Genomic DNA, 113,380 nt, shown 5'->3' with positions numbered 1-113,380 from the left:
GCGGCGCACCCGGCAGACCGTGCGCGTGCCGCTGCAGCGCCTGCTCGACGACCTGCGGTTCACCCCGGCCTTCGTGCTGGGGCGTCGGATGGACGTCCTGGCGTGGAACCCGCTGGCCGCGGCCCTGGTGACCGACTTCGGGCAGATCCCGGCGCGGAACCGCAACTACGTGCGCCTGCTGTTCACCGACCCCGCGATGCGTCGGCTCTACGCGGACTGGGAGACCGTCGCGCACACCTGCGTGGCGCTGCTGCGCCGGGAAGCGGCGCGGTGTCCCGACGATCCGCAGCTGGCCGAACTCGTCGGCGAGCTGTCCGTGCGCGATGCCGACTTCCGGCAGTGGTGGGCCGCGCACCACGTGGCCAACCAGCGGATCGGCACCAAGACGCTGCACCACCCGGTCGTCGGCGACCTCACCCTCGACTGGGACACGCTGACCAGCGCTACCGACCCGGACCAGCAGCTGATCACCTGGTCCGCCGAACCGGGCACCCCGGCGCATGACCGGCTGCGCATCCTGGCGTCCTGGGCGGCCGAGCAGGGTCAGCCCGACACCGCTGACGAACCGCGGTCCTGAGCACCGTCCCGGGACGGGGCGCGGTCGGTGTCGGCTCGCCCCAATCCGACGAGGACGGACGCGGGACTTTCGGGGCAGTCGTCACCACCGGCCCGCTCGGCGCAGCGGGGCCGGCCGTCCGTCCGGGTCGATCACGGTTCGGCGGACGGGTCCTGCCCACGCCTGGGTCAGCGGCGATACCGCGGGACGGGTGTGCGCGCGGAGATGTCCGGACGGGCGAGGCGACACCCGGCCGTGTTCGTGCCAGCGGTCGAGGTCGGCGGCGGCACGGCGCAGGACGTGGGCGCCCTCGGTGACGTCGGCGAGGTCCGCGGTGTTGCCGGGTTCCCGGCCCAGGTGTTCCCGCCACAGGCGCAGCCGGAGGGCCCGGGCAAAGGCGGGACTTCCCGCGTCGGAGCCGTCGTCGACGACCGCGGCGGCGAGTTCGGAATCGTACGACCACGAGCGGCGGTTCAGGTTGGCCGAGCCGACGAGTGCCCAGTGGTCGTCGACGACGCACAGCTTGGAGTGCAGGTAGATCGGCAGTCCGGCCGTGTTCTCCAGGTCGTAGATGTCGACCCGATCCTCGCCCGCGGCACGCAGGAGGTCCATCGCCTCCCGGTGGGCGGCGTTGTAGGTGGTGGTTTCCAGGAAGCTGCCCTGCTCGGGCAAACGGGGCACGACGGCGACCAGGCGCAGCTCCGGTTCACGGCGCAGTGCCGCCGCGAACGCCTCGGCCACGACGGGCGACCACAGGAACTGGTCCTCCACGTACACGAGTCGACGGGCGTTGCGTAGGGCCTTCAGGTACCCGCGGGCGACGCTGCGCTCGCCGTGCGGTGCGAACGGGAAGGGCGGCCGCTTGGCCGGGTACGTGCGCAACAGCTGCACCGCGTGCGGTCCGCACCGGGGCGGCGGTGGTAGCCGGGCGGGCAGCTGATCAGCCCGCCGCGAGGTCAGCGAGCGGCGCGCCCGCAGGATCGGCCCACGGCCCGGCGCCGTCGCGTCGGCCCACCGTTCGCGGAAGCAGTGCTCGACATCGTCCACCGCCGGACCGCGCACCTGCAGGTGGGCGTCGTGCCAGGCCGGCCGCACCCCGTAGCGGTCGTCCATCGAGTCCTGCGCATCGGGATCGCCGCGATGCCGGTCGTCGTCGCGGCGGCTCGGGCACGGATCGATACCACCGACGAAGGCGATGTCGTTGCTCGGCCGTTCCGGACGGCGGATCACCAGGAACTTCTGGTGGTGACACCCGATCGGTCGCACCCGCTGATCGAGCAGCGCCGCACCGCCCCTGCGCCGCAGCGCGGTGACGAACCGCCTGTTCGGCGGAACGTGGCCCCGGTGCAAGGTCAGGAACGGCCACCAGAACAGCGCGTGCACCGAGGCGCCGATCCCCAAGGCGCGGAACAGCAGTCCACCCAGCGTGTGTCCCGCTTCGTCGAGGTCCTTGTCCTGGACGCCGACCCACGCGGAGAAGAAGATGCGATCTCCGGATCGGACGGCGTCCAGCTCGGCTACCAGGCTGTCGAAGAGTTCGGTCCCGTCGATGAGCGGATGCGCGCTATTGCCCGTCGACCACGAGATGCCGGCCGGATGTCGCTGGTCGAGATCGGTAGCGGGGTTATCGCGTCCATCGGGTGCCGAAAACCAGTGCGCCGGTTCGCTCTCCGGGGGCGGCATGGATGAGCCATCGTCCGGCTGCCTGCCGGGCGGAATCCCCAGCACGACCGTCACTCACCGCCCGGCTCGGACCGGCCGAGCGGGTGCTCCTGCCGACCGGTGCCCGGTCCTGGCGCGTGCGGAACCCGTCCGGTCAGCGGCCGGTGCCGGGGGTGCCTGCCCGGCCGGGTGGGTGGGAATCCCGCGGTGGCTCACGAAGACGTGGGTGACCATGTTCTCCTCACGACGCGATCAGCTGCCCTCCTGACCTACCCGGCTCGACGGACGTGCAAACCCGGACTGCGGCGGGTTTCGAGGACTTCGCGAACCGTGCCGGTCGGATCGCGGGATGCCACCGCCCGAACGACCGCGCTGCCCAGTGAAGTCGTGTCATAGCGGGTGGATCGCGGTGTCGGCGAACGGTTTCCACCGCACCGGCGGGGCGATCCTCGGACCTACCCGCCGGTGCGGAGTCCGGCTACTTCTTGGTGCTGGAGGTGCGGCGCAGGCGGGTGTTGATGAACTCGCCCATGCCCCAGCGGCCGAGCTCGCGGCCGAACCCGGAGCGCTTCACCCCGCCGAACGGGAGTCCGGGCAGCGTGGTGCCGTGCTCGTTGACGTAGGCCATACCGACGTCGAGCCGGTCGGCGATGTGCTGCGCGCGGTCGATGTCGCTTCCCCACACCGAGCCGCTGAGCCCGAAGCTCACGTCGTTGGCCAGTTCGACGGCCTCGTCCGTGGTGTCGACCCCGTAGACCACGGCCACCGGCCCGAAGATCTCCTCGGAGTAGGCGTCCATCTCCTCGGTGACCCCGGTGAGCACGGCCGGGCGCAGGAAAGCGCCGTCCTCGTCCGGCACGGTTCCGCCGGTGTGCAGCGTGGCGCCCTGTTCGACGGCGCGGTTGATCTGTTCCAGCACCCCGTCCCGCGCGGGGATCGACGACAGCGGTCCGACCTGGGTGTCCGGATCCTTCGGGTCGCCGACACGGGCGTTGTCGAAGGTCTGGATGACGGTCGACAAGAACTCGTCGAACTTGCCGTTGGGCACGATCATCCGCTTCGGCGAGTTGCAGGCCTGGCCTGCGTTGGAAAGGCGCGCCCGCGCAGCGGTTTTCGCGGTCTTGGCGATATCTCCGTCATCGAGCACGATGAACGGGTCCGAACCGCCGAGCTCCAGCACCGCCTTCTTCAAGTGCTGGCCCGCGGTGGTGGCCACCGACGCGCCCGCCCGTTCACTGCCGGTCAGCGAGATGCCCTGCACCCGCGGGTCGCCGATCATGGTGGCGATCTGCTCGTTGCTGGCGAACACGTTGATGTAGGCGTCCGCGGGAACGCCGGCCTCGTGCAGGATTTCGGCCATGACTTCCGCCGAGGCCGCGCAGATCGGCGCGTGCTTGAGGATGATGGTGTTGCCCACCATGAGGTTCGGCGCCACGAAGCGCGCCACCTGGTAGTAGGGGTAGTTCCACGGCATGACTCCGACGAGCGAGCCGATGGGTTCGGTCTGCACGAGCGACTCGTCGGAACCCTGCGGATCCAGGACCTCCGGTTGCAGCAGGTCCGGGCCGTGCTCGCCGTACCAGCGGTAGATCGCCCCGGCGAGCTGGACTTCGCCCGCCGCTTCCTTGTGCGGCTTGCCCATCTCCGTCGAGATCAGCCTGGCGAGCTCGTCCTGCCGGGCATCGTAGGCGTCGGCGGCCCGCTTCAGGATCTGCGCGCGTTCCTGCGCCGGTACCGCGCGCCAGCTCGCGAAGGCACCGTGCGAACGGCTCAGCACGCCGTCGACGGCCGCGTCATCCAGCCCGGGGAACTCCTGCTCGATCTTGCCCGTCGTGGGGTTCGCGGTCCTATAAGTAGCCATGCCGTCACCGTACGCCCCGGCCCCTCGAACGAGGACGTGCCGGATCGTGCCGCGGCGAACCGCGACCGGGGGCTGGCGCGGAGATGTCGTCACCGCGGAAAGCGCCTCCGCCGCGGCGGATTCGGCCGCGATGCCGCCGGTTTGCCGGGCGAATCGCCGCTTGCCTCACCCGTGGTGTGGGCGCCATCAGCGGTGCAGCGGTGGCATCGGGGGAGGACAGCTCCATGCGGATCGACCTGACCAGCGTGCTCGTGGACGACCAGGACCGGGCGCTGCGCTTCTACACCGGGTCCTCGGCTTCCGGACCAAGCACGATGTTCCGCTGGGCGGGCACCGGTGGAGCACCGGGGTGTCCCCGGAGGATCTCGCCGGCACCGAACTCGTGCTCGAACCGGACGCGCACCCGGCCGCCAAGCCGTTCAAGGAAGCGCTCGCCGCCGACGGCATCCCGTTCACCTCGTTCACCGTCGACGATGTCGGCGCGGAGCACGAACGGCTGCGTGCGCTCGGAGTTTGCTTCACCCAGGAGCCGGTGGGCATGGGCCCGGTGACCACCGCCGTGCTCGACGACACCTGCGGCAACCTGATCCAGATCGCGCACAGCTCCGGCTGATCCCTGGTGCGGCGGTTCAGAGCCCGCGGTGCTTGTCGGCGTACATGGCGCGATCGGCATCGGCCAGCGCCTCGCGGTACGGCTGCCCCGGTGCGATGGGGTGGTAGCCGAGGCTGGCGGTCACCACGACCGGATCCGGCGCACCGGGCACGGCAGTGGGGATCTCGACCGCTGCGGAGACCTGCGCCAGCAGCTCGTCCGGCCGGGCGGGTGCCGGATCCAGCAACAGCACGAACTCGTCACCGCCGACCCGGGCGACGGTGTCGTTGCCGCGCACGCACTGCCGCAGCCGATCGGTGACCGCCCGCAGCAGCGCATCCCCGGCTTGATGCCCGAGCCTGTCGTTGACGGTCTTGAACTCGTTGAGGTCCACGTAGATCAGACCCGGCTGGGCGACCGGTCCCTCGTTGGCCGCCGCTTCGAGCAGTTCGGCCAGCAGGGTGCGGTTCGCCGCGCCGGTCAGCGGATCGTGCAGGGCGCGGTGCGACAGCCAGCGGTGCGCGCGGTAGAGCTGCTGCAGCGCGGTCAGATGGCGGATCACGACCAGGGTGACCGCGGCGACCAGCAGGTAGATCTCCACGGCGTGCACCCGGCCGGCGGTGGCGTCGAGCACCAATAGCGCGCACCCGCCGGCCAGCGGGACGTAGGGCAGGACGAGGACGACCAGCGGTGCCCCGCGCATGCGGGGCCCGGGCTTGGGCGGGGCGAGCGCGGCGGGCAGCAGGAGCAGCGGTCCGATCATGTAACCGAAATCGGTGACGTGCGTGCCCAGCTGCTGCGAGGCGATGACGTCGGCGTAGAGCACATCGGAGAACCCGATGGCGGCCAGTCCGGCCATCAGCCATGCCAGCCGCGGGCGCCACATGGTGTGCAGGGCGACGGCCATGAGCAGGGTGAGCACGATGAGGACGAGATCGCCCGCGGCGTAGCTGATCGTCAGCAGCGTCATCTCCCAACCGGCCCGGTAGGGCGCGTTGTCGGTGATGACGTGCCAGGTCAACTGGAACAGCGCGATGACGATGATCAGACCGTCCAGGACCAGGACCCGGATCGGCGTGATCCGGTCGTAGCTGCGCGTCCCCGCGCGGTCGGCGCGCCCGATGACCAGCAGTGCAGCGAAGACGCCGATCGGCAGCATCCAATACAGCAGGTTTTCCAAGTCCGGGAACGTCATGGGTCTGGCAGTGATGCCACGGCTCCAGACCCACAGCGCCTGCCCGGCGGCCCATCCGGCCAGCCCGAACGCCATGCACGCCCGCCACCGCCGCTCGGCACCGCGGCGGGCGAGACTCGTGGCGGTGAAGACCCCCGCGGCTGCCAGCGCGTTGACCAGACCGGGCAGATCGGCCAGCAGCCACGACAGGGGCGGGCTCAACCACCCGGTGAGCAGCAGTGCAGCGTTGGCCGCGGTCAGCACCGCCAGCACCGCGAACACCACCTGCGCCCGGGGCGGCAACCACCGGGGCGGCATCGAGACGAGCGCGCGGCGCACCCACGCGGTCACCGGCACGCCCGCGGCCCCCAACCGGGCGCTCCGCGCCACCTCCGGCCGGTGGTCCCCGGTCGAACACGCGGCCGACCGGGCCGGTCGGCCGCACCTGAGGCCGGTCCTGCGCCACCCGCCGAGCGGTTGGTCACCTCATCGCTGGCGGTGCCCATGCCGCTAGCCTACAAGCGCGGTACCCCCCGTGGCACCAGCTCCCGATCCCGGCGGGAGATCGGAAACCGGTGGTGCAACGGCGTATTCGCCTGAACGTTCCCCGGTCGGAGGTGGTGCGGACCGCCGCTCGCGCGCTGTGCGTCCGCATCCCCGGATCGAGTGGGTCCCGCGGGCGTGCGCACCCGTCGGCTCCCACGACGACAGGAACCGAACGTCACGTGTGCCGGACCGCGTCGAACGTCCGGCGACATCGCCAGTGCACGCTGAACGTGCGGCCGGGGCCGGCTTTCGCCGGACGTCGACAAGCCCGGCCGAACCGTCCCTTCGGCACCGTCGATCGGTGCGCCGCACGATTCGTCCTACGGAAAGCCCGCGGCAGTCGGCCGGCGCCCCACCTCGCCGCCGACACGACGTCCGACGACGCCGGGCTGCCGGACCGGGATCGCGCCTGCGTGGTGCGGTCCCGGTGTCGTCGCGTCCGGGATCCGCGCCGGTCGGTGAGCACAGCCGATTTCCCCGTCGTGCTACCGGGATCTGCTGTGGCCACGGCTCATTCGCGCATTCCGTGCCCGGCACACCAGGCCACGACCGCTGTGCGGTGCTCGTCCGCGGCGGGCCGCGCTCACTCCTCGGCGAGCAGTGACTGGACGTAGTGCAGCAGGGCCTGGCGGACCTCGGCGCGCACGGCGGCGTCCGTGGCGCCCGCGGTGAGCCCGACGGTGTAGAGGCCGTTGCTGATGTGCACGATCATCGAGGCCGCGGTGAACCGCCGCTGGTCGGGCATCTGCGGAGCGAGGATCTCCAGCTTCTCCACCAACCTGCCGCGGATCGCATCGATGACCCGCGGTTCGGACGGCGCCGGCGTCGGCGAGGTGAGCAGGAAACCCAGCAGACCCGGTGGGTCGCGGTTGAACGCCGCGTGGATGTCGAGCACGTTCTCGATCGTCTCGGCCGGCTCGGCGCCGAGGTCGGCGCGCAGCCGCTCGTCGAGCGCCGCGCCCAGCCGGGTCGTCCACTCCTCCTGTAGCGCGGTGAGGATCTCGTCCTTGTCGGCGAAGAACTGGTACAGCGACCCGACCGACACTCCGGCGCGGTCGGCGACGGCGTTGGTGGTGGTCTCCGCGTAGCCGCGCTCGGCGAACAGCTCGCCGGCCGTGGACAGGATCCGGCCGACGAGTTCCCGGCTGCGCTGCTGCTTCGGCATCCGGCGCCGTTTGGCACCGGCATCGGGCTCGCCGGATTCGCGTGCGGGCATGCGCGGCTCCTGGTGGTGGCGAAAAACGCGAGTGCGTCCCGGGGGTGGCAGGTGGGAACGCGAGTTGTCAAATGCGAGTTGTTGCTCGGATAATAGCGGTGTCCGCAGCACACGCGCACGCAGGGGATCCGGTTCCCCGCAGCGACGTCCGCACAGGAGCGCACCGATGACCAGCACGCACGTCGACGTCCTCATCGTCGGAGCCGGACTGTCCGGGATCGGGGCCGCGTGCCGGCTGCAGACCGGAGCGCCCGGGCACAGCTACGCGATCCTCGAAGCCCGGGACACCATCGGCGGAACCTGGGACCTGTTCCGGTACCCGGGCGTGCGCTCCGATTCGGACATGCACACGCTCGGCTACCCGTTCCGGCCCTGGGGTGGCGGGAAATCCATCGCCGACGGCGGCTCGATCCTGCGCTACATCCGGGAGACCGCCGCGGAATTCGGCATCGACCGGCACATCCGGTTCGGCCGCCGGGTCGTGTCCGCGTCCTGGTCGTCCGACGAGGCACTGTGGACGGTGGAGTCGCGCACCGCGGACGGGGAGACCGAGATCCGCACCTGCTCGTTCCTGTACCTGTGCAGCGGGTACTACGACTACGACCGCGGCCACGTCGTGGATTTCCCCGGGCAGGACCGCTTTTCCGGCCGCATCGTGCACCCGCAGCACTGGCCGGAGGACCTCGACTACCGGGGCAAGCGGGTGGTGGTCATCGGTAGCGGAGCCACCGCCGTCACCCTGGTGCCCTCGATGGCCGAGCAGGCCGAGCAGGTGACGATGCTGCAGCGCTCGCCCACGTACATCGCCTCCCGCCCGGACGTCGATCCGGTCGCCGAACGCTTGCACGCGCACCTGCCCGGCAAGCTCGCGCACCGGCTCGTGCGCGGCAAGAACATCGTCAACGGCACGCTGATCTACCAGCTGTGCCGACGCTGGCCGCAGCGCATGGCGCGCATCCTGCGGGATGGCGTGGCCAAGCAACTGCCCGAGTCGGTGCCGGTCGACCCGCACTTCGCGCCCGGCTACAACCCGTGGGACCAGCGGCTGTGCTTGGTGCCGAACGCCGATCTGTTCCGCGCCATGCAGCGCGGTACCGCGCAGATCGCCACCGACGGGGTGCAGGAGTTCACCGCGGACGGCGTGCAGTTGACGTCGGGTGCCCACCTGGATGCCGACATCATCGTCACCGCAACGGGTCTGGAGATGCTCGCCTTCGGCGGCATCGACATGACCGTCGACGGCGCGAAGGTCGATCCCGGTGCGTGCATGGTCTACAAGGGGATGATGTTCAGCGGGGTGCCGAACCTGGCCTGGTCGCTGGGCTACACCAACGCGTCCTGGACCCTGCGCTCGGACCTGAGCGCGCAGTACCTGTGCCGGGTGCTCAACCACATGCGCCGCAACGGTTACCGCAGCTGCGTGCCCCGGCCGGAGCGCACCGGCACCACGCGGTCGCAGCGCCCGATCCTGGACCTGTCATCCGGCTACGTCATGCGGGCCGCGGACGCGCTGCCCAAGCAAGGCACCAAACGGCCCTGGAAGCTGCACCAGAACTACCTCGTCGAACTGCCCGCCATGCGGCTGAGCCGCGTCGACGACGGGTCCCTCGACTTCGGTCGCGCCGGTGCGCCCGCACCGGCCGCCGCGACGAACTGACCGCCCGCACCACCGCCCAGGGAGGAATCCGTGCGTCCCTTCGCACTGCCCGGAAAGACGTGCCTGATCACCGGAGCCGCCGGTGGGATCGGCGACGCCCTCGCGCGGCGATTGGCCGCAGGTGGCTGCGACCTGGCCCTGGTGGATCGCGACGAGGCCGGGCTGGCGCGAACCGCCGAGGCAGCCCGCGCGCTCGGCTGCGCGGAGATCAGCACGCATGTGGTCGACCTCGCCGACGGCGGGGACCGCACCGACTTGGCCGCCGAGGTGCTGCAGCGGCACGGCCGGGTCGATCTGCTCATCAACAACGCGGGTGTCGCGCTCGGCGGGGAGCTGCACCAGGTCGGGCTCGACGACTTCGACTGGATCATGGAGATCAACTTCCGCGGCGTGGTCACCACCACGAAGGCGTTCCTGCCGCACCTGCGCAGCAACCCGGGCGCGCACGTGGTCAACCTCTCCAGCCTGTTCGGCCTGATGGCGCCGGGTGGGCAGGTCCCCTACGCGGCCAGCAAGTACGCGGTGCGCGGCTTCACCGAGGGATTGCGCCACGAGCTGGCCGGATCCGGGGTAGGGGTCACGGTCGTGCATCCGGGCGGCATCAAGACCGGTATCGCCGACAGCGCCCGGATGGGCGGCGATGCCGCGACGGCCGAGGAGCTGCGCGCGCAAAGCCGGGACTTCAACAAGCACCTGACCATGCCACCCGAGCGGGCCGCTGCCCTCATCGTGGACGCGGTGCGCAACCGCAAGCCCCGCCTGGTGATCACCCGCACGGCCAAGGTGCTCGACGTGCTCACCCGGCTCGTCCCGGGCCACTACGGGCGGGTGCTGGCCCGGCTCACCGCGCTGTCCGGCCGGGGTCGCTGACCGCACCGAGCCACGACGACGTCGTCGCCGGCCGGGACATCCGCGAGGTGTACCGGATCGTGCGCGGTCGCGAACTCGCCGGAACCGGCGCGACGTCCTGCACGGCCGGGCACGGCGCGTAGGTCCGGGCGAGCGCTGCGTTCGACCGCCCCGACGCGGGGTATCCGCAGTGTGCGCAGTGGCCCCGGTCCGGAACACGTGGCGAGCCGAATCGCTGCGCGACGTGTTCGCCGCAGCTAGGCGTCAACGCGAGGTTGACGGCCATTCAACGTCAACCTATGGTTGACGCATGACGCACACGGTTCGACTCGACGACATCATCGACAGCATCAAGCGCGCGCACAGCGACAGCCTCGACCAGCTCTCCGATGCCATGCTCGCCGCCGACCACCTCGGCGAGATCGCCGACCACCTCATCGGGCACTTCGTCGACCAGGCCCGCCGATCCGGCGCCTCGTGGACGGCGATCGGCGCCAGCATGGGTGTCAGCAAGCAAGCGGCGCAGAAGCGGTTCCTGCCGCGCAATCCGGGCGAGGCCGGTGATCTCGACCCCGCGCAGGGCTTCGACCGCTTCACCCCGCGAGCCAGCAGTGTCGTGGTCGCCGCACAAGCCGAAGCCCGGGCGACGGGCAACGCCGAGATCACGGCCGAGCACCTGCTGCTCGGGCTGCTCAGCGAACCGGACTCCCTCGCGGCCGCAGTGCTCGACCGTCGGGGCCTGTCCACCGACGCGGTGCGCAACGCGGCCTCTGCGGTGCTGCCCGCCGCCGGGCGGGATGCGCCGCCGGAGCTCATCCCGTTCGACGCGCGTGCCAAGAAGGCCTTGGAGCTGACCTTCCGCGAAGCCCTGCGCTGGGGGCACAACTACATCGGCACCGAGCACATCCTGCTCGCGCTGCTGGAGTTCGAGGACGATGGCGTCCTCGTCGGTCTCGGTCTGGACAAGCCCGCTGCGGAGGCGGCCGTCGGCGCCATCCTCGCCGCGGAGTAGCCGTCATCGGGCGGCCGGAGAACACGGTCTCCGGCCGCCCGGCGGTCCGCGCTCAGCCCCGCCCGGACCCGGTTCCCGACCGGGCGGGGACCCGATCCGCAGCGCCGTCGTCGCCCGCGGCCGCCCTCGTGGGCTGTCGGGGAAGGAAGGACGCGATCGCGAGCGCCACCAGCGCGGCCAGGGCGCCGATGCCGAGCACCACGCGGAACGCGTTCTGCGACGGTACGGCGGCACCACCGAGGTCGATCGTCAGGTGCGCCAGCACGACCCCGGCCACGGCGGAGGACACCGAGGTGCCGATGGAGCGCATCAGGGTGTTGAGGCTGTTGGCCGCGGCGGTTTCCGACACGGGCACGGCGGCCATCACCAGCGCCGGCATCGCCCCGTAGGCCAGGCCGATCCCGGCGGCGATGACGCAGGAGACGACGACCAGCTGCCAGATCGCCGACATCATCACCAGGCCCAGCGAGTAGCCCAGCGCCACCACGACCGCGCCCACCATCAGCGTCGTCTTCGGCCCGCGGCGCTGCGTGATCCGCGCGGACACCGGCGACATCGCCATCATCACCAGACCGTTCGGCGCCATCACCAGGCCGGCGACGAGGATGGTCTGGCCGAGGCCGTACCCGGTCGCCGCGGGCAGCTGCAGCACCTGCGGCAAGACCAGCGACATGGCGAACATCGCGAACCCGAACACGATCGACGCGACGTTGGTCAGCAGCACCTGGCGCCGCGCGGTCGTGCGCAGATCCACCAGCGGCTGCCGGGTGCGCAGTTCCCACCAGCCCCACACCAGCAGCACCGCGGCCGCGGCGGCCAGCAGGCCCAACGTCGTGGCACTGCTCCAGCCCCAGTCGGCGCCCTTGGAGATCGCCAGCAGCATGCACAGCAGTGCGACCGACAGCCCCACCGCGCCCGGCAGGTCGAACCGGCCGCCGGTGCGCACCCGGGATTCCGGGACGATCGTCACGACGAGCACCGCCGCCAGCACTCCGAGCGCGGCCGCGGCCCAGAACAGGGCGTGCCAGTCGGTGTTCTCCGCGATGAACGCGGCAGCGGGCAGGCCGAGCGCACCTCCCACGCCGAGCGAGGCGCTCATCAGCGCCGTCGCGCCGCTCAACCGCTCGGCGGGCAGCTCGTCGCGCATGATGCTGATGCCCAGCGGGATGACCCCGGCGGCCATGCCCTGCAGGATCCGGCCGACCACCATCGGGGCGAGGCTGTCCGACAGCGCGCAGACCACGGACCCGGCCACGAGCATCGCCAGGCTGAACAGCACCATGCGACGCTTGCCGTACATGTCGCCGAGCCTGCCCACGGTCGGCGTGGCCACGGCCGAGGACAGCAGGGTGGCGGTGACCGCCCAGGCGGTGTCGCCCGCGGGAGCGCCGAGCAGTGCGGGCAGCTGCGGGACCAACGGCACCACGAGGGTCTGCATGAGCGAGACCGAGATCCCGCCGAATGCCAACACCGCGACGACCGCATTCGGCCGCACCTCGCCGGTCCTACCGGTATCCGGCGCGCTGGGTGGACGAGTCATGGTGCGCAGGGTCCCCTCTGTTCTAATTCAAGCGATTGACTTAAACTAGCAGCTGCGGTTCAATGGTTCCAGTCCGATCCCGGTCACGAGGAGGTTTGCGGTGACGCAGTCCGGTTGCGGCGGCCCCGACGCGGTACGCGCGGCCGCCGGTGGCGCCCGCCTCGCAGACAGGATGTTCGCCCGGCATGCGCAGCGCCGCGGCTCGCGGAGTGCGGGGGAGGAGAGCAAGCCGTGAGCCGGATCGCGCGGGCCGATCGCAGCGCTGCGACGCGGGAAGTGATCCTCACCACCGCGGAGCGGCTGTTCGTCGAGCACGGCATCGGAGTCGTGTCCAACCGGCAGATCAGCGAGGCCGCGGGCCAGGGAAACAACACGGCCGTCGGATACCACTTCGGAACGCGCGCCGATCTGGTCCGGGCCATCGTGCGCCGGCACTACGACGCGATCGAAGGCCTGCGCCGGGCCGCTGTCGACCGGGTCGGGGAGTCCGCCGGGGTGCGCGAGTGGGCCGCGTGCATGGTGCACCCGCCCGCGCACTACCTCGCCGAGCTCGGCTCGCCGACCTGGTACGCGCGGTTCATCGCGCAGGCCATCACCGATCCCGCCTACCGCGGCATCATCACCGAGGAATCGCTCAATTCCCCGGCGCTGCGCGAGACCACCGCGGGGCTCAACCGCTGCATCCCCGACCTGCCCGACGAGGTCCGGCGAGAACGCAGGGACATGGCCCGCCAGCTCATGGTGCACATCGTGGCCGACCGGGAAGGCGCGCTCGCCGAGGGAACCCCGACCGCGCGCGACACCTGGCGGCACGTCGCTGCCGGACTCGTCGACGCCGTCACCGGGCTCTGGCACGCACCAGTGACCAGGCCCGCCCAGGACCGTCCGGACGACACCGGAAACGAGAACAGGAGAGATCAACGATGAAGGTCACGGTCGACGAGGACATCTGCTGCGGTGCCGGAACCTGCGTCATGTCCGCACCCGACGTGTTCGACCAGCGCGACGAGGACGGCGTGGTGATCCTGCTCGATCCGGCACCCGCCGCCGAGCTGCACGATGCGGTCCGCGAAGCCGCGAGCATGTGCCCCGCGCGGGCGATCGCGGTCAGCGAGGAGGAGTGACCGCCCCGGATTCCGTCCTCGTCGTCGGAGCCTCCGCGGCCGGGTTGTCCACTGCGGAGTCGCTGCGGCGATCCGGGTACGCCGGCCGGATCACCCTGCTCGGCGCGGAGAAGCACGCGCCCTACGACCGGCCGCCGCTGTCCAAGCAGGCGCTGGCCGGGACCTGGGATCCCGACCGCACCCGCCTGCGCACCGCGGACCAGATCACCGAGCTGGACGCCGAATTCGTCCTCGGTGACCCGGCGGAGGCGCTCGATTCGGACACGCGGACCGTGCACACCGCCTCGGGGCGCGCGCACCGCGCCGAGGCGGTCGTGCTGGCCACCGGGCTGCGCCCGCGCACGCTGCCCGGGCAGCACGAGCTGTCCGGTGTGCACGTGATGCGCACGTTGGACGACTGCACCGGCCTGCGCAGCGACCTGCTCCGCGCCACGCGGTTGGTCGTGGTGGGCGAAGGAGTCCTCGGCGTCGAAATGGCCGCCACTGCACGGGGAATGGGCCTGGACGTGACGGTAGTCGGCCCGCGGCCGGCGCCGATGGCCGGCCAGATCGGGACGCTCGTCGGTACGCGGCTCGCCGAGTTGCACACCGAACGCGGGGTGGCGCTGCGCCTGGGAACCGGCGTCGGCGGGTTCACCGCCACCGACGGGCGGGTCGACGGGGTACAGCTGGACACCGGGGAGATCGTGCCCGCGGACGCGGTGGCCGTCGCGGTCGGCGCCGTTCCGGAAACCGGATGGCTGGCGGGCAGCGGCCTGGAGGTCGACGACGGGATCGTCTGCGATGCGCGCTGCCGCGCCGCACCGGGCATCTACGCGGTGGGCGACGTCGCCCGCTGGTGGCACGAGCAGCTGGATGCCCCGGTCCGGCTGGAGAACCGCACGAACGCCACCGCGCAGGCCCAGGTGGTGGCGGCGAACGTCCTCGGCGGGGAGCGCGCTTACGCGCCGGTGCCCTACTTCTGGACCGACCAGTACGACGTCAAGATCCAGGTGCACGGGTTCCTGCCCGCCGATGCGGAGGTGACCGTCGTGGACGGTGATCTCGCCGCGGGCCGCTTCGTCGCCCGGTACGCCCGCGACGGCCGCGCCACCGGCGTGCTCGGGTGGAACATGGCCAAGCAGACCCGGCTCCGGCGCCAGGAGGTCGTCGACGCCCTCGCTGGGGCCGCCGGAACGTGACGCGCGTTCGACGTGGTCGGTGCGGGTGGCCCCGCGTGCCCGACGCGGACACCGGTGGAGCCGACCGGGGAACCGCCCACCCCTCCTGCGGCGCCCCGAGTCCTCATTAGATCGGGTGAAAGATCAGCGGTGCGTCGGCTGCGGCGGTGCGTATGCGCTGGATCTCGTCCTGCGCTGATCCGGAACCTGATGTTGACTGTCGCGCGGTTGTTGATCGACGAAGTCGGCCAACCGGTCCGGGCGCACCGCGACTCCGCGGACGAGGAATGCCGCGCCCGGGCGCCGGCTCGACTTCGACGGACTCGGGAAGCGGTGGTCTGTTGTTGCCGAGAATGTGGCGTCGCGTCAGGTCGAGCGCCGTGGTGGTCCTGCTCGTCCTCGCGGGCGGCGCGCTGACCGCTGGGCCCGCGATCGCGGATGACTTCAGCGATTTCTCCAGCTTGCAGAGTGGCCTGGCGAACTGCTCGGGCGGCCCGTTCCAGGCGAACCTAGCGGCCGACATCGCCGAAACCGGCGGTGCGCTGACGGTGGGCTGCGACGCGGTGCTGGACCTGCGCGGGCATTCCCTCGACGTGCAGAACATCACGATCCAACCGGGGCAGACGCTGCGGATCGTCGATTCGGTCGGCGGCGGTGTGCTGACCGCCGATGCGAGCGCAACGCAGGACACCGGTATCACCACCACCGGTGCGGAGTTGATCGTCGACAGCGGGACGGTCAACGCGACCGGCGGGCAGTACGCGGCCGGAATCGGCGGTGTCGGAGGCCAGTCGGCGGGTATCGCGACGATCAACGGCGGGACGGTCAACGCCACCGGTAGCGAAGGCGGCGCCGGCATCGGCAGCGGGAGCAACGGCTCCGGTGGTCAGATCTCGATCACCGGAGGTTCGGTGACCGCCACCGGAAGCAACGGAGCCGCGGGCATCGGTGGCGGAACCAACGGTGCGAGCGGCACGATCACGATCGATGGCGGGCAGGTCGACGCGACGGGCGGTCCCGACGGGCCCGGTATCGGCGCGGGAGCCAACGCCCCCGTGGACACGATCACGATCAACGCTGGCGACGTCACCGCGCAGGGCGGGCCCCGCGGAGCCGGCATCGGCGGTGGCACGAACAGCAGTGCCGGCACGATCTCGATCAACGGCGGCACCGTCGCTGCGACCGGCGGTGAGCAGGGTGCGGGCATCGGTGGTGGCTATCTCCGCGAGGGCGGGACGATCAACATCACCGACGGGACCGTGACCGCCACCGGTGGTCAGTACGCGGCCGGAATCGGCGGCGGGTACTACGGGCCGGGCGGCACCACCACGATCAGCGGCGGCACGGTGAACCCGACCGCGGGCGGTTACGCCGCTGGGATCGGCGGCGGCTACCGCGGCAACGGCGGAACCACCGACATCACCGGCGGTGGCGTGCACATCGTCGGCGGACTGGGCGGCTCCGGCATCGGCGGCGGCTACCGCGGCAACGGCGGCACGACCACGATCGACAATGTGGACATGACCATCGAGGTCCCGGAGTACGGGTCCGGCATCGGAGCCGGCAACGGTTCGGAACCGGGTGCCCAGGTCGACATCGGTGCCAATGCGGTCGTGACGTTCACCGGGGACGGGCCCACCGCGTTCGGTTCGCCCGTCGACGGGGAGTTCGGGGAGTTGACCCTGGCCGGAACGGTGCACCTCGACGGGGTGCCGTTGGACATGACCGGCGACCCGGATGCGCTCAAGGTCACGATCACCGAGAGCGGCAGGCTGCTGGGCCCGGTCGGCGACGAGACGAACGCCGACATCACCGGGGCCGGGCGCATCGACAACCACGGCGTGATCGCACCCACCGAAGACCGGGTCAGCGACCAGGTCGTGATCACCGACCACAACTACCTGGTCGACTTCGTGCAGGATCCCGGCCCGCCGCCGGACCCGGTCCGGGTGTACGCACCGACCTTCGACACCGGGTACCGGGTGCTGCCGGACCCGCCGCCCGGCAAGCGGTGGAACACCCAGCCGGACGGCTCGGGCGAGTGGTTCACGGCCTCCAGCGTGCTGCGCGGGGACACCACGCTGTACGCGGTCGCCGATCGGGACATCGCGCTGGACCTGCAGCCGCCGGAGACGACGGTGCAGTCCGGGACGCCGGTGGACTACGCGGTGACCCTGACGATCAACGGGCAGCCGGTGGATCCCAGCCAGGTCCAGCTCTCGTCCAGCAACCCGTCGGACGTGATCGACGGATTCAGGGTCATCGCCACCGAGCCGGGCACGCGCACGATCACGGCCACCTACACCGACCCGGAAACCGGGGAGACGGTGACCGCGGAGGCGATCCTGCACGTCACGGCGAAACCCGGACCGGACCCCACACCGGGACCGACTCCAGGGCCCACGCCGGGTCCGACCCCGGAGCCGCCGTTGCCGGTGACCGGTAGTTCGCTCGACGTGCTGGGCTGGAGCGCCCTGGGCCTGCTCGCGGTCGGTGCGGTGACGACATCGATCGTCTACCGGCGCCGCGGATTCCACTAGCACCCGGTGAGCGGTGAGACGGACCCCATCCTCGCGGTGGGGTCCGTTTCGCGTCCGTCGCCCGCGGAGCGCGCGATCGAAGTCGGACTACCGGGTTCCGGCGGAGACGGCCCGCCGCAGCAGGCCCGGCGCCACGCGTCGCGCCCACGCCAGCGGGCGGCTGGAGCCGGGGAACAGGAACAGCGGTGGTCGGTTGCGCTGCAGCGCGGTGTCGACGGCGTCAAGGACGCGTTCCGGGTCCGCACCGCGAAGCCCGCCGAGAGCAGCGGAATCCACCGCGCGGACACCTTCCGCCAGCGGCGTCTCCACCTGGCCGGGACACACGCACAGCACGCGCACCCCGCTAGCGCCGGTTTCCGCGGCGAGGACCTCCGCGTAGGCGGCCACGGCCGATTTCGACGCCGAATAGGCCGCCAGCCGCGGGGACGGCAGCCAGCCGGACAGCGAGCCGAACAGCACCACTGTTCCGCGCCTGGCACGCACCATGCCCGGTACGACCGCGCGGCAGAGGTGCGCGGTGCCGAGGTAGTTGACCCGGTGGACCCGGTCCAGCTCATCGAGCGGCTGGTCCAGGATCGGGCCGACCCGGCACAGTCCCGCGGCGTGCACGAGGTGCTCGATCGGCCCCAGTTCGGCGCCGATGCGCTCGACGACCGTGGCCACGTCTTCGGCGTCGGCGATGTCGCAGCGGAACGTGCGGGTGTTCGGCGAGCGCAACGCCGTGGCCGCCAGGCCCTCGGTGTCGATGTCCACCGCGGCCACGGTGGCGCCCGCGGCGGCCAGCCGCTGGGCAGCGATCCGCCCCATCCCGCTGGCCGCGCCGGTGACGAGCGCGATCATCGCACCTCCTGGGCCTCGTCGAAGCTCATGCTCAGTTCGTCGATGCGGGTGGTGGTCAGGGCCGTGCGGGAGAGGCCCAGGGAACGGATCTCGTCGGCGACCGGGTGCTCGCCGAGCCGGACCCGCGCACCGCCCGGGCGCACGCGCACCCGTCCGGGGGCCACCCGCCACGGGATCCGGCGGAGGACGCGATCCTGGAACGTGTAGGCGTCGATGGCGATCGCTCCCGCCCCGGCGGGAGCCGGGACGCCGGTTCCTATCCGCACGTCCACGACGGGTCGCCCGTCCAGCCGCACGGCGCACCGGCTGGCGCCGGGCCCGAAGGACGCGTCGATGTCGGCGAGTTCCTTGGGAAATCCCCAGATGTCGCGCCCGGCCTGCAAGGTGAAGCGCTGGTTGACCGGCAACCAGTGCACGTACGCCCCGGTCGAACCGGATCGGCCGCCGGTGCGACACAGCAGAACCACGCCGAACTCGTGGTACGGGCCGAGGTCGCCGTCGGTGTAGCGCACGAACACCAGCGAGCACAGCGCCCGGCCGGGTAGCGGGCGCACCGGGTCGAGCCCGGTCCCGGCCAACAGGTCGCGGACGGGTGCCTCCTGCGCCAGGAACGTCGCCGCGCAGGCGCGGGCACTGCGGATCTGCACCGGCATCTGCACCGGTTCGCCGAGTATGCGGTGTGCGCTCATGGCGTCCTCCCGTCGAAGCGGCGAGCAGTCGGCGCGTGCGGCGGTATTCGCGGTCGCGAGCGTGCGAATTCGCCGATCTCCCCGGTGTTCCGCAGCAACGCGACCAAGCGATTGCTTGGTGTTGAGCCAAGCACGGCGATCCGCGCGTTGTCAATCAACTGACCGACATCCGCCCGGTTCCGCGTCCGCCTCCGGGGTCGGCGGGATGCGCCGGGTTGGCTGAGTGCAGGTCGCTCCGAGTGCGATCGTCGCGGCATCTGACCCGGTCGTGCGAACGGAGGCCGGGCCGCTGCGACGTGCCCGCACGCGCCCGCCGCGGACGTGCACGGTCCGTGCGCGCTGCGGCGGACTTCTTCCGCGGGCCATCACCTCCACGAATGGCGGCGCAGGTCCGGACTGTGCCTGATAGTCACATGGTTAATGAGCTAGAAAATGCATTAGGCAACCCGTAACCGTTCGATCGCGTCGTTCGAGTGGCATGCCGCACAGGTCGGCTACCGGCCGGGAGGCGGCGATCGATCACCAGGACCGGAGGTCCCCATGTCATCACTGCGGAAGAACGGCAAACGTTCCTTGGCCCTGCTGGCGGGTGCAGCACTCGCGGGCGGCGGCGCCCTCATGGGCGCGACCTCGGCTACGGCCGAGGAGCAGCAGGGTGCGGCCCAGGACTGCGCGTACGGCGACTTGTGCCTGTGGCCGGAGGTGGATTACGGCGGCGATCCCGTGGCATTCTTCGAGTGCACGTGGTTCGACATCGGCGACCACGGCGAGGGATGGGCTCCGTTGTCCTCGTTCAACAACAACCAGTGGGAAGGCACCGAATCCGTCTTCTACACCTGGGACGAGAACAACCCCGATGAGCCGTTCCAGGAGGTCTACCGGTCGGTGGCCCCGGAGGCCATCCCCAACGTGGAGCACCTCGACATCCACGCGGTGCAGACCTGCCCGGCGGGGCTGAAGTAAGCAGCGCGCTCGTCCGCCGACAGGTGGCTCCGGTCGCCCGTCGGCGGATCGTCATGTCGCGGAACGGGTTTCGCGCAGAACAGTGCGCTGCGGGCTCACGAGCCCGAATGCACCTTCCCGCGGCAGAGGAGCCCGGCTAGCCTGTGGTGAACACAACCGCGTGGCCAGTCACCACGGGATCAGGCCTGGGGAGGCGGGCTATACCGGGGCGCTGCTGATGTCGGTGTTCACCGTCGGCCTGGCCAACGCCGCCGACCCCCGACCCGCGGTCGGCCGAACAGCCCGACCGCAGAGTTGATGGCCGACCCCATCGCTCCCGGCGGGGAAACGGCCGGTGGCCGGTCCCGATCCCACCGCAGGCCGCCGCGCACACGCACTCCTGCGGGATCGCTTTCCGAGCAGATCGGAGCGCCATGACCGCGAGCACGTTCACCGACCACCGCACGCTGGACCTCACCGGAGGCCGGCTGCGCGCGTACGAGGCCGGGCCGTCCGATGCTCTACCTGTCCTGCTGCTGCACGGTGCGATGCTGGACACCGCCGCGCTGCTGTGGCGGCACCTGCTGCCCGAACTCGCCCGCGACCACCGGGTCGTGGCCATCGACATGCCGCGGCACGGCGGATCGCGGCCGTGGAGCGGACTGCTCGGCCAGGCGCGGATGGAGGGGGTGCTCGACGAACTGCTGGACCGGCTCGGCATCGACCGGACCGCGATCGTGGGGCTGTCCATGGGCGGCGGCGTGGCCACCGGCTACGCCCTGTCCCGTCCGGACCGCGTCGGCGCGCTGGTCGCGATCAACCCCGGCGGGCTCGACCGCACGCGCCCGCTGCAGCTGCTCACGTGGCTGTTCCTGCGCTGCGACCCGCTGCTGTACCGGGCCACGCGCTGGGTCTCGGCGCCCACCGTGCTGCGCCGGTTCATGCTGCGCCATCTCGCGCACGGCACCGCCACGCGCGATATCGATGCGGTGCTGGCCCTCGTCGAGCAGGAGGGGCGGCTGCGGTGGCAGCACCGCGAACGGGCGCTGGACGACTGGCAGATTGCGTCCTACGGGCCGTTGCGGATGGCGGTGGACCACACGCCGCGCCTGCCCCGCATGCAGGTGCCCTCGCTGTGGATCCACGGCGGTCGCGACACGGCGATCCGGGAGCACGTGGTGCGCCGCGCGGCGGGCCTGGCGCCGCGCGGGCGGTTCGCGGGTTTCCGCACCGCCGGGCACCTCGCCCCGCTCGACGAACCCGACGCGATCAACGCCGCGATCCGCTCGTTCCTGGACACCTCAGGTCGGGACTAAGCCGGCGAGCACCCGCACCGCTCCCAGCCGCCGTTCAGCGTTCTCCCAGCCGGGCGGGGGAGGATGTGCGGCGTGGCAGCGGAGACGACGCGGTCGGCGCGAGTGCTCGTCGTCGACGACGAACCCAACATCCTGGAACTGCTCAGCGCTGCCCTGCGCATGAGCGGGTTCGAGGTGCGCTCGGCGGACACCGGCAGCGCGGCGCTGCAGGCCGCTGCGGAGTTCCACCCGCACATCGTGGTGCTGGACGTGATGCTGCCCGACCGGGACGGGTTCGCGGTCGCGCGCACGCTGCGCGACGGGGGAGACAGGGTTCCGGTGCTGTTCCTGACCGCCAAGGACGCGGTGCAGGACCGCATCGCCGGTCTCACCGCAGGCGGTGACGACTACGTGACCAAACCGTTCAGCCTGGACGAGGTGGTGCTGCGGCTGCGCGCGATCCTGCGCCGCGCGCAGCCTGCGGCCGCCGAGGAGCCCACCGCGAAGCTGCGCTACCACGACCTCGAACTCGACGAGGACTCCTACGAGGTGCGCCGCGGCGGCGCACCGGTGAACCTGTCGCCGACCGAGTTCAAACTGCTGCGCTACCTGCTGCTCAACGCGGAGAAGGTGGTCAGCAAGCACCAGATCCTGGACCGGGTGTGGAACTACGAGTTCACCGGGGACAGCCGCATCGTCGAGTCCTACATCAGCTACCTGCGGCGCAAGGTCGATTTCGCCGAGCCCGCGCTGATCCACACCGTCCGCGGCGTGGGCTACGTGCTCCGGATCCCGCCGGGGCAGCGGTGAACCGGCTCCGGCGGATCACCAGGACGCTGCGCGGGCGGCTGCTCGTGGTGCTGGTCGGCGCCACTGCGCTCGGCCTGCTGGCGATGGGTGCCGCCAGCCACCTCATCCTGCAGAAGTCGCTGACCGATCACCTGGACGAGCAGCTGCGGGAGATGTCGCGGCCCTGGGAGCGGCCCGGACCGCCCCCGACGCCGCCCGATGATCGTGAACCGCGGGGCGGTCCGGGCGGTCTGCCCACTGCCTTCCGCGTGATCACCTTCGACCGGGACGGGCGCGAACTGGCGGTGGAGGGCCCGCAGGCGAACGACCCGGGCCGGCCGCTGGTCAACCGCGCCGCGCTCGCCGGGGAGTTCACCACGGTGCCGGACAACCTCGGCGGTGCCGACTGGCGGGTGCGCACCGTGATCTCCCCGGACGGGACCACGCGGGCGCTGGCGCTGAGCACCGAGGCGGTCGTGCTGCCGCTGCGCCTGCTGCTGGTCATCGAGCTGGTGGTGGGCGCGGCCGTGATCGCGGTCCTGGCGGTCGGTGCGGCGTGGACCGTGCGGCTGGGCCTGCGGCCGCTGAACCGCATCGAGCACACCGCCGACGCCATCGCGACCGGGGAGCTGGACCGGCGCATCCCGGACCAGGACCCGGACACCGAGACCGGGCGGCTGGGCCTGGCGCTGAACACGATGCTGGGCCGGCTCACCTCGGCCCTGCACGAGCGCGAGCAGTCCGAGCAGCGGTTGCGGCGGTTCGTCGCCGACGCCTCGCATGAGCTGCGCACCCCGCTGACGTCGATCCGCGGGTTCGCCGAGCTCTACCGGCACAGCGACGAACCCGAACCGGAGGCGGTCCGCGGCATGATGGCCCGCATCGAGGGCGAAGCGGTGCGGATGAGCGACCTGGTGGAGGACCTGCTGCTGCTGGCACGGCTGGACCGGGAACGCACCGCCGAGCTGGCCGAAGCGGACCTCGTGCCGATCGCCCGCGAAGTCGCCGACGCGGCCCGGGTCCGCGATCCGGACCGCGACATCGCCCTGGTCGCACCGGATTCGCCGATCCGCGCGCTGGTCGACGGCCCTCGGCTGCGGCAGGTGCTGACCAACCTGGCCGCGAACGCGCTGCTGCACACCGCCGCGGGAACCCCGGTGCGCATCGCGGTCGGGTCCGAGACCGCGGCGGAACCCGGCCCGGCCTCGGCGGGCGCGGAGGTCGAGCCCGGCACCCCGGTGGCGGTGGTGTCGGTCCGCGACCGCGGCCCGGGGATTCCGGCCGAGCACGCCGCGCGCATCTTCGACCGGTTCTACCGGCTCGACGGCAGCCGCGACCGGTCCGGTGGTGGCACCGGGCTGGGGTTGGCCATCGCCGCGGCCATCGTCGAAACGCACGGCGGCCGGATCGAATGGCTGCCCGAGCCCGCGGGCGGCAGCACCTTCCGCGTCGTGCTCCCGCTGCGCTGATCGCGCTCAGCGGGACAGCGCCGCGGCGAACTCCGGCACGGTCTCGTCGAGGGCGAAGGACAACCCGGGCGCCGTTCCGCTGGAGATCGCCTGGGCCGCCGGCTCGTCCTCGGCCAGCAGCACCGATCGGCCGTCCTGTACCGACGGGATGCCGCGGAACAGCGGGTCACCGGTGACCTCGGCCGGATCGGTGTAGATGGTGAACATCGTCGTCAGCTCGGCATCGAGCAGGTCCAGGCGCTCGGGGGAGATGTCCATCGTGAACTGCCCGGGCGCGGCCTGCCGCTGGATCGCGCGGGAGTTGGCGAACCCGAGCGCGCGCAGGAACTCCACCCGGTTAGAGCCGTCCAGGTAGACGCCGTACCCCGCCGCGGTACGCGAGCCCAGCGCGACCTCGGTCCCGCGGAACTCGGGGTGCTCGCGGGCGGCCCGGGCGAACTTCGCGTCCAGCCCGGCGCGCAGCTGGGCGGCTTGCTCGGTGCGGCCCAGCGCGGCGCCCACCATGTCCAGCTGGTCCTGCCAGGTCGTCAGGTACTGCGGCGCGTCCGCGGGCGGTGCGATGACCGGGACGCCGAGCTTGCTGAGCTGCTCGTAGCGCTGCGGATCACCGCTGGAGCGGGTGTCCAGGATGACGTCCGGCTGCAGCGCGGCGATCCGTTCCAGGCTCACCTCCATCGTGCCCAGCATCTCCGGGGGAGTGTCGTAGCGCTGCTGCATCCACGGTCCGAGCCCGTCCCCGCCGAATTCCAGCCAGTCCGCCGCGCCGACCGGGCGCACGCCGAGGGCCACCGCGGTCTCCGCATCGCCCCACCCCAGCGCCACCACGCGCTGCGGTTCCTCCGGCACCGTGACGTCGCCGAACGCCGTGGGCACGGTCGCGGGGAACCGCCCGGTGGCCGGAGTCAGCGGCGGATCGGCGGGCGGCGGCCCGGAGTCGGCGCACCCGGACGCGGCCAGGAGTGCGCCGAGGAGCACGGCGATCAGCAGACCGCGCGGCCGGAACACGGTGGAGGGCATGGGCACACCGCCTCGCTCGTGGTTAACTTTGCCTACCCTAACTTGCCGCTCCGAGGTGGAGTGGCCGGGCATGCGGAGGCGGTGCGGTTGTTTCTGACATGCTGTCAGATCGATGCGACAACTCGTCGTGATTTTCTTGACGATATGTCGCAACAATGGCCAAACTGGACGCAACCAGACGGCACGACCCGGGGAGCCGGACCATGTCCACGACCGCAGAAGACCAGCCGATGAGCACCCGCTTCTCGGCCGCGTTGCGCGAGGCCACCTGGGCCGAGCACGAGCGGGCCGAGAGCGCGGGCTTCATGCGCGGCCTGCTGGCCGGCGACCTGCCCAGCGGGGCCTACGCCGACCTGACCGCCCAGCACTACTTCGCGTACCGGGTCCTCGAACAGGCCGCCGAGTCCATGCGCGGCGACCCGGTGGCGGGCCCGTTCGTCTTCGACGAGCTCACCCGGCTGCCCGCGCTGGAACGCGATCTGCACCACTTGCTCGGCGATGACTGGGCGGACCGGATCCGCCCGAACACCGCCACCCAGCGCTACTGCGCACGGCTGCAGGAGGTGTGCTTCACCTGGCCCGGCGGCTTCATCGCGCACAGCTACACCCGCTACCTCGGCGACCTCTCCGGCGGCCAGGCGATCCGCGGCACGGTGGAACGCACCTTCGGGCTGACCGACGGCGTCGGTGCGGAGTTCTACCGGTTCCCCGGGATCCCGCGCCCCCGCGAGTTCAAGGACGACTACCGCGGTCGTCTCGACGGGGCTCCGTGGTCACCTGACGAGCAGGGGCGCGTCATCGACGAGGTGCTGGAGGCCTACCGGCACAACACCGATGTCCTCGTCGAGCTCGGCGAGGTGCACGGCAGCGGGACCTGACCGCCCCCGGTGCTCAGTCCGCCCGTGCGGCCGGCAGCCTGCGCGGACGGCCTTCCCGGTCCAGCCGTGCGCCGAGTCCGCGCAGCACGAAGTCGGTGGTGGTGCGGATGACCTGCTCGAGCTGCTCCCCGCGGGCGCCCGGGGCCGTGCGCGGCGAGATCGCCGCGGCCAGCACCGGCAGCAGCACATCGAGGTCCTCCCGCGGCAGGTAGCGCTCGCGCATCGCCCGGTCCACGATGCCGCGCAGCTGCTCCCACAGCGGCGCCACGTGCTCGTACATCCGGCGCCGGCCCGCTTCGGAGAGCACACCGGACATGCCCCCGAGCGAGGTGTGCTGGGTGGCCAGTTCGGTGAGCTGCATCCGGACGAACACCCGCAGCTGGTCCACCGGGTTCGAGCGCGCCGCCAGCTCGCGGACCAGCCGGTCGACGTAGCGGCGCGTCTCGTGGTCGGTGTGCGCCAGCAGCAGCGTTTCCTTGTCCTTGAAGTAGTTGTACATCGCCGTGCGGCTGACCCCGGCGCGTGCGGCGACGTCGGCCAGGCTCAGCGCGTCGTAGCCGCGTTCGTCGAGCAGCTCGGCCAGCGCCGCGAACAGGCGCTCGTGCATCTGCTCGCGGTGCTCCTCCAGCGAGCTTCCGATGATCTTCGGCACGGCCTCATCATTTCCGACCGGCCGGGCCCCGGCAACTGCCGGTGGTCCGGTCAGTGCTCCTCATCGCCACCTCTGGGCGTCTCGCCGAGAGCGGCGCATGCCTCGTGGTACATCCGGGTCACCTCGGCGCGGATCTGCGCCCGCTCGGTTAGCGGAGCCGACCACGGGACCCGGACGGTGACCGGCTCGCCGTCGGGAACGGACGCGCGGAACTCGATGGCACGGCCATCCAGCCCGGTCGTCTCGGCGGTGGTCGCGTCCGGGCGCCCGCCGAGCGCGCGCACGATCAGCAGCGAATCGCCCGCGTGGTCGTCGTTCATGTGCTGGGCGACCGCCTCGACCACCTCGGGGCCGAACGGGTTGTCCGCGTCCACGCTGCTCCTCCGTCGATGCACCGCAGCGGCCCCGGTCTGGAACCGCCTCCCGGGAAGCATCGCAGGTGCCCGGCACGCGCCGACACCGGGATCGGGCGCGCGAACCGGGGGCGGGTGCGCCGCGCACCCGCCCCCGGTGTGGCAAACGCCGGTGGCTCAGCGGCGGACGAGGGCGGCGGGTTTGCTGCCCAGGCGGCGCAGGGCCGAGGCGGCCCGGTCGGTGATCCGCTGCTGTCCCGCGGGCACGAGCCGCCCGGAGATCACATCGTCGAGCAGCGCGTCCACGGTCTCGCGCGCGCACGTCTTGTTCGCGCCGATGCCGCCGGACGGGCCGCGTTTGATCCAGCCCACCACGTAGCTGCCGGGCCGGTCCTGCACCCGCCCGCCGGTGTTCGGGACCGTCCCGCCTGCCGCGTCGAACGGGAGCCCGGGCAGGGCGGTGCCGCGGTAGCCGACCGCGGTGATGACCCGCCCGGTGGCGATGTCCACGGCGTCGCCGCTGCCGCTCACCCGGAGTCCGCGCACCCGATCCGCACCGAGGTACTCCTGCGGAGCCGAATGGAACCGCAGCGCGATGCGGCGCGTGCCGTGCGGGGGAGGAGCCGACCAGTCGATCGCCTCGCGCGGCATCCCGCGCAGCAGCGCGGCCTTGTCCCCGGTGCCCGCGGCGTCGACGGCGGCGGCGATGCGCGGGTCGTGGTCGTCGACGACCACGTCGACACCGGGCTGCTGATCCAGCGCCAGCAGCTCCGGCGTGGTGTAGGCCGCTGATTCCGGACCCCGCCTGCCGAGCACGACGACCTCGCGCACCTCGCTGCGGTGCAGCTGCTCCAGGGCGGCGCGCGAGATCGAGGTGTGTTCCAGCTGCGCGGGATCGGCGGTGAGGATCCGGGCGATGTCCAGCGCGACGTTGCCGTTGCCGACCACGACCGCGCGCTCCGCCGACAGGTCGATCCCGCCTGCGGGCACGTCGGGATGGCCGTTGTACCAGGACACGACATCGAGGGCGGTGCTGCTGCCGGGCAGCTGCTCCCCGGGCAGCCCCAGCTCGCGGGCTGCCGAGGCGCCCACCGCGTAGATCACGGCGTCGTGCCGGGCGGCGAGCTGCTCGGTGGTCACGTCCCGGCCGACCTCGACGCCGAGCCGCAGCGTCAGCCGGTGGTGCTCGCGGTAGCGGGCGAACGTCTCGTCGATCTTCCGGGTCGACGGGTGGTCGGGCGCGACGCCGTAGCGCACGAGACCGCCCGCGGTGTCCAGCCGATCGATGAGCGTGACCCGGGCGCTGGTTTGCAGCAGCAGGTCCTCGACCGCGTACATCCCGGCCGGCCCGGAACCCACGACGGCCACGTCGAGTTGGGGGAAGTCGCTGGGCAGCGTCCGGTCGAACACCGGGGGCTGCCAGGTGTGGAAGTTGGGCGCCGGATCTTTGGGCTGCGCGGGCGCGTCCTGCTCGGTGTAGTAGGCCGCGTTGATGTCGGCGTAGGGCTTGAGCGCTTCGGTCAGCTTCTCCACCGGGAAGATCGCCTCGACCGGGCACGCGTCCGCGCAGGCCCCGCAGTCGATGCACGAGGCCGGGTCGATGTAGAGCATGTCGGTCGTGCCGAAATCCGGCTCGTCCGGCGTCGGGTGGATGCAGTTGACCGGGCACACCGCCACGCACGACGCGTCGTTGCAGCAGGTCTGGGTGATTGCGAAGGCCATGGTTTTAGATCAGGTTCGCGCGCTTGTAGATCTGCTCGGCGGGCTTGGTCAGCAGACCGGCGGAGCTGAGGAACTCCATCAGGCCCGCGCAGCTGGTGCGCAGCATCGACTTGTGGTGCTCGTTGGCCTTGGCCTCGCGCAGCGCGCGCTTGGTGTCCAGCCCGGCCCGCTCGTAGACGTCGTCGTTGACCATGCTCGTGACGATGACGTAGGCCGCGACGGCGACCACGATGGCGTTGATCTCGCGCCGGATCCGGCCCGCTCCCGCCAGACGGTCCTTGGTCTCCTCGCGGGCGAACTTCATGTGCCGCGATTCCTCGACCACGTGGATGTTGTTGATCGTGCGCACGAACGGGACGACGCGCTCATCGCGCATCCAGTCGCGCTGCATGACGTCGAGGACCTCCTCGGCCACGAGGATCGCGGCGTAGGCGGCTTCCCCGGTGGCCACCGTCTTGAACGCCCGGCCGAGCTCCACGGCGGTGCGCTTGGGCCGGTAGGCGGGCGCGTTGAGCTTGGCCGCGCCGCGGGCGAACATGATCGAGTGCCGGCACTCGTCGGCGATCTCGGTCAGCGCCCATTGGAAGTCCGGGTTGGTCGGGTCCTTGGCGTAGAAGTCCCGCAGCATCATCTGCTGCAGGATCATCTCGAACCAGATGCCGGTGCTGGCCACCGAAGCCGCTTCCTGGCGGGTGAGCTCGCGCTGCTGCTCGTCGGTCATCTCGCGCCAGTAGGCGGTGCCGTACAGCGTGCTCCACTCGGGGCTGGCGCCGTGGTAACTGGTGTCCAGCTGCGTCTCCCAGTCCACTTCCTGCGCGGGATCGTAGGAAAGCGTCTCCGAGGAGCGCAGCAGTCGGTCGGCCATGTCGTGCCGGTCGGACTGCGCCGGGGCCGTGTGGTCCGCGGTGCCGGTCATGAGAGCTCCCTGCGGTGCTGGATATGGGGAATCGTGACTTGCGGTAACTGTTACCCGAAGTAACGGCTAAATGGATACCGCTTGACGGCGCCGTTGCCCAGATCAAAGTGAGTCAGCTCACCAACGAGTGGGTCCGGCCGGCAGATACGGGTGCGGCGCGGATGATCACCGCAGCTCGGTCCGACTGCCCGGCTCCCGTCGGCGTGTCGGCTGGACCCGGGCCGGAGTCGGCTGACAGGATATCGAACGCAAGTTCGACGACGAGGAGGTTTCGGTGGCGGTCAAGATCGTGCACCTGGCGTTCGCGCACGAGCTGCGCTTCGCCAATCGCGATGCGGCCCAGCACTACGCGCGGCAGAACGGCGGGCTCGACGCCTGGCAGATCCTGCCGGTCGAGGACTTCCCGCGGGAGCGCTGGGGGCGGCCCGCGGTGTTGGGCGGGCCGGGCTGAGCCGACCGTCTCATCCCGCGCGACCGGGGGGCGGAGGCCGGGGCCGACATCGGTTGCGGGCGCGGAAAACTCCGTCGCATGCCACGACGGGCCTGGGTAGCGTGCCCGTTCGGCCAGGACGAAACGAACCGGGAGGACGGCGATGCGCGCACTGGTCTGCGGAGCGGGCATCGCCGGCCTCGCCCTCGCCGGATCGCTGCGGCGCGACGGCCACGACGTGTTGCTCGTGGAGCGGGCCCCGACCGAGCAGCGCGCGGGCTACATCATCGATGTGCCCGCCGGTGCGCACAGCAACCTCGCTGCGACGGGACTACTGCCCGAACTGGTCCAGCAGGCGCTGCCGCTCACCGAACTCGTCTTCCACGACGCGGACGGCGGAGTGCGCGAACGCCTGACGGATCCCGGCGCCGAACCGACGGTGTCGGTCCTGCGCGGCGCTCTCGTCGCGGCATTGCACGCGGAACTCGGCGACTGTGCGATCCGGTACGGCACGACCGTCGACGAAATCCGTTCGGACGAGCACGAATTCGGCGCGGTGCTCTCCGACGGCAGCGTGCAACGCCCCGATGTGCTGGTCGGTGCCGACGGGATCCACTCACGGGTGCGTCACCTCGCGTTCGGCCCGGAGGAGCGGTTCCTCCGCGAGCTCGGCTTCCACACCGCCGCGTACCCGGTGACCGCGCCCGGACCCGCCCGCGAGGTGGCCGGCGGCCTGCACCTGACCGAGGGGCCGGGCGCGCAGGTCGGCGCCTACCCGGTCGACGACGAGCGGGTGATGACGCTGTTCGTCCACCGAGCCCCGCCGGGAACGCCGCTACCCGCGGACCCCGGTGCGGAACTGGTGCGCACCTGCGGCGGATTGGGCTGGATCGTGCCCGAGCTGCTGGACCGCAGGCCGAGCCGCACCGACCTGTACTACGACACCGTCGCCAAGATCGAGATGCCCCGCTGGCACCGCGGCCGGGTGGTCCTGGTCGGCGACGCCTGCCACGCGCCCTCCTTGCTCGCCGGGCACGGAGCCGACCTCGCGCTGACCGGTGCGCGGGCGCTGGCCGCGCGGCTGCGCGAGGACGCGACCGTCGAACAGGCGCTGGTGGGCTACGAGCGGCAGGTGCGACCGGAGGCGCTCCGGCTGCAGGCGCAGGGCCGTGCGGTCGCCGAGGACTTCGTGCCACCGCACTCCGGCTGACCCGGGCAGGGCCGTCACAACCGTTGGAGCGCCTGCAGCACGAGCTGTAGTTGACCCGGGGTCGGCTCCCGAGGGTCGGAGCGTGCGATCCGCTTCGCGACGGCGCGTTCGGCGTCCGGGTCGACGGCGTCCAGGCAGGGCGCCCACCGGTTGCCCGTCGGCGCGTCCACGATCGGTGCCGGCGGCACGATCGCCCCGGGCAAGTCCGCGGCGAGATCACCGGTGTGCACGACCGGACATGCCCGGTAGGTGCTCGTGGCGATCACGACGGGACGTCCGCAGCGCGGCGGCCGTGCGGGTCCGGCAGGTGCACGAGCCCCTCCTCGGTGAGCGACGGTGCGGGGGCGCGGACGACGCCCCGTCGACCCGATGCTGCACCCGTAGCGGTGCCGATGACAATCTCGATGTGCACCGGAATGCCGCCGTGCTAGGGACTTTCGCGCGGTTCGTCCCGTTCGATCGTCCGGGTGCGCCGCGACCGCACGAGCGCCGTCACGGCTCGTCGAACTCGCCGTCCTTGGCTCCCTCGACGAAGGCGAACCATTCCTCGGGGGTGAACACCAGGATCGGGCTCTCCTCCTGCTCGCTGGAGCGCATCCCGATGTAGCCGTCGACGAACGCCACCTCAACGCCCGGCGTTCCGTCGTCGGTGCTGGGGATCCACTCCGCATCGCTGAAGTCGATCCGGTGGCGGATCTCGGCCTTGTCATCCTGCGGTGCGTCGGTCACCTGTTGCTCCTCCGGGCAGCCCTGATCGGGATCCGCCCACTCTCACAGTTGCTGGTACGCCGTGTCACCACGGGCGACGTGGTACCCCTCGACCGGGTGGGCGCCTCAGGCCGCGGCCTGGAGGTAGGCGGCCAGGTACTCCAGCGCGCGGGGCGTCGAGCCGCGCCAGTAGTCCCACTCGTGCGTGCCCGGTTCGGTGTGCACGTCGTGCGCGATGCCCTGCTCGGTGAAGGCGTCCTGGACCTCGCGGTTACCGATGAGCGTGTAGTCGTCCTCGCTGCCGGTGTCGAGGTAGTAGCCCGCGCGCTGCAGTTCCTCCGGCGGGGTGCGGCGGATGGCGTCGGCCACGTTGTAGTGCCAGAAGCGGTCGTTGATCCGCTCGTCGTCGACGAGGTCGAGCCCCATCCCCGAGCCGAGCACCCGGTTGTACTCCTCGGGATCCATCTCCCGAACCTGGTCCTCGGTGCGGGTGGACGGGCTCATCCCGGCAACGCCGGAGAACGTCCCCGGGTACAGCGTCGCGTACAGCAGGGCACCGAATCCGCCCATGGAGTAGCCGCAGATGCCGCGCAGCGGCGCGCTGCCGCCCGCGTTGTAGGTCCGCTCCACGTGCGGCATCAGTTCCTGCATGAACATGTCCTCCCACCGGAAGCCGCCGTCGGCGTCGTTCATGCAGTAGGTCGTGGGCTGGTCCCCGGAATCCAGCGACAGGTCCCGGCGGCCGTCCGGTGTGACGACCACCATGGGCGGTAACCGGCCGTCGTTGATCATGGTGTCCATGAGGCGCTTGAGGTCGCAGTAGCGCGCCCAGGCCGTGTTGTCGTCGAAGACGCCGTGCAGCAGGTAGACGATCGGCACCGGTTCGTCGTCCGGGTGGTCTCCCGGGATGTAGACGGTGTAGCGGGTGTCGATGCCCAGGATGTCGCTGCGCATCGGCACGTCCGTCCGCAGTTCGCCTTCGGAGACTCCGCTGCGCAGTGCGAGCGTGGACGCAACGCTCGTGCCCGCGACCAAAGACGCGGCGGTGAGGAACGTGCGGCGTTTCACCTGGACCTCCCTGTTGGCACCGATACCTGTCGTGCTCGGCGACGTCGGATGTGGCCGTTCTCCGGTACCGGACGGATGTCCCTTCGGTGGTGCTGTCCGAGCCTGCGGTGCCAGCGGGCCGCGGACATGGTGCTACATCCCCGGAACGTCCGGTCTCGGTGGGTCTGCCGCAATGGTGCCTGCGTGCGCAGCCGCATTGGCCGGAAAACGCCGATTTCGGACAGCCGGACCGGCCGGAGCGGGCGGTGCTGGTGTGCGCAAGAGCACGTCGCGGCGGGATCGACGGGCGCTGCGCAGGACCGATGCGCCGGAGGAGCGGTGGGGTGCCCGCTGTCGGCACGTGGTGGGCCTGCCCACTCGATCGCGCAGCCGCACCACCGGTTCGGCCCGCCCGCGGCGCTCCCGCTGGCCGGGGTCGCCACCGCTCGCGAGCTCGCCGGATTGCCGGCGCGGGTCGGCGGCGGCCCACTCGCAGCGGGCGATGGAACTCCGGCCCGGGCGCCGCCCGAACCGCTTCCGCGGAAGCGGACGGCTCCTCGGCGGCCGACGTGGCCGCAGTGCTGAGGAGGCGCACGTGTCGAACGGGATTCGTGCCGAGCGTCCGTAGTGGACGGTTCCGGGTGCGCGGTGGTGTCCACCTGCGGCGAACGCCGTACCCGGGTTTCCGATCCGCGCAGCGGCCCCCGGGAGCGGTCCTGGTGAGCTACCATGGCCGCCGGTGGTGGGGCCCACCGTCCGAGAGTCGGAGAACCGCACTCGCGTGCCAACGGTCCCTCCTGAACCTGGTTGTGCCCAGGCCGCAGGAGGGAGAGGCGTGTGAACATCCGCATGTCCGAGCCGATCGACCCCGATGTCGACCTGCACTTCGGCAGCCAGCGCCGCGCAGTGGCGCGATCATGGGCGCCGGTGCTCCTGGCGATCTCGCTCGGCGGAGGGCTCGGTTCGCTGGCCAGGTACGGCTTTTCGGTGCTGCTGCCCGCCGCACCCGGTGGATTCCCGTGGGCGACGCTGTCGGTCAACCTGCTGGGATGCCTGTTCATGGGTGTGCTCATGGTGCTCATCACCGAGGTGTGGTCGGCGCACCGGCTGCTGCGCCCGTTCCTCGGTGTGGGGGTGCTCGGCGGGTTCACCACCTTCTCCACCTACGCCGTGGAGGTGCACCAGCAGCTGCTGTCCGGCACGGCGCTCGCGGCCTTCGGCTACCTCACCGGGACGGTGCTGGGTGCGCTGCTGGCCGTGCTCGCCGGCGCGTGGAGCGCGCGCCGCACGGCAGCGGTCCTGCGCGGACGGGTGGCCGGATGAGGCCCGCGGGAACGGCGCTGCGCCTGACGCTGCTGCTCGGCGAGGACGACCGGCACCGGCACCACCCGTTGCACCGCGAGGTCGTGCGGCGGGCACGTGCCGCGGGTCTGCCCGGGGTCACGGTGCTGCGCGGGGACGAGGGCTACGGCCGACACTGGCAGGTGCACACCACGCGGCTGGTCGATCGCGCGGAGCGGCTTCCCGTCGTCGTGATCGTGGTGGGCGAGCCCGCCGCGATCCGGGCCTTCCGCGGCGAGGGGGCAGCGCTCCTGGACGAGGTCGACTGCATCCGGTATTCGCGGGGGAGGCGGCGGTGACGGCTGTTCTGGTCGTGCTCGGGGCGATGGTGGGTGCGCCGCTGCGCTACCTCGTCGACCGCAGGGTGCAGTCGCGGTACGACAGCCCGTTCCCCTGGGGCACGTTCAGCGTGAACCTCGGCGGGAGCCTGGTTTTCGGCGGGCTGACCGGGGCGGCCGCGGCGATTCCCGGACCGGTGGTGGCGCTGGTCGGCATCGGCTTCTGCGGGGCGCTGACCACCTACAGCACGTTCAGCTTCGAGACGCTGCGGTTGCTGGAGGAGCGCTCGCACTGCTACGCGGCGATGAACGTGCTGATCAGCGTTCTGGCCGGGGTCGGCGCTGCCGTGCTGGGGCACGAGGCCCTCCGCGCGTTTGTGGCCTGAGCCGCCCGTGCGGTCCGCTGCCCGTGGCGGGCCGTCACGTCGCGATCCGGAATAGCTGTGCCCCGCACGGACGTTGTGCAAGGAGGAGTCTGGTGTGGATCCTCGGCCGACGGCACGCCCGTCGCCGATGCAGCCGGGGGTGGACAACGGCGCCGACAGCGGGTGTAGGGTCGACATCACCGGTCGGTGCCGAGGAGCCGCGGGCGATTCCCGCGCCGGGACCCGAGCATACCGGACCGCTTTCCCGAGTCGGAGCACGAGCCGCAGCCGCGGCCGAGCGGGCGCGCGACACCGCAGCCCGCATCTGGCTTCCCGGGATCGCCCGAGACCGGGCGCCTTCGTGCAGCGCGACCCTCGCCGCGCCCGTCGCCCCGGTTTCAACCATTCGGCCGCCGACGCGGCCCACCGAACCCGAAAGGACATGATCGTGGAGACCACTACTCGAAATCCCGCCCGGCCGCGCAGTCGGGCGACACCCGCATCCGGCGCGACCTCCCGGCCGGTCAGCCGGGCCGTGCGGCGGACGTCGCAGACCGCCGACACCGCACCGCCCGCCGAGTTCGTCGAACCCGTGCGCCGCGAGCGCAGCCCGGAGCAGGGCCCGTGCGCGGACCGCAGCACCGAGTCCATGCGCCGGTTGCGCACCCCGTTCACCCCGGATGACCAGCGGGCCGAACAGCGGTAACCGCTCCCGCGGGCTTCCCGTCCCACCGAACGGGGAGCCCGACCGCGCCCCGGGATCCGGGGCGGCGGAGGCGGTTTCGGCACCCGGGCGCCGTCAGGACGTCAGCGCGCACTGGCCCCGGTCGCGGTAGGTGGGTCCGGTGGCGCTCGGGCGGATGTCGAAGTCGAAGATCTCGGTCGGCAGGTACAGCGAGCAGCAGGCGTTCGGGATGTCGACGATGCCGCTGACCCGTCCTTCGATCGGTGCGGCGCACAGAATCAGGTACGCCTGCTCGCCGGTGTAGCCGAACTGCACCAGGTAGTCGATCGCGCTCAGGCAGGCGCGCCGGTAGGCGATCGTGGCGTCCATGTAGTGCTGGTCGCCGGACTCGTCCACCGAAATGCCGATGAACGACACGAATTCGGAGTAGCGCGGTTCGTTCCTGCCGGGCTGGAACAGCGGGGTGGTGACGTTGTACTTGCGCATGCCGTCCTTGATCAGCCCGACGCCGATGTCGGCGTAACCGCCCATCTCCACCGCCCCGCAGAAGCTGATCTCGCCGTCTCCCTGGGCGAAGTGCAGGTCGCCGATCGAGAAGTGGGCGCCCGGCACGTAGACCGGGTAGAAGACGCGGGACCCGATGCTGAGGTTCTTGATGTCGACGTTGCCGCCGTGCTCGCGCGGCGGCACGGTGCGCGCGCCCTCCCGCGCGGCGCGGTCCCGGGCGGCGCCGGTCAGCGTGCCCATCAGGTTCCCGGTCTCCAGCGGCGGCAGTGCCAGCGGCGGGACCCGGTTCGGATCGGTGTCGATCAACCGTTGCTCGCGCCGGTTCCACTCGGCGAGCAGGTCGGCTGAGGGAGCGCAGCCGGCCAGCCCGGCGTGCACGTTGGAGGCGATGCGCACTCCGGGCAGGTGCCGGGAGGTCGCCGAGCGGCCGTGGAAGTCCCAGACGACCTTGCCCGCGTCCGGGTAGTGCTCGGTGAGGAAGCCACCGCCGTTGTCCCGAGCGAAGATGCCGGTGTAGCCCCAGCCCTGGCCGGGCGCGTCCCCGGCGCCGCGGTCGATGGTGTGCGCGGGGCCCAGGTCGAGGTAGTCGACGACGAGCAGGTCGCCCGGTTCGGCCCCGGCCACCGCGATCGGGCCGCTGAGCATGTGGTTGTGGTCGAGGTCCATGTCCCGGATGTCGTCGGCCGAGTCGTTGTTGCCGACTTGTGCGTCGGTCCAGTCCTTGCACTCGATGCGGAACTCGTCGTCGGGGCGCACTTCGGCGGCGGCCGGGATGTCCGGGTGCCAGCGGTTGTGGCCCGGGACGTCCTGCTCGCGCATGGATTTCGACTGGTCGACGCGAAACGCTGTTCCCGGCATACCGGCTCCTGGTGCGGATCGGATCGGCCCCGGTGCTGGCTGGTCCGCGAGAACCGGCGTGCCGAACTGGATTCACCATCCGTAGCACTGCGGCGCGTGTCGTGCCGCATCGGTTAACCCCTTCGGCGGAGCCGGGGAGCGGAGGCGGGTCGCGAACCCGGGTGTGCGGAATCGGGCGCATCTGCCCGGTTTCGCGGCATCCGGGGTGGTGCGTTGCGCCGTGCCGCGCAGCGGTGGTGGGCCGAACGAGCGGAATCGGATCCGGAGCGGTGACGCCGCCGCGGGTGGGGCGGAGCATCGCGGGCGGTGGCTCGGTCCCGTGCCGCCGCCGGCGCTCGGCGACCAGGTGTTGCGGAGGACACCCGGCCGGACGGTGATAATGATACTCGTTTCCAACTAGGCTTCCGGGTATGGATCATTTCGAATCTCCCGCGACGACTGCTCCACCGCTGAGCTCACCGGAAGCCGCACGGCTGCTCGACGAGCTGCACGCGCTCAACGAACAGCTGCTGGGCGCGGACTTGCGCCCCTCCGCGGAGACCAACGCGGTGTTCGGCCGGCTGGTCGAGCTCTGCATCTCCGCTGAGCAGGAGGTTGCGGGAGACGTGCTCGCCCACCCCGACGCGCCCGCGCTCCTGGACTCGCTGCGCCGGCTCAGCGCCGAGGGCGAAACGCTGCTCGAAGAGCACTGGGCGGGCGCGCTGGCCGAGGCCGACGACGCCTGGACCGTGCTCAACCACTTCCCATACCTGGGCAATTACCGCGACCTCGTCCGACTGGAGCGGGCCGCTGCCGCCGCGGGCGGTGTCGACGACCTGGGCACGGTGGCCTTCCTCGGCGCCGGTCCGCTCCCGCTGACCGGGCTGGTGCTCGCGCACGAGCACGGCGTGCGGGTGGTCAACGTCGACCGCGACGAGAACGCCTGCGCCCTGGCCGCAGCGGCCACCGAGGCGCTGGGACTGTCCGACCGGGTCAGCACCGTGCAGGCCGATGCGGCCGAGGCCGCGCGCCGCGAGGACGTCGCCGGTGCCGACGTCGTGGCGCTGGCCGCGCTCGTCGGCGCCGACCACGCCGAAAAGCGGCCGGTCCTGGACGCCCTCGCGGCCCGGCTGCACCGGCGCACCCGCCTGCTGCTGCGCACGGCGCACCGCATGCGCACCGCGCTGTACCCGGCCATCTCCGCTGACGAGCTGCACGGGTTCCGCCCGCTGTTGGAACTGCACCCGCACAACGAGGTGGTCAACTCGGTGCTGGTGGCCCAGCCGGGTTGAGACCGGCCGAGCCGGCGAGAAACGGGCCCCGGAGGATCCCAGGGATCTCCGGGGCCCGTTCTGCGAGCGCGCGCGTCAGCCGCGGGTGCGCGCCAACCCGGCGACCAGCCCCAGCAGCGCCAGTCCCGCCGCCGGTGCGGCCACGGTCCACGGAGCGATCTCGGCGTAGTCCAACGATTCGGACAGCATCGCGCCCCACTCAGGCGAGTCCTGCGATCCGGCCAGGCCCAGGAAACCCAGCCCGGCCAGGGCGAGCGCGTTGTGCGGGATCCGCACCAGCGCGTGCCGCGTCACCGCGGGCAGCACGGACGGAAGCAGGTGCCGGACGAGGATCGTGCCGGTCCCCGCGCCGCCGATGACCGCCGCCTGCACGAACCCCGAAGCGCGGACCTCGGCGGCCAGCGTGCGGGCGTGCACCGCCAGCGGCACCCACGTCACCACGGCCACCGCCACCGCTGCGCTGAACAGGCTCGGCCCGGTCACCGCGACCAGCACCACGCCCACCAGCACCGGGGGAACCGCGTTGAGCACATCGGCGACCCCGGCACGCGCCCGCGTGCCCGCGGTGCCCACCAGCACGCCGAGCACCAGTGCCAACAGGCTCACCGCCACCGATACGCCGATGCTGACCAGCGCGCCGTGCCCGAACCGGGCCAGCACGTCGCGGCCCAGCGCGTCGGTGCCGAACAGGTGTGCCGCCGACGGGGACTGCAGCCGCAGCTCCAGCCCGATCGCGTAGGGATCGCGCAGCAGTCCGGCCAGCACGAACGCGCCCAGCACCGCGGCCGCGGCCAGCGCCCACCGCGGTCCGCCTCGGGTGGCCGCGCGGCTCGGTGCCATCCCGGACGTGCGCAGGGCGCTGCCCAGCGCGGCGCGGTGCGCGAGGATGCCCAGCCCGCCCAGCGCGAGGCCGAGCAGCACGAGCACCAGCACGCACGCCTGCACCAGCGGGAGGTCTTGGGCGAGAACGCCCTCCAGCGCGGTCGCGCCCAGGCCCGGGATCGCGAAGATCGTCTCGATGATGATGCCCGAACCGAGCAGACCGACGAACAGCAGCACCAGCTGCGGTACTGCCACGGCCACGGCCCGGTGTGCCAGGGCCCGGGCCAGCACCGCGCGGCGGAATCCGGTGGCCCGCCAGGTGCGCACCCAGGTCTCGGCCAGCGTGCTGTCCACCGCCGAGGCCAACACCCTGCTGAGCACCCCGGCCGCGGGCAGGCCCAGTGCCAGCGCGGGCAGCGGGATGTTGGCCGGTCCGGTCCACCCCGACGTGGGCGCGAGTCCCCAGTGGACGGACACCACCACGAGCAGCAGTGCTGCGATGAGGAACTCGGGTAGCGCTGCCAACGCGGCGCCGGTCGCGGCCGCCCCGTTCCCGACGGGCTCGCCGGTTCCGGTGGCCCGCCACACGCTCGGCGCCAGCACCAGCAGGCCGACCACCAGGCTCACCGCGGCCGCGCACCCGGCCAGGGTCATCGAAATGCCCAGTGCCTGCACCACCGACGGCGACACCGGCGCGCCGGTGATCCAGGAGTTCCCGAAATCGCCGCGGAGGGCGCCGGCCAACCAGCTCAGCGTGCCGGACACCGGGTCGGCCGGAATCCCGGCCTCTGCGCGGATATCGGCCAGCACGGCCGGATCCAGCTCCCGCTCGGCCGACCGCGCGCGCAGGATCGTCTGCGCGGGATCGTCGCCGCTCAGCCACGGCAGCGACCCCACCAGCAGCGCCAGCCCGCTCAGCGAACCGAACACCACCAGCAGACCGCGGATCGCGGGGAACGCGCCGGCGCGGGCGGCGAGGGCGGTCATGCGTCCCCACCCGTTTCCGCGGTGATCAACCGGCGGTCGAAGCTGTCCTCGGCGACCCCGTGCACCTGCGGCGCGGTGCCGATCCGGGTGCGCTCGTGGGCCAGCGGGAGCACCGCGTCGGTGCCGACCACGCGATCGGCGATGCGCACCGCCTCCCGCTTGCGCTGGTCGACGTCCGCACCGGCCGCGTCCTGCACCGCGCGGTCGATGCCGGGATCGCACAGCAGCGAGAGGTTGTAGCTGCCGTCGCACGTCCAGTCGGTGCTCAGGTAGCTGATCGGGTCACCGGTGTCCACGCCGTACGACCGGGTACCGATGACCACGTCGTAGGCGCCGTCCAGCAGGTCGGATTCCATGGTGGAGTACTCCTGCACCACCACGTCCTCCACCCGGAATCCCGCCGCCCGAAGCTTTTCGGCCACCACCGAAGCCGCCTCGGGCAGTTCCGGGCGCTCGTCGTAGGTGGCGATCCGGATCGGCTCGCCCCGCGGCGTCCCGGGTTCGGTGCTGTGCTGCGGATCCGAGCCCGCCCACGGGCTGGCCGGTCCGAACAGGCCGCGCGCCGGATCGGCGCTTCCCGCGTAGAGCGACTCGGTGATCGCCCGCGCGTCCACGGCTTCCCGGGCGGCCGCGCGCAGCCCGGGATCGGTGAACGGGCCGCGCTGGGTGTTGAGGTGCGCGCCGACCAGGCGCGGTAGCGGGAAGTCGAGCACCTCGTGCTCGCCCAGCGCGGGCAGCTGCGGCACCGGCACGTTGTCGACGATGTCGACCTCCCCGGCGCGCAGCGCGTTGGTCCGCGTCGCGCTGTCGGCGATGAACCGCACGTCGACCCCGGTCGCTTGCGGCGGACCGCCCCAGTACTCGCGGTTGGCGCTGAGCGCGGCACCGCTGCTGCCGTGCACCTCGTCGAGCACGTAGGGGCCGGTGCCCGCGCGCACCGGATCGGGCGAGTCGGAGTCCTCCCGGTACGCGGCGGGGGACAGGATCGCCAGCTCGGGCGCCGACAACCGCTGCGCCAGGATCGGATCGGGCCGGTCGGTGGAGACCTCCAGGGTGCGCTCGCCCGCCGCCCGCGCGCGCAGCTGCACCCCCTGCAGCGACCGCGGGGGAGTCGTGGCCTCCGCGGCGTGCTGCAGCGCGGCGGCCGCGTGCTCGGCCGTGGCCGGAGTGCCGTCGTGGAACGAGGCGCCCGGGCGCAGGGTCATCCGCAGCGTGTCCGGCGAGGTCTGCTCCCAGTCCTCGGCCAGGCCCGGTTGCGGGTTGCCCTCGCGGTCGAGGACGGTGAGCGTTTCGGTGGTGCCGATCTTGCTGAGCAGGATCGCGTCGTCGCTGTAGGGCGACATGTCGGCGGCGGGCTGGAAGGCCAGCGCCACCCCGAGCCTGCCCTCGTCCCGGCCGCCAGCTCCGGTGTTGGCGAAGCAGCCGGACAGCACCAGCGCGCAGGCCGATAAGCCGGCGATGCGGCGGATGTTTCGAGTGCGCACGGACATGGGCGCACACACCTCCTCGGGTGCGGGATCGTGGAACGGTGGTTAGCGGATGAGCCGGCGGGAGAGCGCGAGCAGGGTGAGTCCGCCGGCAGCGGGCAGCGCGGCCAGCACCAGCCAAGGCACCGGCGCGGCGGGTCCGGGTGCGGCGGCCAGGTCGAGCAGCCCGCCGGCCAGCCCGCTGCCGAGCAGCACCGCCACACCGCCCGCGGAGGCCAGGAACCCGTAGTACGAACCGAGGTTGTCCTCCCCGGCCAGCCGAGGGACCAGGTCCTGCGCCAGCGGTACGGCCAGCATCTGGCCGAAGGTCAGCAGCACGACGAAACCGACCGCCGGTGCCACGGCCAGTGATTCGGGCGTGCTCGCCCACGCCCATGCCGCCACCGAGGCGAACGACAGGCTCAGCAGGCCGAACCCGATCGGAAGCGCTCGGGCGGCACCGAGCCGCGCGCGGGCCCAGGACGCGAGCGGGAGCTGGCCGAGGACGACGATCAGCGACGCGAGCGCGAACATCCAGCCCAGCGCCGACTCCGCGCCGACCCGGCCGAGCTCCACCGGCAGCGCCAAGTAGAGCTGGTTGTAGCTGAGCAGGTAGGCGCTGTAGGCGGCGGCGAACACGAGGAACGTGCGGTTGCGCAGGATCCTCGCCCAGCCCTGCAGCAGCGGCCGCCCGGCACCGCCACTGCTGCCGGGCAGCCAGCGCGCGTGCGCGAACAGGATCACCGTGAACACGACGGCCGCCACCGCGCAGGTCAGCGCGAAGTCCACGCTCAGCAGCGCCGCGCCGATCAGCGGACCGGTCACCGAACCGATCTCGCCGAACACCGCGAACAGCCCGAACAGCTCGGTGCGGGTGATCGTGCCGCGCTCCTGCAGCTCGGAACCGTAGGAAGCCAGCGCGGATTCGACCGCCGGGGAGAACAGGGCCGCGGCGAACCCGATGAGCACGGTGCCCAGCAGCACGGTGCTGAACGCGGAGGCCCCTGCCAGCACGACGAAACCGAACACGCGCAGCGCGCACCCGGCGAGCACGGTGGGCCGGACGCCGAACCGGTCGGCCAGCGCCCCGCCGACGACGAACATGCCCTGCTGGCTGAACGTGCGCACACCGAGGACGATGCCGATCGCCCAGCCCGCCATGGCGAGGTTCTCCGACAGGTGCACCGCCAAGAACGGCACCACCAGGTAGAACCCGATGTTGAACACGAGCTGGGTCACCAGCAGCAGGCGGACGACACCGGGCAGCCCGCGGACGTGGCCCAGCAGCGACCAGCGCTCGGCCAGCCAGGTGAGTGGCCGGCGCGCGCCGGTTCCGGTGGCGGTGGCGGTCACGGGGAGACTCCTTCGGGGGTCGGGATCGGCGTCACACCGCGTCCAAGCGGGGGATCGCCTCGATCAGGGTGCGGGTGTACTCGTGCTGCGGGGCGCGGAACACGTCCGCGGTGCTGCCCTGCTCGACGATCTCGCCCGCCCGCATGACCAGCACCCGGTCGCAGACCTCGCGCACCGCGGAGAGGTCGTGGGTCACCAGCAGCAGGCCGAGACCGTCCTGCTCGGCCCGGTCGCGCAGCAGGTGCAGGATCCGCAGCCGCACCGCGGCGTCCAGTGCGCTGACCGGTTCGTCGGCGAGCAGCAGCCGCGGGGCCGGCGCCAGGGCTCGCGCGATCGCGATCCGCTGCCGCTGCCCACCGGACAGCGCATCCGGGTACCGGTCGGCCAGGGCCGGGTCCAGCTGAACCGCGCGCAGCACCTCGGCGACCCGATCATCGTGCGGCCCGGTCGCACCGAGGCAGCGCAGCGGTTCGGCCACGGCGGTACCGACGCGCATCCGCGGGTTCAGCGAGGACCACGGATCCTGCGGCACCGCTTGGACGTCGGAGCGGAACCAGTGCAGCGACCGCGCCCGGCCCGGCCGCACCGGCCGGTCACGGTAGGTCACCGTCCCCGAATCCGGGGTGTCCAGTCCGAGCAGCATCCGCAGCAGGGTCGACTTGCCGCCCCCGGATTCGCCGACCAGTCCGACCCGGTCGCCCGGGTTCAGCACCAGATCCACCCCGCCGACGGCGGTGACCTGCTGCCGCCGGGCGAACGGGGAGGTGCCGCCGTAGGTGCGGTGCAGGTCCGCGGCGCGCAGCGCGGTCATGACGCCACCCGCCGGTGCGCGTGCGGCAGTCCGTCGTCGAGCGTCCGCGCGCTGTCCACCAGTTCGGCGGTGCGCGGGTGCTGCGGCGAGCGCACCACCTCGTGCACCGGGCCGTGCTCGATGACCGAGCCGTCGTGCAGCACCGTCACCTCGGAGCACAGCTGCGCCACCACCGGCAGGTCGTGCGAGATGAGCAGCAGCGCGGGGCCGTCCTGCCCACCGGTGACCTCGGCGAGCAGCTGCAGGATCCCGGCCTGCACCGTCACGTCCAGCGATGTCGTGGGCTCGTCGGCGATGAGCACGTCCGGGCGGCAGGCCAGCGCCATGGCGATCGCCACGCGTTGGCGCTGCCCACCGGACAGCTGCGGGGGGTAGCTGCGTGCCGCGCGGTGCGGATCGGCGAACCCGACGCGGGACAGCAGCGCCGCCGCTTCGGTGCGCGCCTCGGCCGCGGACGCACCGCCGCGGTGGCGCAGCGGTTCGCTGAGCTGCCGCTCGATCCGCACCAGCGGGTTCAGCCCGGACACCGCGTCCTGGAAGACCATCGCGACCGCGTCACCGCGCAGCCGCGCCCACTCGGATGCGGCGCGCCCGAGCATCTCCCGCCCGCGCACGCGGATGCTGCCGCGCACGCGCGCGTCCGGCGGCAGCAGCCCGAGCAGGCTGAGCCCGGTCACGGATTTCCCCGAGCCGGACTCGCCGATCATGCCGTGCCTGCTGCCGGGTGGGAGGGCGAAGCCGACGCCGTCGACGACGCGCTGCCCGGCGAGGTCGATGGTCACGTCCTCGACCTGCAGCGCGGGCGGGCGATCGGCGGGTTCCGCCGCGGGTGTCCTCTGCTCAGCTGTCACGAACGCATGATAATCATTTTCATTTCTCTGTCGTGCACCCCCTCGCCGCAGCCATCTCACCCACGCGCACGACTGTGACCGGTCTCCCACGTGATCCGTCCGCACCTGCCACCGCGACGCTCCCGATCGCCCGGAGGATCGGCCACCCGCCGCCGACCGCACGTGCTCACCTCTGCGTGGTCAGCCACCGGGCAGCGCACCGGATCCCTCGGGCTGGACCAGCAGGTCCTGTGGTTCCTGGCCGATGTCGAAAACAGGGGCGACGGCGGCCCGCGGTGACCGACTCGCGGACCGCGGCGCTGGGCGAGAAGCTGGGCGCCATGGCGGACACGCGTACTGTCGAAGCACTGTTTCTGGGCGGGCCGTGGAACCAGCAGATCCGCGCGGCGCCGGGCCTGCCGGATCTCTACCGGATCCCCGCCGAGCCGGAGGCGTCCCCGGGCGCGCACGAGTACCGGATCGTCAAGTTCGTGCAAAGCCTGGACGACTTCCAGTACGGACTGCCCGGTCCGGTCTACGAGTACTGCGGACTCCGCTGCTGACTCGTGCCCCTCGGTGACCGACCATCCCCCGACCAGGTGGGACGGGGCACGCGAACACCCGTCACCTCGGCGGTGCCGGTGCTCCGGTGAGGAACTCCTCGAAGGTCGTGGTCCCCGCGCCGCCGTCGGGTACCAGGTTCCACCCGCGCCGGAATCCCCGGCCCAGCCGGCCCGGCAGGGCAACCGGGAGCACGGCGCCGCGTCGCCCGGTCGCCGCCCGGTAGCTGCGGGCGAGGTCGGCGGCGGTGCGGACCTGCGGCCCGCCGATATCGGGAACCCGCCCCGCGGGCGGCCGTTCGGCGATCCGGGTGAGTTCGGCGGCCACGTCGCGCACGTCGATCGGCTGGAACGGCGTCGCCGCCGGCACGAGGGTGACCGGCGACCTCCGCTGCGCGGCGAACAGCGCGGCGAGCAGGTCGTGGAACTGGGTGGCGCGCAGGATCGTCCACGGCAGGGAGCCGGTCTCCAACAGCCGTTCGCACTCCTGCTTCGCCCGGTAGTAGCCCAGCGGTATCCGGTCGCTGCCGACGATGGAGATGTACACGACGTGCGGATGACCGCGGCCCGCGGCGTGCAGGAGGTTCCGGGTAGCGGCCACGTCCCCGCGGCCATTGGTGGTCGCGCAGTGCACGATCACCTCGGACCCGGCGACCGCATCGGCCAGCCCGGCACCGGTGCGCAGATCACCCCGGACCCGGTCGCACCCCGCATCGACAGCGGACCGTTCGCTGCGGCTGAGCACCCGGGCGGTGCGCCCGGCCTCGGCGAGCCGGGCCACCACGGCGCGCCCGAGAGTCCCCGTCCCACCGGTGACCAGGATGGGTAGCGGCATGCCCGCATTCTCCGCGCAGCCCGGGCGCCCGCCAACCCGCCTGCCGGGGCCGGCGCGGCGAACAGCGGCCGTCCCGCGGGAGTGATCCGTCCCTCGTCCCGTGCTCTGCGAACTCGCCGCGCCGCACCGGGTCCGGCTGGCACGATGATCCCGATGAACGCCGCTTCCAGGGGGAGACCGCGGCACACCGACCGCTCCCGGACCGACCTGACCGCCCCGGAGGAGATTCTCCAGGCCGCCGCCGAACTGTTCACCCAGCACGGCTACGCGGCCACCTCGACCCGCCGGATCGCCGAATCCGTCGGAATGCGCCAGGCGTCGCTGTACTACTACTTCCCGACCAAGGACGCGATCCTGGCCGAACTGCTCAACGACACCGTGCAGCGCCCGCTGGAGTGCCACGAGGCGCTGCGCGCGCTCGACCTGGCGCCCGAGGTGCACCTGCACGCCCTGTGCTCGGCCGACTGCACCCAACTGTGGACCAGTCCGTGGAACGTGGGCGTGCTGTGCCTGCTCCCGGAGGTGCGCACCGAACGGTTCGCCGAGTTCCGCAGCGGCCGCACCGCGCTGCGGCTGACCTACCGCGAGCTGAGCGCCCGCGTGCTGGCCGCGCTGCCCGCGCCCCGCGCCGAGGACTACGTCCCGGACCCGGCGGCCGATGTCGTGTTCCGGCTGACCGAGACGCTGCCGAACCTGCGCTCCGACGGGCTCGGTGCCGACCGGCAACCCGGGCGCATCAGCGATCTCGCCCTGCACGTGCTGGGCTGGCGCGGTGACTGGGACCGGTTGCGCGCCGGCTCGGCACGCGCGCTGCGCGCCGCGGGCGCCTGAGCCCGGCTCGTGCTCAGAGCACGACGAATACCAGCCACGCCAGCACCGGCGCCAGGACGATCACCGGCACCGACCACAGCAGCAGCCTGCGGAAGAACAGCTTGGGCGCCATGCTGCGCTGATTGGCCACCAGCAGCGCACCGTTCGTCGACAGTGGACTGACATCGACCACGCTGGACGCGATGGCCACCGCGGTGATCGTGCCGGTCACCGGCAGCAGCCCGGCCTCCAGCAGCGGAACCGTCAGCGGGATCGACGCGCCGAGCACCCCGGCGGTCGAGGCGAACGCCGAGATGAACCCGCCGATGTAGGACGCGGCCAGCGCCGAGAGCAGCGGACTGCCGCCCACGGTGATCAGCTCGCCGAGGACGTCGATGGTGCCGATCTCCTCCAGCACGCCGACGTAGGTGAGCACCCCGCACACCAGCAGCACCGCCGACCACGGCAGATCCTTGACCGTCTCCGCGTAGCGGTCCGGGCCGAACGCGGTCAGCAGCAGGCCGATCGTCAGCGCGGTGAACCCCACGTCCAGCCGAAACACCGCCGCCCCCGCGATCAACGAGACGATCCCGAGCAGGGTGAGCAGCTGCTCGGTGGTCAACCGCCCGCGCTCCGCGCCGTCCCCGCCGCCCGGTGCCGCGGTGTCGGGATCCCCGTCGCCCGGGTGCCCGCCGCCGGACGCGCCCGCGCCCGCCCCCACGGCCACCGCCCGCTCGGCCGGCACGACCGCCCGCAGCAGGCGCAATCCGCCGAACACGCAGAACACGACGCAGGCCAGCGCGAGGTTGAACAGGAACGAGTTCCGGAACAACCCGCCCGGGTCGGCCGGCAGCGAGGTCGCGCGCAGCAGATCGGAGGTGATCGCGCCGAACGGGCTCAGCGGGGAGAACGACCCCGCGGTCGCGCCCTGCACCACCATCAGGCCCAGCAGCAGCGGGTTGAGCCGGTGCTGCTCGGCGATGCGCATCGCCAGCGGCGCCACGATCGCCACCGCTGCCGAGCTGAGCGCGCCCGCGGCCGCCACGAACGCGGTGAGCACGAACATCAACCAGGGGATCGCCGCACGCCGACCGCCAGCGAGCCGCATCCCGGCCTCGACGACCCGGTTCAGCGTGCCGTTGCGCTGCGCGATGCCGAACAGGTACGTCACGCCCACCAGCAGCACGAACAGATCGCTCGGGAAGCCGGACAGCACGGCGTCGGCGTCCAGCCCGCCGAACCCGGAGCCGACCAGGAACGCCGCCACCAGCGCGAGGATGCCCAGGTTGACCGACCACAGTGAGCCGACCACGAACATCAGCGCCAGCAGCAGCAAGGAGAGCACGTGCACGGTCATCGTCGCCGCCTCCTCGCCTCCGCCGCGCCGGTCACGACGCCGGAACCGGCCGCGCGGCGGGCCGGGCCGCCGGCGCCTCGCTCCCGCCGGCCAGCACACCCCGCCGGTTCAGCTCCGGGCGCAGCCCTTCGCCCACCCAGTAGGACTCTTCGAGGTGCGGGTAGCCGGACAGCACGAACTCCTCGATACCCGCCCGGTGGTACTCCTCGACCAGATCGGCCACCTCGGCGTGGCTGCCGACGAACGCCGTGCCCGCACCGCCGCGCAGCAGGCCGACACCGGCCCACAGCCCGGGGTGCACCTCCAGCTCGCGCGCACTGCTGGGCAGCTGCCCGCGGTGCAGCTCGGTGATCGCGCGCTGGCCGGCGGACTCCGAGGTGGCCAGCTTCGCCTGCGACGCGGCGACCTCGGCGGGATCCATCTGCTCCAGGAATCCCTGCGCCACGCTCCACGCCTGCTCGGAGGTATCCCGGGTGATGACGTGCGCGCGGATGCCGAACCGCAGCGTCCGGCCCTCGTGCGCGGCGAGCTCGCGCAGCCGCGCCACCTTGGCCGCGACCTGCGCCGGCGGTTCGCCCCAGGTCAGGTGCACATCGGCCCGCCGCGCGGCGACGGGTAGCGCGGCCTCCGAGGATCCGCCGAAGTACAGCGGTGGAGCGGGGGAAGGCGTGTCGAAACCGGCCGCGTCGCGCAGCGCGTAGTGCTCGCCGTCGAAGTCCGTCCGCTGCCCGGACCACACGGCGCGCATCACCGCGAGGAACTCGTCGGTGCGCGCGTAGCGCTGGTCGTGGTCGAGCCAGTCGCCGAACCGGCGCTGCTCGACCGAATCACCGCCGGTGACGATGTTGAGCAGCAGCCGCCCACCGGAGACCTTCTGGTAGGTCGTGGCCATCTGCGCGGCCAGCGTCGGGGTCAGCGTGCCCGGCCGGAACGCGACGAGGAACTTGATCCGCTGCGTGCGGCCCAGCAGCGCCGCGGTGCTCACCCAGGCGTCCTGACACCACGTGCCGGTCGGGGTGAGCAGCCCGGTGAACCCGAGGTGCTCGGCCGCCTGGGCGACTTGGGCGAGGTAGTCGATGTCCGGCTCGCGCGGGGTGTCCGCCCCGGTCGGCGCCGCGTGCGGCCGGTCGACCACCGACCGTCCGTCACCGTGGCTGGGCAGGAACCAGTGCAGGGTCACGCTCATCTCTCGCACATCCCTCGCGGCGCGGCACGCGCCCGGTCGTGATCACCAGTAAGTTCATGGGGATAGTAGAGTTTGCCCAGGTCGTACGACAGACCGTCCCGCCGGCTGGGAACCCCCTGGAACGCCCGGTGATGCGGGCCGCGCGGTGCAAGAATCGGCCCGGCTGCGGCGAGGAGGCCGAGATGGGTGACTACGGGCGCGCGCTGCAGTTCGGGGTGTTCCTCACCCCGGACGCCGGGGCCGTGGACCGCGCGCTGCACGTGGCCGAGGTCGCCGATGCGCACCGGCTGGACCTCATCGGCGTGCAGGACCACCCGTACCAGAAGCGGTTCCTCGACGCGTGGTCGCTCATCGCGACCCTGCTCGCCCGCACCGAACATGTGCACGTGTTCCCGGACGTGGCCAGCCTCCCGCTGCGCCCGCCCGCGGTGCTGGCGCAAGCGGCGGCGAGCTTGGATCGGCTCTCCGGCGGACGGGTCGAGCTCGGGCTGGGCGCAGGTGCGTTCTGGACGGCCATCACCGCCATGGGCGGGCCCGCGCGCACCCCGGGTCAGGCGGCCGCCGCGCTCATCGAGGCGATCCGGATCATCCGCGCGATGTGGTCGGGGAGCGGCCCGGTGCGCGTCGACGGCGAGCACTACCGGGTGCACGGCGCCCAACCGGGTCCGGAACCGGCGCATCCGATCGGTCTGTGGCTCGGCGTGCTCGGTCCGCGGCTGCTCGGCGAGGTGGGGCGCAGCGCGGACGGCTGGGTACCGTCGTCCGGCTACGTACCGCCGAACGAGCTCGCGGACAAGCACGCCCGCATCGACCGGGCAGCGATCGAGGGCGGCCGCGACCCCGCCGACATCCAGCGGATCTACAACGTGTTCGGCACGATCACCGGTGGTGCCTCGCGGGGTTTCCTGCACGGTCCGGTCCGGCAGTGGATCGACCAGCTCACCGAACTCGTCCTGGAGTACGGCATGGACACGTTCGTCTTCGGCACCGACGGCGACGACCCGGACCAGATCCGCGTTTTCGCCGACGAGGTCGTCCCGGCCGTGCGCTCCCTGGTCACCGACGAACGCAGCTGACGGCCCGCCGCGGCACCGGACGTCCTCCTGCAGGTGGACGGCGGTCCCGTACCCGCTCCCGCACGGTTGGGAATCGATCGATGACCGACGACGAGGCCGCCCCGACGGAGCCCTGAACCCGCCGACGGATCAGTGTCCGCCCGGAAACGCTACCGGTCGGCGGCGGTGGCGATGGCCAGCCGGTTGAAGGCGTTGACGATGCTCACCGCCCACACCAAGTGCGCGAGCTGCGCCGAATCGAAGTGCTCGGCCGCGACGCGGAAATCCTCGTCCGGCACCTGACCGGACGGCAGCACCGTGACCGCTTCGGCCAGCTGCAGCGCGGCCTGCTCCTCGCCGGTGAACGCCGCAGAGTCGCGCCAGTCCGGCAGCGCCTCGATCCGTTCCGACGACTGGCCGAGCTCGCGGGCGCTCCGGGTGTGCAGCGCGGTGCAGAATCCGCACCCGTTGAGCTGCGAAGCTCGCAGCTGGATGAGCTCCAGCAGTTCGGCCGCCAGCCCCGCGTTCCGCGCCGCCGCGTGCGTGTCGTGCGCGAGCTGGTTGAGCGCGGTGAACGGCTCCGGGGTGTCGCGGGTCAGGTCGGGACGGGTGGGCACGGTCGTCATCGGATCTCCTCCGCGAGGGGTGGACGGCACTGCTCGGTGGCCAGCGCTTGCGTGGTGCGCCTGCAGACCTTGCCGGTCGGTGCCTGCGGGAGCTCCGCCAGCACCAGCAGCAGTTCGGGCAGCTTGCGGCGTTCCAGCCCGCGCTCGCGCTCCAGGAACCCGGTCAACGCACCGAGTTCCAGCCCGCTGCTGCCCGCGGCGAGGCTGATGCAGGCGCACATCCGCTCGCCGAGATCGTCATCGGGCACGCCGACGCAGACCACGTCGACGACCTCCGGGTGGGCGGTGATCTCCCGCTCGACCTCGGCCGGGCTGATCGTGTACCCGCCGCGGACCACGACCTGCTCCAGCCTGCCCAGCACGTGCAGGCGCCCGCGCGCGTCCAGCACGCCCCGGTCCCCGGAGCGCACCCAGCCCGCAGGCGTGCGGTAGCGCTCGTCGAGGTCCGGTGCGGCCACGTAGCTCAGCGGCGTCATCGGGCCTCGTGCCAGTACCTCGCCGGGCTCGTCCGCGGGCAGCCACGTACCGCGCTCATCGGCGATGCCGATCTCGGCCACCGACGGGTCCGGCGCACCCGTCCCGGCGCCGAGACCGGTGGCGGCCGTGTGGCAGTTCATCCCGTCCGTGGAACCGTACACGCTGATCACCTCCGCCCCGAGGCGGTCGCCGCAGGCCCGCGCGGTCACCTCGGACAGCGGCGCCGAACTCGACACCACCGCCCGCAGCCCGGACAGGTCCTCGGCAGCGGCCCGCGGGTGCTCGGCCAGTCGGCGCAGCATCGTCGGCACGCCGAACAGATGCGTCGCACCGGCGCTCTCCACCAGGCGCAGCGCCGCAGCCGGATCGAACCGCGGCTGCAACAGCACCGTCGAGCCGAGCGCGGCGATCGCGACGAACGTCGCGCACGAGCCGTACGAGGACCCCAGCGGCATGAGCATCGCGGCCCGCATCGGATCGCATTCCCGCTGCAGCGCCCGCACGTAGTTCGCGCGACCGCCGAGCACCGCGTTGTGCGCGTAGGCGACCATCTTCGGCTCGGCCTGCGACCCCGAGGTGACCAGGATCCGTGCCGGGGCCTCCGGATCCACCGCGACCGCGGGCACCTCCCGCTGCGGGTCGGCGGCGTCCAGCGAACGTGCACCGAGTTCGCCCGCGCCGAAGGTGAACGCCGCGGACAGGTGCGGTAGATCGCCGGTGCGGTCGGCATCGGCCGCGGCACCGAACACGGCCGCGCGGGCGCGGGAACGGCCCAGCAGCGCCGCCGTGTCCCGTCGACCCGGGCCCGGCGGGTACACCAGCGCCACCGCACCGAGCGCGGCCACCGCCAGCTCGGCCACCACGTGCCGCCACCCGTTGGGCATCCGGATACCGACGATGTCGAGCTCGCCGACGCCGTGCTCGGCCAGCGCGCCCGCGACCCGGCGCACTTCGCGGTCCAGTGCGGTGTAGTCCAGGCTCCGCTCGTCGTCGCGCACCGCCTCGCGCGTGCCGTGCGCGCGGACCCGTTCGCGGAACGCGGTGTACACATCCCGGTCCGGGCAGTCGCCGCGGCGCACCCACTCCCGGCGCAGCGACGCGGGCACCAGGTCGGTGATGGACACCCCGGCGCGCGAGGTCCACGTACGGCTCATCGGAACTCCCACGGTCGAGCCGGTTCCTGCGCGGCGGGGTCAGCCGCCAGCGCGCGCAGGTCCTCCTGCACGGTGGTCGCTGCGAGCCCGGCGGCGGCGAACCGCTGCACCCAGCTCGCCGTCGACGCATCCGCACTGCCGGTGCGCAGCACATCGCTGAACGCGCCGGACGCGGGCCCGCTGACCGCCACGTACCCGTCCGCAGCGCGCAGCACCTGGCGCGGGCTGTGCCCGCGCGGCAGGACGCCGGATGCGGACAACAGCGACGATGCCACCCGGCAACCGCGACCGGTGCGCACCCGGTGCAGCAGCCCGGCGAGCACGCCCTGCGCGCACACCAGCCCGCCCAGCACATCGGTCAACGTCATCAGCGACGGTTCTGCCCGGCCGGGGCGCAGTGCAGCCGCCAGCCCGCTGTGCGCCTGCACGAGGAAGTCCGTGCCCACCGGCGGTCGCGGACCCAGCGCCGTGCCCCACCCGGACGCCTCCGCATAGCACAGCCCCGGGCGGTCCCGCACCAGCGTTCCCGCGTCCAACCCCAGCTCCGCGGCCTTGCCCGGCGCCCAGTTGTGCACGAACACGTCCGCGCCCGAGAGGAGACCACGCAGCTCGTCGCGGCCGCGAGCGGACTTGATGTCGAGTTCCACGACCCGCTTGCCGCGGTTGAGCGCCAGGTAACGCGCCGAGCAGTCACCGACGAGCGGCGGTACACCGCGCAGCGGATCGCCCCCCGGGGGTTCCGCGCGCAGCACGTCGGCGCCCAGCAGCCGCAGCACGTGCCCGACCAGCGGCCCTTGCACCCGGCGGGTGGACTCCACCACGGTCACGCCCTCCAGCGGTAGCGGTCCCGTGGCCTGCGGAACGCCGGGTGAGCCCCCGCCCAGCGGGGTCAGCGCGAAAGCCGGGAGTTCCGCGGGTGCTTCGGGTTCCGCGCGGACCGCGAGCACGCTCATCCCGGACCGCTCGGCGGCCGCGCGGACACCGGCGTAGTCGGCATCCGCGGTGACCTCGTGCAGCCGGACCGGCAGGTCGCAGCGCGCGGTGGCGAAGCGCTGCTGGAACGGCCACCAACCACCGCTGATCTCCGGGTGCGCAGCGCCCAGGAACTGCCAAAAACGCTGCCAGACCTCGGCATCCAGTGTCTCCACCTCGAACCGCACGCCGTCGCGAGAGGTGAACGGCGGTCGGCGTCCGGTGGGCGCCGCGGCGGGCTCGATCCCGCCTGCCGCGGCGACCGCGACGTACTGCTGCACGGACAGCAGCGCGGCCTGCACTGCCGAGGTGCGCACCGCCGAGATCTGCGCCCCGCGGGCGCGCGCGAACGCGGCGGCCACTGCGCCCTGCGCGGCCAGCACACCGGCTGTGGCCGAGGCGTAGTCCACGCCCAGCGGCACCGGGTGCCCCGCGGCCCGCCCGTGCACGTGCATGATCCCGCAGGCGGCTTGCACCGCGGTCTCCTCGGTCGGATCCACGCGCAGCGGACCGGCGCGGTCCACCTGCACCTCGACCTCCGGTGGGTGGCAACCCGCGAGCCGCAGCAGTTGCCCCGCCACCTCGGCGCTGACCGCAGCCTGCTGCGGAGCGGCGATCCCGGTCACCGCGCTGCCTTCCGGCCGTGCACCGAGTACAGCAGGCTCGAACACGCGCGGAATCCCGGCGCGGCGAACAGGTCGCGCACCCGGTCGAGCTCGTGTTCGGACATGCCCGCTTCCCGCAGCGAATCCCGCATGTCGGTGACGTTCTCGGCCAGCAGCGCCAGATCGGCCGAACCGGGATGGCGCAGCTGCACGCGCGGACGCGGATCGACCTCGACCAGTCCCGCATCGCGCATCGCGCCGGCAGCGTGCCGCCCGAAGGACGGATCCACGCCGCGGGCGCGCATCGCGATGTCCTTGGCCGCCAGGAACGACTCGAACACCCGCCGATCCGCGGCGTCGTCGACGAGCAGCGGTGGTTCGTAACTGGTGTCGAACTCGTCGATCTGCAGCCACCCGCCGGGTTTGAGCGCCCGCACCAGCCCGTCCAGCACCTGGGCGCGCTGCGGCAGGTGGCGCAGCACCAGGCGAGCGACCACCAGGTCGAACGCCGCCTCCGGGAGCGGATCGGTGACCGCATCGTGCACCTGCCCGCGCAACCCGGGCATCCGCGGCAGCACCGGCCGCCGCACATCGGTGGCCAGCACCTCGCCGGACGGGGCCACGCGCTCCGCCAGCCACACCGACACGGTGCCCGCCCCGGCACCGACCTCCAGGCACTGCCAGCCCGAGCCGACCCCGGTCTCGGCCAACCGGTCCAGCGTCACGGGATCGTAGGCCTCCGCCAGCAGCGCATGCCGGCGTGCGGCGGCGCCGCCGTCCCGGGCGAACGCGTAATCCGCAGCGGTGTTCACGTCCACTCCCCGGAGCCGCAGGTCTCGCCGCGACCGGTGAGCTGCTCCAGCAGGGCGTGCCTGCGCACCTTCCCGGTCCCGGTGCGCGGCACCTCCGCCCAGGTCAGCGCAATGGGCGCGGCCATCGACGGGAGCCCGCGCGCCGCGGCCCGCCAGGACGCGCGCGGCAAGTGCCCGTCCGCGGTGACCACGACCGGCAGCGGATCAGCCCCGGGCCGGGCGAGCACCACGCATTCCTGGGCCTCGCCGAGCCGGTCTTCGAGCAGGTCCTCGGTCTGCAGGCAGCTCAGCTCCGGGCCGTGGTCGACCTCCCGGTCCAGCAGCAGCACCCGGCCGGTGCGGGTGCGTACCGCGATGTCCCCGGTGTTCCACCAACCTGCGCTGCGCTTGCGCTGCCAGCGCTCGGTCTCGCCGACGTAGTCCTGGCAGCACGCGCCGGTGCGCGCCAGCACGAGACCGGGCCGGCCGCCCCGCACCGGCTCGAAGGTCTCCGGATCCACGACGCGCAACCGGGTCTTGCCCGGAACCGGACGGCCCAGATCGCGCGTCGTCGGGCGGACACCGCGATCGGCGGCCAGCGAACCGCGGGTGTGGAACCGGAACGTCAGCGGTCCCGTCTCGGTCTGGCCCCAGCCCTGCATCCACACCGGGAAGCGGCGCGTCGAGGCGTCCAGGAAGGTGCGGATCGTCGGTGGGTGCATCGCGTCGTACGTGCTGATGAACAACCGCGTGCGGCGGAACGGGTTGTCCAACTGCCGCGCCAGCGGCTGGAAGCGCACGAAGGTCGAGGGCAGCGCTTCCACGATCGTCGGCGGGTGCGCACGCAGCAGCGGATCGGCCCGGTCGGGGTCGTGGTCACTGAGGATCAGCACCTCGTGCGGCGCCATGCTCAGCACCACCGCCGTCCAGCAGAACGTGCGGCCGTGCGGGTAGGCGCTGGCGTTGGCCACGACGTCGTCCCCGCGCACGCCGATCAGCGGCAACCGGCGGGATTCGAACCGCGCCAGCCCGCGCACCAGGGTCCGCGTGGAGTGCACGACGAGCTTGGGCGCGCCCGTGGTGCCCGAGGTGTGGTTGATGATCAGCGGGGCGTCCGGATCGCGTCGATGCGGGGCGGGGGCGGACCGGCCGAGCACCTCGTGCAGGCCGATCGCGCCGGTGGCCGGGCCGTCCAGCGACACGGTGGTTCCGGCGAACGAGCTGAGGTCCACCCCGGATTCGCCCGCGGTGGTCAGCAGCGCGGAGGTCGTCACCAGTACCGCCGGGTCGAGCCGTTTGAGCAGCACTTCCAGCGATCCCGGCGCCAGGTGCGCGGACAGCTGGGCCGGGACGGCGCCCACGCGCACCGCCGCGCACGCCAGCAGGTCGTAGTCCCAGTGGTTGTCTTTGACGATCGCGACGCGCTGTCCGGGACCGGCACCGGCCGCCGCCAGCCACCCGGCCGCCTGCTGCACCAGTGCGGCCAGCTCGGCCGGGTCGTACCGGGTTCCCGCCCCGGGGGCGAGGTCGAACGGGCGGTCCAGGTACACGGTAGGACCGCGTCCGCGTTCGGCGCACTCGTCGAAGAGCACCCCCATGTCGTGCGGTTTCACCCGAATCCTTTCCTGCGCATCGGTCATCGGACCCGCACCGGCACGGCGGCGCGGGAGGACAGGTGGGCGCGCGTCCGCGACGCGGCCAACGCGCCGGACCGCACCGCAGCCTCGCTGGACGGGCGCTGCAGCACCCAGTCCCCGGCGAAGTCGACCGGTCCGGTCGGGCGCGCGGCGAACCCGGCTCGCTGGCGCAGCACCGCCGGGGTCGCTTCCGGGAGCCCGTGCGGGAACCGGTGCACGAAGGTCCGCCACGTCGCGCCGGCCAGCCCGGGCAGGTAGCGCTCGGCCGCGGCGGTGAGCGTGCCGGCGACGTCCGAATCGGCCCGGTCCAGCATCGAGGCGGTGGCGGCCCGCGCGGGCATGAGCGTGAGCAGCCCGGCGCCGGCGGGCGCCCGATCGGGGTGCTTGCGGTGGTCGAAGATGATGGCGGACAGCGCGCCGTCGGCCACCGCTGGCGTGAGCAGCACGTAGGTGGACTTCCCGCCGCGCGGGGCGAGCGGGCGGTGCAGCAGGCAGCTGACCTTGACGGCGGGGTGGAACGTGGCCGCCGCCAGGTATCGGGCCTCTTGCTCGGTCGGGTTGGCGTGCAGGCGGGCGGCCACCGGGGCGGGCACGCAGAGCAGGACCGCCCGAGCGCTGACCGCGCCCGCATCGGTGAGCAGCTGCGCCGATCCGGTACCGGACACGACCTGTCGGACGGTCTGCCCGGTGCGCACGTCGAGCCGCGCGGCCAGCATCCGGGCCGCGGTGTCCATCCCGCCGCGGTAGGTGCGCCAGCGGCTCGCATCGCCGACGTCGAGCAGCAGGCTCACCATGGGCGCGGCCGCCGAACGCTGCGGGTCCCAGCCGAAGAACGTCCCGGCGACCGGCTGGAGCAGGTAGTCGTGCAGGTCGCGGTGGTAACGGCCACCGAGCTCGGCGAGGGTGGTCGTGCCCAGCGGGCTGGTCTCCGGGTGATCGCCGTCGAAGAGGTGGCGGTGCCGTCGCGCCCATGCCTGGAAGCGGGCCAGATCGGCCCTGCCGCGCAGCCCGAGTCCGGCACCGGTGAGCATCCCCCGCGCCTCGGCGACACCGGGTCGGGCACGGCGTCCGCGCCAGACCGAGATCCGTCCGCCCAACCGCGGCACGTCGCGGTCGCGGAAACCCAGGCGTGCCAGCAGTTCCCACGTCGCCCGGTAGCCGCTCGGCGAGATCTGCTCCGCGCCGGTGTCCACCGTGTACCCGCGGTGCCGGAAGCCGGCCATGCGCCCGCCGACCTGCTCGCCGGTTTCGAAGACCCGGACGGACAGGCCGCTGCGGGCCAGTTCGTCGGCCGCGGTCAGCCCGGCCATGCCCGCACCGACCACCGCCACGTCCAGATCCGGCATCAGGCTCCGCCCGCGACCAGGAGGTTGGCGGCGATGAGCAGTGCCACGCTGGTGCGGTGCACGCGGAAGCCGAGCTTGCGGGCGCGCATGATGTCGCCGCGCCGGAACCCGAGGTAGTACTGCGTGGTCCGCAGCGCGGTGGCGGGCAGCATGAGCAGGACGAACCACCACGGCGCGATCCCGGTCACCGAGGCGGCCGCACCGAGCAGGAACTCGGCCAGGCTCAGGGCGCCGATGAACAGCGCGTTGCCGCGTTCGGAGGTCAGCGCGGCGACCGTCGGCCGGTCGACGGCGCGGTCCCCGTCGACGTCGTTGGTGTTGGAGTACACCCCGAACATCAGCACGCCGTTGCCGAACAGCAGTGCCTGGACGAGCACGAACCCGGAGAACTGGCCGGTGGACAGCGCGAAGGGCGCGAGCACGAGTACCGTGCCCAGCGCCACCAGGAACGCCTCCTGCAGGCCGCGGTAGCTGAGCTTGAGCCCGTAGGAGTACTGCAGCGCGATCGCGTAGGTCGCCGCCACCAGCACCACCGCCCAGGTCGGCCGGTGCGGGGCGATCGCGACCGCCGCCGTCCACAGCACGGCGCCGGCACCCGCGGTGATCCAGCCGAACCGCAGCGCTTGGCGTTCGGTGAGCGTGCCGGCGACCAGGGGTTTGCGCAGCTTCTTGCGCAGCGGATCGTTCGGGCCGTAGTTGGCCGTGTCGCTGCCGTCCCGGAAGCCGGTGACGTCGTCGAAGGCGACCAGGGCCACGATGGTGGCGATCTCGCCGAGCAGGAACAGCACGAGCATCGGCGCGGTTCCCTGCTGTGCCGCCGAGATCGGGACGAGCACGGCCGCGGCGGCCACGAGGATGCTCAGGTAGTAGTCGTAGACGTCGAGCTTGCCCAACCGGGCGAAGCTGCGGGCCGTGCTCTCCGGGCGCGGTGTTCGCGGTTCGGTTCCGGTGGTGGTGCGCAGGGTCATGGCAGGGGGCTTTCCGGTCGGTCCTGGTGCGCCGGGCCGGCGAACTCCAGCACGGCTTCGGTGATGCGGTCCACGTCGTGGTCGGCGAGGTGCGGGTAGATCGGCAGCGCGAGGATCCGCTCGCACGCGCGCTCGGCGTTGGGCCAGCAGGACGCCGCGGCGTGCGGGGCGAACGCCGCTTGATGGGGCAGTGGTTGCGGGTAGTACACGTGCGATCCGATGCCGCGGTCGGCGAGGTGTTCCTGCAAGCCGTCGCGGTCCTGGACCTGCAGGCAGTACACGTAGTAGCAGCGCCCGTCGCCGTCGTCCGGTGGCGGGACGATGCCGCGGTCGGCCAGCGGGGCGAACCGGCGCGTGTAGTGCTCGGCGATCTCGGCGCGGCGGCGCAACCGGTCGGCGAAACCGGGGAGCCGGTGCAGCTGGAAGGCGGCCTGGATCTCGTCGAAGCGGCTGTTGGTGCCGATCACCTCGTGCACGAACCGGCGGGACTGCCCGTGGTTGCGCAGCATCCGCACCCGGCGGCCCAGTTCCGCGTCCCGGGTCACCACGGCACCACCCTCACCGGGCATGCCGAACGATTTGACCTGCACGAACGAGTACACGCCCGCTTCGCCCCACAGTCCGGCCGGGACGCCGTGGCGCTCGGCGCCCTGGGCGACGGCCGAATCCTCCACCAGGCGCACCCCGCGGCGGCGGGCGATCTCGGCGAACCGCGGCATGTCGGCCATCACCGAGAACATGTGCGCCGGGAGGAGGGCTTTGGTGCGCCCCGTGATGCTTCGTTCGACCTCGTCCGGGTCGGCGGTCATCCGGTGTGGGTCGATATCGGCGAACACCGGTGCGGCCCCGACGCCCAGCACCGCCGAAGCCAGGGGAGCGCACCCGAACGCGGGCACGACGACCTCGTCCCCGCGACCGACGCCCATACCGCGCAGCACGAGCCCGAGCGCGGCGGTGCCGCTGCCGCAGGCGATGACGTCGGCGGCGCCGAGCTCCTCGCGCAGGGCATCCTCGAACCTGCGGGTCTGCTCGCCGAGGATGAACTTCTGCTCCGGCCCGGTGCCGATCTCGCGGACGATGTCCAGGAAGACCTTGCGGTCCTGCTCGAAGAGGTCCGGCGGGAAGAACGGGAGCTCGATACTCACGCGGACAACCTCCCGAGGCGGAAATCCCACACCGCATCGCACACGCGGTCCACATCGGACTCGTCGAGATCGGGGTACAGGGGCAGTGCCACGGCGTGCTCGGCCGCCGCTTCGGCGTGCGGGAAGGAACCGCGCGCGTGCCCGCCATCGGCGAAGCACGGTTGCCGGTGCAGCGGCACGGGGTAATAGGTCTCGGTCCCGATCCCGCACTGGTGCAGGTGGGCGACGAGTTCGTCGCGGTACTCCACTTCGATGAGGTAGACGTAGAACACCCGGCCCCCGGCGTCGTCGGCGGCGGGCGGTTCCGGCAGCCGCAGGATGCCGGGAGCCTCGGCGAGGCGGTCCCGGTACTGCGCGGCGAGCTCGGCCCGCCGCCGGATGTCGGCGTCCAGGGCGGTGAGCTTGGCCAGCAGGACAGCGGCCTGCACGTCGTCCATCTTGCTGTTGGTGCCGCAGGCGGCCGTCTCGGTGGAGATGCCGGGGAAGTGGTCGAGCGTGCGGCCGAACCGTCCGTGGTGGCGCAGCCCGGCGACCAGGTCGGCCACCGCGGGATCGTCGGTGAGCACGGCGCCGGCATCCCCGATCGCGCCGAGCGTCTTGCTCGGGAAAAAGGACAGCACACCGCCTGCCCCGTGCAGGCCCGCGTGCACGCCGCACTGCCGCATCCCGATGGCCTCGGCGCTGTCCTCCAGCAGAGTGATCCCGAGCCGGTTGGCCTGCTGCGCCAGGGCCGACATGTCGGCCATCGCGGAGAACAGGTGCGCGGGCATCGCGAACCGGGTGCGTGGGCCGCTGACCCGGGCCAGCTCGTCCGGATCGAGCGCGTAGCGGTCCGGGTCGATATCGGCGAACACCGGGGTGCCGCCGGCGAGCACGACCGAGGTGGCGGTGGACACGAACGAGTAGGCGGGGACGACGACCTCGTCGCCGGGTTCGATCCCCAGGGCGCGCAGCAGGAGGACGAGCGCGTCGGTGCCGCTGTTGACCCCGATGACGTGGCGCGCGCCGGTGTACTCGGCCAGCCGTTGTTCGAGTTCGGCGACCTGGCGACCGTGCGAGAACTTCCCGTTGTCGAAGACCTCGCCGACCTTCGCGGAGATGACCGGCCAGAGCCGTTCGAAGGTGCGCGCTTGGGAGAAGAACGGCACGCGGTCGGACTCGGCGACCGGGTCCGCGGTCCGGGAAACCCCTCCCGCACCAGCGGCTTCCGCGTCGTTGCCCACGACGACCACGCTCCTGGAGGATCGGGTGCTCGGGTGTGCGCCGGCCCGTTGCCGGGCGGCCGGAATGATCTTCGCCGCGAAGCTAGCCGAGTCCGCATCCCGGTCGAAAGCTCGTTCCGAATTATCACTCTTTCCGGTGATCGGAGAATTCGTTCGCACACCCCCGCTTTCAGCGCGCCGATCGCGCGGGAGTAGCCTCGGCGAACGTGGCATCGAGGTCCATGGAGTCCCGGTGCGCGCGAAAAGAGCTGGCATGCGGGAAATCCGATCGAAACAGTCCGATGTGGATCCTGTGTGCGGCGCTCTTCCCCAGTCGACCCGAAGAACGGTGGACGATGCTGCACAGCCTGGTGATCGGGCTCGGTCGCGCCGGTGCGGGACTGCACCTGCCGGTGCTCGCGAAAGCGCGCGCCGCCGCGCCCGAGCTGTTCCACGCCGGGCCGCCGATCGCCTGCGACCGGGCGGTGCGGCAACGCCCCCGCCGGACCGACGCCGCCGTCGTCGACACACCGGCCGCCGCGGCCCGCATCGTGCCCCCGGAACGCACCGTCGTGCACGTGTGCACGCCCCCGGGGCAGCGCCTGCGGCTGCTGACCGAACTCGCCGACCTCGGCTTCGACAAGCTCATCGTGGAAAAGCCGCTGGCCGCCGACGACGAGGAGAACAGCCGAATCGGCCTGCTGCGCGGGCGGCGCGGACTGCGGATCGCCGTGGTCGCGCACTGGCTGGAATCGGCGCTGACCGCCCGGTTGCGCGCTCTGGTCGCCGGGCAGGAGCACGGTGCGCTGGTGGGCATGACCTTCCAGCAGGACAAACCGCGCTTCCGCCGATCAGCGGCCACGACCGGACACCCCACGGCCTTCGACGTGGAGGTACCGCACTCGGTGGGCGTGGCGCTGGACCTGGCCGGTCCTGCCGAGGTCGCCGACGCCCGGTGCACCGATATGCACCTGGCGGACCGGACGCTGCCCGGCCTGGGCGCGGCGGACCTGGAGCTGCGGCACCTCGGCGGAGCCACGACGCGCATCCGCTCCGACCTGACCTCACCCGTGCAGCGGCGCAGCGTCGAGCTCACCTTCACCGGCGGACGGGTGCTGGGCCATTACCCGATCAGCGAGCACGACGACCACGCGCAGCTGCTGACCGCGGGCGCAGACGCCCGGGTCCTCCGCGACGACGCGCTGACCTCGTTCCTCGTCCGCACCTACCGGACATTGGGCGCAGAACCCGCGCAGGACACCTTCGCGCTGCACAGCGACGTGGTGCGCATCATCGCCGAGGCCAAGCGGCGCAGTGCGGCGCGCGCACTCCCGGAAAGGACGGTGCACGAACATGCCGGATGAGGCGATCATCCCCCGGCTGGCGGGGATCACCGACGAGGCGGCCGGAGCGCTGACCGGCCAGATCCGCGTGATCACCGATCTCGGCTGGTCCGGCATCGAGCTGCGCAGCCTCGGCGGGCGGGCGCTCGCCGACCTGCCCGCGGCCGAGGCGGCACGCGCCCGACGCGCGATCACCGCAGCCGGAATCAACGTCGTGGCGCTGGATTCGCGCATCGGGAACTGGGCGAGGCCGATCACCGCCCCGTTCGCCGACGACCTCGCCGAACTCGACGCACTGGCCGAATGGTGTTCGGTGCTCGGTACCCGCGCGGTGCGGATCATGTCCTACCCCAACGACGGGCTCGCCGAACCCGAGTGGCGCGACCGCGTCCTGGACCGGATGCACCGCCTCGCGCAGCGCGCCCGCGAACTGGGACTGCTGTTGTTGCACGAGAACTGCGCGGGCTGGGCCGGGCGCGACCCGGAGCGGATGCTGCAGCTGCTCGACGCGGGCGACCGCTCCGCGCTGCTGCTGCTGTTCGACACCGGGAACGGCATCGAGCACGGCTACTCCGCGCGTGACCTGCTGCCCCGGATCCTTCCGCACATCGCGCACGTGCACGTCAAGGACGCCACGGGCGGCCCGGGCGCCGCGTCCTACGCGCTTCCCGGGAGCGGCGACGCGCAGGTCGCCGAGTGCCTGCAGGAGCTGCTGGCCGCGGGCTACGACGGTCCGCTGTCGCTGGAACCGCACCTCGCGGTGCGCCCGCACGAAGGCCTGCACCCCGGCGAATCCGCTGCGGACCTGTTCACCACCGCCGGGCGCAGCCTCGAACAGCTGCTGCAGCGGCTGGTGCCCACCGCCGAGCCCGCCCGATGACCCGGGAGGTGTTCACCGACCGGGACCGGCGGCTGCTGCTGGACCTGTTGCGCACGCCGACGGTCAGCCCGCTGGAGTCCGGCACCGCCTCCGAGATGCCGGGCGCGCAGCACACCTACGCCACCGCGGCGCACGAAGCCGGTCTGCACGTGGTGCAGCACGCCGCGCCACCCGCCGAGTGCCTGGCGGCGGGCGCCGTCCCGAGCACGGTGCGCGCGGCCGGCGAGGGTGACCCCGGATTCCTGTCCGGCCAGCCCAGTCTCGTGCTGCGGCTCGGCGCGGAGTGCCCGCGGGAGAACACCGCGATGTTCAACGTGCACCTGGACACGGTGGACGGCGCCGTACCGGTCGGGTTCGACGGCCGGCGGATCACCGGCCGCGGTGCGGTGGACGCCAAGGGCCCGGCGGTGGCGCTCCTGGCCGGAATCCGGCACGCCGCCCGCACCGAACCCGCACTCGGAGGCGAGGTCGGCGTCCTGGTCCAGGCGGTCGCCGGGGAGGAGGGCGGTGCGATGGGCACCTACGGCACGCGCCCGCTCGTCCAGCAGGGTTGGTTCGGCCGGCTCAACGTGTTCTGCGAACCCACCGGTCTGCGCGCCCTGCGCCGCGTGACCGCCTCGGCGACCGCGCGCATCCGCGTCGACGGCGCCGGTGCGGTCGACGACCACCCCGACCGCGGGGACAACGCGACCGTGCTGTTGGGTTTCCTCGCCCAGCAGCTGGCCGCCGCGCTGGACTCCGCGGACCGGCCCGGGCGCACGTGCATCGCCGGGCTGCGCACCGGCGACACGCACAACCGGGTGCACGGGACCGGGCAGCTGCTCATCAACCTCTCCTACACCGGTTCCGCGGAAGGTGCCGCGGTCGAGCGCGATCTCACCGAGCAGCTGGACAAGGCGCTCGTCGAGTTCGCTACTCGGTTCGGCACCAGCCGCGAGTTCGCCCGCACCGCGCGCAACGCGCGCGACATCACCCGGCTGGACTGGATCAAGCGCGGCCTGCCCGGCCTCGACTGCACCGACCCGCTCGCCACGCGGTTGTGCGCCGCCGCAGGCATCGAACCCTGGCCCGCCGACGAGCCCGGATTCACCTGCGACGCGATCTGGATGGACGGCGTGCCCGATGCCGCCACGATCGTGCTGGGCCCGGGATCGCTCGATGCGAACAACGCGCACGCGGCGGGCGAACACGTGCACCTGCACCAGCTCAACGCCTTCGCCTCGGCGGTGTCCCGGCTGCTCGTCGAGTTCGCGCGCGAACACCGCCCCGTCCCCGAGGAGACCGCATCATGACCCTGCCGGCCGGCGAGCGCGACGAGATCGCGGTCGGGTACGCGAGCCTGCGCGACTTCGCCGCGCGTCTGTTCACCGACCGCGGCGTCCCCGCGGATCGGGCCCAGCTCGCCGCGGAAGCGCTCTGCTACGGCGATCTGTGCGGGTTCGACTCGCACGGCACGTTCAACCTGACCCGGACCTACCTGCCGGGGCTGGACTCCGGGCGCATCGACGCCGCGGCGGATCCGGTCGTGACCACCGATCTCGGCGCCTGCGCCGCGGTCGACGCGCGCAGCGCCCTCGGGCTCTGGGCGGCCGCCGAAGCGATGGACGACGCCGCCGCGCGGGCCCGCGCGCACGGCATCGGACTGATCGCCCTGCGCGGGGCCACGCACTTCGGCTGCGCCGGTTTCCACGCCCTGCGGGCCGTCGAACACGGGATGATCGGACTGGTCGCCGGCAACTGCGGCGGCCAGCGGCTCGCGCGACCACCGGGCGGGAGCAGGGCGCTGCTGGGCACCAACCCGCTGAGCCTCGCGGCCCCGGCACGCAACCGGCACCCGTTCGTGCTGGACATGAGCACGACGGCCGTACCCACCGGCAAGGTCCGGGTGGCCGCTGCCGACGGTGCGCACATCCCGGTCGGCTGGCTGCAGGACGATGCGGGAGGCGATGTGACCGATCCCGGTGCGTTCGACCGGGGCACGGCGCATCTGCGCTGGCTCGGCGGCGTACCGGAATCCGGTGCGCACAAGGGTTTCGGCCTCGGGCTGGCCGTGGATCTGCTCGCGGCGGGCTTGTCCGGGGCGGCGAGCGGACCCGCCCGGGAAGCGCTGGACGGCGACGGTGGTCCGCACGGCCGCGACGACGACATCGGGGCCGTCCTGCTGGCCATCGACCCGGGGCGGTTGCGTCCGGACGGTGATTTCGCGGCGGCCGCCGACGAGGTGCTCGGCACCGTGCTCGGCTGCCCGCCCACCGGTAGCGCCCCGATCGGCTACCCGGGCTGGTGGGAGGCCGAACGGGCGCTCGCCCGGCGGCGCAGCGGTGTTCCGCTGGCCGCCCGGCTGCACCGGGAACTCGCCGGGCTCGGCCTCGACGCGCACAGCGGGGCCGTGCGCTGATGGCGGGCACCGGATCGCGCCGCATCGGGGTCATCGGACTGGGCGCCATCGCGCGGTACTACCTGGCCGCGATCGAGGAGCTGCCGCAGTGGCGGCTCGGCGCGGTCTGCGACCTGCGGGACCACGCCGCCCCGCAGGTGGCGGACGTGCCGCGCTACCGCGACCACCGCCGGATGCTGCGGGAAGCGGACCTGGACGCGGTCGTGGTCACCGTCCCCAACGACGCGCACGCCCCGGTGTGCATCGACGCGCTCACCGCAGGAATCCCGGTGTGCGTGGAAAAACCGCTGGCGCTGACGCCCGAGCAGGCCCGCGGGGTCCTCGCCGCGGCGGGCGGATCGGGCGTGCTGTTCACGGCGTTCCACCGCCGCAGCAACGACCACGTCCGCGCCCTGCTGCGCGAAGCGTCCCGGCGTGGCGAGGTGCACGAGGTGCGGGTGCGCTACCTGGAGCGCATCGAGGAGCACACCGGTGGGGAGGACTGGTACCTCGACCCCGCGCGCTGCGGCGGGGGATGTCTGGCCGACAACGGCCCGAACGCCTTCGACCTGGTCCGGATGTTCGCCGGCGAGGTGCAGGTGCGCGCTGCGTCGGTCACCCGCGACGAGCGCGGTACGGACCGCCAAGCCGTGGTGTACCTGGACTCGGCCACCGGCATCAGCGCCGAGGTGCAGTTGGACTGGTCCTACCCGGGTGAGCGGAAAGACGTGCGGCTCCGGTTCGCCGACGGGACCAGCACCGCAGCCGACCTGCTGGCCGGCTTCGACGGGTTCAAATCCTCGTTGTGGCACGAATACCGCGGGATCCTGCAGGACTTCCGGGATGCGATCGACGGCGGTCACCAGGACGGCGGGCTCGCCGCGCTGGAGCTCGTCGCAGCCGCCTACGCCGCGGCTTCCCAGGACGGGACTTCCGAGGACGTGGCGTCCGAGGACGCCGGACGTGCGGGCACCCGCGTGCCCGGGAAGGAGCGCGCATCATGAACCCGGACGAGGACGGACCGAAGCGGATCCTGCAGGCCAGGCTGGTGAAGGTGCTGCGCCACCGCCGCACGGACCGGGGCATGACGCTGGAACCGCACGCCAGCCGGTGCGTGCGCATCGGCGACGTGCACGAGCTGGTGACCACCGAGCACCGCGAGACTGAACCGGGTACCCGCATCGACCGGGTCGGCTTCCTCGGTTTCGCCGAATTCACCTGCGGTGGTGTGCTGGACCGCGGCGATCTGTTCTGGATGGGCGGCGTATTGGTCGGCACGGTGCTCGGGTTCGACGCGTGCCACTACCCGAACCACTACAACATCCTCGTGCACGCCACCCGCACCACGACCGGCGCGGATCTCGGGCTGCGCCCGGAAACACCGATCGAGATCATCCAGGACAGCCAGCGCCCGCGCAGCAACCCGTCCGGCGGCTGACCGCGCGACGCACCGGCGGCGGGCGGCGCCGCAGCACCACCCGCCGCCGCAGGAACGGATCAGCCCAGCAGCTCGACGTCGAGCTCGCCGAAGTGGAACTGGCGGACGGCGTCGAGCAGCTCATCGACGGTGAGCTCCCCGTTGCCGTTGGTGTCCACCCGGTCGAACGCGTCCGTGGCCTGCGCGTCGTCGACCCCGACCGCGGTGAGCCAGGAGGCGAACTCCTGCCGGTTGATCTGGCCGTCGGCGTTCTTGTCGCACAGGCCGACGATGCCGCGCATCACCGGGCCCAGCACACGGTTGAACGACTCCGCGCCGTCCTCGAACATCAGCTTCTGCGCGACGCGTACGAAGTCGTCCTCGGTGAGCGAGCCGGCGGCGCCGATCCCGGCGTCCTCGGCCAGGTGCCGGAACATCGAGGCGAAGGCATCGTTGAGCTCGGCGGCCTCCTTCCCGCTCGGGCTCTTGCCGAACGCCTGGGCGATCTGCTCGGCCTCCTTCTGGAAGTCGGCCTGCTCCAGGCTTCCGCTCCCGTCGACGTCCCACTTGGCGAAGCGCTTGCGCAGCCGTTCGGTCGCAGTGGCGTTGCTCATCGTTGCTTCCTTTCGTCGTCACCGTGCAATGCGGAGGCCGGTAGGCACTCCCGCCCCGCGCGGCAGCCGAGGGGCCGGTTCCACGCGGAGCCGTTCCGGGCGCCGGGTTCAGGCGTCCGGACGTCCTTGCTCCCCGGGCCCGTGCTCGGGCAGCCGGGTACTTCCGGGACCGCGCGTGTCCAGCACGAGCCGATCGCCGGAGGCGAGTCGTTCGCGGTCGTAGCAGCTGTGCTCCTGCAGCAGGACCAGCAGGTCGTTCTCGGTGTCGAATGGTTCGTCCACACGGGACAGTGGATGCCCGTCGACGTGGAACTCGTCGATGAGCGGATCGTGGTAGCGGACGTGCGCGCCGGCTGCGAGCAGGCTGCGCGCGACCGCGAAGGCCGGGGACTCCCGCATGTCGGCCACCCCCGGCTTGTAGGTGACCCCGAGCAGCAGCACCCGGGATCCGGCCGGCTCCCGCCCCCGGCTGCGCAGCAGTGCGGCGGCCTGGTCGGCCACGTGCACCGGCATCCGCTCGTTGACCTCGCGCGCGGTCTCCAACGTGCGCAACGGGACGCCCACCTGCCGGGCGCTGACCTCCAGGTACCGCGGATCCACCGGGATGCAGTGGCCGCCGACCCCCGGTCCGGGCTGGAACGGGGTGAAACCGAAGGGTTTGCTGGCCGCGCAGGACAGGACGTCCCAGACGTCGATCCCCGCCCCGGCGCAGAACATCGCGAGTTCGTTGACCAGCGCGATGTTGACGTAGCGGTAGCTGTTCTCCAGCAGTTTGGCGGTTTCGGCCTCCCGCGTTCCGCGCGCGGCCACGATCGGATCGGCGAGCTGCTCGTAGAAGGCGGTCGCGTGCTTGGTGCACAACGGGGTACAGCCGGCGACGACCTTCGGCGTGTTGGCCACGCCGAACTGCGGGTTGCCGGGATCGATCCGCTCCGGGGAATACGCAAGGTGCAGGTCCTCACCGACGCGCAACCCGCTGCACCGCTCCAGGATCGGTCGCACGACGTCCTCGGTCGTGCCCGGGTGGCTGGTGGATTCCAAGCACACGAGCGTTCCGGGTCGGATCCGCTCCCCGGTGCTGCGCACCGCCGCGTGCACCGCGGACAGGTCCGGCTGCCCCGAGCCGGTGAGTCCGGTGGGCACGCACAACACGATCACCGAGGCCGCGGACAGCACCGCGGTCCCGGTCGTCGCGGTGAACCCCGCACCCAGCATGCCCGACACCGCGCTGTCGTCCACATCGCCGATGTGCGAGCGGCCGCGGATCAGCCCGTCCACTACGGAATCCGAGGTGTCCACGCCGACCGTGCGCAGACCGGCGTCGACGGCCCGGACAGCGAGCGGGAGACCGACGTAGCCCAGCCCGACCACCGCGAGGTCGAACCGATCCCGGTCCGCGGTGCTGCCGGCGTCCACCGGATCCGTCACGCCGAGAAGCTCCCGCTGCCCGGTGCGACGTGCGAGCCGTGCCCGGGCTGGACTTCCAGCCCCGGGGTCACACAGAACGGGTCCGCGTAGATGCGCACCGGCCGGTCGGTCTCGTTGGTGAGCACGTGCGCGGCGGGCGGGAGCTTCTCGCAACCGCTCGGCGATTCGTAGGTCGTCAGCGGTTGGACTTCGGTCTCGAACACCGCCACGTGACCGCTCGCGGCGAACGCCGCACCGGTCGGCACGGCAGCGACCGCGGCGGCTGCGGCGAACAGCGCGGACAGCACGTACTTGCACTGCATCAGGATTGCCTCCATCGAAAGCGGTTCGACCACGCGGAGCGCGTCCGCCGGTCACCGCGCGTCCGGAAACCGGTGCGCGGGGCGGCGGACGGATGGTTCCGGGTCGGGCGATGCCGGGATCGGCTGCGCGGCGGTGGTGCGGTCGAGCACTGCGGTGTCCACCTCCTGGTCCCGGAATATTCCGGAAAGCCGCGTCCGCGGTCGAACGTGATTGATCATCTTCGGCGGACGTTAGCAGCCCGGGTAAGGCCCCCGGTGGGGTGAAAACGCGCTGATATGAACGATGTTCGCGCCCATGACCTGGAATTCTCGGTTCTGCGGTCGCCCCGGCACGTTCGGTGCGCAGCGGCCCCCGGGCGGCGGCGCTGACGCAAGATCACCTCATCCGGTGGCGTCGTTCGCTCCGATGCCGCGCGATCTCCTACCGTGGACCGCCCCGGTTTCCCGGGAGGGCGGCGGAATCTCCACGCTGCTCAGGTGCACGCCGCCGAAGTCCGAAATGGACGGACGATGCCGCGTCCCGCGGCGGTCCGCCCGGTCTTGGCTGCCGGATCGGCTCAGCCGGTCGGCCGGGGGAGGAGTTCCTCCGCGATGCTGCCGATCGTGGACATCGCCGCGGCGACGACGGGATGGGTGCTGCGGCCGCGCCGGGTCGCGGCCACGATGCGCCGCGCGGGCGCCGGCTCGCCGTGCAGGGGGATGCGTGCCACGGTCCGGTCCTGGTCCAGCTGCGCCAGCCGCGGAACCAAGATGATACCGAAACCTCGTGCCACGAGGGCAGTTCCGGTGTTCCACTCATCGGCATAATGCTCGATACCGGGTGTGAAGCCGGCGGCCGTGCAGGCGCTGAGCACGAGGTGGTGGTAGGTGCCTCCCGGGCTCCCGACGATCCACGACTCGTCGGTCGCATCGGCGAGGGTGACCCGTTTCTGCCGGGTCAGCGGGTGGTCGGCGGGCACCACCAGGTCCAGCGGGTCGTCGAGCAGGCGCCGCTGCTCGAAGCGCTCGTCCGAGGTCGGCGGGGTGTCGGCGGTGCTGATCACCAGGGCCAGATCGGCCTCCCCGGACAGCAGCAGGTCGAAGCACCGGGCGGGCTCCGCCTCGATGAGCCGCACCCGCACCTGCGGGAAGCGCTCGCGCAGCGCCGACGCCGCGGGCGGCAGCAGGTGGGTGGCGGCGGTGGAGAACCCGCACACCGTGACCGAGCCGGCCGGTTCGGCCTCGTCCGCGGCCAGTTCGCTGTAGAGCAGCTCGGCCTGCGCGTGCAGCGCATCGGCGTGCTGGAGCACGATCCCGGCCGCGCTCGTCAGCTGGATCCCGCGCCCGGCGGGCCGCACCAGTTCGACGCCGAGCTCCTCGGCCAGCTGACGCAGCTGGTAGGAGACGGCCGACGGCGTGTAGTGCAGTGCCTGCGCGGCAGCGGTGACCGTGCCGTAGCGGGCCACCATCTGCAGGACCTTCAGCTTGCCGTCAATCATGCAACCATTCTGCATGATCCGCTCGAAAAGCATTTGATTGTGGTCAACACAGCTGCGCGGCCAAGCTCGGAGGCGTGACGCTGACGCAGCCCCCCGCCCGCGACATTGCCGCCGCCCGCGCGATCGCTCCTGCCCGCGAACCGGTTCCGCGACCCCGGCCGGGCGCGGCGCCGACCGGTGCCTACCTGTTGGTCGTGCTCACCGCGGGCGCCTACCTGCCCAGCCCGCTGTATCCCGCCTACCAGCAGGCGCTCGGCATGAGCGACCTCACGATGACGCTCGTCTACGCGATGTTCGCACTGGTCAGCGCGCCGGCGCTGCTGCTGCTCGGTCCCGCCGCGGACGCCCTCGGTCCACGACCGGTCCTGCGCGCCGCGGTCCTGGCCGCCGCGTTCGGCTCGGCCTGCTTCGCCCTGGCGTCAGGACCGGAATGGCTACTGGCCGGCCGCGCGGCCCAGGGGTTCGCCCTGGGCGCGGCCACCGGCGCGGCGACCGAACTGATCACCCGCGCGAACGGGAGCTACGCGCAGCGCGCCGCCCTGGCCAGCGCCGCCTTCCTCGGCGGAACGGCCGCGGGACCGGTGGCCGGTGGCCTGCTGGCCGAATTCGCCCCGTGGCCACGGGTTCTGCCGCACCTGGTCGTGCTCGGGCTGCTCGCCCTCGGCTGGTACCTCGTGGCCACCCGTGTCCCGGGCGGGCACGGTTCCGGCCCGCGCTGGCGCCCGGCCCGCCCGCGCATCCCGCGCGGGATGCGGCTCCGGTTCAGCGCGGCGGCGGCCAGCGGCTTCCTCGCCTGGACGGTCGCCGGGCTGTTCCTCGCAGTCATCCCCGCCCTACTGGCGCGGTCCGGGCAGACCGGGACCGCGGTGCCGGGCAGCATCCTCGGTGCGGTGCTGATCTGCTCGATGCTGGTGCAGCCGCTCGTGGCACGCGCGGGGGAGAGGTGGGCGCAGCTGGTCGGCCTGGGCGGTCTGCTGGTCAGCCTCGCGATCCTCGCCGGCACCGCGGCTGGCTCGGTCCTGCTCACCCTCACCGCGGCGGTGATCGCCGGGCTCGGGCACGGGCTGACCTACGGAGGTGCTGCCGCCGCGGTCGGTGCGGTCGCACCCGCACCGCAGCGCGCCGGGGTCACCGCCGCCGCCTACGTGGCCTTCTACCTGGGATCCGGGTGCCCGGCCGTGATCGTCGGTGCGCTGACCCTCCGCTGGTCGCTGGAGACCGCCACCTCTGCGGTCACCACCGTCGCGGCCGCCGCGGTGGCGCCGGCCATCGCCGCGGTCTGGTGCGTCGGCCGCCGGCGACCGGGGGCAGCGGCACCCGACGCGACGGACGGCGGGCGGTGACGAGGAATCCGGTACCGGCCGACCCGTCCCCGCGCCGCGGCCCGGTCGTCGTCTCGGTGCCGCTCGGCGTCTCCTAAGATCCGGACATGCGCGAGAGCGAGGAATCCGGGCGGGTCGCCGACAACCGGCGGCTCTGGGACGAGCGGGTCCCGATCAACGCCGCGAGCTCCTTCTACGACCTGGACGGGTTCCGGTCCGGCGACGAGGATCTCGATGCGTTCCAGCTCAACGAGGTCGGGGACGTCACCGGGCTCGACCTCGTGCACCTGCAGTGCCACATCGGGCTGGACACGCTGTCCTGGGCCCGGCGCGGCGCGCGGGTGACCGGCGTGGACTTCTCGGCCCCGGCCATCGAGCGGGCCACCGAACTGGCCACGGAGATCGGTGCCGCCGATCGCGCCGAGTTCGTGGTCGCCGATGCGCTGGATGCCGCAGAAGTCTTGGGGCACAACGAGTTCGACCTCGTCTACACCGGCAACGGCGCCCTCATGTGGCTCCCGGCCATCGACCGGTGGGCACGCACCGCGGCGATGCTGCTGCGGCCCGGCGGGCGGTTGTACCTCGCCGAATTCCACCCGCTGACCGAGGTTCTCGACGACGAGCACGGAACCTCGGCCGTGCGCGACTACTTCGGGCGCGAGGCGCGCACCTACGACTCGCCGGGCTCCTACGCCGACTGGACCGCCGAGACCGCGCACAACACCGCCACCGAATGGCACCACACGCTCGGCGACGTGCTCAGCGCGATCGCCGCCGCCGGGCTGCGGATCGAATTCGTGCACGAGCACGACACGATCCCGTTCCAGCGCTACGGCGCACTGACCGCCCGCGGCACTCGGTTCGGCTACCCTGACGGATCCGCCCGGCTGCCGTTGATGTACTCGCTGGCGGCCACCGCGTAGCCGCGGATCACGCCAGCCGGCTGCCGTCGGGAACCGGGTGTTCGAACGTCGGCAGCACGACGGCGCCGTCCGCGTCGTGCACCCCGGTGACCAGGACCTCCGATTTCACCCCGGCCACGCGTTTCGGCGCGAAGTTGCACACGCACAGCACCTGCCTGCCGACGAGGTCCTCCGGTCGGTAGTGCTGCGTGAGTTGGGCGCTGGAGGTGCGCACGTCACCGGCGCCGAGGTCGACGGTGAGCACGTAGGACGGCTTGCGGGCGGCCGCGTTCGGTTCGGCGCTGAGCACGGTGCCGACCCGCAGCTCCACGCGGTCGAAATCGGACCACTCGATGGTTCCCACGAACCGCCTCCCGTGCCGTGCGCTGCTTCCCGGCAGCTGTATATCACCGGCCGCCCGCCGGGCGGTGCGCGGCTCGGCGCCGCCGCGCCCGAGCTGCCGCAACCGGCCGGACCGTGCGACTCTGGGCGCATGACCGAATCCACACCGACCACCGTGTCCAACATCGGGGTCGTCATGTTCTCCGTCACCGACCAGGACGCGGCACTGGCGTTCTACACCGGCAAGCTCGGGTTCGAGGTCCGCGCCGACTCCGCCTTCGGCGAGAACGGGGAGATGCGTTGGCTTGAGGTGGCACCGCCCGGATCGCGCACCCGCTTGGCCCTCAACCCGCCGATGGGCGGGCAGCCCGGCGGCGGCATGATCGGCGTCGAGACCGCCGATGTCACCGCGGAACACGCCCGGCTGAGCGCCGTCGGCGGCGTCGACCCGAGCGAACCGATGAGCTCGCCCGGTACGCCGTACATGTTCATGGTGCAGGATCCGGACGGCAATACCGTCGCCGTCGTGGAAGTCCCCGCCGGCTGACGACCCTTCCCGACGCGGTGCTCACCCCTGCTCCGCGTCGCTCCGCGCATGCGGTGCCAGCTGCAGCAGCGGCCAGTCCGCGGTCTCGCGAAGCAGCTGGCGGTCGTGCGTGGCCAGCACCACCGCGGCGCCGGTATCGGCCAACCCGGCGATGAGCTCGTCGACCAGCGCGGGGGACAGGTGGTTCGTCGGTTCGTCGAACAGCACGATGTGCGGCGAACCGGCCAGCAGCACGGCCAGGTCCAGCCGCCGGCGCTGGCCCGCGGACAGCTCACCGACCCGGTGGCGCAGCGCCGTCTCGTCCAGCAGGCCCAGCTCGACCGGACCCGGTGGGTCATCGTTCCCGTGGCGCGCCACCTCCCGCGCGACGACGTCGGCGGCGACGAGGTGCTGCGGCAGTCGCGTCTCCTGCGCGAGCAGCCCCACCCGCACCCCGCTCGTCCGGTGCACCGCGCCGGAATCCGGCACCAGAGCGCCGGCCAGCACGCCGAGCAGCGACGACTTGCCCGCGCCGTTCGGCCCGGTCACCACCAGGCGGTCACCGGAGCGCAGCCGCACCGAGTGCCGTCCGGCGAACCGGCCCGGGACCGCCGCGTCCACGGCGCGCAGCAGGGTCCCCGGACGGGTGGGCAGCGCGGGCAGCCGCAGCGGTTGCGGCGGCTGCGGGATCGGGACCGCGTGCGCGTCCAGCTCCTCCTGCCGCCGGTGCACCGCGCGCACCACGCCCGGTGCCCGGGTGGCACGGGCGTGCTTGCCGGTTCCCTTGTCCGGGCGCCAACCGGTGACCAGCCGGTCCCGGGCGGCGTCCAGATCGCGGGTCAACCGGGCGCGTCGCGCCTCCTGCCGGTCGTGCTCGGCTTCCCACCGCTCCCGCTCGGCGCGCCGACCCGCGCGGAATCCCGCGTAGCCGCCGCCGTACGTGCGGGACCGGCCGTCGATGCTCGGGTCCAGGTCGAGCACGGCCGTGGCGGTATCGGCCAGCAACGCCCGGTCGTGGGTGACCAGCACCGCCGCCCCCGGGTGCGCCTGCAGCCGCTCGGTCAGGTGCGCGAGCCCGCCCGCATCGAGGTGATTGGTCGGTTCGTCGAGCAGCAGCAGGTCGTAGCCCGCGCCGAGCACGCAGGCGAGCCGGATCCGGTAGCGCTGGCCGACGGAGAGCTCGGCCAGCGGCCGGTCCCGATCCTGCACCGCGTCCAGCGCCGCCAGCGAGACCTGCACCCGGCGGTCGGCGTCCCAGGCGTCGAGCGCCTCGGCCGCGGCCAGCGCCCGCTCGTAGTCGTCATCGGCACCCGGTCGCTGCTCGGCGAGCGCGTGCGAGGCCGCATCGAGCTCGGCCAGCACCACGCGGACCTGCGCGAGCTCGACATCGATGAGCTCGCCGACGGTGCCGCTTGCGGGGAGCTCCTGATCGGCCACCGCCGTGCTGCCGGTGCGGTGCACTCGGCCGGAATCGGGCGTGAGTCGGCCGGCCAGCACCTGCAGCAGGGTGGTCTTGCCGCGACCGTTCTCGCCGACCACGCCCAGCCGGTCACCGGCGGACACGCTCAGGTCCACGCCGGTCAGCACGGGTCGAGCCCCCCGCGCCACATGCAAATCGGTCGCGCTCAGCCGTGCTCGGGCGCGCGAGGGCAGCGAAGTACCCGCAGACATGCTTCCTCCGAAACGGGACGCGCTGCATGGCGCGATCCCGGACAAGAAAAGGGCAACGGCGAATGCGTCGAGCCGCGCCCAGGGCTGCGCCATCGCGCGCCGGGCGGCTCGGGGTCGCCGTCGTCAGAGGAAGTAGAGATGCATACCGGCGAGGTTAGCAGAACCGGTCGCCCGAGCACCGTGACCGCGCTCGCCGCAACCCGCGATCACCGCCGCGGGCCGTACGGGGCCTCGCCGAACGCGGCCACCTGCAGAACCTGGTCGGCGGTCCGCGGGTCCACCGCACCGCGCCCGCGGTCCATCAGGGCCCGGCACCGCTCGCGGGTCCGCGCGGAGACCAACCGCTTGCCCCGGCGCCGGGAAATCACGCGGACCGCGCGCAGCACATCCTCGTGGGTGACCGAACACCGGTTCGTGGCAGCGCCGTCGTCGATCTCGGTGAGCACCACCGTCCAGCTCGGCTGGTCCGCGGCCGGGCGTTGCGGCAGCTCGGTCACCGAGAACCAGGGCAGCCGCAGCGCCGGGTCGAGGAAGAGGTCGTAGGTGTCCTGCGGGGCCAGCGGGGTGCGGCGCATCGGTTCCTCACGGGTCGGGGGCGAGCTACGGCACCGGTCGCAGGAGGAGGAGCGACTCGGTGCCGACACGGCACATTCTGCGCGGTGGGCCGATTCGCCCCCAGAGGCTTTCGACCCGGAACGACCCGTGCCGCACGCCGCCACCGGTGCCGATTTGCCGATCCCGGTGGCTCCCGTGATCGTGGACGCGACCCGCGGACCCCTCCCCGGAGGCATGGTGATGGCCGAACACGGCGCGCATTCCCCGGTGAGCGGGGAGGAGACCGACCGGCCGCGCACCGACCGGGTCGTGTTCGGCGCCACCGCGGCGCTTGTGCTCGGCTTCCTCGCCTGGGGCATCACCTCCCCGGACACGTTGGGGTCCGCCGCGGAGGCTGCGCTGGCCTGGTCGGTGGACGACATCGGCTGGGCGTTCGTGCTGGCCGCGACCGGGTTCGTGCTGTTCGTGCTGTGGCTGGCGGTGAGCCGCTGCGGAGCGATCCCGCTGGGGCGGGACGGTGAGCGCCCGGAGTTCCACACGCTGTCCTGGATCACGATGATGTTCAGCGCCGGGATGGGCGTCGGGCTCATGTTTTTCGGGATGGCCGAACCGCTGTCGCACTACGTCGCGCCACCGCCCGGCACGGTGGAACCGGGAAGTGATGCGGCCGTGGAGATCTCGCTGGCGACCTCGCTGTTCCACTGGACGCTGCACCCGTGGGCGATCTACGGCGTCGTCGGGCTGACCATCGCCTACGGCAGCTTCCGGCGCGGACGGGCGCAGCTGATCAGCGCCGCGTTCGTCCCGCTGCTCGGCGAACGCACCGCGGGCGGCCCGCTGGGCAAGGTCATCGACGTGCTCGCGCTGTTCGCGACCCTGTTCGGGTCGGCCGCGTCGCTGGGCATCGGGGCGCTGCAGATCCGCAGCGGGATGCAGGCCGCGGGCTGGCTCGGCGATGTCGGCTACACCGTGCTGGTGCTGATCATCGTGGTGCTGGTGGTGTGCTTCGTGGCGTCGGCGGTCTCCGGGATCACCCGCGGCATCCAGTGGCTGTCCAACATCAACATGGCGCTGGCCGCGGTGCTGGCCGTGTTCGTGTTCGTGGTCGGGCCGACGGTGCTCGTGCTGAACCTGCTGCCCACCGCGATCGGCTACTACGTGCGCGACTTCGCCGAGATGGCCGCCCGCTCCGGGTGGAACGGCGGTGACGCGATCGACGACTGGCTCGGCAGCTGGACGATCTTCTACTGGGCGTGGTGGATCTCCTGGGCACCGTTCGTGGGCACGTTCCTGGCGCGGATCAGTCGCGGCCGCACGATCCGCCAGTTCGTCGGCGGTGCCATGCTCGTGCCCAGCGGGGTCAGCGTGGTGTGGTTCGTGACCCTCGGCGGCAGCGCGATCGGCCTGCAGCGCAGCGGGGTGGACGTGGCCGCGGCCGGGGACGAGGACGCGCAGACCTTCGCCGTCATCGACGCCCTGCCGCTGTCCGAGGTCACCACCGTCCTGGTGGTGGTGCTGGTGGCGATCTTCTGCATCACCGGCGCTTCGGCCTCGGTGGTCATGGGCAAGTTCTCCCAGCGCGGCTCGCTGTCCCCGCGCACCTGGGTGATCGTGTTCTGGGGCATCGCCACCGGGGCGACGGCCGCGACGATGCTCGTCTCCGGTGGCACGCAAGGGCTGGAGGGGGTCCAGAACCTCACGTTCCTGGCCTCCGTGCCCTTCGCGGTAGTGATGGTGCTGATGTGCGTGTCGCTGTACCGGGACCTGCGCACCGATCCGCTGCTGCGCCCCGCCGGGGACGAGACCGAGCCCGGCGGGGCGCTGGACCGCTGACCGGCCTCACGCACCCGCGGTCAGGTGCGCGCCCGCGCGGTAGGCGCGCACGATCGCCGAGCCGAGGGTGGCGCCCCCGCCGGGATACATGTCGCGGAACAGCGTGGCCGCGCAATTCCCGGCCGCGTAGAGCCCGCCGATCGGATCGTTGCCGTGGTCGAGGACCCGGCCGTCGGCGTCGGTGGCCAACCCGCCCGCGGTGCCGAGGACCCCGGGGTGCACCGGAACCGCGTAGAACGGCGCGCGTTCCACCGGAGCCAGGCACGGGTTGGGCTGGGCCGACGGGTCACCGAGGTGGCGGTCCTGCGGGCTCGCGCCGCGGGCGAAGTCCGGGTCGGCACCCCGGCGGGCATGCTCGTTGAACCGGTACAGCGTGTCCGCGAGCCCGTCCGGATCGATCTGCAGCGCCCGGGCCAGCTCGCCCGGTGTGTTCGCGGCGTGCATCCATGGTTCGGCGACGCCCGGCGTGGAGCCGGCGACCGGGTAGCGCTCCAGGTAGGTCCGGTCGAACACCAGGTAGGCCGGGACGTTGGCGAACCGGCCGGTGCCGGGATCCACCGCGCCGAACGCGCGGTTGAGGTCGTGGTAGTTCGCCGCCTCGTTGACGAACCGGCGTCCCGCGGTGTTCACCGCCACCGAGCCCGGCAGGGTCAGCTCGACGTTGCCCATCCGGCCGGAGGGCTGGCCGTCGTAGACGGCGGTGGGCGGGGCGAGCACCGGAACGCCCCACACCGCCGTCATCTCGTCGACGGCGCCGCCCGCGCCGAGGCCGAGCACGAGCCCGTCGCCGGTGTTCGACGGCGCGCTGATCGGGGTGACCGGATAGGGGAGGAACGCCCGCCGCAGCGCGGGGTTCCACTCGAAGCCGCCGGAGGCCAGCACCACCGCGTCCGTGTGGATCCCGCGTCCGCCCGCGGTCACGATCCACCCGGCACCGTCGCGGTCGAGCCCGGTGACCGGGCACTCGGCCACCACGTCCACGCCCCGCCGCAGCGCGGCCACGACCAGGCGGCCCACCAGCGCGCCGCCCATGGTGCGCACGCCCCGCTCCGCGCGCTGCTGCAGTAGCGCCGCGTCCGGGGCCGCGCCGGCCAGCTCGTCGCGCTCGCCCATGGTGATCAGCGGCAGGTACGTCGGCGAGCGCAGCCGGTCGGCCAGGCCGGGCCACGGACCGGGGTCGAACGGCTCCTGGTCCAACCCGCGCCCGCGGGCGGCTCCGGCCCAGGTCGGGTGGTAGTCCGGGCGCGCCAGCGGTCGCATCCGCACCCCGTCCCCGGTCAGGAACCGCACCGCGTCCGGTGCGGTGCGCACGTAGCGGTCGATCTCCGCGGCGCTCATCCGGCCACCGCTGCCGGCCGCGAGGTAGCTGCGCGCATCCTCCGCCCGGTCCGCGAAACCGGCTTCGGCCATCAGGTGGTTGCCGGGTGCCCAGATGACCCCGCCGCCGACCGCCGACGTCCCGCCGAGCCGGGACGCCTTTTCCAGCACCAGCACCGAGGATCCGCCCGCGGCAGCGGTGACCGCGGCGGTGAGCCCGGCGGCACCACTGCCGACGACCACGACGTCGTAGGACTCGGCGGGCGCGGGCAGTACGACGCTCATGATGGCTCCTCCTCGGCGGTGAGGTCCACGGCGACTTTGCCGACCAGCCCGTCCGGTGCGCGCAGCAGCCGGAAGGCCGTGCCGATGTCGGCCAGCGGAACCCGGTGGGTGATCAGATCCCGTGCCGCGCCGGTGTTCTCGTGCAGCAGGGCGAGTGCTTCGTCCATCCGCCGCTGGCTGTTCCGGCTGCCCAGCACGTCGAGGTCCTTGACCGGAATCGTGCGCACGGGCAGGTTCGCCGTCTTCCCGGAGAGGCCCACGAGCACCACGCGCCCGGCGGTGCTCACCGCCTGCAGCGCGGTGTCCAGCGCCGCGGGTGATCCGGTGGCCTCGATGACCAGCGACGGTTCGTCCGGGATCGGGTCGCGCCCGGCCAATGCGGTCCGGGCGGCGCCGAAGCGGGTGGCGAACGCCGCGCGCTCGGCCGAGACGTCCGCGCAGGTCACCTGGACACCCAGCGAGGTCAGGTGCAGGGTGGCCAGCAGGCCGATCGGGCCGCAACCGAGCACCAGCGCGGATTCGCCGGGCTGCGGCCGCCCGCGCAGCACCGCCTGCACGGCGATGCTGGTCGGTTCGGCCAGCGCGGCCAGGTCGAGGTCGAGGCCGGCGGGCACCCGGTGCAGATCGCCCGCGGGCACGGTGATGAGCTCGGCGAGCCCGCCGTCCTCGTAGCAGCCCAGGCAAGAGGAGCTGCGGCAGGCGTTCATCCGGCCGATCCGGCAGGCGCGGCAGGTGCCGCAGTAGCGCATCGGCGAGACCGCCACCCGGTCCCCGGGTGTGAAACCGGATTCCTCGGGCGCGTTCTCGACGATCCCGGAGATCTCGTGGCCCTGCACGATCGGCAGTTCGGTGGCGTAGTCGTCGTCGAAGATGTGCAGATCGGTTCCGCACAGCGTGACCGTGTGCACCCGGACCAGCGCCTCGCCGGGGTCCGGCCGAGGCGGCTGGCCGTGCACGACGGTCACGCGCTCGCGCGCCAGTGTGCGGGCGGTCCTCATCGCAGACCGCCGAACACCAGGGACCATTCGCGGATCGTGCGTTCGCCGATGAGGCCTTCGCGGTGGAACGGGTCCCCGTCCAGCACACCGGTGACGGCCGCGCGCGATTCGGCCTGCAGGACCAGCAGCGCCCCGTCGCCGCCGTCGACGGGACCGGATGCCCGCAGCACGCCCCGCTCGTGCAGATCGGCGAGGAAGTCCTTGTGCTCGGGGCGGTGCGCGTCGCGCTGCTCCGCCGAGTCCTGCGCGTAGCGGTAGGTGACGGCGAACGTGGGCATGTGCGTCCTCCTGGTGTATCGGTGGATTCGGGAAATCCGGTGCAGGGGCGGTTATTCCGCTGCTGCCACGACCAGGTTGGCGCCGCGCGGGCCGGCACGTCCAATACGGTGTTCGGCACGGAGCGTGTGCCGATTCCGCATCATCGCGGTTCGGGCAGGACCTCCGCGGCGATGTCCAGCAACGCTCGCACCGCGGGCCCGACCCGGTCCGGGTGCCAGAGCAGCGCGCTGCGCAGCCGCGGGCCGGGGCCCTGCAGCGGGAGCCACACCGCGCCCGCCGGCATGATCGGGCGCACGCACGTGGGCGCCAGCGACACCCCGAGCCCGCCCGCGACCAGGGACAGCACCACGTAGGGGTCCTTGACCTCCTGCGCGACCCGCGGCCGGAAACCCGCGGTGTGGCAGGCGGTGCCGATCACCGAGCGCAGCGCCGATTGGCCCGGCATGAGCACCCAGTCCTGCTCGGCGAGCTCGTCCAGGGCGACCACGTCCCGGGTGGCCAGCGCGTGGTCGCCGGGCACGACCGCACCGAGCTCTTCGACGGCGATGATCCGGTGCGGCAGCGCGCCGGGGGCGGGCAGCGCGGCGAACGCGACGTCGAGGGACCCGCGTTCCATGGCGGCCACCGCGTCCTCGGTGGTGACCCGGTCGGCGAGCTCCAGCGCGATGTGCGGATGCCGGGTGCGCACGGCGCGGGTCAACGGCGGGAGCGTGCGGTGGTTGAGCGCCCCGGAAAGCCCCAGCCGCACGCGTCCGTACACCTCGTCGAGCCCGGCCCCGGTTGCGCGCACGGCGAGGTCGACCTCACCGAGGATCCGGCGGGCGTGCGGCAGGAACGCGTGCCCGGCCGAGGTCAGGGTCACCGCGCGCGTGGTGCGGTCGAACAGCGGCGTCCCGACGTCCTTCTCCAGCTTCTTGATCGCTTGGCTCAGCGGGGACTGCGCCATGTGCAGCCGCTCGGCGGCCCGGGCGAAGTGCAGTTCCTCGGCCACCGCCAGGAACGCCTCGACGAGCCGGATCTCCACGTCCCACCTCCCGCGGCGGGCGTCCTCAGTAGGACGCCCGCCCGCCGCTGGCATCGAAGACGGCGCCGGTGGAGAACCCCACCCGCGCCGAGCACAGCCACGCGATGAGTTCGGCGATCTCCTCCGCCCGGCCCATCCGGCCCATCGGGGTCAGCGCCCGCGAGCGCTCCAGCACCGCCGGATCGGTCGCGGCGTTCATCGGAGTCGCCACGGCGGCCGGCGCCACGGCGTTGACCAGCACCCCGGTGGTGGCCAGCTCCTTGCCCAGCGATTTGGTCAGCGCGATCACCGCCGCCTTCGAGGACGAGTACGCGCTCTGCGCCGGATTCCCGTCCTTGGCGGCGATGCTGGCCAGCGTGACGATCCGGCCCCAACCGGCCCGCACCATGCCGGGCACGACCGCCCGACACATGAGGAAGGTGCCGTCCACGTTGATCCGCTGCACCGCGCGCCACTCGTCCAGGTCGAGGTCGGTGAGCTCGCGGGAGGGACCGACGATCCCGGCGGCGTGCACCAGCACCCCGAACGGGCCCAGCCGGGCGAGCAGCGCGGAGATCGCGTCCGGGTCGGTGACGTCGAGCCGCTCATCGGCACCCGGTGCGGCGTCGGCGGTGACGACGTGCGTCCCGTCGGCGCGCAGCCGTTCCGCGGCGGCGGCACCGATCCCGCCGGCCCCGCCGGTGACCAGGGCACGCACCGCGCTCACCGCCGACCATCCGCAGTGGACCGTTGCTCGGCCAACTCGCGCCCGGCGATCCAGCCGAACGCCATGGCCGGTCCGAGGTTGATCCCGCCGGCGGGGTAGTGGCCGCCGAGCGCGTTGGCCTGGTCGCTGCCCGCCGCGTGCAGGCCGGGGATCGGCGCACCGCCGGAGTCCACGACGCGGGACCGCGCATCGGTGGCCAGCCCGGCGAACGTGCCGAAACTGCCCGGCACGACGCGCACCGCGTAGAACGGGCCCTTCTCCAGCGGGGCCAGCGACGGGTTGGGGCCCACGGCCGGATCGCCGCCGTAGCGGTTGAACGGCGTGCTGCCGCGGCCGAACTCGGGATCCGCGCCGCGCCGGGCCGCGTCGTTGAACTCGGCGACGGTGGCGGTGAGCCCGGCCGGGTCGATGCCGCACGCGCGGGCCAGTTCCGCCAGCGTGCGCCCGCGTTTGAGGTAACCGCTGCGCAGGTAGGGCCACAGCGGGACGGGGCGGGGTTTGGCCATGCCGAACGGGTAGCGGCGCACGAAGCGGGCGTCGGCGATCTGCCACGCCTCGACCGGCTCGTCGCCCGGGGTGGCCGCGATCAGCGCCGCGACGTAGTCGTAGTAGCCGTCGGCCTCGTTGACGAACCGCTTCCCGTCGCGGCGCACGCCGATGCTGCCGGGTTTGGCCCGGTCCATGATGTGCGGGAACACGCCGGTGCGGCCGGTGCGGTAGGGCACCAGCGAGACCGGGCACCAGGCGGCGGGGGAGGCGAGGTCGGTGCGCAGCTCGCCGCCCGCGGATTCGCCCAGCGCGATGCCGGATCCGTCGGCGGTGCGCGGGGCGAGCGTGAAGTGCCGCTCCCCGCGGGGGAAGTGCTGTCGGCGGCGGTCCTGGTCGGCCGGGAACCCGCCGGCGGCCAGCACGACACCTCGGGTCGCGGTGATCTCGCGGGGGCCGTCCGCGGTGCTGATCCGCACGCCGGTGACCCGGTCGTCCTGTTGCAGGAGTCCGGTCACCGGCGTGCGCACGTGCACCGCGACACCGGCGTCCAGCGCCGAGCGCAGCAGCCGCCCGACGAGCGCGGTGCCGTTGACGAGCTGCATGCCGCGGCGCCGGGTCACCAGGTCGAACAGGTGCCGCGAGACCCGCCGGGTGGCGTGCACCAGTCCGCCGATCCGGCCGCGGGACGCGGCGAGGAACCCGCCGAGATCGGGGCCGGCCATGATGCCCAGGCCGAGGAACGAGGTCTCGTAGAGCTGGCCGCGCAGCAGCGCGGCGACGTCGGCACCGAGCCGACGCAGGTCGGCAGGCGCCGGGGCCACCGAGCGGTGCCCGGTACCCGCGCCGGGCAGGTCGCCGTAGATGTCGCAGATCTTCCCGCCGGGCACGAACGTCAGCGCGGTGCGCTCGTGGAAGAACCGCACCATGTCCGGGGCGGCGTCCAGGAACGCCTCCACCCGGTCGGATTCGTAGTCCGCGCCCAACGCGGCGCGCAGGTAGCTGCGGAACTGCTCGGTGTCCTCCGCGACGCCGTCGGCGTGCGCGAGGGGGTTGCCGGGCGTCCACATCCACCCGCCGGACCAGGCCGTGGCCCCGCCGCACACCTCCGCGCGTTCGAGCACGGCCACCCGCAGCCCGCGGTGTGCGGCGGTGACGGCCGCGGACAGGCCGCCCGCCCCGGAGCCGACGACGATCACGTCGTACTCGGGATCGGGTAACGCGGAGGTCGGGCTGGTTCGCGGTTCCGCGGAGGTCGTCACGGTGCCGGTCCTTCCTGGGGGATGCGCGGCGACTGTGTGCCGCACGCACAGGGACTGTGTAAGATTCAGGGCATAATTGCACTCGAATCAAGCTATGCGATGACTATAAAGCTCCGCCGAGGTGACGCAAGACCCCGGCGGCCGGGAGGTGGACGTGGAGATCCGGTGGGTGGAGGCCTTCCTCGCCGTGGCCGAGGAACTGCACTTCGGGCGCGCTGCGGCGCGGCTGCGGATGGCGCAGTCACCGCTGAGCCAGACGATCCGGCGGCTGGAGCGCGAACTGGGCACCACGCTGTTCGACCGCAGCACGCGCAGCGTCGCGCTCACCCCGGCCGGGCACGCGTTCCTCCCGCACGCCTACCGCGTTTTCGAGGAGTTGGAGCTGGGCAGGCAGGCCACCCGCGCCAGCGACGGCGTGGTCTACGGAACGGTGTCCATCGGGTTCTCCGGGGCGCTCAACCACCACACGCTGTCCCCGCTGACCCGCGCGGTGCGCCAGCGGTTCCCCGGCGTCACGCTCGCGCTGACCGGGCGGGTGATGACGCGCGAGGGCGTCGAGCAGGTCGAGCGCGGCAGCCTGGACATCGCGTTCGTCGGCCTGCCGATCGACCCGTCGCCGGTGCGGACCCGGCTCGTGGCCAGCGAACCGCTCGGCGTGGTGCTGCCCGTGGACCACCCGCTGGCCGGCGAGCCGGACATCGATCTCGCCGATCTCGCCGACGAGGGGTTCGTGACCACGCCGGAGGCCGGGGGTTCCGCGCTGCAGCAGGCGGCGATGCGGGCCTGCGTGCACGCCGGATTCCGCCCGCGGGTGGTCCAGGAGGTCACCGACGCGTTCCTCATCCTCACCCTCGTCTCGGCCGGGGTCGGGATCGCGCTGATGGCAACCAGCATCGCCGAGATCACGCCGACCGGCGCCGTTTTCGTCCCGCTGCGCGGGGAGTCGACCTGCATGCACCACGGCATCGCCTGGCTGGCCGACAACCCGTCGCCGGTGCTCAGTGCGGTGCTCGACGTCGCACACGAGGTGCTGCCCTCGCCGGGGTGACCGGCACGTCCCGGCGATTGTGCCGCTGTGGAACATGGTGCACGTAGAACTGAGTATTGGACTTGGCAAAGTCCGGGGTGTGACGCTCTTCGGCATCCGCTCCGCGGCCCGGCCCCGCGAGCCCGCTGCGCGGGGTGGACCGCCGCCGACGACGCCGGTTGAAAGGAGCACCATGTCCACCTCGGCATCGGCCGCCCACCCGTCGGGAGCGCCACCCGGCACCCGCAACGCCCCGAAGAAGGCAGCGCTGTCCGGATTCATCGGCAGCACGCTGGAGTACTACGACTTCTTCATCTACGGCTCGGCCGCCGCGCTGGTCTTCGGCAAGATCTTCTTCCCGGACACCGGCGCGACCGGCCCGCTGCTGTCCGTCGCCACCCTCGGCGTCGCCTACGTGGCCCGCCCGCTCGGCGCCGTCCTGTTCGGACACTTCGGCGACCGGCTCGGGCGGCGCAACGCCCTCATGGTCACGCTGCTGCTGATGGGCGTGTCCACGTTCCTCATCGGCTGCCTGCCCACCTACGACCAGATCGGCATCGCCGCACCGCTGCTGCTGGTGATCCTGCGCCTGCTGCAAGGCCTGTCCGCGGGCGGGGAATCCCCGGGCGCGAGCTCGCTGACCGTCGAGCACGCACCCGATCACCGCCGCGCGTTCTTCACCAGCTTCACCATGAGCGGCATCATGTTCGGGATCGTCGTGTCGAGCCTGGTGTTCATCCCGGTGGCCGCGCTGCCCGAGGAACAGATGCTGTCCTGGGGCTGGCGGATCCCGTTCTGGCTGAGCATCGTGATGACCGCCGTGGCCTACTTCCTGCGCCGCTCGCTGCAGGAACCCGAGGTCTTCGCCGAGATGCAGGAATCGGCCGACACGGCCAAGGCGCCGATCGTCGAACTGCTCCGCGACCACTGGGCGACCCTGCTGCGCATCGCGGTCTGCGCCTCGTTCGCCATGGTCAACACGATCGTCAACGTGTTCGCCCTGGCCTACGCCACCGAAGTCGCCGGTGTGTCCCGCCCGCTGATGCTCACGGTCATCTCGGTGGCCAACATGGTCGCCGTCCTCACCCAGCCCGTGTACGGGCTCATCGCCGACCGCGTGGGCCGCAAACCCGTGTTCGTGACCGGTCTGCTCGGCGTCGGGGTGATGGTCTTCGTGTTCTTCCAGGCCATCGGCACGCAGAACGTCCCGTGGATCTACGGTTCGGCCGTTCTGCTCATCGGCCTGTGCTACGCGGCGCCCAACGGCGTGTACCCCGCCTACTTCCCCGAGCAGTTCCCGGCGCGGGTGCGTTACAGCGGCATGGCCATCGGGCTCATGGTCGGCCTGCTGGCCGCGGGCTTCACCCCGGCCATCGCCTCGATGATGACCGCGGGCGACCCGGCGAACTGGACCCCGGTCGCCTGGCTGTGCGCCGGATTCGTCGGCGCCGCCGCGCTGGCCGCGCTGTTCGGGCCGGAGACCTACCGCATCCCGACGGCCGCCCTCGGCGGTACGCCCGCGGCACCCGCCGAACCCGAATCCCACGCCCAGCCGAGCCCGCGATGACCGGTGCCGGGCCCGCGCATCCCGAGCCCGGACGAACCGGCTCCGCACCACCCGCCGACCGCGAACGAGGAGAGCACCGCATGCGCCCCATCGGCCTCGCCCACCTGACCCTGCTGCGGTTGAACCCGCCCGACCTGGTGGACACCGCAGCACGAGCCGGATACGACTTCGTCGGCGTTCGGGTCAAGGCCGTCACCGAGGGCGAGCACCAGTACCCGATGCAGCCGGGATCACCGATGTCGCGGGAAACCCGGAAACGCCTCGACGACACCGGCATCGAGGTCCGCGACGTCGAATTCCTCGCCCTCGGGCCGAACACCGGTCCGGCGGACTGGAAACCCGCGCTCGACGCGGGAGCCGCGCTCGGCGCCCGCACCATCAGCGTCGTGGGCACCGATCCCGACCGGACGCGGCTCGGCGACACCCTCGCCGCGCTGACCGCCGACGCGGCACCGCTCGGGCTCGTGCCGACCCTGGAACCGATCAGCTACCAGCCGGTGCGTACCGTGCCCGAGGCCGCCGAGCTCGCGGCCACCGCGGGAGCCGCCGTGCTCGTCGACGCCCTGCACGTGCAGCGCGCCGGCGGCACCCCGGACGACGTCCGCGCGCTGGCCCCGGAACTGGTGCCCTGCCTGCAGCTGTGCGACGGACCGCTGGACACGCCGCAGCACCTCGACCTGCCCGCCGAACTGCCGCTGGGCATGAAGGCGGACGGCTCGATCCGGCACGTCGAGTCCCGGGTGCAGCGCCGCACCGTCGGCGAAGGGCAGTTCCCGCTGGCGGACCTGGTCGCGGCCGCCCCGCCCGGGACCCCGCTGAGCGCGGAGGTGCCGGACGCGGCACTGCAGGCCCGGCTCGGCCCGCTCGACATCGCCGCGCACAACCTGCGCGCGGTGCACGCCCTGCTCGCCGAGGTCGACACCGATGACTGACACCATCGCGACCCCGCGCCACCGGGTGGCGCTGGTCGGCGCGGGCATCACCGGATCGCTGTCCCCGGCCCTGCACGAGCGCGAGGCGGCCGCGCTCGGCCTCGACTACACCTACGCGCTGCTGGACCTCGACGAACTCCCCGACGGGTGGACGCTGCGCGAAGCCGCCGGGCTCACCGGGTTCAACATCACCCATCCCGCCAAGCAGGTGGTGCTCGACCAGCTCGACGACCTCAGCCCCGACGCCCGCGCCCTCGGCGCCGTCAACGCGGTCACCGCCCACGCGGGACGGCTGATCGGGCACAACACCGACCACTCCGGGTTCATCACCGCCTGGCGCGCGTCGTTGCCCGGGGCGGTGCTCGGCCGCGCCGTCGTGGTCGGGGCCGGGGGAGTGGGCTCGGCGGTCGCCTACGCGCTCGCCCGAGCCGGGGCGCACGTGCAGGTGGTCGATGCCGAAACCGACCGCGCCGCAGCGCTCGTCACGCGCCTGCGCGCCGCCGTGCCCGACGCGCAGATCGATGCCGCAGACCCGGACCGGCTGCCCGCCGCGCTGGCCCGGGCCGACGGCGTGGTCAACGCGACCCCGATCGGCATGACCGGGCATCCCGGCCTGCCGTTCGACCCGGCCGCGCTCACCACCGAGCACTGGGTCGCCGACGTCGTCTACCGCCCCCGGGAGACCGCACTGCTGCGCGCCGCGCGGGCGGCGGGCTGCCGGGTCGCCGACGGAGTCGCCATGCTCGTCGCCCAAGCCGCGGAGAGCCTCGCGCTGTTCGCCGGCACCACCCCCGACCTCGACCGGATGCGGCGGCACGGCGCCGCGCTGCTGACCGCTGCGGAGAACACCGAATGACTGACGACCGCACCTGGGACCGCGAAGTCGACCTGCTCGTGCTCGGCACCGGCGCCGCCGGATTGGGCGCCGCCGTGGTCGGTGCCGGCGAGGGACTGTCCACCCTGGTCCTGGAGAAGACCGAATGGCTAGGCGGCACCACCGCCTACTCCGCGGGCACCTGCTGGATCCCCGGGCACCGCCACCAGCAGGATCCGGCCGCCGACCGCGACGCCGCGGAGCGCTACCTCGACGCCCTCGTCGGCGACCGCGCCCCGCGCGCGCTGCGCGAGGCCTACCTCCGGCACGGACCGGCGATGATCGACCACCTCGACCGGCTCGGCGTCGGCTTCTGGCACTCCAAGACGGTCGTGGACTACCACCCGGAGATCACCGGCTCCGGCACCGGCCGCGCGCTGGAACCGCAGACCTTCGACGGCCGCCGCCTCGGCAGGGCGCGCTTCGGCCGGGTCCGCGGGCCGGTGCCGGAATTCGCGCTGTTCGGTGGCACGCTCATGGTCCGCCGCCCCGAGGTCAACGATCTGCTGACGCTGTTCCGCGGCTCGCCGCGCGGCGCGGCGGTGGCGCTGCGCCTGGGCATGCGGTGGGTCCTCGACCGACTGCGCTACCCGCGCGGCACTCGGCTGGCGATGGGCAACGCGCTCGTGGCCAACCTCTACCACCGGCTGCGCCGGCACGGTGGTGACGTGTGGTTCACCGCGGAGACCACCGCGTTGGAGACCGGTGCGGACGGCCGCGTGCTCGGCGCCGTGGTCACGCACCGCGGCCGCACCGTGCGCATCGCCGCGCGCCGCGGTGTGGTGCTCGCCTGCGGCGGATTCCCGGCCAGCGCCCGGCTGCGCCACGAGCACCTCCCGCAACCTGCACCGCAGTTCACCCGCGCCGCGGACAGCGCGACTGGGGACACGATCGCGCTGGCCCGCGCCGCCGGCGGGGCGCTCGGCGAGCCGCGCGACGACAACGCCATGTGGTTCCCGTCCTCGATCGGTCGCCGCCGCGACGGGTCCACCGCCGTGTTCCCGCACATCTGGGACCGGGCCAAACCGGGCATCGTCGCGGTCAACGCCGACGGCCGGCGGTTCGTGGACGAATCGGTGTCCTATCACCGGTTCGTGCGCGCCATGTACGCCGCGCACGAGCACACGCCCAGCATTCCCGCATGGCTGGTGCTCGACGCGCGCACCTTGGCCCGCTACGGGCTCGGCATGATCTACCCGCACCTGCCCGCACCGCTGCTGCGGCGCCACCTGGCCGGCGGCTACCTGCACCGCGGTCGCACCCTGCGCGAACTGGCCGCCTCCATCGGCGTGGACCCGGACGGTCTGGCGCGCACGGTGGACGCGGCCAACCATGCCGCCCGCACCGGGGTCGACGAGGAATTCGGCAAGGGAACCAGCCCGTTCGGCCACCAGTACGGGGACCCGCAGCACGCGCCGAACCCCAACCTCGGTGCGATCCAACACCCGCCGTACTACGCGATGGCGGTCGTGCCCACCCCACTGTCCACCACGCTGGGCCTGCGCACCGACGACCGCGCCCGGGTGCTCACCGAGGGCGGTGAACCCGTCCCCGGCCTCTACGCCTGCGGTGCCGACGCGCAGTCGCTGACCGCCTCCGAATACCCGGGAGCAGGGTGCCAGGTGGGCGCGGGGCTGACCTTCGGCTACCTCGCCGCCCGGCACGCGGCCCGCGGGCGGTGACCCGGTGCGTCAGCCCGCCTCCCGCGGGGAGAGCAGGGTGACCACGCTGGAGTCGTCGTCGGCACCGAGACCCGCGCGCTCGCCCAGCAGGTAGAGCTGCTGGGCGGCCGCGGCCAGCGACACCGGGACGTGGTTGTCCCGCGCCACTTCGGTGACGATGCCCATGTCCTTGACGAAGATGTCGAGCCTGCTGCGCACTTCCGCGCCGTCCCGGTAGGCGTCGAGCATCCGCGGGCCGCGGTCGCCGAGCATGAACGACCCGGCCGCACCCTGGGTCAGCGACCCGATGACCGTCTCCAGGTCCAGGCCCATTTCCCGCGCCAGTGCGACGGCTTCGGCCGCCGCGGCGATGTGCACCCCGGCCAGCAGCTGGTTGATCGCCTTGAGACCCTGCGCATCGCCCGGCTTTTCGGACACGTCGGTCAGCGTCGAGGCCAGTCGGTCGAGCACCGCCCGTGCCGCGGCGGTGGATTCCGGCGCGCCGCTGACCACGATGAGCAGATCGCCGGAGCCCGCCCGCGCCGGCCCGCCGCTGACCGGCGCATCGACCAGGCCGATGCCCGCCTCGGCGAGCCGGTCCGCGACGGCCCGCGCGGCGTCCGGGCCCACGGTGCTGGTCAGCAGCACCACCGAGCCCGGAGCCAGCATCTCCACCGCACCGTCCGGGCCGAACAGCGCGTCCTCGACCTGCTGCTGGTCCCGCACTGCCAGCAGCACGACGTCGGCGCCTTCGGCGGCGCCGGCCGGAGACGCGGCGGTCCCGGCCCCCTCGGCGCCGAGCTCGTCGCGGCGCAGCGGATCGAGATCGAACGCGGTCACCGGGAACGCGGGCAACAACCGGGCGGCCATGGGCCGGCCCATCGCCCCGAGACCGATGACGGCGACCCGGGTTTCGGACATGCGAAGCTTCCTTTCTGGAGCGAACCCTGCCGCGCAGGCGGATTCAGCGAGCACGGAGCGCGGTGACGATCTCGGCCAGCGAGTCCCGGTCGCCGACATTGCCGGGGAACACGATGTAGGGGATCCCGGTGGAGTCACCGGAAACCGGCTCCCACAGCGACACGATGCCCGGCAGCATCGTGCCCCGGGCCACGGCCCGGCGGATCCGCAGGCCCTCGGTGGCGATATCGCTGGAGGTGATGCCGCCCTTGGCGACCACGAACGCGGGACGTCGCGCGCGCACGGCGCCGGTGACCGCCTCCACCAGACCGGACGACACGGCCCGGGCGATGGCCAGGCTCTCCTCCGCGCCCGCGCCGGTGACCAGATCCCGGCTGGTGCGGATCACCACGTCCGCCTCGCGCATCGCGTCGGCGGCCGCCGCGGCGACATCGGCGATGTGCTCGCCGCGGTGCCGCTCGTCGAGCAGTGCGGGCACGTTCAGTTCCACCTCGCGCAGCCCGTCCAGGGCCCGGAGCCCGTCGAGCTGGCCGGTGGTCAGTCCCACGTGCGAGCCCACGGCGATCAGCCCGTGCCCGTCCGCGGGCGGGTCCCCGATACCGCGCAGCTCCGCGGCGGTGAGCGCCGGACGTGCCGCCTGCCCGGAACGGGCGCGCACGAAACCCGGGCCGACGCGGTAGAGCAGCCGCGCACCCGCGGCTTCTACCCGCAGCAGCGCCAGGGCCAGTACTCGCAAGTCGTCGTCGCAGACCGCGTCCACGACCACGTTGCGGCCGCCGCGCACCTCACCGAGCAGCTCGGCGACCCGGTCGGGACCGCCGACCCGGATGTCGGTGAGCCCGACGGCCAGCACGTCCTCGGCGGGCACCCGGCCCGCGGTCTTCTCCGCCACCCACGCCCGCAGATCCGAGCTGCGGTACCCGAAACTGGCGTCCTGGGCGAACTCGGTGTCCCCCGCGGGCAACATCCCTTCCGCGGTGCGCGCCCAGTGCGTCGCCTGCACGGTGATCCGTCCCGCGTCCGGGTAGGCGGGCACGATGACCACCCCGTCGACCGGATCGCCCCGGCGCCGCAACTCCTCGGCGAGCACGTCGGTCTCCAGCGGGAAGTGCCCGCGCAGCGTCGAATCGCTGCGGCTGGCCACGGCGACCTCGACGCCCTCGGCCTCGGCGGCCGCGGCCAGCGCACCGAGTACCTCCCGGTTGCGGGCTTCGGCGTCGGCGGCGGGCAGGCTGCGCGTGTTGGTCAGCACGAAGAACGTGCCGGACGGCTGGGTCACGGCCCAGCGCAGGTCGTCCACCTCCCACGTGGTCAGCACCGGTACGTCCGACACGGTCTGCGTGCCGGTCGGGTCGTCGTCGAGCACCGCCAGCCGCGGGGCGTCGGCCAGCCGCGCCGCGATGTCGGCCGCCGGCACCGGGTACGGGTCGGGGAGGCCGGTGAGCAGCTCGTCGGCGGCCACCGGTCCGCGGGTCGGGCGGGGATCGGACATGGGTCTGCTTCCTGTGCCGGTCGGGGGCGGGTCGGGTCAGTCGTCGCCGAGCACGTGCGCGTGCAGGTCGTGCGCGGTCTGCTGCAGGTGCTCCTCCATCGCCGCGCGCGCTCGGTCCGGGCTGCCTGCTTCGAGAGCCTGCAGGATCCGGGTGTGGTGATCGAGCGCGTGCGCGCGGATCTCGGCCACGGCGGAGGTCTCCCGCCTGCCCTCGACGAGCAGCCGGCCGAAAGGCTCGAACATCAACGGGATGAACGCGTTGCCGCTGGCGCGGATGATCGTGTCGTGGAAGCCGATGTCGGCGTCCACGAACAGGTCCACGTCGCAGGCGTGCACCGCTTCGCGCATGTCGCCGAGCAGCCCGCGGAGCTGGACGAGGTCGTCCTCGGTGCGCTTGCTCGCGGCGAGTTCGATCGCACCGACCTCGATCAGTCGGCGGGCCTCGATGAGGCTCGTGGACACCAGCCGGCTGGAGCGGGGTGCGGCGGCCGCGGCGCGGATGAGCGGGTCCAGCGCCGTCCACTGCGCAGGGGGGTTGACGAAGGTGCCGCGGCCGCGCTGGATGCGCACGATGCCCTGCACGCGCAGCGAGGTCACCGCCTCGCGGACGGTGAGCCGGCTGACCGCGTACTGCTCGGCGAGTTCGCCTTCGGCGGGCAGCGCGTTCCCCGGTGCGTGCGTGCCGTCGATGATCGCGCTGAGCAGCCGCTCGGCAAGCTCTTCGGGTAGCGACACGGTTCGACCCTTCGACATCTGACGTCAGATGGGTCCACCTTACGGGGGGCGCGGGTCGGGGACAAGGGCGGCCCGCGGCCGGGGGTGGAGCGTCTGCGGACGGGTGCGCTGCGTCGCGGAGGTGGAACAGGCCGTGCGCGAACGCAGTCCTCCGCGCGGAATCGGAAAGAGCTGCCCGGCAACCGGTTCCACCAATCGCACCGGTGCCGATCGGGTGGTGGTCAGCTGTCCCGGTCGAAGCGGGCGCGGTGCAGCGAACGCAGTTCCTCGGCCCACTCCAGCACCGGGCCGTGCACGTCCGCGCCGGGAACCACCCGGGTGATCGGCAGCGGCGCCACCGGCGGCGGGGGAGCGGACCACTCGGCCAGCCATCCGGTGAGCTGCTCGTTCGACGCCGCGTACACGATGCGGCCGAGCCCGGCCCATCCGTGCGCGGCCGCGCACATCGGGCAGTGCTCGCCCGAGGTGTAGACGGTGGACTCCGCGCGCGCACCGGCGGTCAGGTTGGCCGCCGCCCACCGCGCGATCGCGATCTCCGGATGTCGGGTGGCGTCCGCGCTGCGCACCCGATTGCGGTCTTCGAGGAGCACCTCGCCGGCGGCGGACACCAACAGCGAGCCGAACGGTTCGTCCCCGTCGTCCAGCGCTTCCCGCGCCAGTTCCACGCATCGCCGCACGTGCCCGAGATCGGTTGCCGTGATCAACGCATCGTCCTTCCGCGATAGACGGCAGAGCGTCCGCCGCTCGGCGCAGCGCCGCTGCGGGTGTCCCGCAGACGGCGGACATGGCGAGGATAAGGCGGGTCGGGAGTGGCGGCTGATCAGGTCCGACCCGCGCGCACGGGTGGTCGAACGGGGATCGCGGCAGGTAGGGTCGCGGTATCGCGCCCGGTTCAGGACGATCGCCGGGACCCGATGACCAGATGTCGACGAGGTGGCCGCGCCGAGCGCACGTGCCGACTCGCTGACGGGGTCGTTCGTCGGTCTCGCCTCCACGCCGTCCCGCACGGACGACCAGCCCTCAGCGGTGCACCCGGCTGCCTCCGCGGCCCAGGAGGGAGCCCGCATGACCGCGACACCGCAGAGCCCGCCCGAAGAACCGGTCGACCCCGCGCAGAACGCACGGCTGGGCGTGCAGCGGCCCAGCCGCTACACCACGGTGGTCACCGCCTCCGGCGAACTCGACGAACCCGCCGTACCGCGCTTCACCGAACTGCTCGCCGCGCGGCTTTCCTCCACAGTGGACGCCATCGTGGTCGACTGGTCGCACCTGGATTTCGTCTGCCTGGACGCCGTCGACGTGCTGCGCGCGGCCCAGCGCCGCGCCCGCGCGCGCGGGATCATCCTGCGTGTGGTCACCGGACCTGCCTGCGTGCACAGCGCGCTGAAGGCGGGCGGTCTCCGCGAGACGACGGGCATCTGCGCCGACCGGATCGAAGCGCTGGCCGATCTGCCCTGATCCGCACCGCGAGGTGTGCGCGACCGGTGCTGCGGGTAGGGCTCCGGTCGACGGAGGAAATCCCAGGCGTGGAAGGAGAACGCCGATGACAACCGCCCGCGACGTGATGACCCCCGGTGCCGAGTGCGTCCGTACCGAGCACACCGCCGCCGACGCAGCCCGCCAGATGACCGAACGCGGCGTCGGGGCGCTGCCGATCTGCGGCAAGGACGACAAGATCAAGGGTGTGGTGACCGACCGCGACCTGGTGGTCAAGGTCCTCGGCCACGGCCGGGATCCGGGTTCCTTTCCGGCCGGTGACCTCAACCAGCAGGAAGCCGTGACCGCGGGCGCGGACGATTCGGTCGACCAGGTGCTGTCCACGATGACCGCGCACCAGGTGCGCCGCCTGCCGGTGATCGACCGGGAACGGCTCGTCGGGATGGTCGCGGTGGCCGACCTGGCCCGCGCGCTGCCGGACGCGAAGATCGGTGAACTCGTCGACGTGCTCAGCACCGACTGAGGACTCCCGCCCGACGCCCGACGCCCGGCCGCTCGGCACACGTCCGAGCGGCCGGGCGCTGCTGTGTCGGGCCCGGTTCGCCGCCGAGCCGAAACCGACCACATCGCGGGATGATCCGGCTATCGCTGGTGCCGCCGGTGCACGCCGTGCCAGCATTCGCAGCGTGCCCGATTCGTTGCTGACCCGCGATCGCGTGGTCGACCTGATCCTGGTCGCCGCATCCGCCTGTCGCTGAGCAGATCCGACCCGTCCCGGGTCGGCGGCGCGGCGCAGCGAATCCGCAATCCGCCCCGCGAGGACGTTCCGCTCCCGCGGGCGCGGACCGCGCACGTCGATCCGTTCCGCACATCCTGCGAGAGAACGGAATCCAGACATGTCCGCACCTGCGCACATCTCCCAGTACACACCCGTCGACGAGGTTCCCGAGCTCGGCGGCGCCGAGATCCACCCCGGGATCGACAGCCCGCTGCTGCGCGACGTGATCCACCCGGACCGCGCGCAGTGGACCCCGCGCGAACTCCGCGAACTCACCCATGTCGCGATCACCGAACTGACCGGGCCGCTGCTGGACGTCGTGCAGATCCGCGACGACCACCGGTGGTGGGCGCGGTTGGCGCTGACCGCCGGGGTCGAGCTGTGGCTGCTGTCCTGGTCCCCCGGGCAGGGAACCGAGCCGCACGACCACGGCGGTGCATCCGGATCGTTCGCGGTGCTGTTCGGTGCGCTGCGCGAGGACTACCGGTACTCGACCGGCCCGGTGCGCACCCGCGAGCACGAGTTGGGCGCGGCGATCGGGTTCGGGCCCGGCCGCGCACACCGGGTGCACAACGCGAGCTCGGTCAACGCCGCCAGCGTGCACGCCTACTCGTCGCCGCTGCTGCCCGTCCGGCACTACGCCCGGCTCACCGACGTGCCCCCGCGGCCGGTCGCCGCGGAACGGGAGGTGTTGGGATGAGCGGGATTCCGCAGTGGAGTAGCACCGGATTCGGCCCGTACGGCATCGGCCACCTGCTCTCCGAGGCCCGGGAGGAGCTCGACCGCGTCACTCCGCAGCAGGCCGTCGCGCTGCAGCGCGACGGTGCGGTGCTGGTCGACATCCGGCCGGAATCCGATCGGCTCACCGAGGGGGAGATCCCGGGTGCGCTGACCGTGGAGCGCATCGTGCTCGAATGGCGGTTGGATCCGGCCAGCCCGCACCGGCTGCCCGGTCTGCGCCCGGACCAGCGGGTCGTGCTGGTGTGCAACGAGGGCTACGCCTCCAGCCTGGCCGCGGCGCAAGCGCGCGAGCTCGGTCTGGGCCGGGCGACCGACCTCATCGGCGGGTTCCGGGCGTGGGCGCGAGCCGGCCTCCCGGTCGTGCGGGCCGGGCAGGACGGGTCCGGCTGATCCGGTGCGGGTGCCCGCGGGTGGCGCCGCGCGGGCACCCGCACCGCTGTGGAAACCGCTGGCGCGGAACGGTTGTCGACCGCGTCGCTCAGCCGGTGCCGAGGAGCCGGTACTGCTGCTTCTTCCCGCGGTCGCGCACGACGACACCGCCTTCCTGGAGCCTGCGGTGCAGCCGGCCGGCTTCGGCCCGGTCGCCGGATTCCAGCGCGGCGCGCCGGTCCCGCAGTAGGACGTGCGTCCGCTCGCCGAGATCGGGATGCCCGTCCACCCAGCCGCGATAGCGTTCCTCGTGCGGATCGCGGGTGCCCGACCACGGGTAGCCGTGCCGGCGCAGCACGGTGGCCAACCGCGCTGTCGGCAGGTCCACCGCGGGTCCGCGGAACACCTCGCGCCCGTCGGTGTCCAGCACGACGAGGTCGCGGGGATCGGTGTGCACCGAACCGATCCGCGTGCGGTCCAGGAAGCGGTCGTCGCCCCGGTGCGCCAGGACGAGGCCGTCGGCGCCCGCGGTCACCGCCAGGCCATCCCGCTGCGCCTGCTGGGCCAGCCAGATCCCTGCGACGGCGCCGACCGCGGTGAGCAGCAGGATCGCCCACGGTGCGGGGATCTCGGCCAGCAGCTGCAGCGGGCCCGGTGCGGAATCGGTGGTGGCCAGCAGCCAGCCCACCACCGGGTCCACGACGGAGCCCAGGCCGGCGCCGAGCAGCGGCGTGCCGAGCCGGAGCAGCCACAGGTAGCGGGTGGGCATGCGCACTGTCTCGGTGTCGTTCGGTGCCGTCATGATCACTCCTGTTCACTGACCGTGCCGTATGGCGATGCCATCCGGCAGTGCGAGGAACCGGGCGATGATCAACCGCAGCATCGGCAGCGGATCGGTGCCCTGCTCCGCGTTGAGGTAGGCCGCGTCGACGACCGTGCTCACCCAGGCCGCGGCCCGGTCGGCGTCGAGGTCCGGGTCGGCGCGCCCCTCGGCGGCGGCCCGGCGCACCAGCTCGGCGATCCCACCGCGCACGATGGCGTCGTTGGTGCCGACGATCTCGCGCAGCTGCGGATCGTTGCCCGCCTGGCGCAGCAGTTCGACGAGCAGTCCGGGAGCGCGCCCGTCCCGGGCAGGCGCGGCGAGCGCGTCGACCACGTCCATGAGCGAGGCGGCGGGATCCTCCGGTTCGGCGTGCTTCTGGAACAGCTCGCGCGAGGTGGGGATGTCCTGCTCGAAGATGGCGCGGAAGATCGCCGGCTTGTCCGCGAAGTAGTGGAACATGTTGCCGGGACTGGTTCCGGCTGCCTCGGCGATCTGCGCGGTGGTGGTCCGCGCGAATCCTTGCCGGGCGAACAGGGTCGCTGCGGCTTCGGTGATGGCCGTCCGGCGCTGCTGGTGCTGTTCTCGGTTGACGGTGCGAGCCATGGGCAAATAATAAACCGACTAGTCGAACTATGTCCAGCGGGTGCGCGGACCGTCTCGCCCAGGACGCGCGGGAAACCGCGGCGGCTTCCCGCGGAACGGTGCCGTCCGGGCCCGCCGCGGAATGAATCCGGCTGAGTCGAACCGTTCTCCGCGCCGCATCGGCGAGTAACGCTGGTCGTGCTCGTGCAGCGGGCCCGACACCGCGCACATCCACCGCACGGCGCGGGACGTCGGTCCGCGCACCAGCCGCCTCCCGGGGGCGGAACGACGAAGGACACCCATGACACGACCGCGACGGCAGCTGCCGCTCGCCGCGGCGGCGGTCCTGCTGATCGCCGGATGCAGTGCCGCACCGGCAAGCCCCGCCGACGCCCCGGCCCGCCCGCCGGCATCCGGGAACCCGGACACCATCGTCTACGGCCACCAGCAGGAACCACCCTGCGTCTACGGCGGCTGGGTCGAGCAGGGCTACCTGTCCCAGCAGGTGCTGGACAACCTGGTGGCCCTCGACGACAACGGCGAGGTCGTGCCCTGGCTCGCCGAGTCCTGGGACGTCTCCCCGGACGGCACGACTTGGACGTTCACCCTCCGCGACGGGCCCACGTTCAGCGACGGAACCCCCGTCGACGCCCCCGCCGTGGTCGCGAACTTCGAGCACTGGGCCGACGGCGGCAACTCGACGGTGCAGGCCTGGATCGGCGCGTACTTCACCTCCGCCGAAGTCGTGGACCAGCGGACCGCGGCCGTCCACCTGAGCGCGCCCTACCCGCGCTTCGCGGAGAATGTCGCGCAGCCCTACTTCGGGATCCAGTCCGCGCACGCGCTGGCCACCCGCACCGACGAGCAGAACTGCGCCGCACCGGTCGGATCCGGGCCGTTCACCGTCACCGACTGGATCCGCGGGCACAACATCGTGCTCGACCGGCGCGACGACTACCGGTGGGGACCGGCCAACGCCGAGCACACGGGCCCCGCCCACGTGCAGCGCGTCGACTGGCGGTTCATCACCGACCCCACGACCCGCACCGCCGCGCTGCGCTCCGGCGAGGTCGACGCGATCTACGACGTGCAGGCCTTCGAGTGGGACGACGTGGAACGCGAGGGCTACGAGCTGTTCCACTACGTCACCGGCGGCCGCCCGCAGCAGATCAGCTTCAACACCAGCCGGGGGCCGTTCACCGACGAACGCGTCCGCAAGGCGTTCAGCTACGCGCTGGACCGGGAGAGCGTGGTGGACTCGGTCGGCAAGGGCGTCATCCCGTACGAGGGCAACGGTCCGGTCAGCCGGTCCACGCCCGGCTACAGCCCTGCGGCGGCCGAGCGCTACCGGCAGGACCGGCCGCGCGCGGCGGCACTGCTCGACGACGCGGGCTGGCGCCGCGGCCCGGACGGGGTGCGGTACCGGGACGGGCAGCCATTGCGAGTCACCTTCCCGTACGCGGTCAACCGCACGCTCAACCAGGACGGCGCGGCCATCGTGCAAGCCCTGCAGCGGCAGGCCGAAGACATCGGATTCCGCGTCGAACTCGTCCCGTACCCGCCCAGCGCCGCCACCGCCGGAGCGTACGCGGGCCGGGACGACTACGACCTGATGATCGGCTACTGGACCGCCTACCACGCCGGGATCCTGCACGTGAACTGGCGACCGGACCGCCCGGACGACCCGAATCCCGCCAACTCGGCGTTCTACGCCGACCCCGAACTGGAAAAGCTGGTCCTGCAGGCGAATTCGGAGCCCGACCCGGACCGCCAGGAAGCGCTGTACCAGCGGGCACAGCAGATCATCGCCGATCGCGCGCTGTCCATCGGTGTGTACACCCGGCTGAGCACCCTGGCGGTGGCACCTGGACTGGACGGCATCCGCCAGGAACGGTCGCAAGGAGGGCCGCTCTTCTATGACGCGCACTTCGACTGAACCCGGCACCGCGGCGCGCACCCGGGTCGTGCTGCGCCGCTGGCTCGGCCGCGCCGCCTCGGCCGCGCTCGTCGTGTGGGGAGCGGCCACCGCGGCCTTCCTCGCGCAGATCGCGCAGCCCGGCGATCGCGCCACCTCGATCATCAACCTGCGCTCCGGCCAGACCCAGGAACGCACCCCGGAAGAACTCGCCCCGATCAACGCGCAGTACGGCTTCGACCAGCCGGTGCTCGTGCAGTACGGCGACTACCTCGCCGGCCTGCTGCGCGGGGACCTCGGGATCTCCTACCAGCAGCACCGGCCGGTGCTCGACCTCATCGGCGAGCAGATCGGCCCGACGATCCTGCTCACCGCAACCGCCCTCGTGCTGGCCTGGCTGCTCATGCTGGCGTGGGTGCTGCTCACCGCCGGACGCACCCGCCGGATCAGCGCGCTGAGCGCGGCCGTGGACACGGTTCTGGCCGGTCTGCCGCAGTACTGGATCGGCGTGCTGCTGCTCCTCGCGTTCGCGCTCGGGCTGGGCTGGTTCCCGGTGCTGGGCGGATCCGGGCTCGCCGGAACCGCGCTGCCCGCGCTGGCCCTCGCGTTGCCGCTGGCCGGGTTCCTCGGCCAGGCCACCCGCACCGAGTTCGAACGCGTGCTGGCCCAGCCCTTCGTGCTGTCCGCCCGCACCCGCGGCACGCCGGAAACCGTTCTGCGCCTGCGGCACGTGCTGCGGCACGCCGCACCGGCACCGCTCATGCTCACCGGCTGGGCGCTCGGTGCGACGGTCTCCGGCGCGGTCATCGTCGAGACCCTGTTCACCCGCCGCGGGATCGGCCGCACGCTGGTCACCGCGGTGGAAGCCCAGGACTTGCCCGTGGTCACCGGCATCGTCGTGCTGATCGCCCTGCTCTACGTCGCGATCACCGCGGTCGTCGATGCCCTGCACCTGATCATCGACCCGAGGTTGACCGCATGAGCTCCCCGGCGCCCACCGCAGCCGCCCCGCGCGCCGGGATCCGGCACCGACCGCGACCCGCGGACCTGGTCGCGTTCGCCGGCCTGGGCCTGTTCCTGCTCGCCGCCGTCGCACCCGGTGCGCTGGCCCCGAACGATCCGACCCGCACGGACCTGACCGCCACGCTGGCGGCGCCGTCCGCCCAGCACTGGTTCGGCACCGACGAGATCGGCCGCGACCTCTACACCCGGATCGTGCACGGAACCGGGCAATCGCTGGCCATCGGGGCCGGTGCCGCGGCGACGGCGCTCGTGCTCGCACTGCTGCTGGCCGGGCTGGCCGCGCTCGCGCCCCGGTGGGTGCGCGGAGCGGCCGACCGGTTGATCGAGATCCTGTTCTCCTTCCCCGCGCTGCTGCTGGCCCTGCTGCTCGTGGCCGTGCTCGGTCCATCGCCGTTCACGCTCATCGCCGCCGTCGGCGTCGGGTGCGCCCCGGGATACGCGCGGATGATCCGCGGGCAGCTGCTCGGTACGCGCGTCGCCGGTTACGTGACCGCCGCGGTGGCATCGGGGCACAGCAGCACCCGGATCGTCCTGCAGCACATCGTGCCGAACGCGCTGCGCCCACTGGTGGCGGTGTTCTCGATGTCGGTGGGCCAGTGCGTCGTGTGGTCGTCCAGCCTGTCTTTCCTCGGTCTGGGCGTGGCCCCGCCGTCGCCGGAATGGGGCGCGCTGCTGGACGCGGGCCGGACCTACCTCACCGCCGCAAGCTGGCTGGTGGTGGCGCCGGGCCTGTGCATCGTGCTGCTCGCGCTGACCGCCACCGCGACCGGCCGGATCCTGCAACAGCACCTCGAACGAGGGGAGTGAGCACGTGTCGACGCCGAACACGGAGGACAGCACCGCGGGTGCGGCGCTGTCGGTGGAGGACCTGCACATCGGTTTCGGCTCCGGCGCCCGGTTCCGCGAGGTCGTGCACGGCCTGACGTTCGCGCTGCACCCGGGCCGGTGCGTGGCCCTCGTCGGCGAATCCGGCTCGGGCAAGAGCGCGACCGCGCGCACCCTCGTCGGGCTGACCGGGGACTCGGCGCACGTCGAAGCCGGCAGGCTGTCTTTCGGCGATACCGATCTGCGCGGCCTCGGTGAGCGCGCGTGGCGCGGGATGCGCGGCAGCAGGATCGGTTTCGTCCTGCAAGACGCCCTCGTCGCGCTCGACCCGGTGCGCCCGGTCGGCCGGGACATCGCCGAAGCACTGCGCAACCACCACACGGTTCCCCGGACCGCCCGGCACGGCAGGGTCGTCGACCTACTCGCCGCCGCCGGAGTCCCCGAGCCGGACATGCGCGCCCGGCAACGTCCGGGCGTGCTGTCCGGAGGACTGCGGCAGCGCGCGCTGATCGCCTCGGCACTGGCCGCCGATCCGGAGATCGTCATCGCCGATGAGCCCACCACCGCCCTGGACGCCACGGTGCAAGCCCAAGTTCTGGAGCTGCTCGCCGGAATGCGCGCCGCGGGCCGCGGCATCCTGCTCATCAGCCACGACCTGTCCGTCGTCTCCCGGCTCGCGGACGACGTGCTGGTGCTGCAGAACGGGCACATCGTCGAACGGGGCCCGGCCCGGGACCTGCTCAGCGCACCGCAACACCCGTACACCCGGGCGCTGCTGGACGCCGTCCCCGGACGGCACACCCGCGGACGGCGGCTCGCCCCGAGCGCGCCGGCGGTCCCGGTCGAACCCCGACCGGCGCCGTCTGCGGAGCGCGAACCGGTGTTGCGCGCAACCGGGCTGGTCAAGGATTTCCGGCGTCCCGACGGCACGGTGCACCGCGCCGTCGACGACGTGAGCTTCGACCTGCACCACGGGCAGACGCTGGGCATCGTCGGCGAATCCGGTTCCGGAAAGTCGACCACCGCGCGCCTGGCGCTGGCCCTGCAGGCCGCCGACGGCGGCGAGGTGCGGGTGCTGGGGCGACCGTGGTCGGCGATGCGGGAACGCGACCGGCGCGCACTGCGTTCCCGGGTCTCGGTCGTCGACCAGGACCCGCTGAGCTCCTTCGACCCGCGCTGGGACGTCGAGCGGATCCTGCTGGACGTCGTGCCGCGCGAGCGGGGTGTTCCCGCCGCGCGGCGACGGGAACGGGTGGCCGACCTGCTGAACCAGGTCGGGCTGGCCGACGAGGTGCGGGCACGGCATCCGCTGACCCTGTCCGGCGGGCAGCGCCAACGGGTGGCGATCGCGCGGGCGCTGGCACCCGACCCGGACGTCATCGTGCTGGACGAGGCCGTCTCCGCGCTGGACGTCTCGGTGCAGGCGCAGATCCTGGACCTGCTGACCGACCTGCAGCGGGCGCGGGGCGTCAGCTACCTGTTCATCTCGCACGACCTCGGGGTGATCGCGCATCTCAGCGACCGGGTGCTGGTGATGCAGGACGGTCGCGTCATCGAACGCGGCGATCCGGAGCAGGTCTTCACGGACCCGCAGCACCCCTACACCCGGCAGCTGGTCGAGGCGGGGCAGGGGTTCGACGTCGCGGCGCAGCCCGCCGGATCCGGCGCCGCCCGCGGCTGATTCGCGGCCGACGCACCTGGGCGGGGATCGGCGGACCGACGGCGCCCGAGGTTCCCGCTCCCCGCACCCCCGCGAGTCCGGCCGCGGGTTTCCCGGCCTATGCGCCGTATCGGGCGGTGATGATCTCCAGGTGATGCCCGGCCGGATCGTCGAAGTAGAGGCCGCGGCCGCCGTGGTGGTGGTTGATCGTGCCGGGTGTTCCACGGCCCGGACCGGGGAGGTACCCGATGCCGCGCGCGTCCAATCGACCGCGGATGGCGTCGAACTCCTCGTCCGCGACGTGGAAGGCGTAGTGCTGACCGGGGAAGTCGAATCCCACATCGGCGAAGTGCAGAGTGAACGACGGTCCGAGGTGCACCGCGAGGAACCTCCCCGCTTCTTCGGGATGTCCGAGTCCGAAGATCTCGCTGAAGAACCGGGCGGACACCTGCTTGTCGTGCGCGGCTACCGCGATGTGATCGATGCGAGGCATGGGGCTCTCCGGGAGCGTTCCGGCGCCTCCATCCACCGACCGGGCGTCGGCTCGGACGCGGCGCGGTGCGAAGTCAACACCACATCCCGCGGCCGGTCAACCCGGTTCTTCGTCGTGCCCGGGCATTCGCGCAACGAGGGGTCCGTTCGTTCTGCACATGCGCTGCCACCTCATCGTGCAGGTGAATGAGCAGCACCCCGTGCGGTCAATACCCGGGGATGCGCCTGCGGATCGTCAGCGCGTGCCTAGTGCCGCCCGTCTTCGAGGTGGTGTTTGGCGAGGCGGAGTTCCGCACGCACCTCGTCCTCGAGGCGTCGGCGGAACAGCGGCTCCAGCAGCCACCGCGCCGGCGGCGTGAACTGGAATTCGAGCGTGCGCACCACCCGGGTGCCGCCCTCGACCGCTTCGCACTCGAAGCTGGCCGCGAACCGGGCCAGGGCATGCGCGATGCGGTTGGCCGGCAACGGCATCAGACCGATGTCGATGCGGCGACCGGGTGTCAACCGGGCGTACTGCACCACTTTCGGCTGGCGCAGCCCTGCCAGCTTGGGACGGCAGGCGAACTCGACCACGTCGCCGTCCCGACGCCGCCACAGCACCGGGTTGATCTTCTTGTCGACCTGCGCGTACCGCTCGATGTCCATGACCAGGCCGAGGAACTCCTCCGGCGTGGCTCGTACCGTCTCCTGCACCTGCACCCGCACCACGGCGTCGAGGGTAACCCACGTCACTCGGCGAGCGCGCAGCGTTCCGGGAACACAGCCGGAGCTCCCGGAACTCCGCCTCCTGCTGAACAGCGCTTGCCGTCCTCGGCAGAACGCCACCCGGTCGGAAACCGCGGTGCACGAATGCGGCGCGTTCTGACCCGGGGAGTCGTGCAGCTGGCGATCAGTCGTCGTGCACGGGCATTCGCGCGGCGAGTTCGGCGAAGTGCGGATGGCCGCGCCACGCGGTGTGGTCCCCGATGACGTAGAGCCGGCGTCGTGCGCGGGAGGCGGCGACGTTGAGCAGGTTCGGTTTCGCCGCCGCCCACTCCCGGGCGCCCCGGTTCTTCGGCCCGCTGCCCAGCACCAGGACCACGACGTCGGATTCCTTGCCCTGGGCCGTGTGCACGGTGCCCACCGGCTGCTCGTGTCGCGCGCCGCCCAGAACTTCTTTCGCGTGCGCCTTGGCTTCGTGCACCACGTCCCGGAACGGGCTGATCACGCGGATGTCGTCCCGGGTGATTCCGGTGTCGGTCAGCCGGGTCAGGAGTGCCTGCAACGCTTGTCCTTCTTCGGGGATCCATTTGCCGTCCGAGCGGTTGCTCGTGACGTGGATCCATCGGCTCGGCCGGGCCGGGTACTCGGTTCCGTGCTGCGTGCCGTACACCATGAGAGTGCCGCCGTAGGCGATGGTGTTGGCGATGTCGAACATGGGCTGCTCACAACGACGATGCACTCGCAGCGGGGAACCGACCCAGGTGGCCGATCCGTCCTCGGCGGGCAACGCAGTGCCGTATCGCGCGTGCCCGTCGGCGACCCGCTGGGCCGAATTGCCCGCAGGCGACCATTCTTCGGACACGCCATAGCCGAGGCGCAGTGCTCGCTGCGCCGGGCTCGGTAGCGTGACGATCGGTTCGAGTTGCTGCGGATCGCCGACGACGACCGCCCGCTTGCACCGCCAGATCGCACCGGCGGCTTGCTGCGGCGTGGCCTGACCGGCCTCGTCGATGAACAGTGTGCCCAGCGACTCCCGGCCCAGCCCGGCGAACAGCTTCGGCAACGAGGCGAACGTGGTGGACACCATCGGCACCACGAGGAACAGCGTGCGCCACACCGCGTGCAATTCCCGTTCCGGAAGCCGGACCTTGCCGTTGAGCACCTCGGTCATCGCCCACAGGTTGTTGCGCACGGGTTTTTCCGCGTGCAGCACGAACGTCTTGTGCAGCCGCAGGGCTTCGAGGAACATCGCATTGCGCGCGGCGGTGTATTCCGGATCGGCCCACGGGCTGCACTTCTCGAAATCGTCGTCATCGGCGAAATCCGGCCCGAACACGACGTTGCCGGGCCACTTCCGCCGCGCTGCGTCCACTGTGTCCTGCAGTGCGCGGCACGAGCCGCGCAACTCCTGCGCGCGCTGCCGGGTATCCCGGACGCGGATGTCGGTCGCCCGGATCTGGTTGCGCATCCCCTCCAGCTGCCCGGCCCAGTGGTCGCGCTCCGCCTTGGCCGCGTTCCGCTGCTCTTCGAGCTCCTCGTGCGCGTGGGACCACCGTCGCAGGTCGCGGAACAACGTCACAAGCGTCCGCAGGATGCCGGGCTTGTGCTGCAGATGATTCTGGTATTCCGCGTCCCGCTCCTGGAACCGGGCCGCTACCGGAGCGAAGTCCTGCTCAGCCTCCGCGAATCGGGCGCCGAGGCGGTCCGACTCCGCGCGTGCCTCGGCGAAGGCCGCCTCGGCGGTGTGCAGCTCGGCTTCCTGCTCCGCCAACTCGGCGACGGCGGCGGCGACCCGGGCGCGTTCCTCGGCCAACCGCCGCACCTCGCCCTCGGCACGCCGGAAGCGTTCGACGGCTGTGGGCCAGTCCTCGATCCCCGCCGGGTCGGATCCGGCGTTCTTCAGCACGTGCTTCATCCCGGTCGCCGGATCACCGTTGGGCGAGCGACCGTCCCAGAAGCGCTGCACGAAATCACCGCGTTTGCTCCGGTTGCCGAGCGGTGCCGCGATCAGGCCCCATGCGGGCGCGTTCAGCAGTCGGGTGGCGATATCGGTGAAGTAGTCGATGCCGAGCGCGTCCTCCTCGGCGCCCCGCACCGCATCGACACCCGGCACTTCGGTGGTGACGTTCTCCGCGGCGGTGTTGGTCCCGGTGGCCAGCACCACTTCGAAACCGGTGAGATCGGCCAGCGGTTCGCGAACCCGCACCTCGAAACTGTCCTTGAGCCGGAACGTGCCCAGCATCTCCGGGAACGCCTGCTGCGGGGAACCCAGCTCGGCCAGCCGACCCGCACGTTCGACGACGGCCGAGGCGAGCCCGTCGCGCAGCAGCGTCGTCTTGCCGGTGCCCGGTGGGCCGTTCACCGCGAACAGCCCACCACTGTCCGGCAGGGCGGCGATCTCGTTGACCGCGAACTGCTGGCTCAACGCGAGCGGTTTGCCGATATCGCCGGGCCAGCGGCCGAGCGGCGCCCGGTCCGGGGATACGCCCGCCACGAGAGCCGCCCGTTCCCGTCGGACGTCCGTGCGCGGTGCGGCCGGGTCGGTGCCGCCGAGGAAGGTGCGCAGACCGGCACCCCAGCGGTCCTCGCGGACCGCGTCCTCGACCAGCAGCAGGTCATCGGCGATGTGGCTGTTCAGGAAATCGGTCTGCTCGTCCTGCGAACCGCGGATCGGGACGGTCGCGCAACGCACGCGCACGCCTGTTGGAGCCAGCAGTTCCGTGACACCGAGGTGTGCGGCCAGCTCCTGGGCGAACCGGTGCAGCGCCGCCGCTGTGGGACTGAACTCGGCCTCGTCCGGTCCGCGTTCCGTTTCCGCATCACCGGTCGTGCTGTCCGCGCTGTCCGGCGGGCCGATGAGGCTCTCCACGAATGTCCCGGCCGCGGCCCCGGCGATCGATCCGCCGATCGGTCCGACCGCGGCCGCGGTGGCCGTGCGCACGATCGCGCCTGCCTCGGCCGCACCCGCCGACCACGCGTCGGTCCCGGCCGATGTGAGCCGCTCGGTCAGTGCGGCGGTCACCGCCGACCCGGTGCTGTCCGCGGCTGACTCCGAGCGCTTGCTCGGCGGGACGAGCTTGTTGAGCGCATCCCGGAACCCTTGCTGCTCCACGCCGAACCCGCTCAACGGCCGCTCGCCGCTGTCGGCGGCCAACCTGCCCACCGCCCAGCCGCAGGAGGACAGCGCCGCGGAGTCTTCGACGAGATCGCCGTCCGCGTCCAGGGTCAGCGAGAACAACGCCGTGGTCCCCGCGCTCTGCTCATCCCGGGGTGCCCCGTCCTCCCCGAAACGCTGCACGAGCGCGTCCCGGAGCGCCCGGGTGTCGTACAGGCCGCCGTAGACGGTGAACTTCCAGGTTCGGGCCGGGTGCAGCGGTTCCGAGGTCAGCGCGTGTCCGGGTTCCCACGGCGCCGTTTCCTTCGCGCCGAGGTCGAAGATCACCGGATTCTGCTTCGCGTTCCGCAACGGCGTGGTCCTCGGCACATCCTGCGGGCTGAGCAATTCGATCGCGTGCCAGAAGCTCACGACATCGGCCGCGCGCCGGTTCGTGCTCACCGTTCCCCCCGAGTCGGTCCGTGTGCGACGTGCTGCACGGTAAAGATCAACACCGGTGGGAGTCCACGGCTTCCGGCACTCGGGTGACGGTGCTGCGCCGAACGAGGGGAGCGGTGGGGTGCCGAACGGTCAGCTCGCCCGTCGGTAGGCGAAGTCCTCCACCGAGACCGTGAGCTCCTCCCGGTTGTCCCGGTAGCGCAGGCAGTACGAGGTGGGGTGCCAACCGTCCCGCTGCCACGCCTGCGGCTGCTTGATCGGGAAGCACCCGTCCTGCCGGGTGCCGTCCACCAGCCCGGCCAGCCACTCGTGGGTCACCATCGGCTCGTAGAAGGTCACCTCCGCGTCCCAGACGCCGTAGAGGAACGCGTGGGTGAACCGCTCGCCGTGGTGTTCCGGGCCGGTCGTGTCCACCAGGTGGTTGCCCATCGCCGGTTCCAAGGCGTCCAGGTCGAGGTGGTCCTGGGTGCGATAGCGCTGCTCGGGTAGGTTCTTGCCCAGCTCGTAGTCGTCGCAGTTCACCAGCGCCTCGCACGGGCCCGGTCGGATCGCCAGCCGCTCGGCATCCGGGTTGGTGTAGAAGTGCACGTCGAAGTGCGGCAGGTCGTACACGCCGGGCGGCATGTGCCCGTGCGGGTTCCAGTTCACCAGCACGTAGGTGAACGGGGTGTCCACGCCGCCGGTGAACTCGGCGCCGAGGTCCAGCGCGTTCTCGTACCCGCCCGCGCACTCGGTGTGCGGATCGGTGTGCCCGTCCCCGTCCTTGTCGAAGCACCACCGGCCTTCGGTCGGCGGGTCGTACGGCAGTCCGCGCAGCGCGCCCGCTTCCAGCACGGTGCCGACCGCGACCGGACGCCCGTCCTCGACCTGCGAGTAGGCGGTCATGGTCCCGTCGCCGCGGGGCGCGGACTCGCCGTACTCGGCGCACGGACCGGCGTAGGACGGCGTGTGCTGCACCAGGTGCTCGGCGGCCGGTGGCGGGACGTGCACGGTGCGTTCCACGGCCGGCTGTTCGGCGGCCACCAGGCACACCGCGACCTGCTCGGAGGGCGTTTCGCCCGCAGCGGGTGCGGCCGCGCTGGTCGCGGCGAGGGCGGTGGCGAGCGCAGCCGCTCGGACGGCACGGAGCACGGCGGCCCCCTTTCCTCCGACGCTGGTCCGGCCAGGCTGCGCGACGGTGCTGGCCCGCCGCTGACCTCGGCGGCCCGGCTCCACCCCGGCGCGGTCAGTCCGCGGCCAGCGCCCGGCCAGTCGCCGCGGGGATTCTCCGGCCTGCGGCGGCGGTACCGCGGACCGACGGGAGTTGGGATGAGCAGCGAATACGTCCTCGATTCCGGATCCGCGCTCGGCCGCGAGCAGCTCGACCACCTCGACGAGCTGCTCGACGCCCCCACCAAGCAGGTCATCGGCACCGCCACCGCCCAGCCGGGGCAGCGGTGCCTGGAAATCGGGGCGGGCAGCGGCGCGCTGAGCCGGTGGCTGGCCGAGCGCACCGGACCCGCCGGCGAGGTCATCGCCGTGGACCGGGAGACCACCCACCTGCACGCGCCCGGGGCGCGGGTCCTGCGGCACGACATCAACGACGGTATCCCGGTCGAGGGCACGTTCGATGTGATCGTGGCCCGGCTGGTGCTGATGCACCTGGCGCGGCGCCGAGAGATCCTCGCCGAGCTCGCCGCGGCGCTCGCACCGGGCGGGTGGCTTGTCGTCGGCGACCAGCTGCTGGACCGCACCCGACCGGTGGCCGCGCCCACGGAGTCGGACGCGGTCCTGTTTCGCTCGGTGATCGAGACCACGGTCGACCAGGTCGGCCGCCCCGGCGGGATCGACTACACCTGGGCGAACGCGCTGGACGGCGAGCTGGTGGTGGCCGGGCTGTCCGAGATCGACACCTTCGAGTTCACGCGCATCGCCCGCGGCGGGACGGCCGGATGCCTGCTCTACGGGAACTACGTCGCGCAGGTCGAGAGCTCCCTGCGCGCCCTCGGGGTCGCCGCGGCCGACCTGGACGACTTCCAGCGGCTGATGCGCGACCCCGCCTTCCGCGCCTGGACGGCCACCTTCGTGTGCACCCGCGGGCGCAAGCCCGCGGCCTCGTGAGCCGCGGAGGCCGGGGTGCCTTGTGACGCCTCACCGCCGCTGCTCATAATGCTGAGCGGGGGTGGTGCAAGCCGTGCGGTTCGAGGTGCTGGGACCGGTTCGCGTCGCCAGCGGAGCACAGCCGTGCGGGGTGTCCGGCCGCGTGCGGCTCGGCCTGCTCTCCTTGCTGCTGGCGCGGGCCAACGCGCCGGTCGCCGCGGAATCACTCGTCGAAGCCCTCTGGCCCGGCCACGACGAGGACGACGGCGCACGACGGTTGCACACCAACGTGCACAAACTGCGCCGGGCGCTGGGCGAACCGGACCGGCTCTCGTTCGGACCCGGCGGCTACCGGGTGCGCGTCGAGCGCGGTGAGCTCGATGCCGAGCGCTTCGAACGGCTGCTGGGTCACGCCGCCGACACCGACGATCCGCGCTCGCGCACCGGTTTGCTGCGCGAGGCGCTGGGGTTGTGGCGCGGCGACCCGTTCCAGGGCATCGACCTGCCCGCGCTGGCCGGGGAGGCACAGCGCCTGGCCGAACTGCGGCTGATCGCCACCGAGGACCTCTACGCTGCCGAGCTGCAGGGCGGGCGTACCGGCACCGCGGTGGCCGAACTGTCCGAGTTGGTCGGTCGGTACCCGCTGCGCGAGCGCCTGCAGGCGTTGCTGATGACCGCGCTGCACCGCAGCGGTCGGCAGGCCGACGCGCTCGCCGTCTTCCACCGCGCCCGGCAGGTGCTCGTCGAGGAGCTGGGTGTGGAACCCGGCGCGGAGCTGCGCCGGGCGCAGCGCGCCGTCCTCGACGGCGACGAGACCGCCACCGCGGCTTCGCCCCCGCCGCACGCGCCCCGGCCCGCCCAGCTGCCGTCGCCGCCCGCGGACTTCATCGGGCGACGCTTCGAGCTGGCCGCGCTGGACCGGATCAGCGCTTCCGGGGCGGAGTCCCCGCGGGTGGCCGCGGTGGTGGGCACGGCGGGAGTCGGCAAGACCGCCCTGGTCACGCGCTGGGCGCAGGGTGCCCGCGAGCGTTTCCCGGACGGGCAGCTGCACATCGACCTGCACGGCTTCAGCCCGAATGACCCGGTGCGCACCGCCGATGCGCTGGGCAGCTTCCTGCGCGGGCTCGGCGTGCCCGGCGAGGCGATCCCGCCGGACCTGGACGGCCGGGTGACCCGGTTCCGCACGCTCACCGACGGCCGCAGGCTGCTGGTGGTGCTGGACAACGCGTCCACGGTCGAGCAAATCCGCCCCTTGCTGCCCGGGACGTCGTCGTGCTTCACGCTGATCACCAGCCGCAGCCCGCTCGACGGTCTCGTCGCCGGTGAGGGCGCCCACCGGATCGACCTGGACCCGATGCCCCGCTACGACGCCCGCGCGCTGCTGTCCACCCGCACCGGGCGGCCGGACGAGCCCGATCACGAGCAGGCCGATCAGCTCATCGCGCACTGCGCGGGCCTGCCGCTGGCGCTGCGCGTCGCGGCCGAGCGCATCCGCAGCCGCCGCAGCCGGGACATCGCCTCGCTGGTGGCCGAACTCGACGTGGAGCATGACCGGCTGGACCTGCTGGACACCGGGGACGAGCGCACCTCGATCCGTGCGGTGCTGTCCTGGTCCTACCGGCAACTGAGCCCGGAGGCGGCGCGGTTGTTCCGGTTCTGCGGGTTCCACTGCATGCATCCGCGCCACCACGTGGACGCGCACGCCGCGGCGGCGCTGCTCGGGGATACCGATGCGCGGCAGGCGCGGCGACTGCTGGACGAACTCGTCCGCTACCGGCTGCTCGACGAGGTGCACAGCGGGCGCTACCGGATGCACGACTTGCTGCGCACCTATGCCACCGACCTCGCCGACCGGCACGAGCACCGCGCTGCGGGCCAGGGCCGCCTGCTCGACCACTACCTGGGCGGCGCCACGCACGCCGCGGCGTTCCTGGATCCGCGGGAAGCGGTGCTGCGCACCCGGGACACCGCGGGAACCCCGCCGGCGGAGGTGGACGGGCGAGAGCCCGCCCTGCACTGGCTGGACGCCGAACTGCCGAACCTGGTCTGCGCCGCGGAGCGTGCCCTGGAGCTCGGCCGCCCGACGTGCACCGTCGACTTCTCCACGACGCTGTGGTCCTACCTCGACCGGTACGGCTACTTCGACGAGTCCCGCCGGCTGCACACCCTCGCGTGCACCGCGGCCCGCCAGCTCGACGACCGCACGGCCGAGGGGATCGCGGTGCGCGCGCTGGGTGTGCTCGAATATCGCCTGGAGCGGCACGTGGAATCCGAAGCGCTGCTGCAGCACTCCCTGGCCCTGCACGACTCGGAGGCCGACGCGGCACTGCGCGCCACGACGCGCAGCTGCCTGGCGGCCGTGCACGCCGCCATCGGCCGGACGGATACCCCCGCGCAGACCAGCTGATCGGGGTCGGGAAAACCCCGGTACAGCGGCGATTCCGTGATGTCCGTCCACATCGTCCGTCCATATCGGATCCGGAGCTCAGCGCCGGGCGGCCGCCTGCAGCGCGGTGACGAAGGTGCGGACGGCCGGCGTGGTCCGGGTTTCCGCGGTGGCGACCGAGACGGTGCGGTGCACGGCCGGTTCGCACGGGACGAAGCGCACTCCCGCCGCCTGCGCGGGGCGGGCGATCCCCGGGATCAGAGCGACGGCCATCCCGGCGGCCACCACCGACAGCTGCGTGGTGTAGTCGGCGGCGCAGAAGTCCACCTCGACGTCGATGGAGCGCGCCCGCATCGTCTGCACCAGTGCTTCGTAGCCCTCGGTGCCGGGCGGGCAGCTGGCCCAGCGCTGGCCGTGCAGGTTCTCGACGTGCACCACGGGGCGCGCCGCGAGCGGGTGGTCTGCCGGGACCGCGAGCTGGACCTGCTCGGTGAGCAGTTCGGTGAGCACGACCCCCGGCGGCATCCGGGCCGGCCACCCGGACCAGCTCTCCAGCACCACCGCATCCAGCCTGCGCGCCCGCAGCTGCGGGATGAGGTCGATGACCTCGCCGTCGCGCACCGTCGGCGCCACCTGCGGGTGCTGCTCGGTCACCTCGCGCAGCGCGTCCACCACGAAGGAGCGCAGCGCGCTGGCCACCGATCCCACGTGCA

General features: G+C 72.6%; 105 protein-coding genes and 1 pseudogene (2 of these 106 cut by a window edge). 49 read left to right on the top strand and 57 right to left on the bottom strand.

Annotated features, from left to right (window positions below):
• Positions 1-577, top strand: partial view of a helix-turn-helix domain-containing protein gene (locus tag IQ251_RS04735; protein ID WP_193927189.1) — the 3' portion only. 302 nt of this gene lie to the left of the window's left edge; only the last 577 of its 879 coding nucleotides appear in the window; the start codon falls outside the window, past its left edge; it ends in the stop codon at positions 575-577.
• Between the two features lie 81 nt (positions 578-658).
• Here the strand turns inward: IQ251_RS04735 and IQ251_RS20080 are convergent, their stop codons facing one another.
• Together IQ251_RS20080 and IQ251_RS04725 are read right to left on the bottom strand one after the other, a co-directional pair.
• Positions 659-2,239, bottom strand: a complete 1,581-nt coding sequence (locus IQ251_RS20080; RefSeq protein WP_193927188.1) for a phospholipase D family protein — start codon at positions 2,237-2,239, stop codon at positions 659-661.
• A 457-nt stretch (positions 2,240-2,696) separates the two neighbouring features.
• Positions 2,697-4,079 (bottom strand): NAD-dependent succinate-semialdehyde dehydrogenase, encoded by a 1,383-nt coding sequence (locus tag IQ251_RS04725; RefSeq protein WP_193927187.1) that lies wholly within the window; start codon positions 4,077-4,079, stop codon positions 2,697-2,699.
• A 224-nt stretch (positions 4,080-4,303) separates the two neighbouring features.
• Here IQ251_RS04725 and IQ251_RS04720 point away from each other — a divergent pair.
• Positions 4,304-4,692 (top strand): annotated as a pseudogene (locus IQ251_RS04720) (VOC family protein).
• A gap of 16 nt (positions 4,693-4,708) precedes the next feature.
• On the opposite strand, the gene IQ251_RS20205 reads toward IQ251_RS04720, so the two are convergent.
• Together IQ251_RS20205 and IQ251_RS04710 are read right to left on the bottom strand one after the other, a co-directional pair.
• Positions 4,709-6,235, bottom strand: coding sequence for a diguanylate cyclase domain-containing protein (locus tag IQ251_RS20205; protein WP_193927186.1), 1,527 nt, complete (start codon positions 6,233-6,235; stop codon positions 4,709-4,711).
• A 739-nt stretch (positions 6,236-6,974) separates the two neighbouring features.
• Positions 6,975-7,607 carry a TetR/AcrR family transcriptional regulator gene (locus tag IQ251_RS04710; RefSeq protein ID WP_193927185.1) on the bottom strand — a complete coding sequence of 211 codons (633 nt, stop codon included), beginning with the start codon at positions 7,605-7,607 and terminating at the stop codon, positions 6,975-6,977.
• A gap of 166 nt (positions 7,608-7,773) precedes the next feature.
• Between IQ251_RS04710 and IQ251_RS04705 the strand changes: the two genes are divergently transcribed.
• From IQ251_RS04705 to IQ251_RS04695, 3 genes are all read left to right on the top strand, one after another.
• Complete coding sequence (locus IQ251_RS04705) at positions 7,774-9,264, top strand: flavin-containing monooxygenase (protein ID WP_193927184.1); 1,491 nt, start codon at positions 7,774-7,776, stop codon at positions 9,262-9,264.
• Positions 9,265-9,294: 30 nt separating this feature from the next.
• Positions 9,295-10,134 carry an SDR family NAD(P)-dependent oxidoreductase gene (locus IQ251_RS04700; protein ID WP_193927183.1) on the top strand — a complete coding sequence of 280 codons (840 nt, stop codon included), beginning with the start codon at positions 9,295-9,297 and terminating at the stop codon, positions 10,132-10,134.
• Between the two features lie 289 nt (positions 10,135-10,423).
• Positions 10,424-11,125: a Clp protease N-terminal domain-containing protein gene (locus IQ251_RS04695; protein ID WP_193927182.1), complete on the top strand. Its 702-nt coding sequence runs from the start codon at positions 10,424-10,426 to the stop codon at positions 11,123-11,125.
• A gap of 52 nt (positions 11,126-11,177) precedes the next feature.
• On the opposite strand, the gene IQ251_RS04690 is transcribed toward IQ251_RS04695, so the two are convergent.
• Positions 11,178-12,665 carry an MFS transporter gene (locus IQ251_RS04690; protein WP_193927181.1) on the bottom strand — a complete coding sequence of 496 codons (1,488 nt, stop codon included), beginning with the start codon at positions 12,663-12,665 and terminating at the stop codon, positions 11,178-11,180.
• Between the two features lie 231 nt (positions 12,666-12,896).
• Between IQ251_RS04690 and IQ251_RS04685 the strand changes: the two genes are divergently transcribed.
• From IQ251_RS04685 to IQ251_RS04670, 4 genes are all read left to right on the top strand, one after another.
• The gene (locus IQ251_RS04685) at positions 12,897-13,592 is read left to right on the top strand and encodes a TetR/AcrR family transcriptional regulator (protein ID WP_370591207.1); all 696 of its coding nucleotides are present in this window, start codon (positions 12,897-12,899) and stop codon (positions 13,590-13,592) included.
• Positions 13,589-13,789, top strand: coding sequence for a ferredoxin (locus tag IQ251_RS04680; RefSeq protein WP_193927180.1), 201 nt, complete (start codon positions 13,589-13,591; stop codon positions 13,787-13,789). The genes IQ251_RS04685 and IQ251_RS04680 overlap by 4 nt, the downstream gene beginning before the upstream one ends.
• Entirely contained in the window at positions 13,786-14,970 is a 1,185-nt protein-coding gene (locus IQ251_RS04675; protein ID WP_193927179.1) for an NAD(P)/FAD-dependent oxidoreductase, read from the top strand. The genes IQ251_RS04680 and IQ251_RS04675 overlap by 4 nt, the downstream gene beginning before the upstream one ends.
• A 359-nt stretch (positions 14,971-15,329) precedes the next feature.
• Positions 15,330-17,489, top strand: a complete 2,160-nt coding sequence (locus IQ251_RS04670) for a hypothetical protein (RefSeq protein WP_193927178.1) — start codon at positions 15,330-15,332, stop codon at positions 17,487-17,489.
• Between the two features lie 87 nt (positions 17,490-17,576).
• On the opposite strand, the gene IQ251_RS04665 is transcribed toward IQ251_RS04670, so the two are convergent.
• Together IQ251_RS04665 and IQ251_RS04660 are read right to left on the bottom strand one after the other, a co-directional pair.
• A complete protein-coding gene (locus IQ251_RS04665) occupies positions 17,577-18,329 on the bottom strand; it encodes an SDR family NAD(P)-dependent oxidoreductase (RefSeq protein ID WP_193927177.1) in 753 nt (250 codons plus the stop codon).
• Positions 18,326-19,018: an acetoacetate decarboxylase family protein gene (locus IQ251_RS04660; protein WP_193927176.1), complete on the bottom strand. Its 693-nt coding sequence runs from the start codon at positions 19,016-19,018 to the stop codon at positions 18,326-18,328. The genes IQ251_RS04665 and IQ251_RS04660 overlap by 4 nt, the downstream gene beginning before the upstream one ends.
• A gap of 540 nt (positions 19,019-19,558) precedes the next feature.
• Between IQ251_RS04660 and IQ251_RS04655 the strand changes: the two genes are divergently transcribed.
• From IQ251_RS04655 to IQ251_RS04640, 4 genes are all read left to right on the top strand, one after another.
• The gene (locus tag IQ251_RS04655; RefSeq protein ID WP_193927175.1) at positions 19,559-19,981 is read left to right on the top strand and encodes a hypothetical protein; all 423 of its coding nucleotides are present in this window, start codon (positions 19,559-19,561) and stop codon (positions 19,979-19,981) included.
• Positions 19,982-20,394: 413 nt separating this feature from the next.
• Positions 20,395-21,276: an alpha/beta fold hydrolase gene (locus IQ251_RS04650; RefSeq protein ID WP_193927174.1), complete on the top strand. Its 882-nt coding sequence runs from the start codon at positions 20,395-20,397 to the stop codon at positions 21,274-21,276.
• A 63-nt stretch (positions 21,277-21,339) separates the two neighbouring features.
• Complete coding sequence (locus tag IQ251_RS04645) at positions 21,340-22,065, top strand: response regulator transcription factor (protein ID WP_193927173.1); 726 nt, start codon at positions 21,340-21,342, stop codon at positions 22,063-22,065.
• Positions 22,062-23,513 (top strand): sensor histidine kinase, encoded by a 1,452-nt coding sequence (locus tag IQ251_RS04640; protein WP_370591206.1) that lies wholly within the window; start codon positions 22,062-22,064, stop codon positions 23,511-23,513. Before IQ251_RS04645 ends, IQ251_RS04640 begins: the two co-directional genes overlap by 4 nt.
• Before the next feature lie 6 nt (positions 23,514-23,519).
• On the opposite strand, the gene IQ251_RS04635 is transcribed toward IQ251_RS04640, so the two are convergent.
• Entirely contained in the window at positions 23,520-24,530 is a 1,011-nt protein-coding gene (locus IQ251_RS04635; RefSeq protein ID WP_193927172.1) for an iron-siderophore ABC transporter substrate-binding protein, read from the bottom strand.
• Positions 24,531-24,733: 203 nt separating this feature from the next.
• Here IQ251_RS04635 and IQ251_RS04630 point away from each other — a divergent pair, with 203 nt between their 5' ends.
• A complete protein-coding gene (locus IQ251_RS04630; protein ID WP_228046101.1) occupies positions 24,734-25,408 on the top strand; it encodes a biliverdin-producing heme oxygenase in 675 nt (224 codons plus the stop codon).
• Between the two features lie 13 nt (positions 25,409-25,421).
• Here IQ251_RS04630 and IQ251_RS04625 read toward each other — a convergent pair whose 3' ends face one another.
• From IQ251_RS04625 to IQ251_RS04610, 4 genes are all read right to left on the bottom strand, one after another.
• Positions 25,422-26,060, bottom strand: a complete 639-nt coding sequence (locus tag IQ251_RS04625) for a TetR/AcrR family transcriptional regulator (protein ID WP_193927171.1) — start codon at positions 26,058-26,060, stop codon at positions 25,422-25,424.
• Positions 26,061-26,110: 50 nt separating this feature from the next.
• Positions 26,111-26,434, bottom strand: a complete 324-nt coding sequence (locus IQ251_RS04620) for a DUF2470 domain-containing protein (protein WP_370591205.1) — start codon at positions 26,432-26,434, stop codon at positions 26,111-26,113.
• A gap of 156 nt (positions 26,435-26,590) precedes the next feature.
• On the bottom strand, positions 26,591-28,135 hold the full coding sequence (locus tag IQ251_RS04615) for an FAD-dependent oxidoreductase (RefSeq protein WP_193927169.1): 1,545 nt from the start codon (positions 28,133-28,135) through the stop codon (positions 26,591-26,593).
• Between the two features lie 4 nt (positions 28,136-28,139).
• Entirely contained in the window at positions 28,140-29,051 is a 912-nt protein-coding gene (locus IQ251_RS04610; RefSeq protein ID WP_193927168.1) for an AurF N-oxygenase family protein, read from the bottom strand.
• Between the two features lie 274 nt (positions 29,052-29,325).
• Here IQ251_RS04610 and IQ251_RS04605 point away from each other — a divergent pair, with 274 nt between their 5' ends.
• The gene (locus tag IQ251_RS04605) at positions 29,326-29,502 is read left to right on the top strand and encodes a hypothetical protein (RefSeq protein ID WP_193927167.1); all 177 of its coding nucleotides are present in this window, start codon (positions 29,326-29,328) and stop codon (positions 29,500-29,502) included.
• Positions 29,503-29,644: 142 nt separating this feature from the next.
• Entirely contained in the window at positions 29,645-30,691 is a 1,047-nt protein-coding gene (locus IQ251_RS04600) for an FAD-dependent monooxygenase (protein ID WP_193927166.1), read from the top strand.
• Positions 30,692-30,705: 14 nt separating this feature from the next.
• On the opposite strand, the gene IQ251_RS04595 is transcribed toward IQ251_RS04600, so the two are convergent.
• The 3 genes from IQ251_RS04595 to IQ251_RS04585 all read right to left on the bottom strand — a co-directional run bounded on the left by IQ251_RS04595 (position 30,706) and on the right by IQ251_RS04585 (position 32,467).
• Positions 30,706-30,957 carry a hypothetical protein gene (locus tag IQ251_RS04595; protein ID WP_193927165.1) on the bottom strand — a complete coding sequence of 84 codons (252 nt, stop codon included), beginning with the start codon at positions 30,955-30,957 and terminating at the stop codon, positions 30,706-30,708.
• 226 nt (positions 30,958-31,183) lie between these two features.
• Entirely contained in the window at positions 31,184-31,420 is a 237-nt protein-coding gene (locus IQ251_RS04590) for a DUF397 domain-containing protein (protein WP_193927164.1), read from the bottom strand.
• Between the two features lie 105 nt (positions 31,421-31,525).
• Positions 31,526-32,467 (bottom strand): alpha/beta hydrolase, encoded by a 942-nt coding sequence (locus IQ251_RS04585; RefSeq protein ID WP_193927163.1) that lies wholly within the window; start codon positions 32,465-32,467, stop codon positions 31,526-31,528.
• A gap of 828 nt (positions 32,468-33,295) precedes the next feature.
• Between IQ251_RS04585 and crcB (IQ251_RS04580) the strand changes: the two genes are divergently transcribed.
• The 4 genes from crcB (IQ251_RS04580) (at position 33,296) to IQ251_RS04565 (ending at position 35,136) form a co-directional block, all read left to right on the top strand.
• Positions 33,296-33,769 carry a fluoride efflux transporter CrcB gene (gene crcB / locus IQ251_RS04580; RefSeq protein WP_193927162.1) on the top strand — a complete coding sequence of 158 codons (474 nt, stop codon included), beginning with the start codon at positions 33,296-33,298 and terminating at the stop codon, positions 33,767-33,769.
• The gene (locus IQ251_RS04575; protein ID WP_193927161.1) at positions 33,766-34,086 is read left to right on the top strand and encodes a DUF190 domain-containing protein; all 321 of its coding nucleotides are present in this window, start codon (positions 33,766-33,768) and stop codon (positions 34,084-34,086) included. The genes crcB (IQ251_RS04580) and IQ251_RS04575 overlap by 4 nt, the downstream gene beginning before the upstream one ends.
• Complete coding sequence (crcB, locus tag IQ251_RS04570) at positions 34,083-34,451, top strand: fluoride efflux transporter CrcB (protein ID WP_193927160.1); 369 nt, start codon at positions 34,083-34,085, stop codon at positions 34,449-34,451. The genes IQ251_RS04575 and crcB (IQ251_RS04570) overlap by 4 nt, the downstream gene beginning before the upstream one ends.
• A 421-nt stretch (positions 34,452-34,872) precedes the next feature.
• Complete coding sequence (locus IQ251_RS04565) at positions 34,873-35,136, top strand: hypothetical protein (RefSeq protein ID WP_193927159.1); 264 nt, start codon at positions 34,873-34,875, stop codon at positions 35,134-35,136.
• A gap of 93 nt (positions 35,137-35,229) precedes the next feature.
• Here the strand turns inward: IQ251_RS04565 and fmdA are convergent, their stop codons facing one another.
• Complete coding sequence (gene fmdA / locus IQ251_RS04560; protein ID WP_193927158.1) at positions 35,230-36,480, bottom strand: formamidase; 1,251 nt, start codon at positions 36,478-36,480, stop codon at positions 35,230-35,232.
• Positions 36,481-36,890: 410 nt separating this feature from the next.
• On the opposite strand from fmdA, the gene IQ251_RS04555 reads away from it, so the two are divergent.
• On the top strand, positions 36,891-37,751 hold the full coding sequence (locus tag IQ251_RS04555) for a nicotianamine synthase family protein (RefSeq protein ID WP_193927157.1): 861 nt from the start codon (positions 36,891-36,893) through the stop codon (positions 37,749-37,751).
• 75 nt (positions 37,752-37,826) lie between these two features.
• Here the strand turns inward: IQ251_RS04555 and IQ251_RS04550 are convergent, their stop codons facing one another.
• From IQ251_RS04550 to IQ251_RS04530, 5 genes are read right to left on the bottom strand one after another with little or no spacing between them, the layout of a single operon-like run.
• A complete protein-coding gene (locus IQ251_RS04550; RefSeq protein ID WP_193927156.1) occupies positions 37,827-39,560 on the bottom strand; it encodes an ABC transporter permease subunit in 1,734 nt (577 codons plus the stop codon).
• Positions 39,557-41,050 carry an ABC transporter substrate-binding protein gene (locus tag IQ251_RS04545; protein WP_193927154.1) on the bottom strand — a complete coding sequence of 498 codons (1,494 nt, stop codon included), beginning with the start codon at positions 41,048-41,050 and terminating at the stop codon, positions 39,557-39,559. Before IQ251_RS04545 ends, IQ251_RS04550 begins: the two co-directional genes overlap by 4 nt.
• A 42-nt stretch (positions 41,051-41,092) precedes the next feature.
• Positions 41,093-42,379, bottom strand: a complete 1,287-nt coding sequence (locus tag IQ251_RS04540; RefSeq protein ID WP_193927153.1) for an MFS transporter — start codon at positions 42,377-42,379, stop codon at positions 41,093-41,095.
• Positions 42,380-42,410: 31 nt separating this feature from the next.
• Entirely contained in the window at positions 42,411-43,190 is a 780-nt protein-coding gene (locus IQ251_RS04535; RefSeq protein ID WP_193927151.1) for an ABC transporter ATP-binding protein, read from the bottom strand.
• Positions 43,187-44,041: an ATP-binding cassette domain-containing protein gene (locus IQ251_RS04530; RefSeq protein ID WP_193927150.1), complete on the bottom strand. Its 855-nt coding sequence runs from the start codon at positions 44,039-44,041 to the stop codon at positions 43,187-43,189. Before IQ251_RS04530 ends, IQ251_RS04535 begins: the two co-directional genes overlap by 4 nt.
• Before the next feature lie 275 nt (positions 44,042-44,316).
• Here IQ251_RS04530 and IQ251_RS04525 point away from each other — a divergent pair, with 275 nt between their 5' ends.
• Positions 44,317-44,583: a hypothetical protein gene (locus IQ251_RS04525; protein ID WP_193927149.1), complete on the top strand. Its 267-nt coding sequence runs from the start codon at positions 44,317-44,319 to the stop codon at positions 44,581-44,583.
• Positions 44,584-44,644: 61 nt separating this feature from the next.
• On the opposite strand, the gene IQ251_RS04520 is transcribed toward IQ251_RS04525, so the two are convergent.
• Complete coding sequence (locus IQ251_RS04520; RefSeq protein ID WP_193927148.1) at positions 44,645-45,415, bottom strand: SDR family oxidoreductase; 771 nt, start codon at positions 45,413-45,415, stop codon at positions 44,645-44,647.
• A gap of 153 nt (positions 45,416-45,568) precedes the next feature.
• Between IQ251_RS04520 and IQ251_RS04515 the strand changes: the two genes are divergently transcribed.
• Positions 45,569-46,246, top strand: coding sequence for a TetR/AcrR family transcriptional regulator (locus IQ251_RS04515; protein ID WP_193927146.1), 678 nt, complete (start codon positions 45,569-45,571; stop codon positions 46,244-46,246).
• A gap of 13 nt (positions 46,247-46,259) precedes the next feature.
• On the opposite strand, the gene IQ251_RS04510 is transcribed toward IQ251_RS04515, so the two are convergent.
• Together IQ251_RS04510 and IQ251_RS04505 are read right to left on the bottom strand one after the other, a co-directional pair.
• Positions 46,260-47,582: an SLC13 family permease gene (locus tag IQ251_RS04510; RefSeq protein ID WP_193927145.1), complete on the bottom strand. Its 1,323-nt coding sequence runs from the start codon at positions 47,580-47,582 to the stop codon at positions 46,260-46,262.
• Between the two features lie 31 nt (positions 47,583-47,613).
• Positions 47,614-48,768 (bottom strand): LLM class flavin-dependent oxidoreductase, encoded by a 1,155-nt coding sequence (locus IQ251_RS04505; RefSeq protein WP_193927144.1) that lies wholly within the window; start codon positions 48,766-48,768, stop codon positions 47,614-47,616.
• Positions 48,769-48,950: 182 nt separating this feature from the next.
• Here IQ251_RS04505 and IQ251_RS04500 point away from each other — a divergent pair, with 182 nt between their 5' ends.
• Positions 48,951-49,844 (top strand): LLM class flavin-dependent oxidoreductase, encoded by an 894-nt coding sequence (locus IQ251_RS04500; RefSeq protein ID WP_193927143.1) that lies wholly within the window; start codon positions 48,951-48,953, stop codon positions 49,842-49,844.
• A 149-nt stretch (positions 49,845-49,993) separates the two neighbouring features.
• Here the strand turns inward: IQ251_RS04500 and IQ251_RS04495 are convergent, their stop codons facing one another.
• The 9 genes from IQ251_RS04495 to IQ251_RS04455 are packed head-to-tail and all read right to left on the bottom strand — an operon-like array spanning position 49,994 to position 60,767.
• A complete protein-coding gene (locus IQ251_RS04495; RefSeq protein ID WP_193927142.1) occupies positions 49,994-50,449 on the bottom strand; it encodes a carboxymuconolactone decarboxylase family protein in 456 nt (151 codons plus the stop codon).
• Entirely contained in the window at positions 50,446-52,080 is a 1,635-nt protein-coding gene (locus tag IQ251_RS04490; RefSeq protein ID WP_193927141.1) for a class I adenylate-forming enzyme family protein, read from the bottom strand. The genes IQ251_RS04495 and IQ251_RS04490 overlap by 4 nt, the downstream gene beginning before the upstream one ends.
• The gene (locus IQ251_RS04485) at positions 52,077-53,723 is read right to left on the bottom strand and encodes a CoA transferase (RefSeq protein ID WP_370591204.1); all 1,647 of its coding nucleotides are present in this window, start codon (positions 53,721-53,723) and stop codon (positions 52,077-52,079) included. The genes IQ251_RS04490 and IQ251_RS04485 overlap by 4 nt, the downstream gene beginning before the upstream one ends.
• The gene (locus tag IQ251_RS04480; RefSeq protein ID WP_370591203.1) at positions 53,675-54,469 is read right to left on the bottom strand and encodes a methyltransferase; all 795 of its coding nucleotides are present in this window, start codon (positions 54,467-54,469) and stop codon (positions 53,675-53,677) included. Before IQ251_RS04480 ends, IQ251_RS04485 begins: the two co-directional genes overlap by 49 nt.
• The gene (locus tag IQ251_RS04475; protein WP_193927289.1) at positions 54,466-56,046 is read right to left on the bottom strand and encodes a class I adenylate-forming enzyme family protein; all 1,581 of its coding nucleotides are present in this window, start codon (positions 56,044-56,046) and stop codon (positions 54,466-54,468) included. The genes IQ251_RS04480 and IQ251_RS04475 overlap by 4 nt, the downstream gene beginning before the upstream one ends.
• A gap of 38 nt (positions 56,047-56,084) precedes the next feature.
• Positions 56,085-57,431 carry a protoporphyrinogen/coproporphyrinogen oxidase gene (locus IQ251_RS04470; protein ID WP_370591201.1) on the bottom strand — a complete coding sequence of 449 codons (1,347 nt, stop codon included), beginning with the start codon at positions 57,429-57,431 and terminating at the stop codon, positions 56,085-56,087.
• A complete protein-coding gene (locus tag IQ251_RS04465; RefSeq protein ID WP_193927139.1) occupies positions 57,431-58,399 on the bottom strand; it encodes a UbiA family prenyltransferase in 969 nt (322 codons plus the stop codon). Before IQ251_RS04465 ends, IQ251_RS04470 begins: the two co-directional genes overlap by 1 nt.
• Entirely contained in the window at positions 58,396-59,544 is a 1,149-nt protein-coding gene (locus IQ251_RS04460; protein WP_370591200.1) for a DegT/DnrJ/EryC1/StrS family aminotransferase, read from the bottom strand. The genes IQ251_RS04465 and IQ251_RS04460 overlap by 4 nt, the downstream gene beginning before the upstream one ends.
• Positions 59,541-60,767 (bottom strand): DegT/DnrJ/EryC1/StrS family aminotransferase, encoded by a 1,227-nt coding sequence (locus IQ251_RS04455; protein WP_370591199.1) that lies wholly within the window; start codon positions 60,765-60,767, stop codon positions 59,541-59,543. Before IQ251_RS04455 ends, IQ251_RS04460 begins: the two co-directional genes overlap by 4 nt.
• Before the next feature lie 335 nt (positions 60,768-61,102).
• Here IQ251_RS04455 and IQ251_RS04450 point away from each other — a divergent pair, with 335 nt between their 5' ends.
• The 6 genes from IQ251_RS04450 to IQ251_RS04425 are packed head-to-tail and all read left to right on the top strand — an operon-like array spanning position 61,103 to position 66,784.
• Positions 61,103-62,110, top strand: coding sequence for a Gfo/Idh/MocA family oxidoreductase (locus IQ251_RS04450; protein WP_193927137.1), 1,008 nt, complete (start codon positions 61,103-61,105; stop codon positions 62,108-62,110).
• A complete protein-coding gene (locus IQ251_RS04445; RefSeq protein ID WP_193927136.1) occupies positions 62,100-62,969 on the top strand; it encodes a sugar phosphate isomerase/epimerase family protein in 870 nt (289 codons plus the stop codon). The genes IQ251_RS04450 and IQ251_RS04445 overlap by 11 nt, the downstream gene beginning before the upstream one ends.
• Positions 62,966-64,261, top strand: a complete 1,296-nt coding sequence (locus tag IQ251_RS04440) for a M20/M25/M40 family metallo-hydrolase (RefSeq protein WP_193927135.1) — start codon at positions 62,966-62,968, stop codon at positions 64,259-64,261. The genes IQ251_RS04445 and IQ251_RS04440 overlap by 4 nt, the downstream gene beginning before the upstream one ends.
• The gene (locus tag IQ251_RS04435; protein ID WP_193927134.1) at positions 64,258-65,367 is read left to right on the top strand and encodes an Ldh family oxidoreductase; all 1,110 of its coding nucleotides are present in this window, start codon (positions 64,258-64,260) and stop codon (positions 65,365-65,367) included. Before IQ251_RS04440 ends, IQ251_RS04435 begins: the two co-directional genes overlap by 4 nt.
• Positions 65,367-66,350, top strand: coding sequence for a Gfo/Idh/MocA family protein (locus tag IQ251_RS04430; protein ID WP_193927133.1), 984 nt, complete (start codon positions 65,367-65,369; stop codon positions 66,348-66,350). Before IQ251_RS04435 ends, IQ251_RS04430 begins: the two co-directional genes overlap by 1 nt.
• Positions 66,347-66,784, top strand: coding sequence for a DUF6917 domain-containing protein (locus tag IQ251_RS04425; RefSeq protein WP_193927132.1), 438 nt, complete (start codon positions 66,347-66,349; stop codon positions 66,782-66,784). The genes IQ251_RS04430 and IQ251_RS04425 overlap by 4 nt, the downstream gene beginning before the upstream one ends.
• 59 nt (positions 66,785-66,843) lie before the next feature.
• Here IQ251_RS04425 and IQ251_RS04420 read toward each other — a convergent pair whose 3' ends face one another.
• The 4 genes from IQ251_RS04420 to IQ251_RS04405 form a co-directional block, all read right to left on the bottom strand.
• Entirely contained in the window at positions 66,844-67,377 is a 534-nt protein-coding gene (locus IQ251_RS04420) for an EF-hand domain-containing protein (protein WP_193927131.1), read from the bottom strand.
• A gap of 108 nt (positions 67,378-67,485) precedes the next feature.
• The gene (locus IQ251_RS04415; protein ID WP_370591198.1) at positions 67,486-68,805 is read right to left on the bottom strand and encodes a nucleotide sugar dehydrogenase; all 1,320 of its coding nucleotides are present in this window, start codon (positions 68,803-68,805) and stop codon (positions 67,486-67,488) included.
• The gene (locus IQ251_RS04410) at positions 68,802-69,107 is read right to left on the bottom strand and encodes a hypothetical protein (protein ID WP_193927130.1); all 306 of its coding nucleotides are present in this window, start codon (positions 69,105-69,107) and stop codon (positions 68,802-68,804) included. The genes IQ251_RS04415 and IQ251_RS04410 overlap by 4 nt, the downstream gene beginning before the upstream one ends.
• A gap of 557 nt (positions 69,108-69,664) precedes the next feature.
• Positions 69,665-70,585, bottom strand: coding sequence for a LysR family transcriptional regulator (locus IQ251_RS04405; RefSeq protein ID WP_193927129.1), 921 nt, complete (start codon positions 70,583-70,585; stop codon positions 69,665-69,667).
• Positions 70,586-70,659: 74 nt separating this feature from the next.
• On the opposite strand from IQ251_RS04405, the gene IQ251_RS04400 reads away from it, so the two are divergent.
• Positions 70,660-71,928, top strand: coding sequence for an MFS transporter (locus tag IQ251_RS04400; RefSeq protein WP_370591197.1), 1,269 nt, complete (start codon positions 70,660-70,662; stop codon positions 71,926-71,928).
• Between the two features lie 86 nt (positions 71,929-72,014).
• Entirely contained in the window at positions 72,015-72,830 is an 816-nt protein-coding gene (locus tag IQ251_RS04395; RefSeq protein WP_193927128.1) for a methyltransferase domain-containing protein, read from the top strand.
• Between the two features lie 7 nt (positions 72,831-72,837).
• On the opposite strand, the gene IQ251_RS04390 is transcribed toward IQ251_RS04395, so the two are convergent.
• Positions 72,838-73,173: a tRNA-binding protein gene (locus IQ251_RS04390; RefSeq protein ID WP_193927127.1), complete on the bottom strand. Its 336-nt coding sequence runs from the start codon at positions 73,171-73,173 to the stop codon at positions 72,838-72,840.
• 129 nt (positions 73,174-73,302) lie between these two features.
• Here IQ251_RS04390 and IQ251_RS04385 point away from each other — a divergent pair, with 129 nt between their 5' ends.
• Entirely contained in the window at positions 73,303-73,698 is a 396-nt protein-coding gene (locus tag IQ251_RS04385) for a VOC family protein (RefSeq protein WP_193927126.1), read from the top strand.
• 21 nt (positions 73,699-73,719) lie between these two features.
• Here IQ251_RS04385 and IQ251_RS04380 read toward each other — a convergent pair whose 3' ends face one another.
• Both IQ251_RS04380 and IQ251_RS04375 read right to left on the bottom strand, forming a co-directional pair.
• A complete protein-coding gene (locus IQ251_RS04380; RefSeq protein ID WP_193927125.1) occupies positions 73,720-75,348 on the bottom strand; it encodes an ATP-binding cassette domain-containing protein in 1,629 nt (542 codons plus the stop codon).
• Positions 75,349-75,554: 206 nt separating this feature from the next.
• On the bottom strand, positions 75,555-75,923 hold the full coding sequence (locus IQ251_RS04375; protein ID WP_193927124.1) for a hypothetical protein: 369 nt from the start codon (positions 75,921-75,923) through the stop codon (positions 75,555-75,557).
• Positions 75,924-76,143: 220 nt separating this feature from the next.
• On the opposite strand from IQ251_RS04375, the gene IQ251_RS04370 reads away from it, so the two are divergent.
• Positions 76,144-77,736, top strand: a complete 1,593-nt coding sequence (locus IQ251_RS04370) for a BCCT family transporter (RefSeq protein WP_228046100.1) — start codon at positions 76,144-76,146, stop codon at positions 77,734-77,736.
• Positions 77,737-77,742: 6 nt separating this feature from the next.
• Here IQ251_RS04370 and IQ251_RS04365 read toward each other — a convergent pair whose 3' ends face one another.
• From IQ251_RS04365 to IQ251_RS04340, 6 genes are all read right to left on the bottom strand, one after another.
• Positions 77,743-79,338 (bottom strand): FAD-dependent oxidoreductase, encoded by a 1,596-nt coding sequence (locus tag IQ251_RS04365; protein WP_193927123.1) that lies wholly within the window; start codon positions 79,336-79,338, stop codon positions 77,743-77,745.
• Positions 79,335-80,303 (bottom strand): alcohol dehydrogenase catalytic domain-containing protein, encoded by a 969-nt coding sequence (locus tag IQ251_RS04360; RefSeq protein ID WP_193927122.1) that lies wholly within the window; start codon positions 80,301-80,303, stop codon positions 79,335-79,337. The genes IQ251_RS04365 and IQ251_RS04360 overlap by 4 nt, the downstream gene beginning before the upstream one ends.
• A 29-nt stretch (positions 80,304-80,332) precedes the next feature.
• Positions 80,333-80,614, bottom strand: coding sequence for a YciI family protein (locus tag IQ251_RS04355; protein ID WP_193927121.1), 282 nt, complete (start codon positions 80,612-80,614; stop codon positions 80,333-80,335).
• A gap of 140 nt (positions 80,615-80,754) precedes the next feature.
• Entirely contained in the window at positions 80,755-81,639 is an 885-nt protein-coding gene (locus IQ251_RS04350; RefSeq protein ID WP_193927120.1) for a LysR family transcriptional regulator, read from the bottom strand.
• A gap of 25 nt (positions 81,640-81,664) precedes the next feature.
• Positions 81,665-82,345, bottom strand: coding sequence for an SDR family NAD(P)-dependent oxidoreductase (locus IQ251_RS04345; RefSeq protein WP_193927119.1), 681 nt, complete (start codon positions 82,343-82,345; stop codon positions 81,665-81,667).
• On the bottom strand, positions 82,342-84,093 hold the full coding sequence (locus IQ251_RS04340) for an FAD-dependent oxidoreductase (protein ID WP_193927118.1): 1,752 nt from the start codon (positions 84,091-84,093) through the stop codon (positions 82,342-82,344). Before IQ251_RS04340 ends, IQ251_RS04345 begins: the two co-directional genes overlap by 4 nt.
• Before the next feature lie 121 nt (positions 84,094-84,214).
• Here IQ251_RS04340 and IQ251_RS04335 point away from each other — a divergent pair, with 121 nt between their 5' ends.
• From IQ251_RS04335 to IQ251_RS04315, 5 genes are all read left to right on the top strand, one after another.
• Positions 84,215-85,141 carry a LysR family transcriptional regulator gene (locus IQ251_RS04335; RefSeq protein ID WP_370591196.1) on the top strand — a complete coding sequence of 309 codons (927 nt, stop codon included), beginning with the start codon at positions 84,215-84,217 and terminating at the stop codon, positions 85,139-85,141.
• Positions 85,142-85,313: 172 nt separating this feature from the next.
• On the top strand, positions 85,314-86,687 hold the full coding sequence (locus IQ251_RS04330) for an MFS transporter (RefSeq protein ID WP_193927117.1): 1,374 nt from the start codon (positions 85,314-85,316) through the stop codon (positions 86,685-86,687).
• Between the two features lie 80 nt (positions 86,688-86,767).
• Positions 86,768-87,619 (top strand): TIM barrel protein, encoded by an 852-nt coding sequence (locus tag IQ251_RS04325; RefSeq protein ID WP_193927116.1) that lies wholly within the window; start codon positions 86,768-86,770, stop codon positions 87,617-87,619.
• The gene (locus IQ251_RS04320) at positions 87,612-88,475 is read left to right on the top strand and encodes a shikimate dehydrogenase (RefSeq protein ID WP_193927115.1); all 864 of its coding nucleotides are present in this window, start codon (positions 87,612-87,614) and stop codon (positions 88,473-88,475) included. Before IQ251_RS04325 ends, IQ251_RS04320 begins: the two co-directional genes overlap by 8 nt.
• Positions 88,472-90,175 (top strand): FAD-binding protein, encoded by a 1,704-nt coding sequence (locus IQ251_RS04315; protein WP_193927114.1) that lies wholly within the window; start codon positions 88,472-88,474, stop codon positions 90,173-90,175. Before IQ251_RS04320 ends, IQ251_RS04315 begins: the two co-directional genes overlap by 4 nt.
• A gap of 9 nt (positions 90,176-90,184) precedes the next feature.
• Here the strand turns inward: IQ251_RS04315 and IQ251_RS04310 are convergent, their stop codons facing one another.
• From IQ251_RS04310 to IQ251_RS19605, 4 genes are all read right to left on the bottom strand, one after another.
• On the bottom strand, positions 90,185-91,075 hold the full coding sequence (locus tag IQ251_RS04310) for an NAD(P)-dependent oxidoreductase (protein WP_193927113.1): 891 nt from the start codon (positions 91,073-91,075) through the stop codon (positions 90,185-90,187).
• A 43-nt stretch (positions 91,076-91,118) separates the two neighbouring features.
• On the bottom strand, positions 91,119-92,567 hold the full coding sequence (locus IQ251_RS04305) for a four-carbon acid sugar kinase family protein (protein ID WP_193927112.1): 1,449 nt from the start codon (positions 92,565-92,567) through the stop codon (positions 91,119-91,121).
• Between the two features lie 36 nt (positions 92,568-92,603).
• Positions 92,604-93,302, bottom strand: coding sequence for a FadR/GntR family transcriptional regulator (locus tag IQ251_RS04300; protein WP_193927111.1), 699 nt, complete (start codon positions 93,300-93,302; stop codon positions 92,604-92,606).
• A gap of 221 nt (positions 93,303-93,523) precedes the next feature.
• Positions 93,524-94,006 (bottom strand): nucleoside deaminase, encoded by a 483-nt coding sequence (locus IQ251_RS19605; RefSeq protein WP_228046097.1) that lies wholly within the window; start codon positions 94,004-94,006, stop codon positions 93,524-93,526.
• Between the two features lie 361 nt (positions 94,007-94,367).
• Here IQ251_RS19605 and IQ251_RS04290 point away from each other — a divergent pair, with 361 nt between their 5' ends.
• The 4 genes from IQ251_RS04290 (at position 94,368) to IQ251_RS04275 (ending at position 96,648) form a co-directional block, all read left to right on the top strand.
• Positions 94,368-94,760, top strand: coding sequence for an STAS domain-containing protein (locus tag IQ251_RS04290; RefSeq protein WP_193927109.1), 393 nt, complete (start codon positions 94,368-94,370; stop codon positions 94,758-94,760).
• 85 nt (positions 94,761-94,845) lie between these two features.
• Complete coding sequence (locus IQ251_RS04285) at positions 94,846-95,262, top strand: CBS domain-containing protein (protein ID WP_193927108.1); 417 nt, start codon at positions 94,846-94,848, stop codon at positions 95,260-95,262.
• Between the two features lie 373 nt (positions 95,263-95,635).
• Complete coding sequence (locus IQ251_RS04280; protein ID WP_193927107.1) at positions 95,636-96,217, top strand: cysteine dioxygenase; 582 nt, start codon at positions 95,636-95,638, stop codon at positions 96,215-96,217.
• Positions 96,214-96,648 carry a rhodanese-like domain-containing protein gene (locus IQ251_RS04275; protein WP_193927106.1) on the top strand — a complete coding sequence of 145 codons (435 nt, stop codon included), beginning with the start codon at positions 96,214-96,216 and terminating at the stop codon, positions 96,646-96,648. Before IQ251_RS04280 ends, IQ251_RS04275 begins: the two co-directional genes overlap by 4 nt.
• Positions 96,649-96,736: 88 nt before the next feature.
• On the opposite strand, the gene IQ251_RS04270 is transcribed toward IQ251_RS04275, so the two are convergent.
• Positions 96,737-97,429, bottom strand: a complete 693-nt coding sequence (locus IQ251_RS04270; RefSeq protein WP_193927105.1) for a YqeB family protein — start codon at positions 97,427-97,429, stop codon at positions 96,737-96,739.
• 12 nt (positions 97,430-97,441) lie between these two features.
• Positions 97,442-98,053, bottom strand: coding sequence for a TetR/AcrR family transcriptional regulator (locus tag IQ251_RS04265; protein ID WP_193927104.1), 612 nt, complete (start codon positions 98,051-98,053; stop codon positions 97,442-97,444).
• A gap of 280 nt (positions 98,054-98,333) precedes the next feature.
• Between IQ251_RS04265 and IQ251_RS04260 the strand changes: the two genes are divergently transcribed.
• From IQ251_RS04260 to IQ251_RS04245, 4 genes are read left to right on the top strand one after another with little or no spacing between them, the layout of a single operon-like run.
• Entirely contained in the window at positions 98,334-99,968 is a 1,635-nt protein-coding gene (locus IQ251_RS04260; protein ID WP_193927103.1) for an ABC transporter substrate-binding protein, read from the top strand.
• Complete coding sequence (locus tag IQ251_RS04255; RefSeq protein WP_193927102.1) at positions 99,949-100,929, top strand: ABC transporter permease; 981 nt, start codon at positions 99,949-99,951, stop codon at positions 100,927-100,929. The genes IQ251_RS04260 and IQ251_RS04255 overlap by 20 nt, the downstream gene beginning before the upstream one ends.
• Complete coding sequence (locus tag IQ251_RS04250) at positions 100,926-101,777, top strand: ABC transporter permease (RefSeq protein ID WP_193927101.1); 852 nt, start codon at positions 100,926-100,928, stop codon at positions 101,775-101,777. The genes IQ251_RS04255 and IQ251_RS04250 overlap by 4 nt, the downstream gene beginning before the upstream one ends.
• Positions 101,778-101,781: 4 nt before the next feature.
• Positions 101,782-103,476, top strand: a complete 1,695-nt coding sequence (locus tag IQ251_RS04245; protein ID WP_193927100.1) for a dipeptide ABC transporter ATP-binding protein — start codon at positions 101,782-101,784, stop codon at positions 103,474-103,476.
• 97 nt (positions 103,477-103,573) lie between these two features.
• Here IQ251_RS04245 and IQ251_RS04240 read toward each other — a convergent pair whose 3' ends face one another.
• The 4 genes from IQ251_RS04240 to IQ251_RS04225 all read right to left on the bottom strand — a co-directional run bounded on the left by IQ251_RS04240 (position 103,574) and on the right by IQ251_RS04225 (position 109,333).
• Positions 103,574-103,948: a VOC family protein gene (locus tag IQ251_RS04240; protein ID WP_193927099.1), complete on the bottom strand. Its 375-nt coding sequence runs from the start codon at positions 103,946-103,948 to the stop codon at positions 103,574-103,576.
• 245 nt (positions 103,949-104,193) lie between these two features.
• Positions 104,194-104,679, bottom strand: coding sequence for an SRPBCC family protein (locus IQ251_RS04235; RefSeq protein WP_370591195.1), 486 nt, complete (start codon positions 104,677-104,679; stop codon positions 104,194-104,196).
• Positions 104,680-104,836: 157 nt separating this feature from the next.
• Positions 104,837-108,205: a DEAD/DEAH box helicase gene (locus IQ251_RS04230; RefSeq protein WP_370591194.1), complete on the bottom strand. Its 3,369-nt coding sequence runs from the start codon at positions 108,203-108,205 to the stop codon at positions 104,837-104,839.
• 129 nt (positions 108,206-108,334) lie between these two features.
• The gene (locus IQ251_RS04225) at positions 108,335-109,333 is read right to left on the bottom strand and encodes a hypothetical protein (RefSeq protein WP_193927098.1); all 999 of its coding nucleotides are present in this window, start codon (positions 109,331-109,333) and stop codon (positions 108,335-108,337) included.
• Positions 109,334-109,510: 177 nt separating this feature from the next.
• Here IQ251_RS04225 and IQ251_RS04220 point away from each other — a divergent pair, with 177 nt between their 5' ends.
• The gene (locus IQ251_RS04220; RefSeq protein WP_193927097.1) at positions 109,511-110,302 is read left to right on the top strand and encodes a class I SAM-dependent methyltransferase; all 792 of its coding nucleotides are present in this window, start codon (positions 109,511-109,513) and stop codon (positions 110,300-110,302) included.
• Between the two features lie 61 nt (positions 110,303-110,363).
• On the top strand, positions 110,364-112,688 hold the full coding sequence (locus tag IQ251_RS04215) for an AfsR/SARP family transcriptional regulator (RefSeq protein ID WP_193927096.1): 2,325 nt from the start codon (positions 110,364-110,366) through the stop codon (positions 112,686-112,688).
• 78 nt (positions 112,689-112,766) lie between these two features.
• Here IQ251_RS04215 and IQ251_RS04210 read toward each other — a convergent pair whose 3' ends face one another.
• Positions 112,767-113,380: the 3' portion of a LysR family transcriptional regulator gene (locus tag IQ251_RS04210; protein ID WP_193927095.1), read on the bottom strand. 280 nt of this gene lie beyond the right edge of the window; 614 of the gene's 894 nt are visible here — the last part of the coding sequence; its start codon lies off the right edge, out of view — the gene reads right to left on this strand; it ends in the stop codon at positions 112,767-112,769.

It is taken from the genome of Saccharopolyspora montiporae (genome assembly GCF_015209505.1).
GTDB lineage: Bacteria > Actinomycetota > Actinomycetes > Mycobacteriales > Pseudonocardiaceae > Saccharopolyspora > Saccharopolyspora montiporae.
The sequence above is the reverse complement of the archived record's forward strand: the minus strand, read 5'-3'. Positions and strand labels throughout refer to the sequence as shown.

Excerpts from the sequence above, each read along its gene's own strand:
- IQ251_RS20080 (WP_193927188.1), bottom strand. The coding sequence starts at position 2,239 with ATGCCGCCCCCGGAGAGCGAACCGGCGCACTGGTTTTCGGCACCCGAT.
- IQ251_RS04725 (WP_193927187.1), bottom strand. The coding sequence starts at position 4,079 with ATGGCTACTTATAGGACCGCGAACCCCACGACGGGCAAGATCGAGCAG.
- IQ251_RS04710 (WP_193927185.1), bottom strand. The coding sequence starts at position 7,607 with ATGCCCGCACGCGAATCCGGCGAGCCCGATGCCGGTGCCAAACGGCGC.
- IQ251_RS04705 (WP_193927184.1), top strand. The coding sequence starts at position 7,774 with ATGACCAGCACGCACGTCGACGTCCTCATCGTCGGAGCCGGACTGTCC.
- IQ251_RS04695 (WP_193927182.1), top strand. The coding sequence starts at position 10,424 with ATGACGCACACGGTTCGACTCGACGACATCATCGACAGCATCAAGCGC.
- IQ251_RS04690 (WP_193927181.1), bottom strand. The coding sequence starts at position 12,665 with ATGACTCGTCCACCCAGCGCGCCGGATACCGGTAGGACCGGCGAGGTG.
- IQ251_RS04680 (WP_193927180.1), top strand. The coding sequence starts at position 13,589 with ATGAAGGTCACGGTCGACGAGGACATCTGCTGCGGTGCCGGAACCTGC.
- IQ251_RS04665 (WP_193927177.1), bottom strand. The coding sequence starts at position 18,329 with ATGATCGCGCTCGTCACCGGCGCGGCCAGCGGGATGGGGCGGATCGCT.
- IQ251_RS04660 (WP_193927176.1), bottom strand. The coding sequence starts at position 19,018 with ATGAGCGCACACCGCATACTCGGCGAACCGGTGCAGATGCCGGTGCAG.
- IQ251_RS04655 (WP_193927175.1), top strand. The coding sequence starts at position 19,559 with ATGTCATCACTGCGGAAGAACGGCAAACGTTCCTTGGCCCTGCTGGCG.
- IQ251_RS04650 (WP_193927174.1), top strand. The coding sequence starts at position 20,395 with ATGACCGCGAGCACGTTCACCGACCACCGCACGCTGGACCTCACCGGA.
- IQ251_RS04645 (WP_193927173.1), top strand. The coding sequence starts at position 21,340 with ATGTGCGGCGTGGCAGCGGAGACGACGCGGTCGGCGCGAGTGCTCGTC.
- IQ251_RS04635 (WP_193927172.1), bottom strand. The coding sequence starts at position 24,530 with ATGCCCTCCACCGTGTTCCGGCCGCGCGGTCTGCTGATCGCCGTGCTC.
- IQ251_RS04630 (WP_228046101.1), top strand. The coding sequence starts at position 24,734 with ATGTCCACGACCGCAGAAGACCAGCCGATGAGCACCCGCTTCTCGGCC.
- IQ251_RS04615 (WP_193927169.1), bottom strand. The coding sequence starts at position 28,135 with ATGGCCTTCGCAATCACCCAGACCTGCTGCAACGACGCGTCGTGCGTG.
- IQ251_RS04610 (WP_193927168.1), bottom strand. The coding sequence starts at position 29,051 with ATGACCGGCACCGCGGACCACACGGCCCCGGCGCAGTCCGACCGGCAC.
- IQ251_RS04600 (WP_193927166.1), top strand. The coding sequence starts at position 29,645 with ATGCGCGCACTGGTCTGCGGAGCGGGCATCGCCGGCCTCGCCCTCGCC.
- crcB (WP_193927162.1), top strand. The coding sequence starts at position 33,296 with ATGTCCGAGCCGATCGACCCCGATGTCGACCTGCACTTCGGCAGCCAG.
- IQ251_RS04575 (WP_193927161.1), top strand. The coding sequence starts at position 33,766 with ATGAGGCCCGCGGGAACGGCGCTGCGCCTGACGCTGCTGCTCGGCGAG.
- IQ251_RS04565 (WP_193927159.1), top strand. The coding sequence starts at position 34,873 with ATGATCGTGGAGACCACTACTCGAAATCCCGCCCGGCCGCGCAGTCGG.
- fmdA (WP_193927158.1), bottom strand. The coding sequence starts at position 36,480 with ATGCCGGGAACAGCGTTTCGCGTCGACCAGTCGAAATCCATGCGCGAG.
- IQ251_RS04555 (WP_193927157.1), top strand. The coding sequence starts at position 36,891 with ATGGATCATTTCGAATCTCCCGCGACGACTGCTCCACCGCTGAGCTCA.
- IQ251_RS04550 (WP_193927156.1), bottom strand. The coding sequence starts at position 39,560 with ATGACCGCCCTCGCCGCCCGCGCCGGCGCGTTCCCCGCGATCCGCGGT.
- IQ251_RS04545 (WP_193927154.1), bottom strand. The coding sequence starts at position 41,050 with ATGTCCGTGCGCACTCGAAACATCCGCCGCATCGCCGGCTTATCGGCC.
- IQ251_RS04535 (WP_193927151.1), bottom strand. The coding sequence starts at position 43,190 with ATGACCGCGCTGCGCGCCGCGGACCTGCACCGCACCTACGGCGGCACC.
- IQ251_RS04520 (WP_193927148.1), bottom strand. The coding sequence starts at position 45,415 with ATGCCGCTACCCATCCTGGTCACCGGTGGGACGGGGACTCTCGGGCGC.
- IQ251_RS04515 (WP_193927146.1), top strand. The coding sequence starts at position 45,569 with ATGAACGCCGCTTCCAGGGGGAGACCGCGGCACACCGACCGCTCCCGG.
- IQ251_RS04510 (WP_193927145.1), bottom strand. The coding sequence starts at position 47,582 with ATGACCGTGCACGTGCTCTCCTTGCTGCTGCTGGCGCTGATGTTCGTG.
- IQ251_RS04505 (WP_193927144.1), bottom strand. The coding sequence starts at position 48,768 with ATGAGCGTGACCCTGCACTGGTTCCTGCCCAGCCACGGTGACGGACGG.
- IQ251_RS04500 (WP_193927143.1), top strand. The coding sequence starts at position 48,951 with ATGGGTGACTACGGGCGCGCGCTGCAGTTCGGGGTGTTCCTCACCCCG.
- IQ251_RS04495 (WP_193927142.1), bottom strand. The coding sequence starts at position 50,449 with ATGACGACCGTGCCCACCCGTCCCGACCTGACCCGCGACACCCCGGAG.
- IQ251_RS04490 (WP_193927141.1), bottom strand. The coding sequence starts at position 52,080 with ATGAGCCGTACGTGGACCTCGCGCGCCGGGGTGTCCATCACCGACCTG.
- IQ251_RS04475 (WP_193927289.1), bottom strand. The coding sequence starts at position 56,046 with ATGGGGGTGCTCTTCGACGAGTGCGCCGAACGCGGACGCGGTCCTACC.
- IQ251_RS04470 (WP_370591201.1), bottom strand. The coding sequence starts at position 57,431 with ATGCCGGATCTGGACGTGGCGGTGGTCGGTGCGGGCATGGCCGGGCTG.
- IQ251_RS04465 (WP_193927139.1), bottom strand. The coding sequence starts at position 58,399 with ATGACCCTGCGCACCACCACCGGAACCGAACCGCGAACACCGCGCCCG.
- IQ251_RS04450 (WP_193927137.1), top strand. The coding sequence starts at position 61,103 with ATGCTGCACAGCCTGGTGATCGGGCTCGGTCGCGCCGGTGCGGGACTG.
- IQ251_RS04445 (WP_193927136.1), top strand. The coding sequence starts at position 62,100 with ATGCCGGATGAGGCGATCATCCCCCGGCTGGCGGGGATCACCGACGAG.
- IQ251_RS04440 (WP_193927135.1), top strand. The coding sequence starts at position 62,966 with ATGACCCGGGAGGTGTTCACCGACCGGGACCGGCGGCTGCTGCTGGAC.
- IQ251_RS04435 (WP_193927134.1), top strand. The coding sequence starts at position 64,258 with ATGACCCTGCCGGCCGGCGAGCGCGACGAGATCGCGGTCGGGTACGCG.
- IQ251_RS04430 (WP_193927133.1), top strand. The coding sequence starts at position 65,367 with ATGGCGGGCACCGGATCGCGCCGCATCGGGGTCATCGGACTGGGCGCC.
- IQ251_RS04425 (WP_193927132.1), top strand. The coding sequence starts at position 66,347 with ATGAACCCGGACGAGGACGGACCGAAGCGGATCCTGCAGGCCAGGCTG.
- IQ251_RS04420 (WP_193927131.1), bottom strand. The coding sequence starts at position 67,377 with ATGAGCAACGCCACTGCGACCGAACGGCTGCGCAAGCGCTTCGCCAAG.
- IQ251_RS04410 (WP_193927130.1), bottom strand. The coding sequence starts at position 69,107 with ATGCAGTGCAAGTACGTGCTGTCCGCGCTGTTCGCCGCAGCCGCCGCG.
- IQ251_RS04405 (WP_193927129.1), bottom strand. The coding sequence starts at position 70,585 with ATGATTGACGGCAAGCTGAAGGTCCTGCAGATGGTGGCCCGCTACGGC.
- IQ251_RS04395 (WP_193927128.1), top strand. The coding sequence starts at position 72,015 with ATGCGCGAGAGCGAGGAATCCGGGCGGGTCGCCGACAACCGGCGGCTC.
- IQ251_RS04385 (WP_193927126.1), top strand. The coding sequence starts at position 73,303 with ATGACCGAATCCACACCGACCACCGTGTCCAACATCGGGGTCGTCATG.
- IQ251_RS04380 (WP_193927125.1), bottom strand. The coding sequence starts at position 75,348 with ATGTCTGCGGGTACTTCGCTGCCCTCGCGCGCCCGAGCACGGCTGAGC.
- IQ251_RS04375 (WP_193927124.1), bottom strand. The coding sequence starts at position 75,923 with ATGCGCCGCACCCCGCTGGCCCCGCAGGACACCTACGACCTCTTCCTC.
- IQ251_RS04370 (WP_228046100.1), top strand. The coding sequence starts at position 76,144 with ATGGCCGAACACGGCGCGCATTCCCCGGTGAGCGGGGAGGAGACCGAC.
- IQ251_RS04365 (WP_193927123.1), bottom strand. The coding sequence starts at position 79,338 with ATGAGCGTCGTACTGCCCGCGCCCGCCGAGTCCTACGACGTCGTGGTC.
- IQ251_RS04355 (WP_193927121.1), bottom strand. The coding sequence starts at position 80,614 with ATGCCCACGTTCGCCGTCACCTACCGCTACGCGCAGGACTCGGCGGAG.
- IQ251_RS04330 (WP_193927117.1), top strand. The coding sequence starts at position 85,314 with ATGTCCACCTCGGCATCGGCCGCCCACCCGTCGGGAGCGCCACCCGGC.
- IQ251_RS04325 (WP_193927116.1), top strand. The coding sequence starts at position 86,768 with ATGCGCCCCATCGGCCTCGCCCACCTGACCCTGCTGCGGTTGAACCCG.
- IQ251_RS04320 (WP_193927115.1), top strand. The coding sequence starts at position 87,612 with ATGACTGACACCATCGCGACCCCGCGCCACCGGGTGGCGCTGGTCGGC.
- IQ251_RS04315 (WP_193927114.1), top strand. The coding sequence starts at position 88,472 with ATGACTGACGACCGCACCTGGGACCGCGAAGTCGACCTGCTCGTGCTC.
- IQ251_RS04310 (WP_193927113.1), bottom strand. The coding sequence starts at position 91,075 with ATGTCCGAAACCCGGGTCGCCGTCATCGGTCTCGGGGCGATGGGCCGG.
- IQ251_RS04305 (WP_193927112.1), bottom strand. The coding sequence starts at position 92,567 with ATGTCCGATCCCCGCCCGACCCGCGGACCGGTGGCCGCCGACGAGCTG.
- IQ251_RS04290 (WP_193927109.1), top strand. The coding sequence starts at position 94,368 with ATGACCGCGACACCGCAGAGCCCGCCCGAAGAACCGGTCGACCCCGCG.
- IQ251_RS04285 (WP_193927108.1), top strand. The coding sequence starts at position 94,846 with ATGACAACCGCCCGCGACGTGATGACCCCCGGTGCCGAGTGCGTCCGT.
- IQ251_RS04280 (WP_193927107.1), top strand. The coding sequence starts at position 95,636 with ATGTCCGCACCTGCGCACATCTCCCAGTACACACCCGTCGACGAGGTT.
- IQ251_RS04275 (WP_193927106.1), top strand. The coding sequence starts at position 96,214 with ATGAGCGGGATTCCGCAGTGGAGTAGCACCGGATTCGGCCCGTACGGC.
- IQ251_RS04270 (WP_193927105.1), bottom strand. The coding sequence starts at position 97,429 with ATGACGGCACCGAACGACACCGAGACAGTGCGCATGCCCACCCGCTAC.
- IQ251_RS04265 (WP_193927104.1), bottom strand. The coding sequence starts at position 98,053 with ATGGCTCGCACCGTCAACCGAGAACAGCACCAGCAGCGCCGGACGGCC.
- IQ251_RS04260 (WP_193927103.1), top strand. The coding sequence starts at position 98,334 with ATGACACGACCGCGACGGCAGCTGCCGCTCGCCGCGGCGGCGGTCCTG.
- IQ251_RS04255 (WP_193927102.1), top strand. The coding sequence starts at position 99,949 with ATGACGCGCACTTCGACTGAACCCGGCACCGCGGCGCGCACCCGGGTC.
- IQ251_RS04250 (WP_193927101.1), top strand. The coding sequence starts at position 100,926 with ATGAGCTCCCCGGCGCCCACCGCAGCCGCCCCGCGCGCCGGGATCCGG.
- IQ251_RS04240 (WP_193927099.1), bottom strand. The coding sequence starts at position 103,948 with ATGCCTCGCATCGATCACATCGCGGTAGCCGCGCACGACAAGCAGGTG.
- IQ251_RS04220 (WP_193927097.1), top strand. The coding sequence starts at position 109,511 with ATGAGCAGCGAATACGTCCTCGATTCCGGATCCGCGCTCGGCCGCGAG.